The organism is Rhodanobacter fulvus Jip2 (genome assembly GCF_000264315.1).
Classification (GTDB): domain Bacteria; phylum Pseudomonadota; class Gammaproteobacteria; order Xanthomonadales; family Rhodanobacteraceae; genus Rhodanobacter; species Rhodanobacter fulvus.
Window position 1 is genome coordinate 1 of record NZ_AJXU01000031.1, and the last position, 115343, is coordinate 115343.

General features: G+C 66.9%; 96 protein-coding genes, 1 tRNA gene and 1 riboswitch (1 of these 98 running past the window's edge). Of the genes, 50 read left to right on the plus strand and 47 right to left on the minus strand.

The window, feature by feature from the left end; all coding sequences use genetic code 11:
• Positions 1 to 115: 115 nt before the first annotated feature.
• Both UU9_RS08095 and UU9_RS08100 read right to left on the minus strand, forming a co-directional pair.
• Positions 116 to 2245 (minus strand): hypothetical protein, encoded by a 2130-nt coding sequence (locus tag UU9_RS08095; RefSeq protein WP_040670601.1) that lies wholly within the window; start codon positions 2243 to 2245, stop codon positions 116 to 118.
• An 84-nt stretch (positions 2246 to 2329) separates the two neighbouring features.
• Positions 2330 to 3658 (minus strand): APC family permease, encoded by a 1329-nt coding sequence (locus tag UU9_RS08100; protein ID WP_007081255.1) that lies wholly within the window; start codon positions 3656 to 3658, stop codon positions 2330 to 2332.
• A 136-nt stretch (positions 3659 to 3794) separates the two neighbouring features.
• On the opposite strand from UU9_RS08100, the gene dinB reads away from it, so the two are divergent.
• On the plus strand, positions 3795 to 4901 hold the full coding sequence (gene dinB, locus UU9_RS08105) for a DNA polymerase IV (RefSeq protein WP_083838946.1): 1107 nt from the start codon (positions 3795 to 3797) through the stop codon (positions 4899 to 4901).
• 80 nt (positions 4902 to 4981) lie between these two features.
• Here dinB and UU9_RS08110 read toward each other — a convergent pair whose 3' ends face one another.
• The 11 genes from UU9_RS08110 to UU9_RS08160 all read right to left on the minus strand — a co-directional run bounded on the left by UU9_RS08110 (position 4982) and on the right by UU9_RS08160 (position 14250).
• The gene (locus UU9_RS08110) at positions 4982 to 5323 is read right to left on the minus strand and encodes a glycine zipper 2TM domain-containing protein (RefSeq protein WP_007081257.1); all 342 of its coding nucleotides are present in this window, start codon (positions 5321 to 5323) and stop codon (positions 4982 to 4984) included.
• A gap of 135 nt (positions 5324 to 5458) precedes the next feature.
• A complete protein-coding gene (gene lpdA / locus UU9_RS08115) occupies positions 5459 to 7300 on the minus strand; it encodes a dihydrolipoyl dehydrogenase (protein WP_007081258.1) in 1842 nt (613 codons plus the stop codon).
• A gap of 53 nt (positions 7301 to 7353) precedes the next feature.
• Complete coding sequence (locus UU9_RS08120; RefSeq protein ID WP_007081259.1) at positions 7354 to 8265, minus strand: mechanosensitive ion channel family protein; 912 nt, start codon at positions 8263 to 8265, stop codon at positions 7354 to 7356.
• Between the two features lie 10 nt (positions 8266 to 8275).
• Positions 8276 to 9916 carry a dihydrolipoyllysine-residue acetyltransferase gene (gene aceF / locus UU9_RS08125; RefSeq protein ID WP_007081260.1) on the minus strand — a complete coding sequence of 547 codons (1641 nt, stop codon included), beginning with the start codon at positions 9914 to 9916 and terminating at the stop codon, positions 8276 to 8278.
• A gap of 288 nt (positions 9917 to 10204) precedes the next feature.
• Positions 10205 to 10534 carry a DUF2845 domain-containing protein gene (locus UU9_RS08130; RefSeq protein ID WP_007081261.1) on the minus strand — a complete coding sequence of 110 codons (330 nt, stop codon included), beginning with the start codon at positions 10532 to 10534 and terminating at the stop codon, positions 10205 to 10207.
• 135 nt (positions 10535 to 10669) lie between these two features.
• A complete protein-coding gene (locus tag UU9_RS08135; protein ID WP_007081262.1) occupies positions 10670 to 11245 on the minus strand; it encodes a DUF924 family protein in 576 nt (191 codons plus the stop codon).
• An 11-nt stretch (positions 11246 to 11256) separates the two neighbouring features.
• Positions 11257 to 11703, minus strand: coding sequence for a ferritin family protein (locus tag UU9_RS08140; RefSeq protein ID WP_007081263.1), 447 nt, complete (start codon positions 11701 to 11703; stop codon positions 11257 to 11259).
• Between the two features lie 85 nt (positions 11704 to 11788).
• Positions 11789 to 12538: a DUF2884 family protein gene (locus tag UU9_RS08145; protein ID WP_007081264.1), complete on the minus strand. Its 750-nt coding sequence runs from the start codon at positions 12536 to 12538 to the stop codon at positions 11789 to 11791.
• Between the two features lie 83 nt (positions 12539 to 12621).
• The gene (locus UU9_RS08150; protein WP_007081265.1) at positions 12622 to 13149 is read right to left on the minus strand and encodes a hypothetical protein; all 528 of its coding nucleotides are present in this window, start codon (positions 13147 to 13149) and stop codon (positions 12622 to 12624) included.
• The gene (locus UU9_RS08155; protein ID WP_007081266.1) at positions 13149 to 13679 is read right to left on the minus strand and encodes a peroxiredoxin; all 531 of its coding nucleotides are present in this window, start codon (positions 13677 to 13679) and stop codon (positions 13149 to 13151) included. Before UU9_RS08155 ends, UU9_RS08150 begins: the two co-directional genes overlap by 1 nt.
• Before the next feature lie 112 nt (positions 13680 to 13791).
• Positions 13792 to 14250, minus strand: coding sequence for a hypothetical protein (locus UU9_RS08160; protein ID WP_007081267.1), 459 nt, complete (start codon positions 14248 to 14250; stop codon positions 13792 to 13794).
• A 209-nt stretch (positions 14251 to 14459) separates the two neighbouring features.
• Here UU9_RS08160 and UU9_RS08165 point away from each other — a divergent pair, with 209 nt between their 5' ends.
• Both UU9_RS08165 and UU9_RS08170 read left to right on the plus strand, forming a co-directional pair.
• On the plus strand, positions 14460 to 14876 hold the full coding sequence (locus UU9_RS08165; protein ID WP_007081268.1) for a universal stress protein: 417 nt from the start codon (positions 14460 to 14462) through the stop codon (positions 14874 to 14876).
• Positions 14877 to 15009: 133 nt separating this feature from the next.
• Positions 15010 to 15831, plus strand: a complete 822-nt coding sequence (locus UU9_RS08170) for a ferritin-like domain-containing protein (RefSeq protein ID WP_007081269.1) — start codon at positions 15010 to 15012, stop codon at positions 15829 to 15831.
• A 30-nt stretch (positions 15832 to 15861) separates the two neighbouring features.
• On the opposite strand, the gene UU9_RS08175 is transcribed toward UU9_RS08170, so the two are convergent.
• The 3 genes from UU9_RS08175 to UU9_RS08185 all read right to left on the minus strand — a co-directional run bounded on the left by UU9_RS08175 (position 15862) and on the right by UU9_RS08185 (position 19382).
• On the minus strand, positions 15862 to 16599 hold the full coding sequence (locus tag UU9_RS08175) for a hypothetical protein (RefSeq protein ID WP_007081270.1): 738 nt from the start codon (positions 16597 to 16599) through the stop codon (positions 15862 to 15864).
• An 81-nt stretch (positions 16600 to 16680) separates the two neighbouring features.
• Positions 16681 to 16983 carry a DUF3247 family protein gene (locus UU9_RS08180; RefSeq protein WP_007081271.1) on the minus strand — a complete coding sequence of 101 codons (303 nt, stop codon included), beginning with the start codon at positions 16981 to 16983 and terminating at the stop codon, positions 16681 to 16683.
• Between the two features lie 143 nt (positions 16984 to 17126).
• Positions 17127 to 19382 carry a glycoside hydrolase family 3 C-terminal domain-containing protein gene (locus UU9_RS08185; RefSeq protein WP_040670581.1) on the minus strand — a complete coding sequence of 752 codons (2256 nt, stop codon included), beginning with the start codon at positions 19380 to 19382 and terminating at the stop codon, positions 17127 to 17129.
• Positions 19383 to 19720: 338 nt separating this feature from the next.
• Here UU9_RS08185 and UU9_RS08190 point away from each other — a divergent pair, with 338 nt between their 5' ends.
• Together UU9_RS08190 and UU9_RS08195 are read left to right on the plus strand one after the other, a co-directional pair.
• Entirely contained in the window at positions 19721 to 20389 is a 669-nt protein-coding gene (locus tag UU9_RS08190) for a glutathione S-transferase family protein (protein WP_007081273.1), read from the plus strand.
• Positions 20390 to 20477: 88 nt separating this feature from the next.
• Positions 20478 to 20810 (plus strand): hypothetical protein, encoded by a 333-nt coding sequence (locus tag UU9_RS08195; RefSeq protein WP_007081274.1) that lies wholly within the window; start codon positions 20478 to 20480, stop codon positions 20808 to 20810.
• A gap of 81 nt (positions 20811 to 20891) precedes the next feature.
• Here UU9_RS08195 and aceE read toward each other — a convergent pair whose 3' ends face one another.
• The 4 genes from aceE to rsgA all read right to left on the minus strand — a co-directional run bounded on the left by aceE (position 20892) and on the right by rsgA (position 28720).
• Complete coding sequence (gene aceE / locus UU9_RS08200; RefSeq protein WP_007081275.1) at positions 20892 to 23621, minus strand: pyruvate dehydrogenase (acetyl-transferring), homodimeric type; 2730 nt, start codon at positions 23619 to 23621, stop codon at positions 20892 to 20894.
• A gap of 151 nt (positions 23622 to 23772) precedes the next feature.
• A complete protein-coding gene (locus UU9_RS08205) occupies positions 23773 to 26070 on the minus strand; it encodes an NADP-dependent malic enzyme (RefSeq protein ID WP_007081276.1) in 2298 nt (765 codons plus the stop codon).
• Positions 26071 to 26267: 197 nt separating this feature from the next.
• On the minus strand, positions 26268 to 27554 hold the full coding sequence (locus UU9_RS08210; protein ID WP_007081277.1) for a peptidase MATCAP family protein: 1287 nt from the start codon (positions 27552 to 27554) through the stop codon (positions 26268 to 26270).
• Positions 27555 to 27664: 110 nt separating this feature from the next.
• Positions 27665 to 28720 carry a ribosome small subunit-dependent GTPase A gene (rsgA, locus tag UU9_RS08215; protein ID WP_007081278.1) on the minus strand — a complete coding sequence of 352 codons (1056 nt, stop codon included), beginning with the start codon at positions 28718 to 28720 and terminating at the stop codon, positions 27665 to 27667.
• A gap of 213 nt (positions 28721 to 28933) precedes the next feature.
• Between rsgA and UU9_RS08220 the strand changes: the two genes are divergently transcribed.
• The 3 genes from UU9_RS08220 (at position 28934) to grxD (ending at position 31851) form a co-directional block, all read left to right on the plus strand.
• Entirely contained in the window at positions 28934 to 30193 is a 1260-nt protein-coding gene (locus UU9_RS08220) for an aminotransferase class I/II-fold pyridoxal phosphate-dependent enzyme (protein WP_007081279.1), read from the plus strand.
• Positions 30194 to 30216: 23 nt separating this feature from the next.
• Positions 30217 to 30816, plus strand: coding sequence for an SGNH/GDSL hydrolase family protein (locus UU9_RS08225; RefSeq protein WP_040670583.1), 600 nt, complete (start codon positions 30217 to 30219; stop codon positions 30814 to 30816).
• 111 nt (positions 30817 to 30927) lie between these two features.
• Positions 30928 to 31851 (plus strand): Grx4 family monothiol glutaredoxin, encoded by a 924-nt coding sequence (gene grxD / locus UU9_RS08230; RefSeq protein WP_007081281.1) that lies wholly within the window; start codon positions 30928 to 30930, stop codon positions 31849 to 31851.
• A 22-nt stretch (positions 31852 to 31873) separates the two neighbouring features.
• Here grxD and UU9_RS08235 read toward each other — a convergent pair whose 3' ends face one another.
• Complete coding sequence (locus tag UU9_RS08235) at positions 31874 to 32665, minus strand: AMP nucleosidase (protein ID WP_007081282.1); 792 nt, start codon at positions 32663 to 32665, stop codon at positions 31874 to 31876.
• Positions 32666 to 32795: 130 nt separating this feature from the next.
• Here UU9_RS08235 and UU9_RS08240 point away from each other — a divergent pair, with 130 nt between their 5' ends.
• Entirely contained in the window at positions 32796 to 33740 is a 945-nt protein-coding gene (locus tag UU9_RS08240; protein ID WP_007081283.1) for a DegV family protein, read from the plus strand.
• A gap of 162 nt (positions 33741 to 33902) precedes the next feature.
• On the opposite strand, the gene UU9_RS08245 is transcribed toward UU9_RS08240, so the two are convergent.
• Entirely contained in the window at positions 33903 to 34685 is a 783-nt protein-coding gene (locus tag UU9_RS08245) for an SDR family oxidoreductase (protein WP_007081284.1), read from the minus strand.
• A gap of 83 nt (positions 34686 to 34768) precedes the next feature.
• Between UU9_RS08245 and UU9_RS08250 the strand changes: the two genes are divergently transcribed.
• On the plus strand, positions 34769 to 34981 hold the full coding sequence (locus UU9_RS08250; protein ID WP_007081285.1) for a hypothetical protein: 213 nt from the start codon (positions 34769 to 34771) through the stop codon (positions 34979 to 34981).
• 260 nt (positions 34982 to 35241) lie between these two features.
• Positions 35242 to 36081: an ABC transporter ATP-binding protein gene (locus UU9_RS08255; RefSeq protein WP_007081286.1), complete on the plus strand. Its 840-nt coding sequence runs from the start codon at positions 35242 to 35244 to the stop codon at positions 36079 to 36081.
• 276 nt (positions 36082 to 36357) lie between these two features.
• Here the strand turns inward: UU9_RS08255 and sppA are convergent, their stop codons facing one another.
• Positions 36358 to 38235: a signal peptide peptidase SppA gene (sppA, locus tag UU9_RS08260; RefSeq protein WP_007081287.1), complete on the minus strand. Its 1878-nt coding sequence runs from the start codon at positions 38233 to 38235 to the stop codon at positions 36358 to 36360.
• Entirely contained in the window at positions 38232 to 39653 is a 1422-nt protein-coding gene (locus UU9_RS08265) for an MATE family efflux transporter (RefSeq protein ID WP_007081288.1), read from the minus strand. The genes sppA and UU9_RS08265 overlap by 4 nt, the downstream gene beginning before the upstream one ends.
• 105 nt (positions 39654 to 39758) lie before the next feature.
• Between UU9_RS08265 and UU9_RS08270 the strand changes: the two genes are divergently transcribed.
• The 7 genes from UU9_RS08270 (at position 39759) to UU9_RS08300 (ending at position 49216) form a co-directional block, all read left to right on the plus strand.
• Positions 39759 to 40967, plus strand: a complete 1209-nt coding sequence (locus tag UU9_RS08270) for a DUF3667 domain-containing protein (RefSeq protein WP_040670617.1) — start codon at positions 39759 to 39761, stop codon at positions 40965 to 40967.
• Positions 40968 to 41369: 402 nt separating this feature from the next.
• Positions 41370 to 43544, plus strand: a complete 2175-nt coding sequence (locus tag UU9_RS08275) for a primosomal protein N' (protein ID WP_007081290.1) — start codon at positions 41370 to 41372, stop codon at positions 43542 to 43544.
• Positions 43545 to 43623: 79 nt separating this feature from the next.
• Positions 43624 to 45480 (plus strand): M1 family metallopeptidase, encoded by a 1857-nt coding sequence (locus UU9_RS08280; protein WP_007081291.1) that lies wholly within the window; start codon positions 43624 to 43626, stop codon positions 45478 to 45480.
• A gap of 216 nt (positions 45481 to 45696) precedes the next feature.
• On the plus strand, positions 45697 to 46641 hold the full coding sequence (locus UU9_RS08285; protein ID WP_007081292.1) for an alpha/beta fold hydrolase: 945 nt from the start codon (positions 45697 to 45699) through the stop codon (positions 46639 to 46641).
• 130 nt (positions 46642 to 46771) lie between these two features.
• Complete coding sequence (locus UU9_RS08290; protein WP_007081293.1) at positions 46772 to 47356, plus strand: sterol desaturase family protein; 585 nt, start codon at positions 46772 to 46774, stop codon at positions 47354 to 47356.
• Between the two features lie 194 nt (positions 47357 to 47550).
• Positions 47551 to 48525 (plus strand): GlxA family transcriptional regulator, encoded by a 975-nt coding sequence (locus UU9_RS08295; RefSeq protein ID WP_040670619.1) that lies wholly within the window; start codon positions 47551 to 47553, stop codon positions 48523 to 48525.
• A 109-nt stretch (positions 48526 to 48634) separates the two neighbouring features.
• Positions 48635 to 49216 carry a cytochrome P460 family protein gene (locus UU9_RS08300; RefSeq protein ID WP_007081295.1) on the plus strand — a complete coding sequence of 194 codons (582 nt, stop codon included), beginning with the start codon at positions 48635 to 48637 and terminating at the stop codon, positions 49214 to 49216.
• Between the two features lie 59 nt (positions 49217 to 49275).
• Here the strand turns inward: UU9_RS08300 and UU9_RS08305 are convergent, their stop codons facing one another.
• Positions 49276 to 50166 (minus strand): LysR family transcriptional regulator, encoded by an 891-nt coding sequence (locus UU9_RS08305; RefSeq protein WP_007081296.1) that lies wholly within the window; start codon positions 50164 to 50166, stop codon positions 49276 to 49278.
• Between the two features lie 145 nt (positions 50167 to 50311).
• Between UU9_RS08305 and UU9_RS08310 the strand changes: the two genes are divergently transcribed.
• Both UU9_RS08310 and UU9_RS08315 read left to right on the plus strand, forming a co-directional pair.
• Complete coding sequence (locus UU9_RS08310; protein WP_007081297.1) at positions 50312 to 50911, plus strand: NADPH-dependent F420 reductase; 600 nt, start codon at positions 50312 to 50314, stop codon at positions 50909 to 50911.
• 87 nt (positions 50912 to 50998) lie between these two features.
• Positions 50999 to 51793, plus strand: a complete 795-nt coding sequence (locus UU9_RS08315; protein ID WP_007081298.1) for an SDR family NAD(P)-dependent oxidoreductase — start codon at positions 50999 to 51001, stop codon at positions 51791 to 51793.
• A gap of 70 nt (positions 51794 to 51863) precedes the next feature.
• On the opposite strand, the gene UU9_RS08320 is transcribed toward UU9_RS08315, so the two are convergent.
• The 3 genes from UU9_RS08320 to UU9_RS08330 form a co-directional block, all read right to left on the minus strand.
• Entirely contained in the window at positions 51864 to 52634 is a 771-nt protein-coding gene (locus UU9_RS08320; RefSeq protein WP_040670621.1) for a M48 family metallopeptidase, read from the minus strand.
• Positions 52635 to 52768: 134 nt separating this feature from the next.
• Entirely contained in the window at positions 52769 to 53686 is a 918-nt protein-coding gene (locus tag UU9_RS08325; RefSeq protein WP_007081300.1) for a recombination-associated protein RdgC, read from the minus strand.
• 119 nt (positions 53687 to 53805) lie between these two features.
• Complete coding sequence (locus tag UU9_RS08330; RefSeq protein ID WP_007081301.1) at positions 53806 to 55011, minus strand: amino acid aminotransferase; 1206 nt, start codon at positions 55009 to 55011, stop codon at positions 53806 to 53808.
• Positions 55012 to 55234: 223 nt separating this feature from the next.
• On the opposite strand from UU9_RS08330, the gene UU9_RS08335 reads away from it, so the two are divergent.
• Together UU9_RS08335 and UU9_RS08340 are read left to right on the plus strand one after the other, a co-directional pair.
• On the plus strand, positions 55235 to 55441 hold the full coding sequence (locus UU9_RS08335; protein WP_040670585.1) for a YdcH family protein: 207 nt from the start codon (positions 55235 to 55237) through the stop codon (positions 55439 to 55441).
• Between the two features lie 37 nt (positions 55442 to 55478).
• Positions 55479 to 56081, plus strand: coding sequence for a GNAT family N-acetyltransferase (locus tag UU9_RS08340; protein WP_007081303.1), 603 nt, complete (start codon positions 55479 to 55481; stop codon positions 56079 to 56081).
• A 143-nt stretch (positions 56082 to 56224) separates the two neighbouring features.
• On the opposite strand, the gene pssA is transcribed toward UU9_RS08340, so the two are convergent.
• The 3 genes from pssA to UU9_RS08355 form a co-directional block, all read right to left on the minus strand.
• Positions 56225 to 57628, minus strand: coding sequence for a CDP-diacylglycerol--serine O-phosphatidyltransferase (gene pssA, locus UU9_RS08345; protein WP_040670623.1), 1404 nt, complete (start codon positions 57626 to 57628; stop codon positions 56225 to 56227).
• 97 nt (positions 57629 to 57725) lie between these two features.
• Entirely contained in the window at positions 57726 to 58130 is a 405-nt protein-coding gene (locus tag UU9_RS08350) for a DUF4156 domain-containing protein (RefSeq protein ID WP_007081305.1), read from the minus strand.
• Positions 58131 to 58252: 122 nt separating this feature from the next.
• Positions 58253 to 61108, minus strand: a complete 2856-nt coding sequence (locus UU9_RS08355) for a M16 family metallopeptidase (RefSeq protein ID WP_007081306.1) — start codon at positions 61106 to 61108, stop codon at positions 58253 to 58255.
• A gap of 73 nt (positions 61109 to 61181) precedes the next feature.
• On the opposite strand from UU9_RS08355, the gene UU9_RS08360 reads away from it, so the two are divergent.
• From UU9_RS08360 to UU9_RS08395, 8 genes are all read left to right on the plus strand, one after another.
• Positions 61182 to 61385, plus strand: coding sequence for a hypothetical protein (locus tag UU9_RS08360; RefSeq protein WP_007081307.1), 204 nt, complete (start codon positions 61182 to 61184; stop codon positions 61383 to 61385).
• Positions 61382 to 61588 (plus strand): hypothetical protein, encoded by a 207-nt coding sequence (locus UU9_RS08365; protein ID WP_007081308.1) that lies wholly within the window; start codon positions 61382 to 61384, stop codon positions 61586 to 61588. Before UU9_RS08360 ends, UU9_RS08365 begins: the two co-directional genes overlap by 4 nt.
• 43 nt (positions 61589 to 61631) lie before the next feature.
• On the plus strand, positions 61632 to 62105 hold the full coding sequence (gene trmL / locus UU9_RS08370) for a tRNA (uridine(34)/cytosine(34)/5-carboxymethylaminomethyluridine(34)-2'-O)-methyltransferase TrmL (RefSeq protein ID WP_007081309.1): 474 nt from the start codon (positions 61632 to 61634) through the stop codon (positions 62103 to 62105).
• 166 nt (positions 62106 to 62271) lie between these two features.
• Positions 62272 to 62919, plus strand: coding sequence for a ubiquinone biosynthesis accessory factor UbiJ (locus tag UU9_RS08375; protein WP_007081310.1), 648 nt, complete (start codon positions 62272 to 62274; stop codon positions 62917 to 62919).
• Complete coding sequence (gene ubiB / locus UU9_RS08380; protein WP_007081311.1) at positions 62916 to 64565, plus strand: ubiquinone biosynthesis regulatory protein kinase UbiB; 1650 nt, start codon at positions 62916 to 62918, stop codon at positions 64563 to 64565. The genes UU9_RS08375 and ubiB overlap by 4 nt, the downstream gene beginning before the upstream one ends.
• A gap of 135 nt (positions 64566 to 64700) precedes the next feature.
• Complete coding sequence (locus UU9_RS08385; RefSeq protein ID WP_007081312.1) at positions 64701 to 65405, plus strand: pseudouridine synthase; 705 nt, start codon at positions 64701 to 64703, stop codon at positions 65403 to 65405.
• A 53-nt stretch (positions 65406 to 65458) separates the two neighbouring features.
• Positions 65459 to 65881 carry an alternative ribosome rescue aminoacyl-tRNA hydrolase ArfB gene (gene arfB / locus UU9_RS08390; RefSeq protein WP_007081313.1) on the plus strand — a complete coding sequence of 141 codons (423 nt, stop codon included), beginning with the start codon at positions 65459 to 65461 and terminating at the stop codon, positions 65879 to 65881.
• On the plus strand, positions 65878 to 66471 hold the full coding sequence (locus UU9_RS08395; RefSeq protein ID WP_007081314.1) for a 1-acyl-sn-glycerol-3-phosphate acyltransferase: 594 nt from the start codon (positions 65878 to 65880) through the stop codon (positions 66469 to 66471). The genes arfB and UU9_RS08395 overlap by 4 nt, the downstream gene beginning before the upstream one ends.
• A gap of 111 nt (positions 66472 to 66582) precedes the next feature.
• On the opposite strand, the gene UU9_RS08400 is transcribed toward UU9_RS08395, so the two are convergent.
• The 6 genes from UU9_RS08400 to ubiK form a co-directional block, all read right to left on the minus strand.
• Positions 66583 to 67167, minus strand: a complete 585-nt coding sequence (locus UU9_RS08400) for a hypothetical protein (RefSeq protein ID WP_007081315.1) — start codon at positions 67165 to 67167, stop codon at positions 66583 to 66585.
• Between the two features lie 18 nt (positions 67168 to 67185).
• A complete protein-coding gene (locus UU9_RS17305; RefSeq protein ID WP_007081316.1) occupies positions 67186 to 68601 on the minus strand; it encodes a phospholipase effector Tle1 domain-containing protein in 1416 nt (471 codons plus the stop codon).
• A 13-nt stretch (positions 68602 to 68614) separates the two neighbouring features.
• Positions 68615 to 69277: a hypothetical protein gene (locus UU9_RS08410; RefSeq protein ID WP_237710251.1), complete on the minus strand. Its 663-nt coding sequence runs from the start codon at positions 69275 to 69277 to the stop codon at positions 68615 to 68617.
• Between the two features lie 340 nt (positions 69278 to 69617).
• Complete coding sequence (locus UU9_RS08415) at positions 69618 to 71405, minus strand: cation:proton antiporter (RefSeq protein WP_007081318.1); 1788 nt, start codon at positions 71403 to 71405, stop codon at positions 69618 to 69620.
• Positions 71406 to 71481: 76 nt separating this feature from the next.
• Positions 71482 to 72996: a YifB family Mg chelatase-like AAA ATPase gene (locus UU9_RS08420; RefSeq protein WP_050982418.1), complete on the minus strand. Its 1515-nt coding sequence runs from the start codon at positions 72994 to 72996 to the stop codon at positions 71482 to 71484.
• Positions 72997 to 73126: 130 nt separating this feature from the next.
• Positions 73127 to 73387 (minus strand): ubiquinone biosynthesis accessory factor UbiK, encoded by a 261-nt coding sequence (gene ubiK / locus UU9_RS08425; RefSeq protein ID WP_007081320.1) that lies wholly within the window; start codon positions 73385 to 73387, stop codon positions 73127 to 73129.
• Positions 73388 to 73567: 180 nt separating this feature from the next.
• Between ubiK and glnK the strand changes: the two genes are divergently transcribed.
• The 3 genes from glnK to UU9_RS08440 all read left to right on the plus strand — a co-directional run bounded on the left by glnK (position 73568) and on the right by UU9_RS08440 (position 77085).
• On the plus strand, positions 73568 to 73906 hold the full coding sequence (gene glnK / locus UU9_RS08430) for a P-II family nitrogen regulator (RefSeq protein ID WP_007081321.1): 339 nt from the start codon (positions 73568 to 73570) through the stop codon (positions 73904 to 73906).
• A 125-nt stretch (positions 73907 to 74031) separates the two neighbouring features.
• A riboswitch (cobalamin riboswitch) is annotated at positions 74032 to 74245 on the plus strand.
• A 148-nt stretch (positions 74246 to 74393) separates the two neighbouring features.
• Positions 74394 to 76844 carry a ribonucleoside-diphosphate reductase subunit alpha gene (locus tag UU9_RS08435; RefSeq protein WP_007081322.1) on the plus strand — a complete coding sequence of 817 codons (2451 nt, stop codon included), beginning with the start codon at positions 74394 to 74396 and terminating at the stop codon, positions 76842 to 76844.
• A gap of 16 nt (positions 76845 to 76860) precedes the next feature.
• On the plus strand, positions 76861 to 77085 hold the full coding sequence (locus UU9_RS08440; protein WP_007081323.1) for a hypothetical protein: 225 nt from the start codon (positions 76861 to 76863) through the stop codon (positions 77083 to 77085).
• Between the two features lie 45 nt (positions 77086 to 77130).
• Here the strand turns inward: UU9_RS08440 and UU9_RS08445 are convergent, their stop codons facing one another.
• Positions 77131 to 77427, minus strand: a complete 297-nt coding sequence (locus UU9_RS08445; protein WP_007081324.1) for a GIY-YIG nuclease family protein — start codon at positions 77425 to 77427, stop codon at positions 77131 to 77133.
• 178 nt (positions 77428 to 77605) lie between these two features.
• Here UU9_RS08445 and UU9_RS08450 point away from each other — a divergent pair, with 178 nt between their 5' ends.
• Positions 77606 to 78631: a ribonucleotide-diphosphate reductase subunit beta gene (locus UU9_RS08450; RefSeq protein WP_007081325.1), complete on the plus strand. Its 1026-nt coding sequence runs from the start codon at positions 77606 to 77608 to the stop codon at positions 78629 to 78631.
• 93 nt (positions 78632 to 78724) lie between these two features.
• Here UU9_RS08450 and UU9_RS08455 read toward each other — a convergent pair whose 3' ends face one another.
• Complete coding sequence (locus UU9_RS08455) at positions 78725 to 81061, minus strand: S9 family peptidase (protein WP_007081326.1); 2337 nt, start codon at positions 81059 to 81061, stop codon at positions 78725 to 78727.
• A gap of 159 nt (positions 81062 to 81220) precedes the next feature.
• The gene (locus tag UU9_RS08460; RefSeq protein ID WP_007081327.1) at positions 81221 to 82120 is read right to left on the minus strand and encodes a LysR family transcriptional regulator; all 900 of its coding nucleotides are present in this window, start codon (positions 82118 to 82120) and stop codon (positions 81221 to 81223) included.
• Between the two features lie 104 nt (positions 82121 to 82224).
• On the opposite strand from UU9_RS08460, the gene UU9_RS08465 reads away from it, so the two are divergent.
• The 4 genes from UU9_RS08465 to UU9_RS08480 all read left to right on the plus strand — a co-directional run bounded on the left by UU9_RS08465 (position 82225) and on the right by UU9_RS08480 (position 86213).
• Positions 82225 to 83217, plus strand: coding sequence for an aldo/keto reductase (locus UU9_RS08465; RefSeq protein WP_007081328.1), 993 nt, complete (start codon positions 82225 to 82227; stop codon positions 83215 to 83217).
• A gap of 143 nt (positions 83218 to 83360) precedes the next feature.
• Positions 83361 to 84770, plus strand: a complete 1410-nt coding sequence (locus UU9_RS08470) for a coniferyl aldehyde dehydrogenase (RefSeq protein WP_040670627.1) — start codon at positions 83361 to 83363, stop codon at positions 84768 to 84770.
• A gap of 55 nt (positions 84771 to 84825) precedes the next feature.
• Positions 84826 to 85650 carry an NADPH-dependent 7-cyano-7-deazaguanine reductase QueF gene (queF, locus tag UU9_RS08475; protein ID WP_007081330.1) on the plus strand — a complete coding sequence of 275 codons (825 nt, stop codon included), beginning with the start codon at positions 84826 to 84828 and terminating at the stop codon, positions 85648 to 85650.
• Positions 85647 to 86213, plus strand: coding sequence for a hypothetical protein (locus UU9_RS08480; RefSeq protein WP_007081331.1), 567 nt, complete (start codon positions 85647 to 85649; stop codon positions 86211 to 86213). The genes queF and UU9_RS08480 overlap by 4 nt, the downstream gene beginning before the upstream one ends.
• 10 nt (positions 86214 to 86223) lie before the next feature.
• Here UU9_RS08480 and UU9_RS08485 read toward each other — a convergent pair whose 3' ends face one another.
• Together UU9_RS08485 and UU9_RS08490 are read right to left on the minus strand one after the other, a co-directional pair.
• Positions 86224 to 86787, minus strand: a complete 564-nt coding sequence (locus UU9_RS08485) for a hypothetical protein (RefSeq protein ID WP_156804242.1) — start codon at positions 86785 to 86787, stop codon at positions 86224 to 86226.
• 247 nt (positions 86788 to 87034) lie between these two features.
• Positions 87035 to 87418, minus strand: coding sequence for an HU family DNA-binding protein (locus tag UU9_RS08490; RefSeq protein WP_007081333.1), 384 nt, complete (start codon positions 87416 to 87418; stop codon positions 87035 to 87037).
• 328 nt (positions 87419 to 87746) lie between these two features.
• Between UU9_RS08490 and UU9_RS17310 the strand changes: the two genes are divergently transcribed.
• From UU9_RS17310 to UU9_RS08505, 3 genes are read left to right on the plus strand one after another with little or no spacing between them, the layout of a single operon-like run.
• Positions 87747 to 92453: a PAS domain S-box protein gene (locus tag UU9_RS17310; protein ID WP_007081334.1), complete on the plus strand. Its 4707-nt coding sequence runs from the start codon at positions 87747 to 87749 to the stop codon at positions 92451 to 92453.
• Positions 92450 to 92908 (plus strand): response regulator, encoded by a 459-nt coding sequence (locus UU9_RS08500; RefSeq protein WP_007081335.1) that lies wholly within the window; start codon positions 92450 to 92452, stop codon positions 92906 to 92908. Before UU9_RS17310 ends, UU9_RS08500 begins: the two co-directional genes overlap by 4 nt.
• Positions 92905 to 95346 (plus strand): EAL domain-containing protein, encoded by a 2442-nt coding sequence (locus UU9_RS08505; protein ID WP_007081336.1) that lies wholly within the window; start codon positions 92905 to 92907, stop codon positions 95344 to 95346. Before UU9_RS08500 ends, UU9_RS08505 begins: the two co-directional genes overlap by 4 nt.
• An 83-nt stretch (positions 95347 to 95429) precedes the next feature.
• Here the strand turns inward: UU9_RS08505 and UU9_RS08510 are convergent.
• Together UU9_RS08510 and UU9_RS08515 are read right to left on the minus strand one after the other, a co-directional pair.
• Positions 95430 to 95506 (minus strand) — tRNA-Arg (locus UU9_RS08510).
• A 221-nt stretch (positions 95507 to 95727) separates the two neighbouring features.
• Complete coding sequence (locus UU9_RS08515; protein ID WP_007081337.1) at positions 95728 to 97224, minus strand: OmpP1/FadL family transporter; 1497 nt, start codon at positions 97222 to 97224, stop codon at positions 95728 to 95730.
• Between the two features lie 253 nt (positions 97225 to 97477).
• On the opposite strand from UU9_RS08515, the gene UU9_RS08520 reads away from it, so the two are divergent.
• Together UU9_RS08520 and UU9_RS08525 are read left to right on the plus strand one after the other, a co-directional pair.
• Complete coding sequence (locus UU9_RS08520; RefSeq protein WP_040670630.1) at positions 97478 to 97771, plus strand: YcgL domain-containing protein; 294 nt, start codon at positions 97478 to 97480, stop codon at positions 97769 to 97771.
• A gap of 91 nt (positions 97772 to 97862) precedes the next feature.
• Positions 97863 to 101327 (plus strand): ankyrin repeat domain-containing protein, encoded by a 3465-nt coding sequence (locus UU9_RS08525; RefSeq protein WP_007081339.1) that lies wholly within the window; start codon positions 97863 to 97865, stop codon positions 101325 to 101327.
• A 250-nt stretch (positions 101328 to 101577) separates the two neighbouring features.
• On the opposite strand, the gene UU9_RS08530 is transcribed toward UU9_RS08525, so the two are convergent.
• Positions 101578 to 103401, minus strand: coding sequence for a monovalent cation:proton antiporter-2 (CPA2) family protein (locus UU9_RS08530; protein WP_040670589.1), 1824 nt, complete (start codon positions 103399 to 103401; stop codon positions 101578 to 101580).
• A gap of 118 nt (positions 103402 to 103519) precedes the next feature.
• On the opposite strand from UU9_RS08530, the gene UU9_RS08535 reads away from it, so the two are divergent.
• The gene (locus UU9_RS08535) at positions 103520 to 104296 is read left to right on the plus strand and encodes a glutaminyl-peptide cyclotransferase (protein WP_237710254.1); all 777 of its coding nucleotides are present in this window, start codon (positions 103520 to 103522) and stop codon (positions 104294 to 104296) included.
• A gap of 792 nt (positions 104297 to 105088) precedes the next feature.
• Here the strand turns inward: UU9_RS08535 and hemB are convergent.
• Positions 105089 to 106081: a porphobilinogen synthase gene (hemB, locus tag UU9_RS08540; RefSeq protein WP_007081342.1), complete on the minus strand. Its 993-nt coding sequence runs from the start codon at positions 106079 to 106081 to the stop codon at positions 105089 to 105091.
• Between the two features lie 178 nt (positions 106082 to 106259).
• Here hemB and glk point away from each other — a divergent pair, with 178 nt between their 5' ends.
• The 6 genes from glk (at position 106260) to UU9_RS08570 (ending at position 113802) form a co-directional block, all read left to right on the plus strand.
• A complete protein-coding gene (glk, locus tag UU9_RS08545) occupies positions 106260 to 107285 on the plus strand; it encodes a glucokinase (protein WP_007081343.1) in 1026 nt (341 codons plus the stop codon).
• Positions 107286 to 107464: 179 nt separating this feature from the next.
• Entirely contained in the window at positions 107465 to 108148 is a 684-nt protein-coding gene (locus tag UU9_RS08550) for an HAD family hydrolase (protein ID WP_007081344.1), read from the plus strand.
• A gap of 91 nt (positions 108149 to 108239) precedes the next feature.
• Entirely contained in the window at positions 108240 to 108578 is a 339-nt protein-coding gene (locus UU9_RS08555) for a hypothetical protein (RefSeq protein ID WP_040670631.1), read from the plus strand.
• 123 nt (positions 108579 to 108701) lie between these two features.
• Positions 108702 to 111413, plus strand: a complete 2712-nt coding sequence (locus UU9_RS08560; RefSeq protein WP_237710252.1) for a DUF2339 domain-containing protein — start codon at positions 108702 to 108704, stop codon at positions 111411 to 111413.
• Position 111414: 1 nt separating this feature from the next.
• Positions 111415 to 112806: a DUF3999 family protein gene (locus tag UU9_RS08565; protein WP_007081347.1), complete on the plus strand. Its 1392-nt coding sequence runs from the start codon at positions 111415 to 111417 to the stop codon at positions 112804 to 112806.
• A 240-nt stretch (positions 112807 to 113046) separates the two neighbouring features.
• Positions 113047 to 113802, plus strand: a complete 756-nt coding sequence (locus UU9_RS08570) for an SEL1-like repeat protein (protein ID WP_007081348.1) — start codon at positions 113047 to 113049, stop codon at positions 113800 to 113802.
• A 42-nt stretch (positions 113803 to 113844) separates the two neighbouring features.
• Here the strand turns inward: UU9_RS08570 and UU9_RS08575 are convergent, their stop codons facing one another.
• On the minus strand, positions 113845 to 115343 hold the final stretch of the coding sequence (locus tag UU9_RS08575) for a DEAD/DEAH box helicase (protein WP_040670633.1). 1522 nt of this gene lie beyond the right edge of the window; 1499 of the gene's 3021 nt are visible here — the last part of the coding sequence; its start codon lies beyond the right edge, outside the window — the gene reads right to left on this strand; it ends in the stop codon at positions 113845 to 113847.

The following is a 115343-nucleotide window of genomic DNA, read 5'->3' on the forward strand; positions in this document are numbered from 1 at the left end:
GGGTTGGGGAGGGGTCGCTCTTTGCCCCGGCAAACCCAAAAGCGCCCCTCCTGACCTCCCCTGCGACCAAAGGAAGTCACTTTAAGGGCAAGCAGGGGAGGAACCTGCTTGTGCCTCACTGATGCCGCCGATTCGCCTCACGCACCGCATCGACAAACCCGCCAAACGGAATGTCGGTAATGCCCACCAGCCCCACGTGACTGTTCTCCCCATCGAGCAAGCGGCCGGTAACGGGCTGATCCAGATACTGGAACCAGTGCGCGCCCACGATCTGCGGATCATCGGCGGCCGCCGCCAGAAAGCGTGTGTAGGCCTCGCCGCGTTGCGCTTCGCTCGCCACCGCCACCACGCCGTTGCCGAACGGTCCGCGGTCGTCGGAGCCGAAGTGGAATTCGCTGATCAGCACCGGCTTGTCCAGCGCGCGCATCGCGGCGGCATCGAAGCCGTGTTGCGGCAGGTCGGCGTAGACGTTGAAACTGACCACGTCGCAATAACGGGCGCAGGCCGCCACCGCCTCCGGCGTATTCACCGCAAAGCGGCCGCCCAGGAACAGGTGATGCGGATCGTGCCGGTGGATGGCTTCCGCCACGGTGCGGAAATAGGCGTCCGCGTACTGCCGCAGCCACGCGCGATAGTCGTCGGCGATGGCCGGATGCGCCGCATTCGGCAGCGGCGCGGCAAAGCCGGTGGCGTCGAGTGCGCTCCATGAGGTCAGCGCGATGCCCCAGGCGTTGGCCAGCGTTTCGGGTGCCACATATTTCTTGCGCAGTGCGGCGATGAACGCCTGCTTGGCCGGGCTGGCCGCGTTGCCCGCCAGCGTGCCTTGCGCCAACCCCCAGCGCCCCTGCGCGCCCGCGCCGGCCCAGGCCAGTTCGTTGTCGGCGAAATAGCCCAGCAGCCACGGGTCGTCGCGCACGCCGGCGCTGGCCTTGATCACGGCGACATCGGTCGCCTGCACAAATCGCGGGTCGAACGGGTCGGGCATGCGGCCCCAGTAATCCAGCCCGCTGGCGACATTGGCGTAAGCGCCGGCGATATTGATCGAGCGCGTGTACGGCAGGCGATGCGCCTGCCCCAGCGCCGGGTCGCTCCAGTCGCCCAGGGTGTTGAAACCCCAGGCCTGCAGCCGATCCAGCGCGCGCGTGCGCCACGCGGCCAGCCAGCCCGCACCATCGACGCGATACAGGTTGGCCGCGTAGAAATCGAACCAGCGCCCGTGGTTGTAGCCGATGCCCTGGCTGGCGCCCTGCTCCGCGCTGCGATTGTCGCCCGTGCCGTAGAACGCGGCCCATTCGCCATCCTGCGGCGGCAAACCGGTGAACATGAACTCGCGGCCTTCGACATAGCTGCGCCCACCATCGGCGGCCACCGCGTTGACGCCCAGCGAGAAGAACGCGTGGCCAGCAGGCGTCACCAGATGCCAACGCTCGCCCAGCTTCTGCGTGTGGAACCAACCGGTCGTGGCGAGATTATGGACGTCCAGACGTCCACCGTACTCGTCCTGATCGGCGCGCATTCTGGCCTTGTCGAGTGCAACGCGCTCGCTGGCATGCGCGGCGCGCAGGGCGGCGTCGGACGCGATCTTCTCCGGCCACTGGCCGCGCGTGGCCTGGCCGTAGCGATCGACAATGCCGGTATAGGCGGCGCGCTGGAGCGCCTGCCCGGAAACCGCCTCGACGCGCCCGAACAGCAGTGTCTGTGGCGCCTGTGGTGCCGGCACCCCGAAGCGCAGTGTGTGCGCCGTACGCGGTTCAAGCCGGCCTTCCACCGTGGTGGCGAGAAGAACCGGCCTGCCGTCGTCGTCGAACGGCATCGGCGGCGCAACCTGCATGCCCATCTGACGTGGGCTCGTCGCATGCAACGGAATCACCAGCGTCTGCGGCGGTCCGGCCGGCAAACCCACCTGCGCGTGCAGGTGCTGGTCGGGGTTCGCCCCGCCGATGTCGATGGTCAGCGTGACCGACCACGGCATCGCGTTCTGCACCTGAACCTGCACCTGCAGCTCATCGCCGGCAGCCAACGCGTTGGCCGACGTCACCGTCAATGCCGGCGAGGCGGCCGCCTCGAAGGTGAAACGCTGCAGGGTGATACCGTCGATCACCTGCGGTGCGCCGTCGCGGTGCACACGCTCCAGCGTGACGGGTGCCGTTGCGGCGGGCGCGGCCAGGTCAATCGGCGTCATCGATGCCTGCGCGTGGCAGCCGCACAACAGGCCCAGGCAACCGGCGAGGACAATCCGCTTCATGTTTCCGCCGTCTCGATCGAAACGTCGAGTATGGCGCGCGAAGGTGAAGCGCAGCCATCGCCGCGCGCACACCGAACGCAGCATTCAAACCGCCTTGCGCCCTTCCAGCCAGCGCCAGCCGTAATACACCGGCACGCCCAGCGCGATGATCAACAGGCTCATGCCTGCGTCACCGGGGCGGTTGATCGCCGAGGCCACGATCACGCCGAACACGGTGATCACGAACACCAGCGGCAGCAGCGGATAGAACGGCACCCGGTACGGCGCCGGGTCATCGATGAAATGCTTGCGGTACCAGAACAGCGTGGCGATGCCGAACACGTGGCCCAGCCATTCGCCCACCGTGGTGTAGTTGAGCAACTGGTTGAAGCTGCCCGACAGCGTCAGCACGATCGCCCACGCGCCCAGCGCCAGCAACGCGATCTGTGGCGCCCGCGTGCGCGCATCGATGCGCCCGGCCGCGCGAAAGAACATGCCGTCGGCGCCCATCGTCTGCAGCACGCGGGCGCCGCCGGCGATCGCGATGCTGCAGTAACCGAAGGTGGAGCAGGCAATCCCCGCCGCGATCACGGTGGCGCCGTGCGGGCCGAACAGCTTTGCCATCAGGTCCGCCGCCGGGGCCTCGCTGGCGGCCAGGCCCGCATGGCCCAACCCGCCCAGATAGGCCAGGTTGGCCAGCACGTAGCAGATCACCACGCCGCCCATGCCCAGGCCCAGCGCGCGCGGCAAGGTGCGCTGCGGATCGCGCACCTCGCCCGCCAGGTCGTTGAGATAATGGAAGCCGCCGTAGCTGAAAAGCACCGGCAGCAATGCGCCCGCGAAGGCCCACGACGACACCGGTCGCGTGCTGTCGGTCGACAGCGCCAGGCCGAAGTTGCCGTCGGCCAGGATCAATCCGGCCACCACCAGCAGTGCCAGCGCGGCCAGCTTCAGCACGGTGAACGTATTCTGGATCAACGCACCGGCGCGGATGCCGAACAGGTTGACCCCCACGATGAACACGATCGCGCCCACCGCCACCGGCGACGCATAGAGCAGCGGCAGGCCGATCGCCGCACACAGGTAGCGGGCGAACATGGTGGCCACCGCGGCCACGCTGCCGGGGTAGTTGATCAGCGCCATCGTCCAGCCGAACAGGAACGCCGGCAGCAGGCCGAACGCCTCGCGCAGATAGACGTAGATGCCGCCCGCCTGCGGCCGCCGCGCGCCCAGCTCGGCGTAACACAGCACGCCGGCCAGGGTCAGCAAGCCGCCGATCGCCCACAGGATCAGCACCTCCGTGCCCGAACCCGTGTTGCGCGCCACCGTGGCGGGCGTGAGGAAGATGCCGGCGCCGATGACGCCGCCGATCACGATCATCGCCGCGTCCCAGGTGTTCAGGCGGCGGGCGTAGGCGGCAGGTTGGTTGGTCATGGCCGCCACCTTGCCATTGTGCAGGTGGTTTCGGCCAGCCCCATTCGTACCGCGGGATCGGCCGTCGGCATCACTGCTGACACATGCCGGCAGTGGCCGGCTCTAGAATCCGGGCATCAGTATTCCGGTTGTGCGCGTGTCCGTTCCTCCACGAAAAATCCTGCATATCGACATGGATGCGTTCTACGCGTCGGTGGAGCAGCGCGACGATCCGTCGTTGCGCGGCAAGCCGGTGGCAGTGGCATGGCGAGGCGCGCGCTCGGTGGTGTGTGCGGCCAGCTACGAGGCGCGCGTGTTCGGCGTGCGCTCGGCGATGCCGGCGATGCGGGCCGAGCGCCTGTGCCCCCAACTGATTTTCGTGCCGCCGGATTTCGTGCGCTACAAGGCCGTGTCGCGGCAGATCCGCGAAATCTTCGCCCGCCACACCGACCTGATCGAACCGCTGTCGCTCGACGAAGCCTATCTGGACGTCACCCAACCGAAGACCGACCTGCCCTCGGCCACCGCCACCGCGCAGGCGATCCGCGCCGCGATCCGGGCCGAGACGGCGTTGACCGCATCGGCCGGCGTGGCGCCGAACAAATTCCTGGCCAAGATCGCCTCGGACTGGAACAAGCCGGACGGGTTGTGCGTCATCCGCCCGCACCAGGTCGAGGCGTTTCTCACGCCGCTGCCCGTGGGTCGCCTGCCCGGCGTGGGCAAGGTGATGGAGGCGAAACTGGCAGCCCTGGGCATCGCCACGGTGGGCGAGTTGCGCACCCACGCGCTGGCCGAGCTGGAGCAGCGCTTCGGCCGCTGGGGTCGCCGCCTGCACGAACTGGCGCAGGGCATCGACCACCACGCAGTCGAGCCCGAACGTCCCACCCTGCAGATTTCCGCCGAGGACACCTTCGAGCACGATCTGCCGCTGGACGAGATCGAACCGCACATCCGCCGCCTGGCCGAGAAGGCCTGGGCCGGGCACTTGCGCCAGCATGGCGCCGGGCGTCACGCCCGCGTGGCGCGCACGGTGGTGCTGAAGCTGAAGACCTCCGATTTCCGCACGCTCACCCGCAGCCTCACGCCGGCCACACGGCCGGCGTCAGCCCACGCGCTGGCCGACATCGCCTGCGCGCTGCGCGACCGCGTGGATGCATCGGCGGATCATCGCTATCGGCTGGTGGGCGTGGGCTTGTCAGGCTTCATCGAGGCCGAGGACGACGCCGCCCAGGGCGACCTGTTCGAAGACCACGGACAACCGTGACCGCGCGTCATGCCACGGACGGCATGGCCAGACGTAGCATCTTATGGACGTCCAGACGTCCATAAGATGCTACACGCACGTCAGTCCTCCACCTCGTGGCAACGGCGCTCGGTGGTGTAGTAGGTCTTCTTGTCCTGCGCATTCTTCTGCACGCGATTGCCCACGTAGCCACCGGCCACGGCACCGCCCACGGTGGCCAGGGTCTTGCCCTTGCCGCCGCCGACCTGGTGGCCCAGCAAGCCGCCGGCCACCGCGCCCACGCCGGTGCCGATCAGGCGTTTGTCGTCCTTCGAACCGTTGTGCTTGACCTGCACGTTCTCGCAGACGGTGTGGCGCTGGCCGGTCTGCGCGGCGGCCGGCGTGGCGGTCAGCGCCGGCACGGCCAGCGCGAGCGAGGCGATCAGGGCGAAGGAGGCTTTCATGGCGGGACTCCAGAGTGGCGATGCCTCTGGATATCCCGCCCTCCGTGACGGCCCGGTCAAGCCCGCGCCAGCCGTTCAGTGCCGGTTGGCGCTGGCCGCCGGGAACCCGGCGGCAGCGGGCCTTGGGGCCGCTGTTTACTTCTTCTTCGGGATGTACAGATCGGTGATGGTGCCTTCGTAGACCTCGGCCGCCATGCCCACCGATTCGCCCAGGGTGGGATGCGGGTGGATGGTGAGGGCGATGTCGGCCGCCTCGCTGCCCATCTCGATCGCCAGCGCCAGTTCCGAGATCAGCTCTCCCGCGTTCACGCCCACGATGCCGCCGCCGACGATGCGGTGGGTTTGCTCGTCGAAAATCAGCTTGGTGAAGCCCTCGGTGCGATCGACGCCGATGGCGCGGCCGCTGGCCGCCCACGGGAATTTGCCCACGCCCACCTTCAGGCCCTTTTCCTTCGCCTCGCGTTCGGTCACGCCGACCCAGGCAATTTCCGGGTTGGTGTAGGCCACCGACGGGATCACGCGCGCATCGAAATGGCTCTTCAGCCCGGCCACCGCCTCGGCCGCCACGTGCGCCTCGTGGGTGGCCTTGTGCGCCAGCATCGGCTGACCGACCAGGTCGCCGATGGCGTAGATGTGCGGCACGTTGGTGCGCATCTGGGTGTCGACGTTGATGAAGCCGCGCTCGGTCACCGCCACGCCGGCCTTGTCCGCACCAATCTTGTTGCCGTTGGGCGAGCGGCCGACCGACACCAGCACGCGGTCGAACAGGGTGGTTTCGGGGATGCTGTCGCCTTCGTAACCCACCTCGATGCCCTTTTTGGTGGCCTTGGCGCTGACCACCTTGGTCTTCAGGTGGATGCCCTTGAGGTGGCTGCCGAGACGCTTGGCCAGCGGCTTGATCAGGTCGGCGTCGGCGCCGGGGATGATCTGATCCATGAACTCGACCACGGTCACTTCGCTGCCCAGCGCCGAATACACCGTGGCCATCTCCAGGCCGATGATGCCGCCGCCGACCACCAGCAGTTTCTTCGGCACGTCCTTCATTTCCAGCGCGCGGGTCGAGTCCAGGATGCGCTCGTCATCCCACGGGAACATGCCCAGCTTCACCGACTGCGAGCCGGCGGCAATGATCGCGTTCTCGAAACGGATCAACTTCACGCCGTCGTTGGTCTGGACTTCCAGCTCGTTCGGCGAAACGAAGCTACCCGTGCCCTGCACGGTGCGCACCTTGCGCGCCTTGGCCATGCCGGCCAGGCCGCCGGTGAGCTGGCCGACCACCTTTTCCTTGAAACCGCGCAGCTTGTCGAGGTCGATTTTCGGCGCGCCGAAACTCACGCCATGGGCGGCCATCGCCTCGGCTTCATCGATCACGGCAGCGGCATGCAGCAGCGCCTTGGACGGGATGCAGCCGACGTTGAGGCAGACGCCGCCCAGGCTGGCATAGCGCTCCACCAGCACGGTGTCGACGCCCAGGTCGGCGGCGCGGAACGCCGCGCTGTAGCCGCCGGGGCCGGAGCCGAGGACGACGAGTTTGCATTCGATGTCGGGCGTGCGGCCGGACGCACTGGCAGCCTGCGGGCTCTTTCCCTCTCCCTGTGGGAGAGGGTGCCCCGAAGGGGTGGGTGAGGGTTCGGCCGGAGCGGGAGACTTCGCTTCGCCCGTACCCTCACCCCCAGCCCCTCTCTCCCGCAAGGGGACTTCCTGTCGGTCGCCGGAGGGAGAGGGGGGCGAAGCTTCGCCCGCCGCTTCCAGCACCACAATTACCGCGCCTTCGGAAACCTCGTCGCCCACCTTCAGCTTCACTTCCTTCACCACACCCGCGGCGCTGGACGGAACCTCCATCGTCGCCTTGTCCGACTCCAGCGTGACCAGGCTCTGTTCTTTTTCCACGGTGTCGCCGGCTTTCACCAGCACCTCGATCACCGGCACGTTGTCGTGGCCGATATCAGGAACTTTTACTTCGATGGTGTTGGCCATGGTTTTTCCTCGGGAGTTGCGGGCTGGCGGCGTGTGGCCGCCGGCCACGGGATTCAGGAGACAGGGATAGCGCGTTGGGGCCGCCGCAACTGCACGTCGCGCTGCGGCAGGGGAATCGTTATGCCGTGCGCCAGCAAGGCATCATGCAGCGCCCAGTTGTAGGCGGCCAGCGCGGCGCCGGGGCGGCGGGTGGCCTCGGCATTCAGCCACACCACCAGCTCGAACTGCAGCGCCCAGTCGCCAAAGGCCACCAGTCGCACCTGCGGTGCCTTGTCGCCCTCGGCGTCCAGCGTGAACTTCACTTCGTGCACGGCCTGAAGCGCGGCTTGCCGCACGGTTTCCTTGTCGCTGGCATAGGCCACGTGGAACGGGACCTTCAGGCGCCGGAAGCCCTCGCGCACGGTCCAGTTGACCACGCGACCGTTCACGAACTCGGAGTTCGGCACCAGGATGTCGATGTCGTCGTTGGTGGTGATGCGGGTGGCGCGGATGTGGATGTCGCGCACGCGGCCATGCACGCCGGAAGCCAGGTCGACGAAGTCGCCCACCTTGAGGCTGCGGTCGAACAGCAGCACCACGCCGCAGACGAAGTTGTTGAAGATGGCCTGCAGGCCGAAGCCCAGTCCCACGCCCAGCGCGCCGGCAAACACGGTGAAGCGGGCGATCGGGATGCCGCTGGCGTTCAGCGCCAGCAGCACGCCGACCAGCAACAGCAGGTAGTGCATCAAGCGTCCGAACACATAGATGGACGACAGGTTGACGTGCTCGTAGCGCCGCGCATAACGGCGCAGCAACTGCCGCACCAGCATCGACAGCAGCACGCACAGGCCGAACAGCAGCACCGCCGCCGTGAGCGACCCCACGGTCAGATCAAAGCCGCCGCCGCGAAACAGCGGGCGATTCAACCACTCGCTGACCGGCGTAGCTGCGGGCTCCGCGGGAATCAGTGCCGCCGCCAGCAGCATGCGGCCCCCGTCACAGCAGCAGGCGGCGGATGTCGGCCAGCTGGTTGGCCACGAACACGGCGAAACGGGCGGCCAGCGCGCCGTCGATCACGCGGTGGTCGTAGGACAGCGACAACGGCAGCAGCAACCGCGGCGCGAACTCCTTGCCGTTCCATACCGGCTTCATCGCCGACTTGGACACGCCCAGGATGGCCACTTCGGGCGCGTTGACGATCGGCGTGAAATAGGTGCCGCCGATGCCGCCCAGCGAGCTGATCGAGAAGCAGCCGCCGGACATGTCGGCCGGGCCCAGCTTCTTTTCGCGCGCCTTTTTCGAGATCTCGCCCAGCTCGCGGGCCAGATCCAGCAGGCCTTTCTTGTCGCAGTCGCGGATCACCGGCACCACCAGGCCATCGGGCGTGTCCACCGCGATGCCGATGTGGAAATACTTCTTCAGGATCAGCTTCTCGCCGCTCTCGTCCAGCGAGGCGTTGAACTGCGGGAACGCCTTCAGCGCCGCCACCACCGCCTTGATCTGGAACACCAGCGGGCTGATCTTGGTGTCCTTGTTTTCCGCGCCCAGCTGCTTGCGGAACGCCTCCAGCTCGGTGATGTCGGCGTCTTCGTGCTGGGTGACGTGCGGGATCATGGCCCAGTTGCGGGCCAGGTTGGCGCCGGAAATCTTCTGGATGCGCGACAGCGGCTTTTCCTCGATCTCGCCGAACTTGGCGAAATCGACCTTCGGCCACGGCAGCAGGCTGAGCCCGTTGCCCGCGCCCACCGCACCGCCGGCCACCGGACGCGCGCCGGAGGCCAGCGCGTGCTTCACATAGCCGCTCACGTCGTCGCGCTGGATGCGGCCGCCGCGACCAGTGCCCTTGACCTGCGCAATGTCCACGCCCAGCTCGCGGGCAAACGCGCGCACCGCCGGGCTGGCGTAGGGCGCATCGCCGGGCATCACCACGCTGGCATCCACCGGCGGACGCGCCACCGGCAGGTTGCTGCGATCGGCTTGCGGTGCGGGCGCAGCCGCCACGGGTGCCGGTGCCGGTGCCGCAGCGGCTGCCGGAGCAGCGGGCGCGGCATCGCCGCCCTCGATCATGGCGATCACATCGCCCTCGGAGAGCTCGTCGCCCACCTTCACCTTCAGTTCCTTCACCACGCCGGCGAATGGCGACGGCACTTCCATCGTGGCCTTGTCCGACTCCAGCGTGATCAGGCTCTGATCCTTGGTGACGGTGTCACCAACCTTGACCAGCACTTCGATCACCGGCACGCCGGAGTGGCCGATGTCCGGCACCAGCGCGGGGCGCACGCCGCCGGCGGATGGCGCGGGCGCGGCGGCGGCGGGCGCCTGGGGCGCCTCGGCCTGCCTGGCGGGCGCCGGGGCGGCGGCCTTGGGCGCTTCCTGGGCGGCGGGCGCGGCGCCAGCACCGTCGGCCTCGATGATGGCGATCACCGCGCCTTCGGAGACTTCATCGCCCACTTTCAGCTTCACTTCCTTTACCGTGCCGGCGAACGGCGCGGGGACTTCCATCGTGGCCTTGTCCGATTCCAGGGTGATCAGGCTCTGTTCTTTCTCGACGCGGTCGCCGGCCTTGACCAGTACTTCGATGACCGGTACGTCAGCGTGGCCGATGTCGGGAACACGAGCTTCTTTGAGATCGGCCATGAATGGCTCCTGGAAAATGGCGGGGACAATGGTGCGCCGCCGGAGGGGGATCGCGGCGGAAACAAGTGCCAATCATAACGAACAGGCGGGTCTTTCGCCCACTATGCGGCGGAGTATGCGGGTCGTGGGGACGCTCGGCGGCGACGCACCGGCCCATGACGGATGCGGTGGACGGATGCGATGGGCGGTGCGATGACGCGGGTCACGGATCGACGGCTGGGGTCGACTGCGGGGCGGCGGCGCCCGGGGCCGAAATCACCGGGGTTGCGCCTGGCGGGCAGCGCGTTCTCAGCGGCGCCGGTCGTCGATGTCACCTACCGTGCCATCGATGATGGTCACCGTGGTCAGGTGGTTGCCGCGGCGGTATTGCCACTGTTCGCCACGATCGGCGTCGGTGATGACGCGCACGCCACGGCCGCGGCGCGACGGGGCGGGACGGCGTCGGAATTTGCGCGACGGCTTTCCCAGCAGCTCGACCACGCGCATCACGCTGTCGCCGGTGGTGAGGACCTGGTTGCCGACGCGCAAGGTATTGGAGGCGAGGGCCGGCGTGCTGGCGAGGCCGAGCGCGCAGGCGAGTGCCAGTGCGAGCGGCAGGGAGGTGGTGGGTTTGGGCATGGTCGTTCCCGATGGCGAGGTAACCCGTGATGGGCGTCGATCAGGCTGGCGCGGTGCGCCGCCGGGCGGTATCGGAAACCGCTGCATGTCCGCGAAGGGGTTCGCCGGCATCGGCGCCAGTGCGGCGCCGGTCGATCAGAAGCCAGCGCCCGGCTGCGCCAGGTAGATCGCCTCCTCCGCCGTCGACGAACGGCCCAGCACCGCGTTGCGGTGGGGGAAACGACCGAAGCGCTCGATGACGTCGCGATGGCGCCGCGCGTAATCGAGAAAGCCCTCGAACGATGCCCGCTGTTCCGGTTGGGATTCGGCGCGGAGCGCCTCGAACAGCGCCACCGAGCGGTGCTGCACGGCGAGATCCTCGGCGTGTTCCAGCGGGAGGTAGGCGAACACGCGCTGCAGCGGCGGCAGGGCCTGGTCGTCGCCGCGTTCGATGCCCGCCAGCGCCAGCGACAAGGCTTTGGGGTCTTGCGCCCAGGCCCGGGCATCGTTGCGGTGGAGGTTGCGGCTGAACTGGTCCAGCAGGATCAGCAGCGCCAGCCAGCCCAGCGGCGTACGCGTCCAGCCATCGAGTTCACCGTCGGCCGCGGCGGTGGCGACGGCACCGAAACGGGTGCGGATCTGCGCGTCGAACGCGGCGTCGGCGGCAAACCAGTGCGCGGCGCTTTCCTCGGCAAACCAGAAGGCAAGCACGGCCTCGGCGGTCGGCGACATGGGCTCTTCCTTCAATAGCGCGCGGTGCCACCCAGGCCATGCATGTCCAGGTGGATGCCGTGCAGGCGCGGCAGTTGCCGGCGCAGCACCAGCGCCACGTCGGCAGGGGCGGTGGCAATGGTGGCGCGTTCGAATTGGTGCAGCAAGCGCACTTCGTGCCGGCTCAGTGCGTGGATCCAGTCGTTGTCCGTGCGCGAGGCGTTGTTGGGCATGCCCGCCGCCCACTGCGCCCGCAGCGTGCCGCGCCAGGTGCCACGCTGCCGGGACGGTTCACCGGTCGTGCGCTGTTGTGCCTGCAGGTCGGCCACCACCAGCATCAGCGTCTGGGCGTTTTCGTTCAGCACGCTGCGCAACCCCGGCTCGCGCGCGGCGGTGGCGGCGCGGCGGTACAGCCGGCACAGGTCGATGCTGTGCTGGATCAGGGGTTCGTAGATGGAACGGGGAGCGAACAGCGCCACAATCGGCTCCAGCGGATGATGAAGCGAGATGACGCGTCATCCTCGTCGCTCACCGCTTAGGGTGCCCTGAACGGCGATCAGGCGGTCACTGCCCGATGTGCAGCAGCTTCAGCGGCTGGCCATTGCTGCCACGCACGCCCTGCTGCAGTTCGGCCAGCCGGGTGATCGCGGGGCACAAGGCGGCGATCTGCGGCTGCAGCGCCTGCATCCGCTGTTCCAGTCGTGGCCGCAGGCCGCTGGCCAGCCCGGTGGCCTGGTCGCGCAGTGCCGCCGCCGTCTGCAGATCACCCCGCATCGCCGCGTCGAGCGCCTGTTGGCCCAGGTCGTTGGCCAGCAACGGCAGCACGTCGGCGGCGATCTGGTTGGCGTACTGGTCGATGACGTCGCTCTGCCAGTCGTGGGTGCTGTTGCTGGCGGCGATGCGCTGCTTGAAGGTGGCGGCATGGCTGGCCAGGCGACGATCGAGCTCGGCCCGGGTGTCGGCGCCGAGGCTCATGCCCCGGGTCTCCTCCTTCAGCGCCCGCACCGCCAGATCCAGCCCGTGCTGCGCCACCGTGCGCACGCGCGGCGCCAGCGCACGCAGCTCGCGCTCGAACAGGGTCAGGCGATCCTGCTGCTCCGCGTTCAGGGGTACCGCGGTGCCGTCGGTACGCAACGTGCCTTGTTGCATCTCAACGTGGAACGGGGCCGGTGACGGCCGGTCGAACAGGATGCTCGAAGGCTTCAGGGTGACGTCGTAGCTGCTGCTGGCGTGGCAGGTGGTCGCCCATTCCTGCGCCGACAGCGAGGTGGCCGTCAACGTTGTGCACAGCAAGACAAGCAGGCGAAGGCGCATCGGATGGATCCCTGGAAAACGTTCATCACCCATAGCGGCCGGCACACCAATCCCTGCTGAATGCGCCCGCGGGCAAACGTCCATCAGCGCCGGTGCATGAACCGGGCACGCACGTCCGGCCGACCCAGCCGCCACGCCAGCCACAGCAGCACCGGCACGGCGACGGCCTTCATCCCCAGCGCCAGCAGGTAACTGTGCGGAAGCTGCGCCACCATCAGCGATACGGCGGTGTCCGCCGGAAACAGCGCCCGCATCGCCGAAGCCAGCAGCACGCCGCTGGCCAGCGCCCACGCCGCCAGCAGCACGGCGGCGACGCGCAGCGCGGAACGCGCCCAGGCCTGGCGCAGGATCACGCCCGCGCACAGCACGATGATGACGAATGCGACCAGCAGGTAAGCCGCATCCCAGGCCAGCATGCGCTGCAGCGCCGGCACGTGGTCGGTGTCGCCCGCGGGCCAGCGTTGCAGCTCACCCCAGACGGCGCTGCCGTGATTGATGTATTGCACGCCACCGATCGCGGCGAACAGCAACAGCAGCCAGGTCACCACACGCCATGCCGCCAACCCGCGTCCGGGCGCCACCCGGCCTTCGGCGCGAACCAGCAGCGGCATCAGCCTGCCGCCTTCGACGCGGCGAGGTCGGCCAGCACCTGGGCGGAGTTCTTCTCCGGGTCGACGTCCTCATAGACCTTGGCCACCTTGCCCTGCGGGTCGATCAGGAAGGTGGTGCGTCGCGCGTAATGCGAGTCGCCGCGGGACGCCAGGACGCCATAGGCGGCGGCGACGGTGGTATCCGCGTCGGACAGCAACGGGAAGGGCACGTGGTATTTGCGCGCAAACTCGGCATGCGATTTCACGTCGTCGAGGCTGATACCCACCACCCTGGCGCCGGCCTTGCGCAGCTTGGCGATGTCGTCGCGGAAGGTGCAGACCTCGGTGGTGCAGCCGGGGGTGAAGTCCTTCGGGTAGAAATACAGCACCAGCCATTGGCCGTGGAAATCGGACGGCTGCAGCCAGTGACCGTTCTGATCCTGCAAATGGAAGGCCGGCGCGACCTGCCCCACCTGTGGTCCCGCTGCCCATGCCGGGGCCGCCAGACCGAACAACAAGGCCACGACAAGCAAACAGGAAATGCGACGCATGAGCGGACTCTCCATGGATGACTGGAAAAAGCGACAGTCCGCAGTTTACGCGTAGAAACGAGGAAGGGCGCCACCGGCGCCCCTCCTTTTTCATCCCGCCTGTCGGCCCCGCTCAGCGTCGCGTGATGGTGAACTTGCCCACCGACACGCCGAGGTTGACGCCCTCACCCGTGCCCGCCAGTGCCAGGGACGTGGTGCCCTTGGTCAGCACCTGCGCACTCGAGCTTTTCACCACGCCCGCCTCGGCGCCGGCCTGGGCGTAATCGCCGAACACATCGGAAATATCATGCACATCGCTGATCTCGCCCTTGCCGTTGTTGATGCGGTACTTGCCGGCGGTGAGGCCGCCGCCGACCACCTCGATTTTCACATTGGCTTTCTGGCCGTTTTCGCAGGTGATGGTGCCGGTACCCTCGGCGTGCTTGTAGATCAGCGACCAGCCGGACAGGTTGTAGACCAGATGGCAATCCACCTTGGCATCGGTTGCCCGGGCCTGGCCGGCCGGCATCATCGTCGCCGCACCCGCGCAGGCCAACACGAGTGCCGCCAGTCCAAAAGTACGCTTGATCATGGTCATCTCCTTGAAAGGTGGGGAGGGCGCAGCGTGTACATCGCCGCGTGATGCGAATGTGCAGACAAGACGGCCATATCCCGCGCGATGAACACGGCGTTCATCGCGCGCGGAACGCGGTTTGTCGCACGATCGCCGCGGTTTGTGTTTGTGCCGACAGGGCTTCTAGACTCGTTGCGTCCGATATCGAACGGCGCCGAGGAGCAACCATGGTCAAGTATTCGCTGGTGGGTTACGACGGCTCCGATGCATCACGCCGCGCTTTCCAGTTCGCCATCGACCTGGCCCGTTGCAACCACGGCCGCGTGCGCGTGGTGTCGGTGCTGCAGGTCACCGAGGGCGGCGCCGATGTGTCGGCCTTGTTGATGGCCGACTCGGGCACCCGGCGCGCGCGCGAGTTGCTGGACGAGCTGACCGCCATCGTGCCCGACGCCAACGAACTGGTGGACGTGGAACTGACCTACGGCAGCCCCGGCGACGTGCTGCTGAGCCAGATCGAACAGCACGGCGTGGATCACCTGGTGATCGGCCACACCGAGCGTGGCGCGCTGGCGCGCTGGCTGCTGGGTTCGGTCTCCAGCAACGTGCTGGCCAGGGCGCACGTGCCGGTCACCGTGGTGCGCTGAAGCGATCCGCCGCGCGGCCGGCAAGTCGGGTGGCGTTAATCCGCCGGCACCCACACGACCTATCCTGTCTCATCCCCTCGTCATGTGGCCGCGCGCAAGATGCCGCCACATCCGATGACTCACAGGAATCGCGTTGACCTATACCACCGCCCTGCCCTGGACCCTCGAAAGCCTGGACCTCGGCCGCATCGACATTGCCCGCATCCGCCACAACGAGGATCTGTTTTTCCTGCTGTGCAGCTCGTCCTTCGTCGAAAGCGGCTCGGACCTGTACGCGCAGAATCTCGTCGACCACTTCGCCGACGACGCCGAGTTGCAGGCCTGGCTGATCGAACACTGGAAACACGAGGAACTGCAGCACGGCCGCGCGCTGGCCGCCTATGTGCGCGCCGTGTGGCCGGAGTTCGACTGGGACGCGGCGTTCGCCAGGTTCTGGCACGACTACGGCGCGGTGTGCACCGCCGAGCAGTTGGAGTCGTGTCGCGGGCTGGAGCTGGCCGCGCGCTGCGTGGTGGAAACCGGTACCGCCAGCCTTTACCGCGCCCTGCACGACATCACCGACGAGCCGGTGCTGAAGGAACTGACCGGCTACATCAAGAGTGATGAAGTGCGCCACTACAAGCACTTCTACCGTCACTACCTGCTGTACCGGGAACGCGGGGACTTCGGCCGCTACAAGGTTTTCCGGGCGATCCTGCGGCGGGTGCGCGAGATCAAGAGCGAGGACAGCGACATTGCCCTTCGCCACGTGTTCAACCAGTGCTACCCGCACCAGCGCGAAAACGAGGCGGAGTACCGCCGCATCAGCGACCGGGCGCAGGGCCTGCTGCGCCGACACATTCCCGCGGAAATGACGGTGAAGATGTTGATCAAGCCACTCGACCTGTCACCGTGGATGCAGAAGGCCATGGCCCGCCCGCTGGCGCGCATCACCGAGAAACTGTTCCTGCACTGAGCCGGCGTGCGCTATCGCCGCCGCGTCGCGCTATTTCTTTTTCGGCTTGTCCAGCTTCTGCCACTTCGCGGGATCGAAACCGCCGACCTCGTACAGCAGCGTTTCCTTCTTTTCGCCATCGGCCAGGCTGACGTCCATGGTGATTTTCGTCGCGCCGTGCAGCAAGGTGAGGAATTGCTTGTCATCGCGGATCATCAGCGCCGGCTCGCCGCTGGGCGGTGCAAACGCCTTGATCCCCACCGGCTTGCCGTCGACGGTCGCCTTGATGGTGCAATTGCCGCGACAGACGAAGCCCGCGCCCGAACCGAACAGGAACACGCTCTGGCCCCAGTCGGTATGCCGCCGCAGGATCAGGCGCACGCTGTCGTTGCCACCGGGCTTGCTGCTCTGGATGGTGGCGGTCGACTGGGTGCCGCCCTGCATTGGCGAAACCTGATACAGCCACAACCCTGCCAGGCGGTTTTTCTCGCTGGTTTCGCGATAGCGCTTCTCGATATCCGGCAGGGTCTTCTGCACTTCCGCGGCCGCAGCGCTCTGCGGGAAACGGCGCACGATGTCCTGGCCCATCGACACGGCCATCTGGTCGTTGCCGATGCGCACCAGCTGGCGATACGTGTCGAGATTGGTGGCAGCCGCCTGCGCTTTCGCGGTGGCCTGCTGCTGCTCCGCGCTCGGTGCCGGCGCACCGCCGCCGGAACAGCCGGCAAGCATCACCAGCCCACAGGGAAGTGTGGCCAGGGCCAGGCGAAAAATCGTCAGTCGGATCATCGGCAAAGGCTCGCAGGGACAAAGCCTTTAGCTTGAATCGTCCACCGTTGTGGCGCAACCGCAGCTACGGCACGGGTGCGGTCACGCCCGCAACGGTGCATTCGTATCGAGCTGCTCCACGTCGGTGATCTGGTCGAACCATACCCGTCGGCGCCAGTCCGACAGATTCAGGTGCTCCAGCTCCACCACACCATTGACGCCCTCCTTGCCGGTGCCGTCATAGAACATCTGCACGGTGGGGCGGGCGCACACCACGCCCTCGCAATGCTGGCCATCGACCAGATGCAGGCGAACGCGTGCGCCACCGGACAATGCCTGCACCAGCATCTCGAAGCGCTGGATATCCCGTGGCTCGGTGTAGACGTGCGTGGCTTGCCTGGTCATGGATGCATCCGTCGAAACGCGTTGCCGCCACGCTAGACGCCGTGGCGGCAACGCGGTGTCAACGTGCGGATGCGGTCACCCCGGAAAGCAAAAAGCCCCTCCGGCAGGGCCGGAAGGGCTTTCGAATGCACTGCCAGAACGGGTTATTTGCCGTTGACGTCCACTGTCGTCGCCGGCAGTTTCACCGCCACGCTGGCCTGCGGATCGAGCGCGGACCTGGCCACGGTCACCTGATACTCGCCGCTGGCGATTTTCCAGGTCTTGTCCTTGCTCTGGTACATCGCCAGCAGGCGCGGATCGACCTTGACGCTGACCTTGCGGCTTTCACCCGGCTTCAGCGCCAGCTTCTGGAACGCGCCCAGGCGCTTGGGCGCTTCCCACGAGCCCTTCGGCGAGGCGACGTAAACCTGCGCCACGTCCTTGCCGGCCACCGCACCGGTGTTCTTGATCGTGAAGCTCACCGTCAGCTGGCCATCGGCCCAATGGGCGGCCAGACCGTCGTAGCTGAAGCTGGTGTACGACAAGCCATAGCCGAACGGGAACAGCGGCTTCAGGCCTTTCAGGTCGAACCACTTGTAGCCGACGGCCGCGCCTTCGCTGTAATTGACGTCGAAACGCAGCTCCGGCTTCTTCGGGTCGCCATCGAGCACCGGACGCGGCAGCTGCTGCTCCGAGGCCGGGAAGGTGATGGGCAGATGGCCCGACGGATTCACCTCGCCGAACAGCACCCGGCCGATGGCTTCGCCACCGCTGGTGCCCGGGTACCACGCCTCCAGCACCGCCCCGACATCCTTCAGCCACGGCATCAGCACCGCGCCACCGGTTTCCAGCACCACGGCCGTATGCGGATTGGCCTTGGCCACCGCGGCGATCAACGCATCCTGGTTGTCCGGCAGCGACAGGTTGGGCACGTCAAACGCTTCGGCCGTCCACTGGTGGGCGAAGACGATGACCAGGTCACTCGACGCAGCCAGCCGAGCTGCCACTGCAGGATCGGAACCGTCGTTGAACGTGACTTGGGCGCCGCCGGCGCGGGCCTGGATTGCCTTCAGCGGCGACGACGGGAAGTACACCGTGGGGCCGGGGAATGAATCGGGACCCAGCCCCTTCACCGCCATGCCACCCACCGGATAGACCTGCGACGAGCCACCGCCGGAAAGCACGCCCACGTCGGCATGGGAACCGATGATGGCGATTTTCTTCAGGCCCGTCTTGATCGGCAGCAGCGCGTTGTCGTTCTTCAGCAGCACCATGCCTTCTTCGGCATCGTTCTGCGTGACCTTCGCATGGGCGGCGAAATCGATGTTGTTCTTGGGGCCGGTGACCGGATCGTCGATCAGCTTGTGCTCGAACATGGCGTACAGGACGCGCCCGGCCATGTCGTCCAGCCGCTTCTGCGGCACCCAGCCATTGGCCACGGCCTCGCCCAGCGCGTCGCCGAAATAGCGCGACTTGTCGAACGGCACGCCGGACTGCTGGTCCAGGCCGTTGTTGGCCGCCTGAACCGTGCTGTGGGTCGCGCCCCAGTCGGACATCACGAAGCCCTTGAAGCCCCAATCACCCTTCAGCACCTCGTTCAGCAGGTACGGATTCTCGCAGGCATAGATGCCGTCGAGCCGGTTGTAGGAGCACATCACCGAACCGGGGTTGCCCTGTTCGTTGGCGATCTGGAACGCCAGCAGATCCGACATGCGCGCCGCCGCATCGTCGATCTCGACGTTGAGGAAGTTGCGGCCGGTCTCCTGATCGTTCAACGCGTAGTGCTTCAACGTCGAGATGATGTGGTTCGACTGGATGCCCTTGATCTGCGCACCGACAATGGTGCCGGCGAGCAGCGGATCTTCACCGCCATATTCAAAATTGCGCCCGTTGCGCGGTTCGCGCACCAGGTTGACGCCACCGGCCAGCATCTCGTTGAAGCCGGACGAACGCGCCTCGGCACCGATCATCGCGCCGCCGGCAAAACCGACCTCGGGATTCCAGGTGGCCGCGGTGTTCATGCCCGAGGGCAGCGAGGTGCGCTCGCGCACGTTCGGGCCGCGCTGCGACGCCACGCCCACGCCGGCATCGGTCTGCCACTGGTTGGGAATGCCCAGGCGCGGGATGCCGTAGACGAAACCCGCGGACTGGTGCAGCGATTCCTTCGGCCGCTTGTAATGCTTGCCGTCCAGGTCGGTGCCGAAATACCCCATCACCAGGCGCAGCTTTTCCTCCTGGGTCATTTCCTTGAGGACCAGCTGGGTGCGTTCGGCGGCGCTCAGGTGGGTGTTCATCCACGGCTTGCCGGCGAGTTCCTGGCGCGTCGGCGCGGGTGCCGGCTGCTGGGCAAACGCGGGCGACGCCATCAGGCCGCCGAGCGCGCACGCGGCGATCAAGCCGATTTTCCTGGGTACCGTCATGTTTCGTCCTCGGGTTGCGTTGGGCGACGCGCCGGCCGGATGCCACGAGGGTTGTGCCGGGCGGGAACGTCGATGGGGAAGGAGCGTTTTGCGCCCGGTCGGGTGTCCGGAAGTGGCTGATTCCGGACCGGGACACCGCCGATTCATCACCCCTTCAGAACCGCCCTACAGTAGTTGGAGCGCGGTTCGGATGTCCAGACGACGTTGATGGCTCGGCGACCACTCGGGGCGCCTGCCGAGGACGCGAATCGGGCATGCTGTGATGCAGTGCGGCATGCTTGCGCACACGACCGGCACGCCGGACAACACCCACCCCCTCGCCCCTTTGCGGAGCCTTCATGATCGTTGTCCACCATCTCAACAACTCGCGCTCGCAACGCATCCTGTGGCTGCTGGAGGAGTTGGGCGTGCCGTACGAGATCAAGCGCTACCAGCGCGACCCGAAAACCATGCTGGCGCCGCCCGAACTGCGCGCGGTGCATCCGCTGGGCAAGTCGCCGGTGATCACCGACGGCGAGCTGACCGTGGCCGAGTCGGGCGCCATCGTCGAATACCTGGCCGATCGTTACGGCGCCGGTGTGCTGATTCCCGCGCACGGCACGCCCGAGCGCCTGCGCTGCAACTACTGGCTGCACTACGCCGAAGGTTCGGCGATGCCGCCTTTGCTGCTGAAACTGGTGTTTCATCGGGTGGAAAATGCGCCGATGCCGTTTTTCGCCAAGCCGTTCGCCAGGGGCATCGCGCGCAGGGTGCAGCACGATTTCGTCGATCCGCAACTGGCCCTGCATCTGGACTACCTCGAATCCCGGTTGCGAAACAGCGACTGGTTCGGCGGCGCCACCTTCAGCGTGGCCGACATCCAGCTGAGCTTTCCGCTGGAAGCGTTCGCCGCCCGCGGCGGGCTGGACGAGACGCGGCCGAAACTGTGCGCATTCCTGCAACGCATCCACTCACGCCCGGGCTACCAGCGCGCGTTGCAGCGTGGGGGCGAGTACCAGCTGGGCTGAACGGTACCCGCGCCCAACCGCGCGGGTATACGCCTCACTCACGAACGCGCTGGCAGCCTGTGACGTCAACAGAGTCCAGGAGAACGCCATGCACAGACGTGATATCGAACGGCAGATTCGCGATGCCAGCGAGCAGGCCGGCCAGCGCGTTCGCCAGTCCGCGAGCGGCGCGGTAGACAACGCGCAGAACCTCATCGACCGCGGCCGTCGCCGCATCCAGGAGCGCTTTGGTGCGGGCGATGGCCGCTATCGCCGGCAGCTGACCCGCGCCGCGGAAGACCTGGCCGACGAAACCAACTACCACTACCGCCGCATGCGCCGCCAGGTGAATCGCCACCCGGTCGCCACGGTGGCGATCGTGGCCGGCACCATTGGCGCGTTCCTGCTGCTGCGCCGCGCCTTCAGCAGCGACGACGATTGAGAAACGAGGGCGCGCAACGCTGACATCGGAAGATAAAAAAACCGCCCGGAAAGGGCGGTTTTTTTATTGCTGCAAGGTCGATCAGACGCTCAGCGGATTCGGCTTTTCCGGATCCAGGTTGTACTGCTTGATCGCGCGGCTGACGTCCTTGGCGCTGACCTTGCCTTCCTTCGCCAGCGCGGCCAGTGCGGCATGGGCGATCCAGCGGCGATCGACCTCGAAGAACTCGCGCAGGTGCTCACGCGTGTCGGAGCGGCCGAAACCTTCGGTGCCCAGCACGGTGTAGTGCATGCCGTCGGGGATGAACGCACGGATCTGGTCGGCGAATTCGCGCACGTAGTCGGTGGCGGCAATCGCCGGGCCGGCACGCCCATCCAGCAAACCGGTGACATACGGCACGCGCTGCTCGGCTTCCGGATGCAGGCGGTTCCAGCGCTCGGCATCGAAACCGTCACGACGCAGCTCCACGAAGCTGGGGCAGGACCAGATGTCGGATTTCACCCCGAAGTCCTTCTCCAGCAACTCGGCCGCCGCAATCACCTCACGCAGGATCGTGCCCGAACCCAGCAGCTGCACGCACGGCGCCACCGCCTTGCCCTTGCCCTTGCTCTTATCCGAATCCCGACTCCCGACTCCCGAATCCCGGAGCAGGTACATCCCCTTGATGACGCCTTCCTCGCAGCCCTTGGGCATGTCCGGATGGGCGTAGTTCTCGTTCATCACGGTGATGTAGTAGTAGTGGTCTTCCTGCTCCTGCAACATGCTGCGCACGCCGTCCTGCATGATCACCGCCACCTCGTACGAGAACGTGGGGTCGTACGCCTTCACGTTGGGAATGGCGCCGGCCAGCAGGTGCGAATGGCCGTCCTCGTGCTGCAGGCCTTCGCCGTTCAACGTGGTGCGGCCGGCGGTGCCGCCGACCAGGAAACCGCGCGAACGCATGTCGCCCGCCGCCCAGCAAAGGTCGCCGATGCGCTGGAAGCCGAACATCGAGTAGTAGATGAAGAACGGCAGCATCGGCTGATTGCTGATGCTGTAGCTGGTGGCCGCGGCCATCCACGAGGCCATGCCGCCGGCTTCGCTGATGCCCTGCTGCAGCACCTGGCCCTTCTGGTCTTCGCGGTAGTACAGCAGTTGGTCGGAATCCTGCGGCCGGTATTTCTGGCCGAACGGCGCGTAGATGCCGATCTGCCGGAACATGCCTTCCATGCCGAAGGTGCGCGCCTCGTCGGCCACGATCGGTACCACGCGCGGGCCGATGGCCTTGTCGCGCAACAGCAGGTTCATGCCGCGCACCAGCGCCATGGTGGTGCTGATCTCGCGGTCGCCGGTGCCCTTGGTGATCTGCTCGAACGCGGACAGGTCCGGCGCCTTGAGCTTCACGTCGGTGGTGCGGCGACGCTGTGGCAGCGCGCCGCCGAGTGCCTTGCGGCGCTCCAGCATGTACTGCACTTCCGGGGAGTCCTTGCCCGGGTGGTAGTACGGCACTTCGTGCAGCTTGTCGTCGGGCACGGGGATGTTGAAGCGGTCGCGGAACGTGCGCACCGACTCGTCGTCCAGCTTTTTCTGCTGGTGGGTGGGGTTCTGCGATTCGCCCGAGCCCAGGCCCATGCCGTAACCCTTGACCGTCTTGGCCAGGATCACCGTCGGCATGCCCTTGGTGGCCGACGCGGCGTGGTACGCCGCATACACCTTGTGCGGGTCGTGGCCGCCACGATTCAGGCGCCAGATGTCGTCGTCGCTGAGGTTGGCCACCATCTCGCGCGTCTCCGGATACTTGCCGAAGAAATGCTCACGCGTGTACGCGCCACCGAAGGCCTTGCAGGCCTGGTACTCGCCGTCGACGGTTTCCATCATCAGCTTGCGCAGCACGCCCTTGCTGTCGCGCGCCAGGAGCGGATCCCAGTAGCTGCCCCAGACCAGCTTGAGGGCATTCCAGCCGGCGCCGCGGAACACGCCTTCCAGCTCCTGGATGATCTTGCCGTTGCCGCGCACCGGGCCGTCCAGCCGCTGCAGATTGCAGTTGATCACGAAGATCAGGTTGTCTAGGCCCTCGCGGCCGGCCAGCGAGATCGCGCCCAGGGACTCCGGCTCGTCGCACTCGCCGTCGCCCATGAAGCACCAGATCTTGCGATCGCTCTTGGGCACCAGGCCGCGATTCTCCAGATACTTGAAGAACTGCGCCTGGTAGATCGCCTGAATGGGGCCCAGGCCCATCGACACCGTGGGCACCTGCCAGTAGTCGGGCATCAGCCACGGGTGCGGGTAGGAGGTCAGCGAACGGCCACGGCCGATCACGTCGGCGCGGAACAGGTCGAGCTGGTCGGCGTCGAAGCGGCCCTCGAGGAACGAGCGGGCATAGATGCCCGGGCTGGAATGGCCCTGATGGAAAATCAGGTCGCCCGGATGCTCGGCGCTGGGGGCGCGCCAGAAATGGTTGAAGCCCACGTCGTACAGCGTGGCGCTGGAGGCGAAGCTGGCGATATGGCCGCCCAGTTCGCCCGGCTTGCGATTGGCCCGTACCACCATCGCCATCGCGTTCCAGCGGATCAGCGAGCGGATGCGCCATTCCATCGCCGCATCGCCGGGGCTCTTGGCCTCCTGGCTGGGCGGGATCGTGTTGACGTATTCGGTGGTGGGGTTGAACGGCAGGTAGCCACCCGAACGGCGGGTGGTATCGACCATCTTTTCCAGCAGGAAATGCGCACGCTCGGTGCCATCGTGATGGATCACCGCATCAAGCGAATCGATCCACTCGCTGGTTTCGGTAGGGTCGATGTCCTGGTTGAGGATATCGTCGAGCTGATCCATGAAGATTCTCCGCGGCGCCGTGCGGTGCCTGACTTGATGTGGGAACCCGCAGCCGGGGATGCAGCGAGCCCATCAAGTTTAGCGGCCGGCCCACCCGTGCGCCACCGCACGGTGGCGGTCCGGTATCGCGGCAAGGCGGTCGCGAGCCCCCTCAGGGCGTCGTTTGAACCTTGGCGCCGATGCGGATCTGCGCCTCGACCGAGGCCACGGCGGTCATGTTGACGATCCGCCGCACGGTGGATTGCGGCATCAGGATGTGCGCCGGCTTGGCCACGCCCATCAGAATCGGCCCGATCACCACGCCGTCGGTGAGCATGCGGCTCATGTTGTACGCGATATTGGCCGCATCCAGGTTGGGGAACACGAACACATTGGCCTTGCCTTCCAGCCGCGAGTGCGGAAACAGCTTCTCGCGCAACGCCGGGGTGAGCGCGGTATCGGCCTGCATCTCGCCCTCCACTTCCAGCCGCGGCGCCTTGGCGCGAATCAGCTCCAGCGCCTTGCGCATCTTGTGCGCACCGCAGCAGTCGCGGCTGCCGAAGTTGCCGGCCGACAGCAGCGCGATCTTGGGCGTGATGCCGAACAGCTTCAGCCGGATCGACGCCTGCAGCGTGGCTTCGGCGATCTGCTCGGGCGTGGGGTCGTCCAGCACGTGGGTGTCGAGATAGAAGAACGTGCCCTTCTCGGTGGCCACCGCCGCCATCGCCGAGGCCGAGCTGACGCCCTCGTCCATGCCGATGATGTCGCGGATGTATTTCAGCTTGCTGGGAAACTGGCCGACCATGCCGCACAGCAGCGCATCGGCCTCGCCACGTTCCACCATCAGCGCGGCGATCGCGGTGGGACGCGAGCGCACCACCGCCTTGGCCATCGACGGCGTCACCCCGCGGCGCTCCATCAACTGGTGGTAATGCTGCCAGTAGGCGTCGAAGCGCGGGTCGGAGTTGATGTTGCAGATTTCCACATCCACGCCCGGCTTCAGCCGCAGGCCGGCGCGCTTGATGCGCTTTTCGATCACCTCGGGGCGGCCGATCAGGATCGGCATCGCCAGGCCCTGGTCCACCACGGTCTGCACCGCGCGCAGCACCGTCTCCTCTTCGCCTTCGGCGTACACCACCCGCGCCGGCGCCGCCTTGGCGCGCTCGAACACCGGCTTCATCAGCAAGCCGGTGCGGAACACGAAACTGGTGAGCTTGTCGTTGTAGGCGACGAAATCCTCCATCGGCCGCGTGGCCACGCCCGATTCCATCGCCGCCTTCGCCACTGCGGGCGGCAACTGGATCAGCAGGCGCGGGTCGAACGGCTGCGGGATCAGGTAATTCGGCCCGAAACTGGGCGGCTTGCCGCCGTAGGCACGCGCGCTGACGTCGGACGACTCGCGCCGCGCCAGCGCCGCGATGGCCTTCACGCAGGCGATCTTCATCGCCTCGTTGATTACCGTGGCGCCCACATCCAGCGCGCCGCGGAACAGGTACGGGAAACACAGCGCGTTGTTGACCTGGTTCGGATAATCCGAACGGCCGGTGGCCATGATGCAATCGGGCCGCACTGCCTTGGCGTCTTCCGGAGTGATCTCCGGGTTCGGGTTGGCCAGCGCGAAGATGATCGGCCGCTCGGCCATGGTGGCGACCATCGCCGGCTTCAGGATGCCGCCGGCGGACAGGCCCAGGAAGATGTCCGCCCCGACGACGATCTCCCCCAGCGTGCGCATGGGAGTGTCGCGCGCATACCGCTGCTTGTCCGGGTCCAGGTCGGTGCGCTCGCTGTGCAGCACGCCGTGCACGTCGCAGGCCAGGATGTTCTCGCGCTGCACGCCCAGCGCCACCAGCATGTCCAGGCAGGAGATGCCCGCCGCGCCCACGCCGGTAGTGGCGATGCGCACGTCCTCGATCCGCTTGCCCACCACCACCAGCGCGTTCAGCACCGCGGCGCCCACGATGATCGAGGTGCCGTGCTGGTCGTCGTGGAATACCGGGATCTTCATCCGCTCGCGCAGTTTGCGCTCCACGATGAAACACTCCGGCGCCTTGATGTCCTCAAGGTTGATGCCGCCGAAGGTCGGCTCCAGGCTGGCGATGATGTCGACCAGTTTGTCCGGGTCGTTCTCGTCGATCTCGATATCGAACACGTCGATGCCGGCGAACTTCTGGAACAGCACGCCCTTGCCTTCCATCACCGGCTTGGCCGCCAGCGGCCCGATGTTGCCCAGCCCCAGCACCGCGGTACCGTTGGTGATCACCGCCACCAGGTTGGAACGGGCGGTGTAGTCGGCGGCCGAGGTGGGATCGTCCACGATGGCGTCGCAGGCGGCGGCCACGCCGGGCGAATACGCCAGCGACAGGTCGCGCTGGGTCAGCAGCGAGGTGGTCGGGGTGACCTTGATCTTGCCCGGTCGCGGCAGGCGATGATATTCGAGGGCGGCAAGACGCAGTTCTTCGGGAAGAGTCATCGATGCGCTTTTTATGGGAGGAAGACAGAGAAATCCGCGCGGCGGATATTCCTTTTCGATGTTAGCACCGGGTTAAACGAGGTGCCTGTTACGAAAGTACCGTTGCGCATTGTTCGCCTGTAGGAGTGGCTTCAGCCGCGATGCCTTTTCGAACACATCCAGCGCATCGCGGCTGAAGCCGCTCCCACAACGGCGCTTTAAACGCCGATCGACAATTCGTCGGCCTGCACGTTTTCCATCTGGATGCCGTTGATGAACAGCGAGAACGCCAGCTTGCCCGCCAGCCCGTGCATGTGTTGCATCCACGGTGGCAGCCAACGCGGGGGCAGGATGGCGCCGGAATCGAAATATGGTTGCAGCGAGATCACGTCGTGCAGCGCCAGCTTGCCGGCGAACAGATGACGCAGCAGATCCATCCGTCGTTGCTTCAGCGCCCAGCGGAAAAACGTGTGCACGGTGAGCAGGCCGGACAGATAGACGTTGTCCTTGGCGAACGCCGCGCCGCCCTCCAGCGGTACGCCGCGGAACACGCGTTGGGCCGAGTGGAAGCTGTCGGCCACGCTTTGGCCACAGGCGCTGAAGTACTGGTAGACCTCGACGAAGTTGGCGCCGTTGAGCGCCATGTCGATCGCCACGATGCGCAGGCTGATGCGCTTGAGGCGGGTGATGTCGATCGCGCCGGACATCAGCTCGGCGAAGACCGCCAGCCCTTCCTGTGTGGCCGTCACCCGCGGCGAGGTGCGCGCCAGCGAGGCCAGCAATGGCTGGCGGCGACCGTTCAACGCAGTCAGCGAATGGACGAAAGCCTCGTGCGCCAGCAACTGGTGGCGGTCGTATTCGCTGAAGCAGGTGCCGCCGCGCAGGCGGATGCGGGTGGCGCCGGCGGCGGCCTTGGCGGTGAGCTCCGGATCGACCTCGACGCGGATCACGCCCTCGCCGAAAAACGCATCCAGCGTGGCGGCCACGTCGCTGCGCAGGGCGTCCGCCGGTACCGGCATGCCGCTTTCGTCGGCGAGCAGGTCCGCACCCAGTTCGTCGGCCAGTTCCACGAAATAGCGGGCCGCATCGAGGTTGCTGCGCTGGCTGCCGGGGATCGGATCGTCGGGACGTCCGTACAGCGCGATCGACGGCGCAGTGACCGCCGCGGTACCCACTGATTCCAGCATGTCGGCGGCGATGCGCCAGGACTCGGCGGTGCGGCGCAGGTAATCGTCCAGCGGATCGATGTCCCGCGGATCGTTGCCGCCCGCCGCCGCCTCGATGGCGGCCAGTTCGGCCCGGGCCGCGGCCAGCTTCGGCCGCGTATAGGTGATCGGCGGCAGCGTGAAACGGCCGTTGCCGTAGGCGCGGATCATCTGGCTTTCCAGCGAGGCCGGCCACGCCACGGTGGGCAGGATGCGGATCTCCCGCACCGCGGCCAGCAGGCGCTGGTCGAGCGCGGCGCAGCGCTGCAGTTGTGCCGCGCTGGCGGGCGGCGTGCTCAATCCCTGGCCCTGCCGGTCCGACGGCACAACGCAGGGGCGACGCGGCTGATTCGGGCGGTGCACATGGGTCGACTCCGGCAGGCTCGCATGGCTGTGGATGGGGCGCTCGGCTAATCGCGTTCGCGTTGCCCGCGGGGGCTGTGCGGGCGGTCGATCGGGCGGCCCCCGCGCTGGCGGCGCAAGCGCGCTTCCAGGGTGGCGGCCTGCTCCTCGCGCTCGTCGTGCAGTTTCAGGTAATTGCGCCAGCGGCCGGGGCTGAGTTCGCCATTGTCCAGCGCGATCTGCACCGCGCAGCCCGGCTCGCTGCCGTGGCCGCAGTCGGCGAAGCGGCATTGCTCGGCAAGCAGTTCGATGTCGGCGAACAGGTCGAGGTTTTCCTCGCCGGTGAGTTTCAGCTCGCGCATGCCGGGCGTGTCGATCAGGCAGCCGCCGCTGGGCAGCGACAACAAGGCGCGATGGGTGGTGGTGTGGCGGCCGCGGCTGTCGTGGCTGCGCACTTCGGCGGTGGCCATGGTGGCCGTGCCCAGCAAGGTGTTGGTGAGGGTGGATTTGCCGGCACCGGAGGAACCCACCAGCACCGCGCTGTCGCCCGGCTGCAGGTACGGCGCCAGCAAGGCCGCACTGGCCGGGTCCTTGCCGTTCAGCGGATGGATCGGCGTGCCGGCCGGCAGCCGTTCGCGCAAGGCAGCGATCAGTTCGTCGGCATCGTCGCGGGTGTCGAGCTTGCTCAGCAGCACTACCGGCTGCGCGCCGGAATCCTCGGTCAATGACAGGTAGCGCTCGATCCGGGCCGGGTTGAAATCGCCGTCCAGGCCGGTCAGCACCAACACGTAGTCGATATTGGTGGCGATCAATTGGCGCTCGTAGCGCTCGCCGGCCGCCGCCCGCGACATCACGGTACGACGCGGCCGCACGGTGACGATATGCGGCGGCGCACCGTTGGCCACTTCGACGAAATCGCCGACCACCGGCCGCTCCGCCGGGTCAATGCCGCGCTTCAGGAAACGGCCGTCCGGCTGGGCGCCGAACAGCACCTCGCCATCATGCAATTCATAGCCGGCGCGATGCTGGGCCACCACCCGGGCCAGGCGCAGGCCGGCGGCGGGCAAGGTATCGCCACGCCAGCCGATACGGCGCAGGCGTTCGATGGTTTCGGCGTCACTCATGGCGGGGATCTGCTTGTGTTGTCCGGCGGAACCGGAAGGTTGGGACGGTCGTGTCGAGGCGGCCAGCCCGGGGATCAGAGGACACGGCGATTATGCCTTGCCCGCAGTTCGCCGCACGATAGCCCCTTATTGGCCCTTGGCCGACCTCGCGCTGCACTGCATCACGCTGGTAGCATTCGGTAACCGGCGGTGGCGTCGGCCTGACTCACGAGGATGCCGGTGGTGGCTTCGATCAAACCCAGTGCGCACCTGGCGGAAGTGCGCTACGAGATCCGTGGCGCGCTCAACCGGCGCGCGCGCGACATGGAGGCCAGCGGCCTCGACATCATCAAGCTGAACATCGGCAACCCCGGCCGCTACGGTTTCGAAGCGCCCGCGCACCTGCGCGAGGCCGTCGCCAGCCACCTGCACCAGAGCGACGCCTACGGCCACGAACAGGGCCTGGAACTGGCCCGCGAAGCCATCGCCGAACAGCAGCGCGCCCGCGGCGCCCGTGGCGTCGACATCGAACACATCTTCATCGGCAACGGCGTCAGCGAGCTGATCGACCTGTCGCTGCGCGCCCTGCTGCAGCCGGGCGACGAAGTGCTGCTGCCCAGCCCGGATTACCCGCTGTGGAGCGCCGCCACCATCCTGAATGACGGCACGCCGCGCTATTACCGTTGCCTGGCGGAGAACGACCACCTGCCCGATCCGGACGAAATCGAGGCGCTGGTGACCCCGCGCACGCGCGCGCTGGTGCTGATCAACCCCAACAACCCCACCGGCGCGGTGTACCCGCGCGCGCTGCTGGAGCGCCTGGTGGCCGTGGCCGCACGACACAAGCTGCTGCTGCTGTGCGACGAAATCTATGACGAGGTGCTGTACGACGGCGCCGTGTTCCAGCCGCTGGCCGAGGTCGCCGGCGATCTGCCCTGCGTCAGCTTCGGCGGCTTGAGCAAGGTCCATCGCGCCTGCGGCTACCGCGTGGGCTGGATGAGCCTGTCCGGCAGCCACGCGCTGACCGCCGACTATCGCGACGCCCTGCAACTGCTGGCCGCGCTGCGGCTGTGCGCCAACATGGCGGTGCAATGGGCCGTACCGCCCGCGCTGCACAGCGCACCCACCATCAACGCGCTGACCGCCGCCGGCGGCCGTCTGCACGAGGCGCGCCGGCTGGTGATGGAAGGCGTGGCCGCCAGCCGCCACCTCGACCTGGTGGCCCCAGCCGGCGCCCTGTACGCGTTCCCGCGCGTGCGCGCCGAGAGCTTTGGCGAGTTCGACGACAACGCGTTCGCGCTGCGTCTGCTGGAGGAGGAGTCGGTGCTGGTGGTGCCCGGCAGCAGCTTCAACGTGCCCAGGAGCCACCATTTCCGGCTCACTCTGTTGCCGCCGCCGGCGCAACTGATGGAAGTGTTCGTGCGCATCGACCGGGTGCTGGAGCGCATGGCGAGCGAGCAGCCCCGACGCAAAGTCGCCAGCGCCGCCGCCTGATGACCGGCGGGCCGGCTGCCGCCATGCCGCTCCGCCACCTCGCCCTGGGCGATTCCTACACGGTGGGCGAAGGTGTGCCCGCCGATGCCAGCTGGCCGGCGCAACTGCGACGGCGACTGCACGAGGACGGCATTGCCGTCGATCCGCCGCGCATCGTGGCGGTCACCGGCTGGACCACCGACGAGCTGGCGGCGGGCATGGATGCCGCCGCGCTGGTGCCCGCGTGGGATCTGGTCACCCTGCAGATCGGGGTGAACAACCAGTACCGCGGCCGTCCGGTTGCCGAGTACCACCAGGAATTCGCCAACTTGCTGCAGCGCGCCATCGCGCTGGCCGGCGATCGCCCTGCCCGCGTCGTGGTCGTTTCGATTCCGGACTGGGGCGTCACCCCGTTTGCCCGCGACCCGCAGCGCGATGACGCCGTCATCGCCGCCGAACTGGATGCCTGCAACGCGGTGGCCGGTGCCGAGACCATGCGTCGCGGTGCCGGTTGGGTCGATGTCACGACGATCTCCCGCCAGCGCCCCGGCGATGTCGTCGGTGACGGTCTGCATCCATCGGGCGCCCAATACGCGGCCTGGGTCGAGGCGATCGCGCCCGCCGTGCGTGCCGCGCTGCGCTGATACCGCTGCGCGCAAACCTTCAGGCACGGCGATCGCCCGCAGCGCCTTGATCGGCGACAAGGTCCCCACATATCAGCCGGCGTATCATTACCCCCTTTTCGGAGCCTCCCCATGTCCCTCGACAGCCCCACCCGCGAACGTATCGAAACCCTGCTCAAGGACCACCGCGTGGTGCTGTTCATGAAGGGCGACCGCCAGCAGCCGATGTGCGGTTTCTCCGCCGCGGCCACCAACACGCTCAACGAACTGCTGCCCGAGTACCACACCGTCAACGTGCTGGAAGACCCGGAAATCCGCGAGGGCATCAAGCTTTACGGCGAGTGGCCCACGATCCCGCAGCTGTATGTGGAAGGCGAGCTGGTGGGCGGTGCCGACATCATCCGCCAGATGTACGGCAGCGGTGAGTTGCACGCGCTGTTCGGCGCCGCCGCGCCGGACCGCACACCGCCGGAAATCACCATCACCGACGCCGCCGCCGAGGCGATCCGCCAGGGCACGGCCAATGCGGCCGGCGTGGCGCTGCATCTTGAAATCGGCCCCGATCACAGCGCCGGCTTCCAGCTGGCACCGGCCGGCGACCATGACATCGTGGCGGTTTCGAACGGGCTGGAAGTGCATTTCGACCCGGCCAGCGCCCAGCGCGCCCGCGGCATCGTGATCGACTGGGTCTCCACCGTGCAGGGCGAGGGCCTCAGCCTGAAGTTCCCCGGCGCGCAGGAGATCGGCATGCTCACCGTGCAGCAGCTGAAGGACCGGCTGGCCGCCAACGACATCACCCTGGTCGACGTGCGCCCCGCCGCGGACCGCGCCAAGGCCGCGCCGCTGGCGCAGGCACGGGTGCTGGAAGACGAAGGCTTCGAGCAGCTGGCTGCGCTGCCCAAGGACACGGCGCTGGCCTTCATCTGCCACTTCGGCATGTCCAGCCGGGCCATGGCCGAGCGCTTCGCCGCGCACGGCTTCAGCAACGTGCACAACGTGGAAGGCGGCATGGACACGTGGTCGCGCGAGATCGACGCCAGCGTGCCGCGTTACTGAGTGACCCGACGGCGACGGCGACTCATTCGCCGTCGCCGTCCTCCTCGAAGCGCAGGTGCTTCACGCTGCGACCGTTGCGGCGCACCAGCTTCAGCGCCTCGATACCGATGCGGATGTGCGCCTCCACGAATTGCGAAGTGACGCCGCGGTCGCTGGCCTCGGTTTTCACACCCTCCGGAATCATCGGCTGATCAGACACCAGCAGCAGCGCGCCGCAGGGAATCTTGTTGGCGAAACCCGCCGCGAAGATGGTGGCGGTCTCCATGTCCACCGCCATGCAGCGGGTGCGGCGCAGATAATCCTTGAATGCCTCGTCGTGCTCCCACACGCGGCGGTTGGTGGTGTACACGGTGCCGGTCCAGTAATCGTGGCCGAGGTCGCGGATCATCGTCGACACCGCGCGCTGCAACTGGAACGCCGGCAACGCCGGCACTTCCGGCAGCAGGTAATCGTTGCTGGTGCCCTCGCCGCGGATCGCCGCGATCGGCAACACCAGATCGCCCAGCTGGTTCTTTTTCTTCACCCCGCCGCACTTGCCCAGGAACAGCGCCGCCTTCGGGCAGATCGCGCTGAGCAGGTCCATCACGGTGGCCGCGTTGGGACTGCCCATGCCGAAATTGATCAGGGTGATGCCGTCGGCGGTGGCGTTGGGCATCGGCCGGTCGCGGCCCTGCACTTCCACCCCGTGCCACTGCGCGAACAGCTCCACGTAGTTGCCGAAGTTGGTCAGCAAAATGTGTTCGCCGAACTGATCCAGTGCGGTGCCGGTGTAGCGCGGCAGCCAGTTGGAAACGATCGCCTGCTTGTCTTTCATCGGTATTCACGCGTGCGCAGCAACGGATGACCGGCATCTTAATGCGCCAGCCGGCAGGGGTCCGCCGAGCGCCAGCATTCACGGCCACATGCTATGTTCGAAGGCGTTACACGTAGCCGGGGACAACGTGATGCGCATGGGTCTGGCTGTCGATGCGTCCTGCGATCTGCCGCAGGCTTTCCTGCAACAACACAACATCGTGGTGATGCCGATCGCGGTGAAGGTGGACGACGAGACGTTTCTGGATGAGCGCAACCCGGCCGAGATCCGGCGTTTCCTGGATCGCCAGTTGGGCAGCCGCAGCCATTCGGCGGAAACCGAGCCGTGCTCGGTGCGCCAGATCGAGAACCTGTTCCTGGAACGGCTGGTACTGGAGCAGGACTGCGTGTTCTGCCTCACCATCACCGCCACCCGCAGCCCGATCTTCGACCACGTCAACCGCGCCAGCTTCGCCATCCTCAAGAGCTATCGCGAGGTGCGCAAACAGGCCGGCGTGCCCGGGCCGTTCATGATGCGGGTGATCGACACACGCAACCTCTTCGCCGCCGAAGGGCCCGCCACCATCGAGGCGGTGCGGATGATCGACGCCGATGAGCCCCCGGCCGCGATCCGCGAGCGGCTGCTGCACGTGGCCAACAACACCTACGGCTACATGCTGCCGCGCGACCTGTACTACCTGCGCGCCCGCGCCAAGAAAAAGAATGATCGCAGCGTGGGCCTGGTCAGCGCGATGCTGGGTTCGGCGCTGGACATCAAGCCCATCCTGCAATGCCATCGCGGCGAAACCGGCCCGGTGGGCAAGGCCCGCGGTTTCGAGCAGGGCGCGCAGATGCTGTTCGACCACGCCACCCGGCGCGTGCGCGCCGGCCTGCTGGTGCCGGCGATGTGCGTGAGCTACGGCGGCGACCTGGCCGTGCTGGCGCAGCTGCCCGGCTATGCCGAGCTGCGCGCGGCGTGCGCGGAAACCGGCGTGCAACTGACCGAAGCGCCGATGAGCATCACCGGCATGGTCAACGTGGGCGAGGGCGCCGTCACCCTGGGCTTCGCCGCCGAGGAGCATGAGGTGCGGTTCTGAGAGACGCACCGATGCTTTTGGAGCCGGGATTCGGGATTCGGGATTCGGGATTCGTAAAGGCATCGCGACTGAAGTCGCTCCCACAAGGGCTGCTGAAGCGCGGGCGCTGGCGCGCGACGCTTTTGCGATTCCCTATTCCCCATTCACGGCTCCATTGGGGCCTCAAAACCCGAAATTGAGAAAGCCGCCATCCACCCCCAGCACCTGCCCCGTGACATAGCTGGCTGCCGGCAGGCACAGGAAGGCGATGGCCGCGGCCACTTCTTCCGGCTCGCCGATGCGCTTCAGCGGCGTGCGCTCCAGCACTTCGTCCAGGTAATCCTCATCCAGCAGGGCCGGCTCCGAACGCTGCGTGCGGATGTACCACGGTGCCACCGCGTTGACGCGGATGCCGTCCACCGCCCATTCGGCGGCCAGGTTGCGGGTGAGCTGGTGCAGTGCGGCCTTGCTCATGCCGTAGGGTGAGCCGGTGCGCACGTGGGTCGCGCCGGATACCGATCCCACGTTCACGATCGCCGCATGCGCGTGCTGCGCCAGTTGCGGATGTGCCAGCCGGCACATCTCGAACGCGGAAACCAGGTTCTGTTCGAAGATGCCGCGCCATTCGGCTTCGCCGTATTCCAGCGTGGGTTTCACCACGTTGCCGCCCACGTTGTTGACCAGCAGCGACAGCGGCGCGCCGAGGTCGGCGATCCAGTCGAACACGGCCAGCCTGTCTTCCGGCTCGACCAGGTCGGCGCCGAACGCCAGCACCTCGCTGGCAGGGAAATCATCGGCCAGCTCCACCCGCACCTGTTCCAGGTAATCCTCGTCGCGCGCCACCAGCAGCAGGTTGGCGCCCAGCCCGGCCAGCTCGCGGGCGGTGGCGTAGCCGATGCCCTTGCTGGCACCGGTGATCAGGGCGGTGTGGCCTTGCAGCTGCCAGGCGTCGATGCGGCTATTCATGCGCGAAAGCTTACACGACGGCTTGCCGCCAGCCAGCCACCGGCGCAACACTCGACGCTTACCGCCGTCGACGGATCACGCGCATGAAAACCATCGCCCTGCCGCTGTTGTGCCTGTTCGCCCTGGCCGGCTGCTCCGGCACGCCCGCGCCGCCGCCCGGTGACCCGCCCAAGCCGCAGGCCAGCACGCCGTTCGATGCGCTGAAGGCCAGCGAGCAGCGCGCCCGTGACGTACAGAAAACCGTGGACGACCATGCGGCCGAGCAGCGCAAGCAGATCGACGCGGCGACCGAATAAGCCCGGCGCCTGCGCGGGCAACCCTTCACCTAACCAGCGCGGGCAACCCTTCACCTGAAGGGTCGCTTTTGAACTTCCCGCCAGCCCGGGCTACCCCCTCACAACCTCCCCCTGCGCGCAGGGGGAGGAGCTAGAGCCCGCCGCTCTTGCTCCCTCCCCTGCAACGCAGGGGAGGGTTGGGGTGGGGTGCTTTTGATTTTCGGTTGGCCGCCCGCCGCAATCGCCGATAATGGCCGTCCGTCCCCGTCCATGGCCATCGCATGAGTTTGTCCGTCATCCCCCCGCCCCACGACATTGCCGCCGGCGCCTCGGTCCTGCGCATCGACAACGCCAGCGTGATGCGTGGCCAACGGCTGATCCTGGATCGGCTCAGCCTGCAGGTGGACGCGGGCCAGCACACCGCGATCCTGGGTGCCAACGGTTCGGGCAAATCGACCCTGGTGCAATTGATCGCACGCCAGCTCTATCCGCTGGTGCGTACCGACGGCGGCGGTCCCAACGTCAGCGTGTTCGGCCGTGACCGCTGGAACGTCAGCGAATTGCGCCAGCTGCTGGGCATCGTGTCGCCTGCGCTGCAACTCGACTACACCAGTGACGCGCCGCTGGAAGTGTTCGACGCGGTGGTGTCGGGCTTTTTCTCCGCACGCGGGCTGGGGCTGGATCACCAGGTCAGCGACCGCATGCGCGAGCAGGCGCAGCAGGCATTGCAGCAGATCGGCGCGGCGCACCTGATCGGTCGGCCGATGGCCACGCTGTCCACCGGCGAGGCGCGCCGCGTACTGATCGCGCGGGCGCTGGTGCACCAACCGCGCGCGCTGCTGCTGGACGAGCCCTGCGCGGGGCTGGACATGGCCAGCCGCCGCCGCTTCCTGGAGAACCTGCGCGAACTGGCCCGCGGCGGTACCACGCTGATGCTGGTGACCCATCACGTGGAGGAGATCGTGCCGGAGATCGCCCAGGTGCTGTTGCTGCGCGAGGGCCGCGTGCTGCGTCAGGGCAGCAAGGCCGAGGTGCTCACCGGACCGACGTTGAGCGAGGCATTCGGCATGCCGGTGCAGGTGCAGCGGCATGGCGATTACTACGCGGCCACGCCGGCCTGAGATCCTGTGAAGCGTGTTCTTCCTTCCCCCGCCTGCGGGGGAAGGTGCCCGACAGGGCGGATGGGGGTGCTTTTCGCAGTGCAAAAGCAGGATCAAGAGCGCCCCCATCCGCCTTACGTGCCGCTCCTGCGGCACGCCCATCGGGCCGGCTTCGCCGTTCGCTTCCGCATCCTGCCTTCACAGTCGGCACCTTCCCCCGCTTCGCAGGGGAAGGAATAATCCGACGCCGCGCCCGCCCGTCGAATTTTCACGATCTCTGAGGGCGCGGCGCGCTGCTTACCAGGGCGCGCAGAAACAGTCGGCGTAGACGTTGGGCTTGCCCGCCTCCGCGTTGCGCAACAGCCGCAGCGGCCCCGACATCGCCGGCAACTGCGCAAACCAGCGCGGCAGGTGCACGCCCCAGCTTTGCAGCGTGTGCACGGTGGCATTCTGGCCAAACCCCAGCATGAAGCGTTCGATGCCGCCCAGCGGCGTCTCCTGGTAGCGCACGCCGTAGTCCTTGCCCAGCTTGGCGCGCGTGGCGGCATCGGCGATGGCGTCCTGCAGGCCGCCCAGTTGATCGACCAGCCCGCGTTTCAGCGCCTGCTCGCCGGTCCACACGCGGCCCTGGGCGATCGCGTCGATGGCGGCGTAGCTCTGCCCCCGCGCCTTGGCCACGTTGCCCACGAAATCACGGTAGCCCTTGTTGATGATGGCCTGGATCACCGCACCCACGTTCGGGTCCAGCGGGCGGGTGATGTCGAACGCGCCGGCCATCGGGCCGGTGGCCACGCCGTCGCTCTGCACGCCCAGTTTCGCCAGCGTGCCGGGCACGGTGTAGAACAGGCCGAAGATGCCGATCGAGCCGGTGATGGTGTTGGGCTCGGCGAAAATGCGGTTGGCATTCATCGAGATCCAGTAGCCGCCGCTGGCCGCCACGTTGCCCATCGAGACGACCACGGGAATGCCGGCCGCGCGGGTCAGCGCCACTTCGCGGCGGATCTGCTCGGCCGCGTAGACCTCGCCGCCGGGCGAGTTCACCCGCAGCACCAGCGCCTTGGTCTTGTTGTCCTCGCGCGCGGCGCGGATCAGCGCCGCGGTGGATTCACCGCCGATCGATCCGGGCGACTGCTTGCCACCGGTGATCTCGCCCTCGGCCACCACGACGGTGACGCCCGGCGCGCGTGCATCCTCGCGATCGGGCTGGGCGGCGGCGTAATGCGACAGGCTCACCTCGCGGAAGCCATGGCCCTTCTTGTCGGCCGGCACGCCCTGCTTGCGCAGCATCGCGATCAGTTCCGCGCGGGTGGCGGTGCCGTCCACCAGATGCTGGTTCAGCGCCAGTTGCGCCAGGTCGCCCTGGGTGCCGGCGATGTGCTGCGGCAGCTGGTCGATGTCGTCGCGCAGGGTTGCCGGCGCGATCTTGCGCAGCGCCGCCACTTCATCCAGGTAGCGGTCCCACAGCCCGTTCATCCAGTAGCTGTCCGCCGCCTTCGACTCGGCCGAGGCGTGGTCGAGGATGTACGGCTCGGCCGCGCTCTTGAATTCGCCCACGCGGAACAGGTGTACGTCCACGCCCAGCTTGTCCAGCAGGTCCTTGTAGAACAGCCGGTAATTGGCCAGCCCGGTCAGCATCACACCGCCCTGCGGGTCCACCAGCAGGCGGTCGGCGTGGGCGGCGAGGTAGTACTGGCCCTGGTCGAGATTGACCGCCCACGCGATCACCGGCTTGCCCGCGGCGCGGAAGCGGTCCAGCGCCGCGCCCACGTCGCGCAGCGCGGCAAAACCGCCACCCTGCAGACCATCGGGCAGCAGCAGGATGCGGGTGATCCGCGGGTCGGTCGCCGCTGCGTCGATGGCGCCGACCAGGTCGCGCAACTGCACCTGCTTGGGGTCCTCGCCGGACAGTCGCGCCAGCGTGCGCTGCATCGGGTCGATGCTGTACTGCTCGACCAGTTGGCCATCCAGCTTCAGCACCAGCACGCTGTGATCCTCCACCGAGCGCTGCATGCGGCTGCCGGCGATGCCAGCCGTCACCAGCAACAGCAGCACGAACAGCACGCCGAAAAACACCAGGTTGATGATCACCAGCCGGACCACGTTGATGCCGCGCCCCAGCGTGGCCAGGAACGCGCCGAAACCACGGCGACGACGGAACGGGGGCGGTGGCGTCATGCGCGTTCTTCCACGGAGGTCAAAGTGGCAGCGTAGCCGGTCGGGCCGCCGTGGTCATGCACGCGCCAGCGTTGTTTCCAGGCGCTGCGCCAGAACCGCACGAACAGCATCACCGCCGCCACCGACAACCCGGCGATCAGTCCCATCCACATGCCGCGCGCGCCCAGGCCATGGTGGAACGCCAGCCACCAGCCCACCGGCATGCCGATGATCCAGTACGCAAACAGGGTGATCGCCATCGGGATGCGGGTGTCCTTGAGCCCGCGCAGCGCGCCATTGGACGCCACCTGGATGCCGTCGGAAAACTGGAACAGCCCCGCCAGCATGATCAGCTGCATCGCCAGCGCGATCACCTTCGGGTCATTGGTGTAGAGCGCGGCGATGTAATGCGGCAGGGTCAGCATCAGGCCGGCCGAAAACAGCTGCGTCACCAGGGTCAGCCCGATCCCGCAAAAACCGGCATAACGCACGCCGCGCGCATCGCCGCGACCCACCGCGTTGCCCACCCGCACGGTGATCGCCATGGCCAGCCCCAGCGGGATCATGAAGAACAGCGAGGCGATGTTCAGCGCCACCTGGTGGCTGGCGATCACGTCCTCGCCCAGCGTGGCGATGATCAGCGCGGTGGCCACGAACAGGCCGGCCTCGGCCAGCAGCGACACCGCCATCGGCAGGCCGATGTGGATCAGCGCGCCGATGCGGCGCAAGTGCGGCCGTTCGAAACGGTCGAACAGGCCCAGCCCGCGGTAGTTGCGATGGCGCAGCACATAGAAGCCGAATGCCAGCATCTCCAGCCACAGCACGGTCGCCGTGGCCACGCCGCAGCCGTGTGCGCCCTGCGGCGGGATGCCCAGCTTGCCGAACATCAACACGTAGCCCAGCGGTACCAGCAACACCAGCCCGCCCAGGCTGAAATACATCGACGGCCGCGTCAGCGACAGCCCTTCGGACAGCCCACGCAGCGCGAAATAGCAGGTCAAGGCGGGCGCGCCCCAGCTGATCGCCAGCAGGAATCGCTGCACCTCGTCCCGCAAGCTGGGCGTCACCCCGATCAGGTCGATCAGCGGCGCGGCATGGCGCACCGCAAACCACAGCAACACGCCCATGCCAAGCGCCAGCCACAGCGCCTGGTGGAATACCGCGCCGACTTCCGCCCGGCGGCCCGCGCCATCGAGCTGCGCCACCGACGGCGGCACCGCCATCATCATGCCGATGCCGCTGACGATCGCCAGCGACCAGATGCTGGCGCCCACCGCCACCGCGCCCAGCACATGCGCGCTGACGTGGCCGGCCAGCAGCGCGTCGATCACATTGCTGCCGATGGCGGCCAGCTGGGCGGCGATCAACGGCAGCGCAAGATGGACGGTGGCGCGCACCTCATGCAGCAGGCGGGCACGCTCGGGACGGAAGGATTTCATCGATGCACGGGCTCTGGGGGCGGCCATTCTAGCGGAGCCACAGGTCACGCCCGTGTGCCGGTCGGCCTGTGCGAAAATCGCCCGCTGCACCGGATGGGGACCGCGATGAAGCAACTGACCAGCTACGAGGGAGTGCACTGCGCCAATTGCGGTGCCGCGATGCAGGGCGAGTTCTGCCACGAATGCGGCCAGTCCATCCACAGCGTGCTGAAACCAATGCACCACATGGTCGAGGAAACCGTGGAGACGGTGCTGCACATCGACGGCCGCATCGTGCAGACGCTGCCGCCGCTGCTGCTGAAGCCGGGCTTCCTCACCCTGGAATACTTCGCCGGCCGCCGCGTGCCGTACATCGCGCCGTTCCGGCTGATGTTCGTGCTGTGCCTGTTGTCGTTCTTCGTGGTGCATCTGGCGATCAACCGGTTCACCAGCAAAATCGACGCCCACGACTTCCCGTTGGTGAAGGTGGAGAGCACGGCGATCGATACAGCCAACAGTCCGGCGGAGGTGCGCGAGGCATTGCATGGCCAGCTGGATGGACTGCGCGCCGCCCGAGACACCGGCGTGCTGCCTGCCAAGGCACTGGAACGGCTCGACGCCTCCGCGGTGGAGCTGCAGCAGAAGGCCAGCCGCCGCCTGGTCGCACTTGGCGCGGCGCCGATACCGGCCCGTTCCCTCGCCGCGCCTTTGAGCGGTGAGGTGGTGGCGAAACCCGTGCAGCAGGGGGAAAACGACCATGCGGCGAAAAAGGTGGATGGCGGGGAATCGAAGCCCGTGCGGATCAGTTGGCTGCCGAATGCGGTGAATGCGCATCTGACCGAGCTGGGGCACCGGATGCACGACAACTGGCGCACCATGAAGGACAGCGACGACCCGGTGGAGCGCGCGGAAGCCAAGCAACGCATGATCAATGGCGTGTTCGGCAAGCTGCCGGCGTCCATGTTCATACTGATCCCGGTATTCGCCGGCCTGCTGAAGCTGTTTTATGTCTTCCGCCGGCGGCTCTACATGGAGCACCTGATCGTGGCCCTGCACAGCCATGCCTTCATGTTCCTGGCCCTATTGCTGATCACCCTCACCGGCATGCTGTCGACCTGGCTTCGTCCGCACGCGGCCTGGACCGGCACCGCACTGGGTTGGGTGCAGGCCGCGCTGATCCTGTGGATCCCTGCTTACCTCCTGCTCATGCAGAAGCGCATGTACCACCAGGGCTGGCCGATGACGGTGCTGAAATTCTGGTTCATCGGCTGGTGCTACTTCTGGTTGCTGACGTTCGCGCTGATGGTTGCCGCGGCGCTGGGCATAGCCCATTGAGGTCGCTTTCAGACGGCTGTCATGGCGGGTTTTGCACAGCGTAACGGGACTGTCAAGGCGCCTTCGGGGGCGATGACAATTGTGTGAACCCTGCCCCAACCGAATTTGCAGGTTGTTGAAATAACAGATGTTTTTTTGCCTGACCAAAACATGGTCAAGGTGACCAAAAAGGCGCTACGGCGCGCTTCGGGGCACCCCCTCCCCGCTGCATCCACAGACTTATCCACAGCTCTTGTGGATAAGCATAAAAACCGCCAGCGGTTAGTCACTTACCCCCGCTTCCTCGATAGGCGGGCAGCAAAGTGGCGCAACTCGATCCATGCGATTTGCCTGCCATCGCGGCGGGCGAAACCTGGGGGTCGACCGGTGCCGCCGCTACACTGGTGCGCCACGAGGTAACCCATGCCCGCCGTCCTTCGCGTCGCCCTGCCGGTGCCCTTGCCCGCCCTGTTCGACTACCTGCCGCCCGCGGTCGGTGAGGCCGGCGTGGGCGCGCGGGTGCTGGTGCCGTTCGGGCGCCAGCGGCTGGTTGGCGTGGTGGTGGCGATCGACGCCGAAGCCGCCGTGGAAAGCCGCCGGCTGAAGCAGGCGCTGCGCCTGCTCGACGACGACGCGCTGCTCGACCCCGAACTGATGCAGACCCTGGCCTGGGCCGCCGACTATTGGCTCGGCGCGCCGGGCGAGGCCTACGCCAACGCGCTGCCGCTGGCCCTGCGCGAGCCGAAACCGCTGCCGCCGATCGGCGACGAATACTGGTCGCTGACCCTGGCCGGTCGCAGCGCCCATGACGCCGGCAGCCGCCGCGGCGGCAGCAAGGCGCTGCTGACCCTGCTGGTCGACGGTGCATTGAGCGCGCAGGAGCTGACCGAACGCCAGCCAGGGTGGCGCGAGGCTGCTCGCCGGCTGGCTTCAGCCGGCCTGCTGGAGCGCAGCGAGCGGGCGCCCGCGGACCGTGCGCTGCCCGCCTCCTCCGCACCGCAACTCAACGACGAACAGCAACAGGCGGTGGCCGTGGTGGGCGCCGCCCTGGGCGACTACCAACCCTTCCTGCTCGACGGCGTCACCGGCAGCGGCAAGACCGAGGTCTACCTGGCCCTGATCGAGCAGGTGCTGGCGCAAGGCAGGCAGGCGCTGCTGCTGGTACCGGAGATCGGGCTGGCGCCGCAGACCGTGCGGCGGCTGCGCCAGCGGCTGGGCGTGATCGTGGAAGTGCTGCACTCCAGCCTGTCCGAGGGCGACCGCGCGCGCGCCTGGCTGCGCGCCCGCGCCGGCAGCGCGCGGGTGATCCTGGGCACGCGCTCGGCCGTGTTCACGCCGCTGCCGCAAGCCGGTTTGATCATCGTCGACGAAGAGCACGACAGCGCCTACAAACAGCAGGAAGGCTTCCGCTACCACGCCCGCGACCTGGCCTTGGTGCGCGCGCGCGCGCTGGGCGTGCCGGTGCTGCTGGGCTCGGGCACGCCGTCGCTGGAATCGCTGGCCAACGCCGCCGCCGGCCGCTACCGCACGCTGCACCTGCGCGCCCGCCCCGGCGCCATCCGCCCGCCGCAGGTGCAGATCGTGGACATGCGCATGCAGCGGCTGCAGCACGGCATGTCGCCCGCGCTGCTGGCCGCCGTGGCCGACACCGTGGCGCGCGGCGAGCAGGCGCTGGTATTCCGCAACCGCCGCGGCTACGCGCCGGTGCTGCTGTGCCACAGCTGCGGCTGGCATGCCGGCTGCCCGCACTGCGATCGACCACTGACCCTGCACGCGGGCCGGCGCCAGCTGATCTGCCATCACTGCGATCACCGCCAGCGCATGCCGCAGGTGTGTCCGGTGTGCGGCGTGGGCGACCTGAAGCCGCAAGGCCAGGGCACCGAGCGGCTGGAGGAGGCGCTGGTGGCGCAGTTCCCGCAGGTGCCGGTGCTGCGCGTGGATCGCGAAACCACCCGCCGCCGCGATGCGTTCGAGCAGCTGCTGGCGCAACTGCAGGATGACGCCCCCGCCATCCTGGTCGGCACCCAGATGCTGGCCAAGGGCCACGACCTGCCCAACCTCACCCTGGTGGCGATCGTAGGCGTGGACGAAGGCCTGCACAGCATCGACTTCCGCGCCGAGGAACGCCTGGCCCAGCTGGTGGTGCAGGTGGCCGGCCGCGCCGGTCGCGCCCGCAAGCCCGGCCGTGTGTTGCTGCAAACCCATCAGCCGGAACACCCGTTGCTGCGCAATCTGCTGGCACGCGGCTACGCGGCCGCCGCTGCCGACCTGCTGGACGAGCGCCGCAAGATTCAATTGCCGCCCTACAGCCACCAGGTATTGCTGCGCGCCGACGCGCCCCAACGCGAACACGTCGACACCTTCCTGCGCGACGCGCGGGCGCTGCTGCCCGAGCTGGACGCGTTGCAGATCGCCGGCCCGATGCAGGCGCCAATGCCCCTGCGCGCGGGCCGCCAGCGCGGCCAGCTACTGCTGGAAAGCACCCAGCGCAGCGTACTGCGTGCGATGCTGCGGCCATGGCAACACGCGCTGTTCGCGCTGCCCTCGGCGCGGCGGGTGCGCTGGTCGCTGGATGTGGATCCGATCGATCTGTATTGACCCGGCGCCCAACTTTCGCCACGGGCCGTCATCGACATGGCGGTGGCATACTCGCTCTTTTGCCGGCCCGGAGCCTTCCATGCGATTCCTGTCCGCCCTCGCCTTCGGCACGCTGATGCTGCCGCTGGTTGCCCTGGCCAATGATCCCAACTCCTACGCCCAGCCCGACCAGGTGCGGGTGACCCATCTGGATCTGGATCTCCATATCGATTTCCCGCACAAGCAGTTGGATGGCCAGGCCACGTTGAAGCTGGACTGGACGAACCCGCAGGCGCAGTCGCTGGTGCTGGATACGCGTGACCTGAAGATCGCGAAGATCGAAGCGGTCGGCAGCGACGGCAAGACCACGCCGCTGAAATATGCGCTGGCGCCGCGCGACAAGGTGCTGGGCAGCAAGCTCACCATCGCCACGCCGAAGCATCCGGCGCAGGTGCGCATCGTCTACACCACCTCGCCCGGCGCGTCGGGCCTGCAGTGGCTGACGCCCGCGCAGACGGCGGACAAGAAGTTGCCCTTCATGTTCTCGCAGTCCGAGTCGATCCACGCCCGCTCGTGGGTACCGCTGCAGGATTCGCCGGCGGTCCGCTTCACCTACGACGCCCACGTCACGGCGCCGAAGGACATCCGCGTGGTGATGAGCGCGCCGAACGACGCCAGGCATCCGCTGGACGGCGACTATCGCTTCAACCAGACGCACCCGATCCCGTCGTATCTGCTGGCCATCGGCGCGGGCGATATCGCGGCAAAGGAAACCGGCCCGCGTTCGGCCGTCTATGCGGAGCCGTCGGTGGTGGCCAAGGCCGCGCACGAGTTCGAAGACACCGAGAAGATGATCGCCACCGCCGAGCAGTTGTACGGCCCGTACCGCTGGGGCCGCTACGACATCCTGGTGCTGCCACCGTCGTTCCCGTACGGCGGCATGGAAAACCCCAACATGACGTTCGCCACGCCCACCGTGCTGGTGGGCGACAAGAGCCTGGTGTCGCTGGTGGCGCACGAGCTGGCGCATTCCTGGTCGGGCAACCTGATCACCGCCGCGTCGTGGCGCGACATCTGGCTCAACGAGGGCTTCACCACCTACGTGCAGGGGCGCATCACCGAGGCGCTGTACGGCAAGCCGCTGGCTGATGAGGAAGCGCTGCTGTCGGCGCGCGCGCTGCAGAAGGATATTGCCGCGATGCCGGCCAACGCGCAGAAGCTGGCGCCCGATCCGCGCGGCGTGGGTGCCGACGATTCGCTGTCCGACGTGGCCTACGACAAGGGCTCGTGGTTCCTGCGCACGCTGGAGCAGCGCTTCGGTCGCGCCGATTTCGACGCCTACCTCAAGGGCTATTTCGACCACTTCGCGTTCCAGAGCATCACCACCGAGCAGATGCTCGACTACCTGAAACCGAACCTGATCGAGAAATACCCCGGCAAGATGAGCTGGGACGAAGTGAACGCCTGGGTTTACGGCGAAGGCATTCCGAAAGATGCGCCGCTGCCCGATTCGCCGCGCTTCGACGCGATCGACAAGCAGCGCGGCGACTTCCTGGCCGGCACGCTGGCCGCCGCCAAACTCGATGCCAGGGGCTGGAACACGCAGGAGTGGATGTACTTCCTCGACCGCCTGCCCGACGCGCCGCCGCTGGCGAAAATGCAGCAACTCGACGCCGCCTGGCACCTCACCGGCACGCCCAACGCGGAGATCGGCATGCGCTGGTACAGCCACGCCATCGCCGCCGGCGACAAGGCCGTGTGGCCCGCCGCCGCCGAGCACATGATCCGCATCGGCCGGCTCTACCTCACCACGCCGCTGTACAAGGCCTTCGCGAAAACGCCTGAAGGCCTGGCCTATGCCGAGCAGGTCTACGCCAAGGCCAAGGCCGGCTACCACCCGCTGACGCAGCAGGCGGTGGAGTCGATCATCGCCAAGGCGAAGAAAGCGAACCACTGATTGCTCCTCCCCCTGCGCAGCAGGGGGAGGCTGGTGACCGAAGGGAATCCTTCAGGTGAGGGGGCAAAGCTCTTGATCTCCCATCAAGATCAAAAGCTGACCCCTCCCCAACCCTCCCCTGCGATGCAGGGGAGGGAGCCGCACCTCTCCGACTCCTCCTCCAAGAAACCGCCCATGCCGTCATCACCAGACACCACCACTCCCCTCTGGAAACGCATGCTTTTTCGGCGGCTGAAATTCCTGGCCTGGCTGGCCGGCCTGCTGGTGATCGTGCTGGGGGGCAGCTACCTGTTCGCGCCGCAGTGGCTGCTGCAGGCCAACCTCAAACGCGAGGCGATGGCGGCGCATCTGCAGGTGCATGCGGTGCAGGCCGGCGATACCCGCTGGGCGTATTACGAAGGCGGCGAAGGCCCCACCATCGTGCTGCTGCACGGCTTCGCCGCGGACAAGACCGAGTGGCTGAAGGTGGCGAAGGAGCTCACGCCGCACTTTCACCTGATCATCCCCGACCTGCCCGGCTGGGGCGATTCCTCACAGGTGGCCGGGGCCAGCTACACCATCGAGGCGCAGGCGGCGCGGCTGGATGCGTTCGTGCAGACGCTGCACCTGGGCCAGTTCATGCTGGCCGGCCACTCGATGGGCGGCGCGATCGCAGGTATCTACGCCAGCGAGCACCCCGACCACGTCGCCGGCCTGGCGCTGCTGGACAGCTTCGGCCTGAAGAATGCGGGCAACGCTTTCACCCGCGACGCTGCGGCCGGCAGGAACCCGTTCGTGTTCGACAACCGCGCGGGGCTGGAGCGCGCCATGGCATTGGCATTCACGCAGCCGCCCGAACTGGCCGGGCGCTTTGCCGACGTGCTGGTGGCGCGCAACCAGCGTGACCGCGCTTTCATCGAAAGCAGCTTCAACACGCTGCGCCAGCCCTCGCAATACCTGTCGCTGCAGCAGCGCCTGAGCCAACTGACCATGCCCGTGCTCGGCCTGTGGTGCCACGACGACAAGGTCGTGGACATCTCCGCGCTGGACAGCCTGCGCAACGGCCTGGTGTCCGCCAGCGCCATCAGCACCAGCGTCATCAGCGGCTGCAATCACATGCCGATGCTGGAAAAGCCCGAGCAGACCGCCACGATCCTGACCAGCTTCGCGCTGTCGCATTGATGGGACATGAAGGGCGGGCGCGAATCCCCCCGCTCCGTGATGCGTCACCACGGGTGACATGGGAGAATGCGCGGGTCCCGGGCCGACAACGGCCTCGACGTCCCTTGCACGATCACGGAACCATGCAGCGATGATGCGAAACCCTGTGCGCAACGGCGTGGATGCGATCGTGCGGATGTCCTCCACCCGCACCAACTACTGGGGCGAACTGGCGGTGGACGTGGTGCTGGGCGTCGTCCTGATGGTTGAAGGCGCACGCCGCCACCCCGGTGCACTACTGGGAACGCTGGCCATCGCGCTGGGCCTGTTCGCCTTCAGCTTCGTGGAATACTTCTTCCACCGCTGGATGTTCCACACCCGCATCCCGCTGTTCGCACAAGGCCACGAGCTGCATCACCAGCACCCGCTGGGCTACGACTCCCTGCCGTTCTTCCTGCCCCCGCTCATCCTGCTGGCCCTGACCGGCGTGTTCGTGGCCCTGATGCCCACCGGCTTCGCCCTGCTGCTCGCCGGCGCCATCACCTTCGGCTACATCCTCTACGGCCTGGCCCACTTCACCATCCACCACGTCCGCTTCAAGCAACCGCTACTGCGCCGCTGGGCCGGCGCCCACCACGTGCACCACTACCATCCCGACAGCAATTTCGGTGTGACCACACCGCTGTGGGATGTGCTGCTGGGTACGCGTTATGTGCGGCAGGCGCGGGTGAGCTGATCGTTTTTCGCCTCCTTCGGTAACGGTGTGGAAGGGAGAGAACGGAAGCATCCGACTGAGCGTGCGCGATGCGATTTCGACTGGCGGTGTGGAAATTCCCATGGACGAACGAAGAAAATGATGAGGGCACCTTGACCGCGCGCGGACGCTGCATCGCTCAAGGCAAAAGCCCGCGCAGTTACGATGCGCCCACGATGCATGCCCAGCCCTCCACCAGAACCATCGGCCTGCTCGCCTACGACGATATGCAGGCACTCGATCTCGTCGGTCCACTGGACGTGTTTGGCGCGGCTAATGCGTTTGCGCCGGGGCCGCAGGCCTATCGGCTCTGCGTCATCGGCCTGAGCACGCAGTCGGTGCGTGCGGAGAACGGCTTGCTGGTGGTGCCCGAGCACACGCTGGAAGATGCGCCGCCGCTGGATACGCTGCTGATTCCCGGCGGCATGGCCGCCCGCCACGGCATGAGTGGCGACGCGCGACTGCTTGGCTGGCTAAGCGAGCGGGCGGCGCTCACACGGCGCGTCGTATCGGTTTGCACCGGGCTGTACATTCTTGCGGCGACGGGTCTGCTCGACGGACGCGCGGTTACCACGCATTGGCGATACGCGGACGATGCAGCGCGTCGCTATCCTGACCTGCGCATTCAACCGGACCGGTTGTTCCTGCGCGATGGACGTTTCGCCACGGCCGGCGGATTGACCGCCGGCATCGATCTTGCGCTTGCCCTGGTGGAGGAAGATCTTGGTGCGCCCGCTGCCCTCAGCGTGGCGCGCCAACTGGTGATGTACGTGAGGCGGCCAGGCAATCAGGCGCAATTCTCCGCACCGCTGGCGGCGCAGGCGCAGGGCAACGGGCGCATGGGGCCGCTGGTGGACTGGCTGCTGGCCCACCTCGATGGCGAGCTGACCATCGAGCGCATGGCCGAACAGGTCGCGATGAGCGCGCGCCATTTCCGCCGCGTGTTCGCCGAGACCTTCGGCATGACGCCAGCGCGGTTCGTGGAGAAGCTGCGGCTGGAGCAGGCGTGCATGCGCCTGACCATCAGTCGCGCGTCGGTGGAACGCATCGCCGCCGGCGTGGGCTTCAACAGCGCCGATGCGTTCCGCCGCGCGTTCCATACGCGTTACGGCGCAACGCCCCACGAGTACCGCGAGCGCTTCTCCAGCTGATATTTGGCCGGAATCGTCGGCAGCGCGTCCTTCGCGGCACACATTCCCGCAGCACACTGCTCCCACACTTCTTTGGGGGCTTCGCGTGCAGATTCGGTCCATTTACTTGATGCTTTCGATCGCCGTCGCGCTGCCGACTTTGGCCGTCGCCCGCGATGCCATCACCGCAAACACCCACGCTCCCGCTTACACCGCGGACGACAAACTGATGCTGCCCGCCGACTATCGCGAATGGGTCTACCTGAGCTCGGGCCTGGGGATGAGTTACAGCGAGAAGGCGCCAAACAGCGACCCCGTGTTCGACAATACCTTCGTCAATCCGGAGAGCTACCGCGAGTTCCTCCGTACCGGCACCTGGCCCGACAAGACGCAGATCGTGCTGGAACTGCGCGGTTCGACCAGCAACGGATCGATCAACCAGCACGGCCATTACCAGAAGGGCGACGTGCAAGGTGTCGAGGTGCATGTGAAAGATACCGCGCGCTTCAAGGGAGGCTGGGCCTTCTTCGGCTTCGATGGCGGCGCCGTCGCGGAAAAGATCCCCACGACCGCATCGTGTTATTCGTGCCACGCGGCCCACGGCGCGGTGGATACGACCTTCGTGCAGTTCTATCCGACCCTGCTGCCGATCGCGCGGCAGCACGCCACGCTCAGTGCGGCGTTTCTGAAGGAAGAAGGGATCATCAAATAGGCACCGTGCAGAGCGGCGTTACGACAACGTCCGCCATCAACCGGTTCAGCGCCGCACCGCTAAAGCCGCGGCGACAGCGCCTGCACAAAGTAGTCGGTTACGCGGTGCACGCGTGCCGATATGAAGCGACGTTGCGGCCAGACGACGCTGACGTCCCGGGTGCCCATCACAAAGTCGTTGAGTATCGTGACGACGTCGGGATGCGCCAGTTCGTCGGCAAGCGACGCTCTCGTGAACATGCCGATACCCACGCCGGCCAGCACGCCCGTGCGTATCGCGTCGACGCTGTTGGATGAAAAATTGCCACGCACGGGTACGTTGAACGGCCCTTCCGGACCGGTGAAGGGCCAGTGCGTCGACTCCACCATGCCTTCGTATACAAGGCAGTTGTGATCGATCAGGTCGGCGGGCGTCCTTGGCGTGCCCTTCAGCTCGAAATAGCGGCGTGACCCGACGCATACGAGGCTGGTGCTGCCTATGCGTCGCACCACGGCGTCGGGTTCGTTGACGGTGCCCACCCGTATCGTCAGGTCGATACGGTCTTCCACCATGTCGCGCGCGGCATCCGACAGGAGCAGCTCCACCTTCAGCCCGGGATGGCGCGACAACAGCCCGGGTATGAGCGGAAGAACGTGGAGCCTGCCGAACGTCGAGGGCGCGGCGATCCGCATGCGCCCGGAGATATCGAGGATGCTGCTGGTCAGCTCGTTGTCGGCCGCACCGATCTCGTCGAGCAGCGGCTTGGTGCGATCGAAATAACGCTGGCCCTGATCCGTCAGGGTCACGCTGCGCGTACTTCGATTGAACAGCACCACGCCCAGGCGTTTCTCCAGCGCACCGATGGCCTTGCTGATGGCGGACTGGGAACTGCTGGTTCGCCGCGCGGCGGCGGAAAAGCCGCCCGCCTCCGCCACGGCAATAAAGGCGCTCAGTTCTTGAAACCTGTCCATCGCGCTCCCTCAGGCCGTACGGCCAATTGATTCCAATACGGAATTGAGCTTATGAGAAATCGCCTGATTATCATTTCTTCCAGCGCTAATTACGATCTCTCCGCACTGCAGCAACAGCATTCCACCTTCCAACCGGAGAGACACCATGCGTTACGCCATCATCGGCGCGGGTCAGATCGGCCAGGCCCTCGCCCACGCTTTTGCCCGCAAGAACATCGACGTTGCCGTGGCGAGCACACGCCCACCCGAAGCGATCGCCCCGCTCGCGAAGTCGATCGGCCCGACGGTCGCGCCCCGCTCGCTGAAGGACGCGCTGGAAGCGGACATCGTTTTCCTGGCGGTTCCCTTCTGGTCGCATCGGGATGTCGCGAAAGCGGTCGAAAGCTGGAGCGGCAAGATCGTCGTCGACGTGACCAATGCATACGGCGTGCCCCTGGAACAGCTCGACGGCCTGCCCTCTTCCGCCGTCATCGCCCGGGCCCTGCCGGGGGCGCGGCTGGTCAAGGGCTTCAACCACCTGCCGGCCGGCGTGCTGGCCGAAGACCCCTCGGTCAAGGGTGGAAGGCGGGTGGTTTTCCTGTCCAGCGACGACGACGCGGCGATAGCCCCGGTGGCCGCCCTGGCGGAGCAACTGGGCTATGCGCCGGTTGATCTGGGACGGCTCGACGAAGGCGGCGCGCTGGTCCAGGCCCGGGGCAACCGCTGGACCCAGCTTATTTTCCAGGACCTCATCAAATTCGATTGAACGCTCGATCGAGCGGCGTTGCATCCCGTCGCGCCGTACTTCCGGCGCGCTCAAAAACGGCGCGCTCGCAAACCCAAGGAATCCATCATGAAAATCGATCTTACGGGCCGCAAGGCCGTGGTTACCGGCTCCACCGCGGGCATCGGCCGCGCCATTGCCGAGGGGCTGGCGCTTGCCGGGGCCGCGGTCGTCATCAATGGCCGCACTGAGGAACGGGTCGCCTCGGCGCTGCGCGAGCTGCGCGCGAAATTTCCCGATGCAGAGTTTGTGGGCGTCACCGCCGACCTGGCCACGCCGGAAGGCTCGGCGGTGCTGGTGGCGCAGGTGCCCGACGCCGACATCCTGGTCAACAACGTGGGCACGGCGCACCTCAACAACTTCTTCGACCAGAGCGACGACGAATGGCTCGACCTGTTCCAGCTCAACGTCATGAGCGGCGTGCGCGCCGCCCGCCATTACGTGCCGAAAATGGTGGCACGAGGACGTGGGCGCGTGGTGTTCATCAGCAGCGAGTCCGGGCTCAACATCCCCAAGGAGATGATCGATTACGGCGTCACCAAGACCGCGATGCTGGGCGTTTCGAGAGGTCTGGCCGAACTGGTGGCCGGAACCGGCGTCACCGTCAACGCGGTACTGCCCGGCCCCACGAACTCGGAGATCCTGTCGAACTGGATGCAGGGGACGGCGCGGGAGCAAGGCATTACGCAGGACCAGGCCGAGCAGCAATTCCTGGAGACCCAGCGCCCGACGACTCTGATCAAGCGCTTCGCGACCACGGAAGAAGTCGCCAACATGGTCGTCTATGTCTGCTCCGACCAGGCATCGGCCACCACCGGCGCGGCCTTGCGCGTCGACGGCGGTGTCGTGCGGTCCATCGCCTGAGGACGCACTCGCACGGCGTGGGTGCAGTCGGCCGCCAACACGCTGGTCGGTCGACTTGCCCTGCGTCGAATCAGTCGGCCACGTCCCCGATCAGCCGGTCCAGCTCGGCTTTCAAGACCGCCCCGTGCTGCCGCAGCCAGGCGCGCTGTTCGCGCCAATCCGGGAACAGGTTTTCCACCTGCGTCCAGAACCGTGGCGAATGGTTGCGTACCTTCAGGTGACACAGCTCGTGCGCCAGTACGTAGCGCAGCGCGGCCGGTGGCGCCAGGGCCAGCGCCAGGTCCAGGTTGATGCGGTCGCGGGTGTCCAGGCTACCCCACAGGCTTTTCATGGGACGGATGCGCAGCGACGTGGGCGCCAGCCCCAGTTGCGGCACGTAGCCCGCCATCCAGCGCGACACGTCGCGGCGGATCTGCGCTTCCAGGTGCGAGGCCAGCAGGCCGCGCGCGATCGGCAGCGCGCGGGTGTGCGGGCGCGGGATCACCAGGGTCAGCCCTTCGGCATGCGACTCGATCTTGGGGTAGCTGCCTTCGGCCCAGTCCAGCTCGACCAGCTCGCCGCGCAGCGGGAACGTACATGGATAGCCCAGCCGCAGCGGCGGCAGCGGCTTCACCATCAGGTTCAGCTCATCGAGCTTCAGCTCCAGCCATTCGGCGTGGCTGCGCAGAAAGGCGCTGACCTGGGCCGGATGGGTACCGTGCGGATAGGTGACGCGGGCGCCCTTCGGCGTGACCGTGAGGCGCAGCCGGCGGGCGCGCGGATGCGCAGTCTTCAGCACGCGGATGATGCGCCCGCCTACCGTCGACAATTCCAGCCAATCGCCTTCCAGATGCTGCGCCATGACCTCGCCCATTGCCTGATCGCCTTGCCCGCCGGTGGCGGATCGTGGGCGCTGCCCGTCCGCCAAGCTTCCACTTACCGCCGGCCGGCCGCAAGCACGGAACGCGCGTCAGTGCGTCGCAGCGTGACGCCGGTTCAGCTGTCGGCCGGGCGCGGCAGGCCGAACCATTCCTCCAGCTTGCCCAGCAACCGCTCCAGCTCCAGCGTCAGCAGGGCGAAACTGGCGTCCATCTCGGCGTGGGCGTCCTGCTGGCTGTCGCCCAGCTCGTCCATCACCACGTCCAGGAATTTCAGCTTGCGGATCACCAGATCCTCGCCCAGCACGAAGCTGATGCGGTCATCGAAGGTCAGCCCCAGCATGAACACCTGCTTGCCGTTGCGCAGGTGCTCCTTCACTTCCTCGGCGTCCAGCTCCTGCCGGCGGCAGCGCGCGATGGCGCCGGTGGCGGTGGCCGGGTCGCGCAGTTCGCATTCGTCGCCCAGCGCCAGGCCGGCCGGCAGGTTGCCGGTGGAGAGCCAGTCGGTCATCAGCACGCGCGGGCCTTCCTCCGGCGCCAGCGGCACGGCGGGGAAACTGCCCAGCGCCTCGCGCACCTGGGTCAACGCGTTCTCGGCCGACTTGCGGCTGGAGGTATCCAACACCAGCCAGCCGTTTTTCTTGTCCACGTAGGCGGCCATGCGCGAGTTGCGCACGAAGGCGCGCGGCAGCAGTTCGGTCAGCAGATCCTCCTTGATTCGCTTGCGCTCGCGGCCACCGACCTTGCGGCCTTCTTCTTCGGCGATCTTCTGCACCTTGCGATGCAGCTCGTCGTTGATCACGGCGGCCGGCAGCAACTTGTCCTCGCCGCCCACGGTAACCAGGGTGCATTGCTTGACGCTGTGCGTCAGCGGCTCGCCCTCGCCGCGGCCCACCGGCGGCACGAAGCCGCGGGTGAACATTTCCAGCGGGCCGCAGGGGCGCAGGCGATGCTCGGCCAGGGCGTCGTCGAGGCGGTCGAGATCAGTGGCTACGGCGGGGGAAAAGCGGAACAGCGTGAGATTGCGGAAAAACATTCAATGTCCGGATCGGTGCGGTGATGTGGGAGCGACTTCAGTCGCGATGCTCTTGCTCTGAGGCTGAAAAGCAAAAAGCATCGCGGCTGAAGCCGCTCCCACAGGGTTTTGGCAAGGTATCAGCTGACCGCGGCGATGGCGGCCACCACGGCATCCAGGTTGGCCCGGTTCAGCGCGGCCACGCAGATGCGGCCGCTGGTCAGCGCGTAGATGGCGAAATCCTCGCGCAGGCGCTCGACCTGGGCCTTGCTCAGCCCGGAGTACGAGAACATGCCTGCCTGACGGTTGATGAAGTCGAACTGCGGCAAACCCGCCTCCGCCAAACCATCGACCAGGCCCGCGCGCATCTCGTGGATGCGCGTGCGCATGCCGCCCAGCTCTTCTTCCCACGACGCGCGCAACTCGGGATTGCCCAGCACGCCGGCCACCAGGTACGCACCGTGAGCGGCGGGGCTGGAGTAGATCGAGCGGATGGTGGTCTTGATGCGCGACAGCACCCGCGCGGCCTCGTCGCGGTCACGGCCGACCATGCTGATCGCACCCACGCGCTCGCCGTACAGCGAGAACGACTTGGAGTACGAGTTGGCCACCACGAACGCTTCGATACCGGACGCGGCCAGCAGCCGGATTGCGGTGGCGTCGGCGTCCAGGCCCTTGTCGAAACCCTGGTAGGCGGCGTCGACGAAGGGCAGCAGCTTGCGCTCCTTCATCAGTTCAATCGCCTGCTGCCACTGCGCCGCGTCCAGGTCCACGCCGGTGGGGTTGTGGCAGCAGGCGTGCAGCAGCACCACGGTACCTGGCTCAAGCTTGCCCAGATCCTCCAGCATGCCGGCGAAATCCAGGCCGTGGGTGCCCTTGTCGTAATAGCGGTATTCCAGCAGCTCGAACCCGGCGGTGCGGAACACCACGTGGTGGTTGCCCCAGCTGGGGTTGCTGATGGCGATCTTGGCGCCGGCGCCGGCGCCGGCGGTCTGCTTCAGCAGATCGGCGGCCACGCGCAAGGCGGCGCTGCCGCCGATGGTCTGCGCGGTGGCCACGCGGCCTTCGGCCAGCAGCGGCGAATCGGCGCCGAACAGCAATTGCTGGGTCAGCTCGTTGTAGGCCTTCAACCCGTTGATGGGCAGATATCCGCGGGGATTTTCCGCTTTCGCCAAGGTCTGCTCGACATCGCGCACCGCTTTCATCAGCGGAATCTTGCCCTGCTCGTCGCAATAGATGCCCACGCCAAGATTGATCTTGCCCGGGCGCGGATCGGCCACGAAGGCCTCGGTCAGGCCCAGGATCGGATCGCCTGGAGCCATTTCAACGGATGCAAAGAAAGACACGAGCAGCCCTCTGGTAAATGGTGGAATGATCAAAACCCGCGGTTGGACTCCAGCACCGCTTGCCGCGGCGCCCGGGATGCATGCCGGCAGGCCATCGCGCACTTTACTGCTTTGCACCATGACTTGTCCCGTGACCGGCCCGCGCCGCGGCTGGTCAGATACTGACCAGCCGCGCACAGCGGCGCTACACTTGCCAACTTCTCCACTTGTCACCGGCCCCGCCATGCAGGTTCAGGATCACGCTGAAATCGCCCACTTGCTCGCCGAGTTGCGGATGGAGCATCGCGATCTCGACGCGGCGATCGAACAGCTGGCCACCACGCTGGGCCGTGACGAACTGCAGCTGACCCGGCTGAAGAAACGCAAGCTGCTGCTGAAGGATCACATCTCCCGCCTGGAGAGCAAGCTGATCCCCGATCTGGACGCCTGACCGCAGCGACTTTCCCTGCGCCCGCTGGAACCCACCAATGACGACTCCCGCCCCGACCCGCCTGCAGGACGACCACGTCGTGCTGGAGCCCCTGAGCCTGGATCACGTACCCGCCCTGGAGGCCGCCGCCGCCGACGGCGCGCTGTGGAACCTGTGGTTCACCGGCGTGCCTGCACCCGGCGAGACGCAGGCCTATGTGGAAAAAGGCCTGCTCGGCCAGGCGGAAGGCCGGATGCTGCCGTTCGCCATCCGCGAGAAAAGCAGCGGCGAGATCGTCGGCACCACGCGTTACTACGATATCGTGCCCGAGCTGCCGCGACTGGCCATCGGCTACACCTGGTACGCAAGGCGCTGGCAGAAAAGCCACCTCAACACCGCCTGCAAGCGCTTGCTGTTGCAGCACGCGTTCGAGGTCATCGGCGCCGTGGCGGTGGAGTTCCACACCGACCTCCGCAACCTCGATTCACAACGCGCCATCGAACGCTTGGGCGCCCGCCGCGAAGGCGTGCTGCGCGCGCACAAGCGCCGCCGCGACGGCAGCCTGCGCGACACCGTCTGCTACAGCGTGCTGGCTACGGAATGGGCCGACGTGAATCGCTGGCTGGATTTGCGGTTGGGGCGGTTGAGTAGCGGGCGGTAAGAGCGGCCCCCTTCCGCCCTTCGGGCACCTTCCCCCGCAAGCGGGGGAAGGAAGCTGGCTAGTACGAGGAGTCCGATCGCTCCCTTCCCCCGTCCCACGGGGGAAGGTGCCCGAAGGGCGGATGGGGGTGCTCCAGAAAACCCTCAAAGCAACCGATTCACCAACCGATCCAGTCGCGTGCGATTGAGCCGCCGCAGATGCTTGCGCACGACCGCTGGATACCGGCGCGGGCTTTCCAGTGCGTGGTAATCGGACAGCCGCGTGGCGTGCTTTTGCAGCGCGGCCCATTCGGCCTGATGCCGGGCATGCAGCAGCCGCTGCGGGTCGCGCAGCAGCAGGCCGTTTTCCAGGTCCAGCGCCCAGGCGCGCGGATTGAGGTTGTTACCGGTGAGCACGGCCATGTCGTCATCCACGAACAGGCCTTTCAGGTGGTAGCTGTTGCTGCCGTGGCGCCACAGGTGGATGTTGAGCTGGCCGCTGTCGATCTGCCGCCGATGCGCGCGGGCAAACCGGCGCAGGTTGTTTTCGTAGAGGTAGGGCAGCAGGCCGATGGTCTTGAACGGCTGCTCGGGCGGGATGTAGAAATCGTTGGCGGTCTTGTCGCCCACCATCAGGTGGATTTCACAGCCGCGACGCAGCAGTTGCCCCAGCACCGCCCGCACCGGGCGCGGCAGGTTGAAGTACGGCGTCAGCAGGATCACTCGCTCGCGGGCGCCGCGCAGCACGGCCAGCAAGGTGTCGTTGAGCGCGTTGTCGGTGCGGCCGAAACCCAGCAGCGGCGTCACCGCCACCTCACCGTCGCCCAGGCTGTCGTCGGGAACGGCGTAGGCCGCCTGATGCAGCGACTGGCGCAGGTCGCGGATGGCCGGCTGCAGCGCCTTCGTGGTCGGCGCCTCACCGCTGTTCAACCGGCATACGGCGGGGCTGGCGACAAACTGCCGCTCGACGAAGCCGACCATCGCGTCGGCCAGTTTCGCGTCGCGGAACAGGTGGTAGCGGTCCAGTCGGTAGCGGCCGTGACAGGCGAGGTAGACATCGTTGAGACTGGCGCCGCTGTACAGCACGCTGTCATCGATGACGAAGCCTTTCAGGTGCAGCACGCCAAACAACTCGCGGTTCTGCACCGGCACGCCGTAGATGGCCACGCCCGGCCCCAGGCGCCTGGCGTATTCCCGATACATGCCCGCGTTGCCTTCGCTTTTCTGCTTGCCGATCAGGCCGCGGCGGGCGCGATGCCAGTCGACGAACACGGAGATTTCCAGGGCCGGATGGCGCGCTTTCGCCGCGTACAACGCCTCGAGGATCTCGCGGCCACCATCGTCGTCCTGCAGGTACAGCGTCACCAACACGATGCGGCGGGTGGCCTGGGCGATGTGCTGCAGCAACGTGCGGCGAAACGCGGCGGCATCGTCCAGCACCGCGATGGCGCTGGCCGGCACGGCGAAAAAAGGCAGCGCATCGAGCGGGTCGGCGCGCTTGCGGCGGAACGGCAGCATGCGTCGCGCCATCCGGCCGGGGGCTTTCAGCAAGGTGGTTTTCGAAGGCATGCGCTTGATCATGCCGGCCATCATCGCAAACCCGCGTGTACGCGCCGGCGTGAAAAAAGGCGCCCGCGGGCGCCTTCGGCGTGCTGGAACGGCCAGCTCAGTTGCCCTTGACCGGGAACGTCTGCGCGTTGCCGGGCGCGGGCGTGGCCGCGGGCGTGGCGGACGAGCGCACCGGGCTGATCGTGCGCGTGCCACACTGGTACACGCCCCACGCCTGCGAGCCGTCGGCGGGTTCGGCCAGCGGCTTGACGGTGTCGGCGTGCATCTTGGCGGCCTCGTTGCGAGCCATCACTTCCAGCTCCTCGCGGATCGTCATGCCATTGCGGTTGACCGGGCCGATGTGGTCCATCACCGAGACGGTGACCTTGCCCAGTTCGTGGCAGGCCGACACGTCGCCATTCCAGGCCGTGCGCACGTTCTTGGCCGCTTCGTCCATGGTGATGCCCCACGTGCACGCGCTCAGCGCCAGCACGGGGACGAGCAACAGCAGGTTCTTGCGCATGGAAATCTCCGTGTGTGAACTGGGTGGAAAGATCGCGCCGCGACCGCGCGGCAAGGCGCCATCGTAGCGCGAGGGCGGTGCCGCGTGCCGGCGGATGGCACGCGATACCCCGCCCGCGGGGCTTATTTCGGCGCCACCGGTTTGCCGTCGGTATCCAGCACCTGGATGTCACCCAGTTTCAACGCACGGATCGGCGCCTCGACCTTTTTCAGGTCACCCACGATCACCCACGTCAGCTGGTCGGGATGGATGATTTCCTGCGCGGCGGCCTGCACCGAGGCATCGGTCTGCGCCTCGATGCGCGACTTCAGCGTGCGCACGTAATCGTCGGGGCGGTCGTACTGCACGATGTCCTGCAACGCGCCCATCACCGCCGAGGTGGTCTGGTAGCCGCCCGGCATGCTGCGCACGTCGCCGACCTTGATCTTGTCGATCTCCTGGTCGGTGAGCGGTTGCGGGCCGATCACCGCGCGGGCCTCTTTCAACAGCTCGGCGATGGATGGCGCGGTCTTGTCGGTCTGCACCGGCGCGTACAGCAGGAACGGGCGTTGGCCCAGGGCATTCTGCAGGATGCTGAAGGCGCCGTAGGCCCAGTGCTTGTCCTCGCGCAGGTTCATGTTGAGGCGCGAGGTGAAGGTGCCGCCGAACGCGCCGTTCATGGTCTGGATCTGCAGGTTGTTGGGCGCCTCGGTGGACGGCGCGAGGCTGCCGGCCAGGATCAGGCTTTGCTGCGCGCCGGGGCGGTCGATCAGGTAGACGCGTGCACGCGGCGGCGGTGCCACCTTGCCGATGTTCTTCGCCGGCACTTTGCCCGCGGGCGCCTGCCACTGGCCGAATGCCGCATCCAGGGCCGGGATGATCTTCGCCAGCGTGGTGTCGCCGGCGACCAGGATGCGCACGTTGTCGGGCCGGATGTAGTCGGCCATGAAGCGGCGCATGTCGGCGGCCTGCAGCGCCTTGATCGACGCATCCGTGCCCGAGCCGGTGAACGGGATGGCATAGGCGTGGCCCTTGCCGTACAGCAGCGGCGGCAAGGTGCGCAGCGCGATGCCGACGGGCTGGCTCTTTTCCTGCGCGATACCGGCCAGCCACTGGCCGCGCACGCGGTCGATATCGGCCTGGCGGAAGGCGGGCTGGCGCACGATGTCGGCGAACAGCGCCAGCGATGGCTGCAAGGCGTCATCCAGCGCGTTCAACGAGGCGTTGCAGAAATCCAGCCCGCAATCGGTGTCGATCAGCGCGCCCAGCCGCTGCTTGCGCTTGGCGATTTCGACCGAATCCAGCTGCGTGGTGCCCTCGTCCAGCATCGACATGGTGAAGCTGGAGGTACCCAGCTTGCGGCCCTGGTCGGCGGCGTAGCCGGCATCAAACAGCAACCGCACCTGTACCGCCGGCACGGTATGACGCTCGGCCAGCACCACCTCGATGCCGTTGGCCAGACGGCCGCGCTGCACGGCCGGGAAGCTCAGGTCGGGATAGCTGTCGACCTTGGGCACGCCCTTGCCGCGGTCGACGCGGCTGTCGACGGTGCGGAAATCGGCGGCGCGCGAAAGCACCGGCGCAGGCTTGCCGGGGGCGGCGGCGCGACCGGCGGCGGCAGCGCTGTCGACGCTATCGACCTTGCCCGGTACCACGGTCAAGGTGTAATCGCCGCGGGCGATCCAGCGGTTCGCCGCGGCGGTGACGCTGGCCGGCGTGGCGGCCATGAACTCGTTGAACTGCTTCAGGTAGGCTCCCGGATCACCGTGATAGAGCTGCCCCTGGGCCAGGATCGACGCCTGCGTGTTGACGCGCTCCAGCCCGCGCACGAACGAGGCGCGGGTTTCCGTCTTCACCCGCGCCAGCTCGTCGGCGCCGGGACCGTGCGCCAGGAAGTTGCGCCATTCATCGGCAATGGCCGCTTCGACGCGTGCGGGGTCGACGCCTTGTTTCACGTCGACCTGCAGCTCGAACAGGCTGGCCAGCGAGTGTTGCTCCACATCCACCGAGACGTCGTCGGCCAGCTTGTCGCGATAGACCAGCCGCTGGTACAGCCGCGAGGTCTTGCCGCCGCCCAGCACCGCGGCGGCCAGTTCCAGCAGGTTCTCGTCGGTGCTGCCGCGCGGCGGCACGTTCCATTCGCGGTAGATGCGCGTCTGCGCCACGTTGTCGGTCATCGTGCCGCGGGTGGACTGCTCGCGCGGCGCCACCCACGGTTGCGGCCGCGGCACGCGCGGGCCGGCCGCGATATCGCCGAAGTACTTCAGCATTTTCTCTTTTGCCACCGCCGGCGTGATGTCGCCGGCCAGCACCACCACCGTATTGGCGGCGCCGTAGTAGTCGCGGAACCACTGCTTCACGTCGCCCAGCGAGGCGGCGTTCAAATCGGCCATCGAGCCGATGGTGTCGTGGTGATAAGGATGGTTGGCGGGGAACGCCTCGGCCTGGATCAGCTCGCTGGCGCGCCCGTAGGGCTGGTTTTCGCCCTGGCGTTTCTCGTTCTGCACCACGCCGCGCTGCTCGTCGAGCTGCGGCTGGCCGATGGCGCCCAGCAGATGGCCCATACGGTCGGACTCCATCCACAGCGCCATGTCCAGCGCGGTGGTGGGCACGGTTTCGAAATAGTTGGTGCGATCGAGCCAGGTGGTGCCGTTCTGGTCGGTGGCGCCGGCCCGTTCGAACGGCTTGAAGAACTCGTCCTTGTGGTTTTCCGAGCCCTGGAACATCAGGTGCTCGAACAGGTGCGCGAAACCGGTCTTGCCCTTGGGCTCGTACGAGGAGCCCACGTGATACCACACGCTGACCGCCACCACCGGCGCCTTGTGATCCTCGTGCACCACCACGGTCAGGCCGTTGGGCAAGGTGAACCGCGTATAGGCGAGCGCGGGAATCGTGCTGGCGGCATCGGTGACCGCGGGTGGGTCGGCCAAAACCGGCACGATGCCCACGGAAAAAGTCAGCAAACCGGCGAGCCACAACGCGTGCGTTTTCAGGGCCACGGTAATTCCTTGGCATGGGTGAAGGATATTGAGCCTAGGCGGCACGGCGGCCGCAGCGCAACTGGCGCCAGGCATGCCGGGCGACGGCATGCGGACATTGTTGTCCGGCGATGTCCGCGCCCGTTCGGACGATGTCCGCGGACAGCACGCGCATTTTCCAGACCGGATTTTTATTCCGGAAAATCACCAGCTTGCGCTATTCCGAAAGGCTGGCACGGCGATTGCTCTCTTGGTCATGCAGGGGTTTTCAATCACGGAAAAGGAAGAGCGATCATGAAATTCGAAACGATAATGTTGCACAGCTTGTTTGCGGCCTGCTTCGCACTGTGCGTGCTGGTGATGGGCGCGATGCTGCACGCGCAGCCGGTGGCACACACGGCGCCGGGCTCCTCAGTCGCGACGATGCTGCTGGACGCGCCCGACAGCTGCGTGCTGCCGCACGACGGCGTGCTTTGCCCGCCATCCACGCAGGTGTTGTAAGACCGACGCAGACGCGGGGGCGATGAATGCCGATAATGGCCGGATGCTCCATGTGATCCTGTTTCGCCCCGAGATCCCGCCGAACACCGGCAACGTGATTCGCCTGTGCGCGAATACCGGTGCCGCGCTGCACCTGATCCGCCCGCTGGGTTTTGAACTCGACGATGCGCGGCTGCGCCGCGCCGGGCTGGATTATCACGAGTACGCCAGCGTGGCCGTGCACGACGACTTCGCCGCTTGCCTCGACGCCATCGGCTCGCCGCGCGTGTTCGCCTTTTCCACCCGCGGCCAGGTAGCCCACGTCGACGCGCGCTTCGCCGATGGCGATGCGCTGCTGTTCGGCTGCGAAACCGCCGGCCTGCCTGCCGACGTGTTCGAGTCGATCCCCGCCAACCAGCGCCTGCGCCTGCCCATGTGCCCGAACAGCCGCAGCCTCAATCTGTCGAATTCGGTGGCCGTGGCGGTCTACGAGGCCTGGCGGCAGCTTGGGTTCGTTGGGGCGGGGAATCGGGAATAGAGAATCGGGAATAGGAAAAGCAAAAACCTCGGCACCCGCGGCATCCTTTCCGCCGGCGAAACACCGCTCTTCCAATTCCCCATTCCCCATTCCCCATTCCCCATTCCCCATTCCCCATTCCCGGCAACGCGGGCGACGCAAACGCCGCACAGCTACAATCGCCGGGATGAACTCCACGCCCAATACCTGGATGCCGCAACCGCTGCGCAAGCTGGCCGGCCGCGCGCTGCAAACCGCGTTGAACCACACGCTGTCGCTGGACCCGGACACGCAGCAGAAACTGGCCGCATTGAACGGCCGCAGCGTGCAACTGCACCTGCGCGGACCGGAGCTCGCATTGGCGATCACGGTCGACGACGCCAAGCTGGTGGTGGGTCCGCCACAGGAAAGCAGCCAGCTGCGCGTCGCGGCCACGCCCGGCAGCCTGCTGGCGATGCTGTTTCGCCGCGACGACGACGGCATCGCGCCGGGCAAGGTGGAGATCGCCGGTGATGCGGAACTGGCGCGCCGGCTGGAAAAACTGGCCAGCAAGTTCGCGCCCGATTTCGAGGAAGCATTCGCGCGCAGCTTCGGTGATGTGCTGGGCGTGCCGCTGGCCAAGGCCGTCCGCCGCGGCCTGAGCCACGCCCGCGAAAGTGCCGCGCACCTCACCGAGGACGGCGCCGACTGGCTGCGCGAGGAAGCGCGCGTGGCGCTGGCACCGGGCGAGGTGGAGGACTTCCTCGACGGCGTGGACCATCTGCGCGAGCGCAGCGAGCGGATGGAATCGCGCGTGCAGCGGCTCATCGCGCGGCTGCAAGGCAGCGCCGCATGACGCCGCTGGGAGTCGTGCCGCGGCTGCTGCGGGTGGCCTCGGTGTTGCTGGCGTATCGGTTGGACGAACTGGTCGACGCCACCCACCTGTACCGTCCGCTGAAACTGTTGCGCCCGTTGCTGGCGCGGCCGCGCGCCAACGTGGCGCAGCTGTCGCGCGGCGAGCGGCTGCGGCTGGCATTGACCGAGCTGGGCCCGATTTTCGTCAAGGCGGGCCAGGTGCTGTCGACTCGCCGCGACCTCGTCCCTGCCGATATCGCCGACGAGCTGTCGCTGTTGCAGGACCAGGTCGCGCCGTTCCCCGGCGCCGAGGCCCGCGCCATCGTCGAGCAGCAGTTGAACGCATCGACCGACCAGCTCTACGCGCACTTCGACGAAAGGCCGCTGGCCTCCGCCTCGATCGCCCAGGTGCACGCGGCTACCTTGCGCGATGGCCGCGAGGTCGTGGTGAAGGTGCTGCGTCCGGGCATCGATGCGCGGATCGCCCGCGACGTGAAGCTGTTGCGCTCGCTGGGCGAACTGGCCCAGCGCTGGCACCCGAACGCCGACAAGATCCGGCCGCTGGACGTGGTGGCCGAAGTCGAGAAGATGCTGGAAAACGAGCTGGACCTGCAGCGCGAAGGCGCCAGCGCCAGCCTGCTGAAGCGCAACTTCGACAGCGGCGTGGATCTCTACGTGCCCGCCGTGCACTGGGAGCTCACCGCCGCGCGCGTGCTGACACTGGAGCGCGTGCACGGCGTCAGCAGCGACGACATCGCTGCCATCGACGCGGCCGGCATCGACCGCAAGGCGCTGGCGGCCAAGGGCGTGCGGGTGTTCTACGAGCAGGTGTTCCGCGACAACTTTTTCCATGCCGATGCGCACCCCGGCAACATCTGGGTGGACACCGCGCGCACCGGCGAGCCGCGTTTCATCGCGCTGGATTTCGGCATCATGGGTTCGCTACCCGAGGCCGATCAGTACTGGCTGGCGCAGAATTTCATCGCCCTGTTCGAGCGCGATTACGCCCGCATCGCGCAACTGCACGTGGCCGCCGGCTGGATGCCCGCCACCCTGCGGCTGGACGAACTGGAAGCGGCGGTGCGCACCGTATGCGAGCCGTACTTCACCCGCCCGCTGTCGCAGATCTCGCTGGCCGAGTTGGTGGTGAAACTGTTCCAGACCGCGCGCCGCTTCGAGCTGACCCTGCAGCCGCAGCTGATCCTGCTGCAGAAGACCCTGCTGAACATCGAAGGCGTGGGCCGCATGCTCGATCCGCAGATCGACATCTGGGCGGTGGCGCATCCGGTGCTGAAACGCATCCTGCGCGAGCGCTACAGCCCGCTGCGCACCCTGCGCGACGTGCGCAAACGGCTACCCGAGTGGCTGCACCACGCACCGGAATTTCCCGAACTGGTCCGTGACGCGCTGCGCCAGGCCGGCCGCGGCGAACAACGCACGCTGGCCGATCCGCTGGCCCTCGCCCTGCTGCACGACAACGCGCGGCGCCAGCACAAACTGCTGGCGTGCAGCTTGTTGGGCGCCTCGTTGCTGATCGGCGCCGCCCTGCTGTGGACGCTGGCTCCGCAGCACGGTCCGTGGCCGCCGCTTGGCGCCGCCGTGGCCGGATTGCTGGCGTTTGCATGCGGCTGGCCCCGCTCGCGCTGACACTCGACACCATCGGCAAGAACGGGATGGTGGGAGCGGCTTCAGCCGCGATGCTCCTGCTTTGGGGTCCAGGAGCAGAAGCATCGCGACTGAAGTCGCTCCCACAAGCCCCGCGAACCTTCCGCACGGATTCCCATGCTTGAAATCCTCTACCAGGACGACGCGCTGATCGCGGTGAACAAACCGGCGAATCTCGCCGTGCACCGATCGAAGATGGTCGGCAATGCGGAGGAATTCCTGATCGACCAGCTGCGCGAGCAGATCGGCGACAGCGTGTACCTGGCACATCGCCTCGATCGCGCTACCAGCGGCGTGCTGCTGGTGGCGCGATCACGCGATGTGGCCGCGGCGTTGGGTGAGCAGTTCATGGGTCGCCACGTGCACAAGCATTACCTGGTGGTGGTGCGCGGCTGGCCGGAGCCGGCGGAAGGCGTGATCGACTACGCGCTACCCGGTTCGCGCGAAACCGGCCCGCGGCGCGAGGCACGCACGCATTACCAGCGGCTGGCCACGATCGAGGTGCCGATCGCGCTGGGTCGTTATCCGCAGCAGCGTTACGCCCTTGTGCTGGCGGAGCCGGAAAGCGGCCGCTTCCGCCAGATCCGCAAACACCTGGCGCACATCCATCACCCGGTGGTGGGCGATTGCCAGCACGGCCGCGGCGATCACAACCGGCTGTACAAGCAGCACTTCGGCTGTCACCGGATGCTGCTGCACGCGTGGCGGATACGCTTTGCGCACCCCGTCAGCGGCGCGCCGATGCAAGTGGAGGCGCCGCTGGATCGCGCGTTCGCGGACCTGCTGCAGCGCTTCGGCTGGCGCGTGCCCGCCGCTGAGTAGCGGCGCGCGCACCACGCGTGCCTCACTCCGCTTCCCTTACACTTCCCCTCATCATGTTGACCATCAGCCCCAGCCTCGCCCTGCCCGAACCCGAACTGGTCGAGCGCTTCCTGCGTGCCGATGGTCCCGGCGGGCAGCATGTGAATCGCACCGAGAGCGCGGTGGAGTTGCGGTTCGACGTCATCAACTCGCCCTCGCTGCCGGACGAGGTGCGCGAACGGCTGCTGGCTCGGCGCGATCGCCGGCTCACCGCCGAGGGCGTGCTGGTGATCCAGGGGCGCCGCTTTCGTGACCAGGCGCGCAACCGCGACGACGTGCGCGAACGGTTGGCCGAACTGATCCGCAGCGTGTTGCGGCCACCCAAGAAACGCGTGGCCACCCGCCCCACCCGCGCCTCCAAGGAACGTCGCCTGGCTGGCAAACAGCAGCGCGGCAAGATCAAGCAGACGCGTTCGCGCGAATGGAGCTCCGAATGAACGCACCGATGTTGCCGCCCACCCCGCCGCTGGCGCCCCACCTCAACAGCCGGTTCTGGCCATGGCTGGCGCGCGTCATCCTGCGCCTCAGCGGCTGGCGGTTGCTGGGTGAACTGCCGAACCTGCCGAAGCTGATCCTCATCGGCGCGCCGCACTCGTCGTACTGGGATGGCGTGTGGGGATTGGTGATGAAAGTCGCGCTGGGCGTGGACATCAGCATCATGATCAAGCGCGAAGTGCTGAACGGCCCGTTCGGCATCATCCTGCGACCGCTGGGCATGATCGGCATCGACCGCCGCGCCGCCGCCAACGTGCCCGCGCAGATGGTGCAGCGTTTCGCCGAGCGCGAACGGATGTGGCTCGGCATCACGCCCGAGGGCACGCGCAAGCCGGTGCGGCGCTGGAAGCAGGGGTTCCTGCGCATCGCCCACGGCGCCAACGTGCCGATCCAGACCCTGTTCCTGGATTACCCCACGAAAACCTTCACCCTGGGCCCGCTGGTGCACGCCAGCGGCGATGTGGACGCGGACATGCCCACGATCCGCGCGTTGTTCAAGCCGTACCGGGGCAAGCATCGCAATACGGAGTGAGCGGCAGGCGCTTCGACCTCTGCGCATGTGGCGCCCGATGATGCCCGCGTTCGCGGCATGCCTTGGGCGCGGCGCAAACTTTCAACCGCCGCCTTCGTCAGCCTCGAAGGGCTACTTCTGCAGCAGCACGTACTGGCCATTCTTGCCATAGCGCTGCGGGTTGCTGCCGACTTTCGCGCACAGCGAATCGCCGCAACGGGTAAGGGCGCCACGGTGGGTTGCCTGCAGGATGTCCTGGCCGAAATGCGCTTGCGCCACCTCCTGCATGCTGCGGTGGACGATCCACGCGGCCGCCCCCACGCTCAGCAGCGAGCCGATCAGCAAGGCACCCAGACCGTTCCAGACCAGCGTGCGCCGCGCAGCGGTCAAGCCCTTGCGCTGCACATCCATCGCTTCCGCCGCTGCCCGGACGCTGCTCGCGCTGTGCTGCAACTGCTGCCGAAAATCGCCCAGGGCCTGGCCGGCGCCCTGGTGGACCGTCTGCTGCACGTTGCTGCCGATCTGCTGCAACGCCGTGTTGGCAAATCGTTCGCCATCCGCATTCAGGCGCAGAACCCCCTGATCCAGCGCAGCAACCGCCGCCTCGATCCGCTGCGTGCTCTGCGTATTTCGCGCCTCCAGGCGATCGGCAATCGCCATCAGCCGGATCAATGCCTGCCGAACCGACTCCACATCCCCGTCGCGGGAGATATCCATGGCCTCATCCTTGATGGTCTAACGGCTGAATCCCGGTTGCGCCTGTTGCATCAACTGTTGCGCGGCCTGGTGCTGAGCCTGCCATGGCAAGTCCCACGACATGTTCAGGTCGTTGGCCTGTTGCTGGAACTGCTGACCGTCGGGGGAGCGCAGATAGTCCTGCGCCACATCATGCTGTGCCCGGTCCCAGAACGCGTTGTCCGGATGCTGCGAGGCCGCGTACATGCGGTCGATCCATTGGTCGAGTTCGCTGCCAGGCACGTCGTGCCGTGGTTCCGCTGCGGACGGCAGCGGGCCGTTCGGCATCGCCCGACGTTGAAACTGCGCGCTCAGCGCTTCATCACGCGGCTCCGCGTTGAACGCATCGGCTACATGTTTCGAATCGCGTCGTGATACCTCCAGTTCGTTATAGCCATCTGGCTCGAACCGGCTCACCTTGGGCGAGATGCGGAACAGGAACATGCCCTCTTCCGAATGGTGGATCACGTTGAGGCGCGGATCGTCGGGCTCGGCGTACTTTTGCAGACTTGGCTGGTCGCTGAATCCGTTGATGTAGTCGATCGCGAAGTTGCATGAACGGATCGACAAACCATCCCGGTGATAACCACCGCCCACATCCGAGTGCGCACCGGGCACATAGATGCCGGCGAACCTCCCATCCGGCGTAATACCGGGATCAATGATGCGGTCGGATTTGAACAGGCTGCGATGCTCATCCATCGCGATGAACTGGATGCCGGAAATCACGGACGGCGGCAGCCGCCGGTCCTCATGCATCGCATGACCGGTACCTACCGGATCGAACAACACCACCGCCTGCGCCACCTGATGCGGCGGCACCAGCGGCGGCTTGGTGTACTCGACGTGCTTGATATGGTGGTGTCGATCATAGGTGTAGTGGGCGCCGGATGGATCCTGAACACCGCGCTCATCCACCATGCGGGAGAGCAACGCGACCGACTCCCCGCCTCGACTGAAGCCGATGCTGGCGACACGAATCTGCACATCAGGATCGTCGCGCCTCCACAGCTTGGCCTGCTCGATGAATCGCCTGTACATCTCTTCTGCGCGCTCGTCCACTGAATAGCCGAACGCGTTATCAAATACCCACGCAATTGGACGGTGTTGCTGCGTCCCGGCGCCCGAAACATACTCGGAGTCGAAGTTTGAACCGCCGCGATCCTGAATTTGGTTGGCAATGAGAGCCACATTGGTTGCGTGCTCGGGATCATGGATGAAGTCATTGCCGGTGCCATCTAGAGCTGCGAAAAACAGGCGTTCATGCGGATTACTCGCATGGATGAGGATCGGCACCTTAAAAGATTCGAGCTGCACACGGTCATCGGCATAGATTGGCAAACGCAAGGTTGCAGGGTCGTTGCGAACTCCATCGCTGAGGATGCCATCCGGATCCATCCTGTCGTGCTCGCTCATGTGACGTTCCTTGTCAGTATGTGTGGGTCCAAGCCAGGATCACGTCGTCGCGGAAATTGCTGTCTTTGTTGCCCGGGATCTGCTCAGCTTTGGTCGCAATGAACGCCTTCATGTAGACGCTGATCGTGCGATCGTTGATTTCGAGAAATATCCCCGGCTCGCCGCCCCAGGAACCATCCGGAATTTGGTTATCTGGCACTTGGTACAGCACGCGTTCGTTCTTGAAAATGGCGCCTATATCGACTTGGGCCGTGTGCGCCACACCATCGAGAGATGTCCAGTTCACCTCGGCGGGCAGTGGGAAGTTGGGAATGCCGGCATAGGACGCGAAGGGCCAATGATCCCGGTAATCTTCAGATGGTGGAGCTGGCGACGGTCGCTCATCTGCCTTGTAGGGCGTGAAGTTGAAATCGTTGTAAATGGCGTGGCAGCGAACGGTGTTGTAGCAAAACACCTGGAAAGCATGATTCACGAATCGCAGCGGAAACATGGATGAGGTCGTTTGATGCTCGGTGGAATCGGGCTTGTTCGACATCGCGGGCGCGCATCCTGTGATCAATAGAAATGCGGCGGCCAAAAGAGCACCGCGCAGGGTGGGAAAACAGTCACGCATAAGGAACATGCCTCGATTAATGGCGGCGTCACACACTGCGGCCTTGAGGGTTTGACGGCCCACGACCATTCTGAAGTCCCATCGAATAGCCGTCCGCGATGGGAGACCCTTCCCGCAGGGTAATCGAAACACGCAACCCACCACATCAGGGAATTCCCACGCGGGCGTGCGGCATCGCCATGGCTTCAACGCCACGAATGGTCTGGATCGTCGTGCTCGCGACGGGTCAGCGGGCCGGGGCGGCTTGCGGAACTGAACACCTTACTTCCGCCACCAGACGCACGGCCTCCGCCTTGCATTCATTGGCACGACTCGGAGTGGACCAGGCTACTCGCGCAGACATGGGTCGACGAGATGAATTCCGATTGCCCGATGACCAGCCGGTAGCGCCCGGCTCCGGTACCTACACCACCGTCGGCGGCACCAGCGCGATCACGGTCCAGCCCGGCCGCGGCTCCAGCTCGCGCTTGGACGACGCCACCCGCAGCACACCCTTTTCCTCGATGCCGAACATCAGCACCGTATCGGAGCCGTACTGCTCGATGAAATGCGGCCAGTCGAAGGTGGCGGTGAGCCGGGTCGACTTCACGCGCCAGCCGTTGGCCAGCATCTCGCCGAAGCGGCCGTGGGTCATGTTTTCGTCGAACAGCGGCGGTGACAGCAGGCCACCGGAGAACGCCGCGCGCTCGGTGCTTTCCTGCGGTGTCAGGTTGCGCAGGCGATAGACCTTGTCGCGCCCGAACTCCTGCCGGTAATACACGCAGGCCAGCGAGTTGCGTTCGCGGTTGGTGCTCATGCCCAGCATGCGGCCGATGCCGGCAAGATCCAGGTGGCGCTCCGCATGCGGTGAGGCGGGGTTGCCGAAGAATGTGCTGAGCCCGTCCATCCGCGCCTGGCGGATGCCATCCCAGTCGTCATCGGCCAGCACCACGCGGAAACCGGCGTCCTTCAGTGATGTGCCGATCGCGCGCGCCACGTGGTCGGAGCCGAAGATAAGCACGCCACGCGGCTCCGGCTCGGCCACCTTCAGCCACAGTGCCAATGGCCGCGCGGTGGCGCTTTGCAGCACCACGGTGCCGATGATCAGGGTGAACACCAGCGGCACCAGGGCGTCGGCGCCGGGCACGCCCAGCGCGTCCAGCCGCAGGGCGAACAGCGCCGATACCGAGGCCGCCACGATCCCGCGCGGCGCCACCCAGCTGATCAGCGCCCGCTCGCGCCAGGTCAGGCTGCTGCCCATGCTGGACAAGGCTACCGTCACCGGCCGCACCAGCAATTGCGCGATGACGAACAGGGCGATGCCCGCGCCCAGCATGCCGTCGGGCAGCGGCCAATGCAGACGCGCCGCCAGCAGAATGAACAGCAGCGACACCAGCACCGTGGTGAGGCTTTCCTTGAAGTCGAGGATGTCGTCCATGTGCACGTTGCGCATGTTGCCCAGCGCGATGCCCATGATGGTGACCGCCAGCAGGCCGGATTCGTGGGTCAGCGCATTGGAGACGCTGAAGGCCAGCGGCACCGTCGCCAGTACGGCGTAATTCTGCAGGTACTCGGGAATCATCTGCCGCCGCAGCAGGAAGCCGATCGCCATGGCCGCCAGCCCGCCGATCACCGCGCCGCAGAGAATCGTGGCCACGAAGATGCCCAGCGTGTGGCCCTCCTGCTGCGACACGATGGCCTCGTAGATCAGCACCGCGAACAACGCGCCCAGCGGGTCGATCACGATGCCTTCCCAGCGCAGCGTGTTGGCGATGCGCGCGTTCGGACGCAGCGTGCGCAGCATCGGCGCGATCACGGTGGGGCCGGTAACGCAGGCCAGCGCGCCGAACAGCAGCGCAATCGGCCAGCTCAGCCCCGCCACCAGATGCGCGGCCAGCGCCAGCAGCAGCAACGCGGCGACCGCGCCATAGCTGACCAGCCCGCGCACCGCGTTGCCGATGCCCGGCAACTCGTTGAAACGCAGGGTGAGGCTGCCTTCGAACAGGATCAGCGCCACCGACAGCGACACGATCGGAAACAGCAGGTCGCCCAGCAGCTTGTCCGGGTTCAGCACGCCGGTGGCCGGCCCCAGAATGATGCCCGCCAACAGCAGAAACAGGATCGCCGGCAGCCGCACCCGCCAGGCCAGCCATTGCGCCAGGAAGCCGATCATCAGCATGCCGGCGAGCATCAAGCCGAGCTCGATAGTCATCGCATTCCTTGGGAATATCAGGGCGCCATCGAACCATGCGCCGGCCGGCGCGTCCAGACAGCGACGGATTGTCGCGCTACCGGCCCGGGCTCTGGACCCGCCGATATTGCAGCGCTTCGGCCAGGTGCTCGCGCTCAAGCAGAGCGGTGCCGCCGTCCAGATCGGCAATGGTTCGCGCCACCCGCAACACGCGGTGATAGGCGCGGGCCGACAAGCCCAGGCGCTCCAGTGCGGTCTCGAACCAGCGCCGTTCCGCGGGCCCCAGCGCGCAATCACGCTCCAGCTCGCGCACGCTGATCTCCGCGTTGGGCCGGCCCGCCCGCATCAGCGATTGCCGCCGTGCGGCCAGCACCCGCGCGCGCACCGTGGCGGAGTCTTCGTCATTTCCGGAACGCGGCCCGCCCAGGTCCGCCAGCGGTACCTGCGGCACTTCGACGCACAGGTCGATGCGATCAAGCAACGGCCCGGAAATGCGCGAGCGATAGCGCTGGATCTGGTCCGGCGTGCAATGGCAGCGTTGCGTGGGGTCGCCCGCGTAGCCGCAGGGGCACGGGTTCATCGCACCCACCAGCTGAAACTGGGCGGGAAACATCGACTGGCGCGCGGCCCGCGAAATCAGGATCTGGCCCGACTCCATCGGCTCGCGCAGCACCTCCAGCACCTGCCGGCTGAACTCGGGCAACTCATCCAGAAACAGCACGCCGTTGTGCGCCAGCGAAATCTCGCCCGGCCGCGGATACGACCCGCCGCCCACCAACGCCACCGCCGAGGCGGTGTGATGCGGCGCCCGGAACGGCCGCCGGCGCCAGCGCGCCAGATCGATGACCTGCCCCGACACCGACGCCACCGCGCAGGTCTCCAGCGCCTCGGATTCGGACAGCGGCGGCATGATGCCGGGCAGGCGCTCGGCCAGCATCGTCTTGCCGGTGCCCGGCGGTCCCATCAACAACAGGTGATGGCCGCCCACGGCGGTGATTTCCAACGCCCGGCGCGCCTGCAATTGACCGCGCACGTCGCGGAGATCGGGGCCGTCATCGGCGCCACCGGTGCTGGGCGTGGCGACCGGCGCGGGAAGCTCCTCCGCCCCGCGCAGCCAGCCGCACACCTCGGCCAATGTGCGCGCCACCCGCACATCCACATCCGGCACCAGCGCGGCTTCGGCGGAGTTTTCGTAAGGCACCAGCACCCGGCGTCCGCGCGCACGCGCACGCAGCAAGGCCGGCAGCACGCCCGAGACGCTGCGCAGTGCGCCGGTCAGGGCCAGCTCGCCCAGGAATTCGCAATCATCCAGCTTGTCGCGCGGCACCTGCCCGCTGGCGGCCAGGATGCCCAGCGCGATGGCCAGGTCGAAGCGGCCGCCATCCTTGGGCAGCTCGGCCGGCGCCAGGTTCACCGTGACACGGCGGCCGGGGTATTCGAAGGCAGTGTTCTGGATCGCCACGCGTACGCGGTCGCGGGCTTCACGCACCGCGGCCTCGGGCAAACCCACGATATTGGTAGACGGCAAGCCGCCGGACAGGTGCACCTCGACCATGACCTGCGGCGCGGAGATCCCTTCCTGGGCACGGCTGAGGGTGACGGCGAGGCTCATGCGGACACGGGTCGGCGCGGGGAACGATCGCTGACAGGCACGCCGGGCGACTCCATCCGTTGATAAATAACCGCCCCCGATCGTTCTCGGGGTGAGGTGACGGATCGGGGGCGGCTCCCGGGAGCTGGTGTTACGGTGTCCCGCGGTGGGCGACGGCAGCCTCCAGTTCGGCCACGCGTTGCTCGAGTTCGTCGATTTTCGCGCGTGTGCGCGCCAGCACCTGGGTCTGGACGTCGAATTCCTCGCGGGTGACCAGGTCGAGGCGGCGCAGTCCCTGCGCCAGAACATCCTGGAAGTTGGCTCGCAAATCCTGATGCGCCTGTGCCAGTCCTGGCGGTACCAACGACACAAGCCGCAGGGCAATCTGATCGATATCCTGCCTATCCATCATGGACAGCGCCTCGCACTCGTCGAGGTAAATACTAGGTGAACGGAATTCGGGTACGCCATCGGGATGCTCCGCCAGAATGTGTAGGGATTGTCCTACACGGCACCCGCAAGGCGACAGCGCCCGCGTGCGAAGGCAGAATGGGCGCCATGCACCGCGCGTGCCCCATCCCGAGGAAACTCCATGAAGCTGGTCGTGGCCATCATCAAGCCGTTCAAGCTGGACGACGTGCGCGAAGCGCTGGCGGAAGTCGGCGTGCAGGGCGTCACCGTCACCGAGGTGAAGGGCTTCGGCCGCCAGAAAGGCCATACCGAGTTGTACCGCGGCGCCGAATACGTGGTCGATTTCCTGCCCAAGATCAAGCTGGAGGTGGCGGTGACCGACGACCAGCTCGACCGCGTGCTGGAAGCCATCCAGCAGGCCGCCCGCACCGGCAAGATCGGCGACGGCAAGATCTTCGTCAGCCAGCTGGATCAGGTCACCCGCATCCGCACCGGCGAGATGGATCACGACGCGCTGTAAGCGGCTTGCGCAGGGCGAAACCCATACGCGGGCACCCGCTCACGTCGCCTCATGACGACGCCTCCACGCGAAAACCTGGTTTTAGCGCGCACACAAGTTATTGGGTTGACCGCACCCAACGTACCCGATATGTTGTGTGCGTCGGTGCCCGGCCGACACAACATCGGTCGGGCTTAAAAGGGAATCCGGTGTAAATCCGGAACTGCCCCGCAGCGGTAAAGCGGAAACGAACACCTCCACATGCACTGGTCCTCTGCGGCCGGGAAGCGGGGGCAAGTAGGTGGATCGCCGTGATCCTCGTCCGCAAGTCCGAAGACCTGCCGGCACATCGGGACGAACATGTCCCGGTGCGTAGTGACGGTTTCCGCGGGGAAGCACGTCGTGGCGCGGGCCTTTGTCGGGGCCGCGTGCGGCTCCCCCGGCATCCATCGCTTCAGGCCCTGCGCGCGGGAGCAGGTGTTTGATGTCCATGCCGGAGCCACCTGCCATGCAAGCCCTCGATACCGCCGAACGCGAGCGCGCCATCGCGCCCGCCGAATCCCCTGTCGCCATCGACGAAACATCCGCGGCCGAAACCGCGTTCACCCTGACCCCGCCGCACAGCGCGGCGTCGATGCACGTCACCAAGCGCAATGGCGGCCAGGAAGCCGTCGACGTCAACAAGATCGTGCGCGCCGTGACGCGCAGTGCCGAAGGCCTGCACGGCGTCGACCCGCTGCGCGTGGCGCTGAAGACCATCGGCGGCCTGTACGACGGCGCCACCACGCAGGAGCTGGACCAGCTCTCGATCCGTACCGCCGCCTCACTGACCGCCGAGGAACCGGAATACGGCCAACTTGCCGCGCGTCTGCTCGGCGCGTACATCGACAAGGAGGTCAGCGGCCAGGAAATCCAGAGTTTCTCGCAGTCGATCGCGCGCGGCGCCGAGTTGGGCATCCTCAACGACCGCCTGCGCGATTTCGTGGCCACCAACGCGCGCAAGTTGAACGACGCGATCGACCCGCTGGCCACGCGCCGCTTCGAGTACTTCGGCCTGCGCACCGTGTACGACCGTTACCTGCTGCGCCATCCGCAACGGCGGCTGGTGATCGAGACGCCGCAGCATTTCTTCATGCGCATCGCCTGCGCGCTGGGCGGCAACGAGATCGGCGAGACGCTCGAGCTTTATCGCCTGCTGTCCTCGCTGGAATACATTGCCAGTTCACCCACCCTGTTCAACGCCGGCACCTGCCACGAGCAGCTCAGCTCCTGCTACCTGCTGGATTCGCCGGTCGATTCGCTGGAGTCGATCTACGACAAGTACGCCGACGTCGCCAAGCTGTCGAAGTTTGCCGGCGGCATCGGCCTGGCCTATTCGCGGGTGCGTTCGCGCGGCTCGCTGATCCGCGGCACCAACGGTCATTCCAACGGCTTGCTGCCCTGGTTGAAGACGCTGGACGCCTCGGTGGCCGCCGTGAACCAGGGCGGCAAACGCAAGGGTGCGGCCTGCGTGTATCTGGAAACGTGGCACGCCGACATCGAGGATTTCCTGGAGCTGCGCGACAACACCGGCGACGACGCGCGACGCGCGCACAACCTCAACATCGCCAACTGGATTCCCGACGAATTCATGCGCCGGGTCGAGAGCGACGGCGACTGGTCGCTGTTCGATCCGAAGGTGGTGCCGCACTTCGTCGACAGCTGGGGCGAGACGTTCGATGCCGCGTACCGCAAGGCCGAAGCCGATGGCCTGGGCGTAAAAACGGTGAAGGCACGCGAGCTCTACGCCCGCATGATGCGCACGCTGGCGCAGACCGGCAACGGCTGGATGACGTTCAAGGACCGCTGCAACGCCACCAGCAATCAGACGGCCAAACTGGAAAACGTGATCCATCTGTCCAACCTGTGCACCGAGATTCTCGAAGTCAGCTCGGTCAACGAGACGGCGGTGTGCAACCTGGGCTCGGTGAACCTGTCGCGGCACGTCGTCGATGGCGTGTTCAATTACGACCAGCTCGCCGCCACCGTGCGCACCGCCGTGCGCCAGCTCAATCGCGTGATCGATCTCAACTACTACCCGATCCCCACGGCACGCACGGCCAACATGAAGTGGCGACCCGTCGGCCTCGGCGTGATGGGTTTGCAGGACGTGTTCTTCAAACTGCGCCTGCCGTTCGACTCGACCGAGGCACTGGCGCTGTCCACCCGGATTGCGGAGGAGATCTACTTCAACGCGTTGTCGCAGTCGTGCGAGCTCGCCGAGGGCGAAGGCATGCATCCCGGCTTCGCTGAAAGCCGCGCCGCAAATGCCGAATTGCAGTTCGACTATTGGCCGAACACCACGCCGCATAACACGGCGCGCTGGGACGCCCTGCGCGAAAAGATCAAGCAACACGGCCTGCGCAATTCGCTGCTGATCGCGATCGCGCCCACGGCCACGATTGCGTCCATCGCCGGCTGCTACGAGTGCATCGAGCCGCAGGTCAGCAACCTGTTCAAGCGCGAAACGCTGTCCGGCGACTTCCTGCAGGTAAACCGCTACCTCGCCGACGAACTGAAGGCGCTGGGTTTGTGGACGTCCGAAATCCGCGACGCGATCAAGCTGGCCGAGGGCTCGATCCAGAACATCAACGCGATCCCCGAGCGCCTGCGCGCGATCTACCGCACCGTGTGGGAACTGCCGCAGAAAGCGCTGATCGAACTAGCCGCCGCACGCGGCGCGTACATCGACCAGAGCCAGTCGCTGAACCTGTTCATGGAAAACCCGAACATCGGCCAGTTGAGCTCGATGTACATGTACGCGTGGAAGGCCGGCATCAAGACCACGTATTACCTGCGCTCGCGCCCGGCCACGAAGATCGCCAAGACCACGGTGTCGGCGGCGCCCGACCAGGCGCAGGCCACCGCCGCGGTGTTTTGTTCACTGGAGAACCCGGAGTATTGCGAAGCCTGCCAGTAGCGCATGAGGTGTCGCGATGAAACGTTACCGGAATCTCGACGGCCACTCCGGTGTCACGGCGTACGAATCCGGTGACGGCTTCATCCGCATCCGTTTCGTCAATGGCGATGTTTACGAATACACCGACAAGGCCACCGGCCGCGAACACATCGCGAACATGCAAAAACTGGCACAAGCCGGCCTGGGGCTTTCCACCTATGTCAGCCGCTTCGTGCACGACGACTATGCGCGCAAGTTGTAGTGCGTGCCACGTCATTCCAGCGTTCGCTGGGATTACGTGCTGGGTTCAGTCGCAAATCTCCGCGTACAAATCACGCCAGTACGGATTGGACTTCTCGATGAGCTCGATCTTCCAGATGCGCTTCCATGCCTTGATCGCCTTTTCGCGGGCAATCGCGGATTCCATCGTTTCGTGCAGTTCGAACCAGACGAGGTCGTGTACGTGATGCCGCCTGGTGAAACCCTCGCCCACGTTGCTTCGATGCTGCCAGATGCGCGCTGGAAGGTTGGAAGTAACCCCGGCGTACAGCGTGCCGTTGCGCCGGCTGGCGAGCAGGTAGACGCACGGCTGGCGTTCCCTCATCCCGATCTTCTCCGCGCCCCTTCAACCCCGTCATTCCAGCGAACGCTGGAATCCAGCGCCCTCGGTTTCTGCCGTGGCAACGCGTAGGCAGAAGCCACTGGATCCCAGCTTTCGCTGGGATGACGGTCAAGAAAGCGTCCGCGCCTCACCGGTTGCGACCCACCCAAGGAAAACACCCATGTCCGCCCAACCCACCCGCAACGCCCACATTCTCGACCCGGGTTTCGAACTCACCCTGCGCCCGATGCGCTACCCCGGTTTCTACGAGATGTACCGCAACGCGATCAAGAACACCTGGACCGTCGAGGAAGTGGATTTCTCGATGGACACGAGGGATCTGGACACGAAGATGTCCGCCGCCGACCGCCATCTGATCCGCCGCCTGGTGGCCTTCTTCGCCACCGGCGACACCATCGTGTCGAACAACCTGGTGTTGAACCTGTACCAGCACATCAACGCGCCGGAAGCGCGCATGTACCTTTCGCGCCAGCTGTACGAGGAGGCGCTGCACGTACAGTTCTACCTGACCCTGCTGGATACCTATATCCCCGATCCGGCCGAGCGCAACGCCGCGTTTGCGGCGATCGAGACGATTCCGTCGATCCAGCAGAAGGGCGCGTTCTGCTTCAAGTGGATCGACTCGATCCAGGGCCTGCGCCGACTGGAGACGCGCGCACATCGGCGCCAGTTCCTGCTCAACCTGATCTGCTTTGCCGCCTGCATCGAAGGCCTGTTCTTCTACGCCGCGTTCGCCTACGTGTATTACCTGCGTTCGCGTGGTTTGCTGCACGGACTGGCGGCCGGCACCAACTGGGTGTTCCGCGACGAGAGCTGCCACATGGCATTCGCCTTCGACGTGGTACGCACCGTGCGCGAACAGGAGCCGGACCTGTTCGACGCGGACATGCGCGCCCAGGTCGAGCAGATGATGGAGGAGGCGATCGCCTGCGAAACCCAGTTCGCCGAGGACGTGCTGTCCGGCGGCGTGGCCGGCATGTCGGTGAAGGACATGCGCCAGTATCTCGAGTACTGCGCCGACCAGCGCTTTGCGCAACTCGACATGCCGAAAAAGTACGGCGCGAAGAACCCGTTCGACTTCATGGACCTGCAGGACGTGCAGGAGCTGGCCAACTTCTTCGAACGCCGCGTCTCGGCCTACCAGGTCGGTGTACAGGGCGAGGTGGCGTTCGATATGGCGTTTTGAACGGGGATCGGAGATCGGGGATCGGGAATTCGGAAAAGCGCCAGAGGCCGGAGCTTTCGCCCCGGCCTCTGTGAACCAGTCAGCCCTTGGCGCTCACTTCCACGGCCACGCCTTCAGTTCGTATTCCTTCGGCGGCGTGTTGCCCGCGAGGTACTGCACGAAATAATCCCAGCGCCGACGGGTGGCGTACGGGGTGGATTCGGCGTAGCCGTGGCGGGCGTTGGGGATCATCAGCAGGTCGAAATCCTTGTTCGCCTTGATCAGCGCATCGACCACCAGCAAGGTGTTGGATGGCGGGACGTTGTCGTCCATGGTGCCGTGCACCAGCATCAGGCGACCCTTGAGGTTTTTCGCGAAGCTCTGGTTGGCCTGGGCGTCGTAGTTGGTCTTGCCGTCCTTGCCGGTCTCCAACAGGCCCTGCCATTTCTCGGCCCAGTCGTCCTCGTAGTTGCGGTTGTCGTGGTTGCCACTCTCGGCCCAGCCGACCTTGAAGAAATCGGGGTAATGGAACATCGCGCCTGCGGTGGCATTGCCGCCGCCGGAATGGCCCCACACGCCGACGCGATCGAGGTCGATCCACGAATGCGCCTTGCCCAGCTGCTTCAGTGCGGTGACCTGGTCAGGCAGCGTGTTGTCTTCGATGTGCTGGAAATAGGCATCGTGGAATGCCTTGGAGCGCCACGGCGTACCCATGCCGTCGATGGCCACCACGATGAAGCCCAGCTCGGCCATCGCCTGGTGATCGCTGCGTGCGGCCAGGAAGCTGCGCCCGCGCACCGAACCGGTCTGCGGGCCGGGATAGATGTAGTCGACGATCGGGTATTTCTTCGAGGCGTCGAAGCTGGTGGGCTTGAACATCATGCCGTACAGATCGGTCTTGCCGTCGCGCGCCTTCACCGTGAACGGGATCGGCGGCACCCACCCGGCCGCCTTCAACCGCGAGATGTCGGCAGTGGCGATGGGCGCCACGGTGCGGCCATCATCCGCGCTGCGCAGCGCAGTGACCGGTGGCGCGGTGGGGGTGGACCGGGCATCGACAAACAGACGTCCATCCGGCGACAGCGTGACCGTGTGGTCGGCCGCTTCCGGGGTCAGCAACACCGGCTTGCCGCCATCCAGGCTGACCTTGAAGAACTGCTGGTAATACGGGTTCACGCCCGCCGTGCGGCCCACGCCGCGAAACCACACGGTGCGGGTTTTCGGATCGAGCTTGAGCACCTCGGTGACATTGCCTTCGCCCGTGGTGATCGCGTGCTTGAGCTTGCCGTCGGTGAGGTCGTAGAGATACAGGTTGCCCCAGTTGTTGCGCTCGCTGAACCAGATCGCCTCGTTCGTCTCCGGCAGGTAGCGCCAATTCACCGCGCCATTGCCGCTCTCGTAATACGTCGGCACCTTTTCCTCGAACACGGTGCGCACCTTGCCGGTGCGCGCGTCGGCGATGCGAAACCATTCGTGTTTGTGGTCGCGCGAGGTGGAGACGAAGGCCAGCGTCCTGCCGTCGGGCGCCCACTTCACGTCATCCCAGCCGCCATCGGGGCCGCAGCTGACGTCGTCGCACAGGGTGGAGCGGTGCTGGTCCGGCGGCATCTGCAGGCGCGTGACCTTCTTCGCGGCGACGTCGATGATCACGCGCTCGATCATCGTCACGTCCTTGTCGCCCACCAGCGGATATTTCCACTTTTCCAGTTCCGGGTGGCCCACCCTGGTCTTGATCAGGTACATGTCGCCGGTCTTGCGCTGATCCTGCTGGAAGGTGGCGATCTGCTTGGAATCGGGCGACCACTCGAGGATGGCCTTGTCGGTGTGTTTCCAACCGGCGTTGTCGGTGGCGTAGCCGAAGTTCTCCACGCCGTCGGTGGTGAGCTGGGTCTCCTCGCCGCTGGCGACATCGCGCAGCCACAGGTTCCAGTCGCGGATGAACGCCTCGCTCTTCTTGTCCGGCGACAGGGCGCCGGGTTCGTCACCGGTTTTCACCAGCGTGGCGCGATCGACGCAGCTGGCCGTGGCGGCGGCCAGGTCGCACACGTAGTGCTTGCTGCGCACGGCGATGTCGATGCGGCCATCCGCCCTCGCCTCGTAGCCAGTCACCGGCAGCTTCTTCGTATCGACCGGCTTGCCGCCGGCGTCACTCAGCGCGGCGGCCAGTTTCGCCTGGTCGAACAAGGGCACGGTCTTGCCGCTGGTCGCATCCATTCGCACGAAATGATCGCCATTGGCGTCGTGGTCGACATACCAGAAGTGAGCGTCGTCCAGCCAATGAACCTCGGTCACCGCGTGATCGACCAGCGGCACGGTGTTGTAGCTCATGAACCGCTCCGCCTGTGCGTAGTCGCTCGCGCCCAGCGTGCGCCCCTGCGCGGCAACACCGCCGGACAACAAACCCATCACCACCGCGCCAAGCAGGCGTGGCTTGCCGATCATCGAATGCATGCGTTCCTCCACGGACGGATGGTGTGCCGCGCCACGCACCGCGCGCACACCTGTCCGCGGGATGCTAACGCATCGCCCATCGGCGGCCCCGTGCCAAAGGTCCATGCATCAAACAGGGTGGATTTCACGTGCCGCAGGCCCGGGCGGACGACAAGGCCCTCAGCACTGCGCTGCGGTCAGCTCCACCAGCCAGTCGATGAAAACCCGCAGGCGTGCCGGCATCTGCCGCTGCTGCGGATACAACACGGTGATGGGCAGCGACGGCGGTGGATACGCGGGCAGGATCTCGCGCAGACGGCCCGTCTTGAACCCCTCCGCGATGCGCTGGCGCGTCATCTGGGCGATGCCCAGGCCCGCTTCGCAGCAGCCGAGGTAGGCATCCATGCCGCTGACGCTGACACATCCGGGCAGCGTGACCTCGCGACGGCGGCGGCCCACCATGAACTCCAGCGGCTCGGCGCGACGGGTGTTGGGCGATACCCAGTTCACCGCGACATGGCCATCCTGCAGCGCGGCCAGTGACTCGGGCAGGCCGTGCCGGCGCACGTAATCGGCGCTGGCCACGGTGGCCTGTTGCAACATCCCCACCCGTCGGCCGACCATGCCCGAATCACCCAGATGGCCGATCCGCAGCACGCAATCCACGCCTTCGCGTACCAGATCCACGAAGCGGTCGCCGGTGCCGATGTCCAGCTCGATCTGCGGAAAGCGTGCGAAGAAAGTGGGCAAGGCGGGGATCACCAATAGCCACCCCAGCGAGGCAGGAAGATCGATCCGCAGCCGGCCTTTGGGCTGTATCGCGGCCTCGCGAAAGTCCGCCTCGACCTCGTCCATGTCGGCCAGCAGACGGCGGCAATGGCCGTAATAGGTATCGCCGTCGCCGGTGGGGCGCACGCGGCGGGTGGTTCGCTGCAGCAACTGTGCGCCCAGCCGCGTCTCCAGCCGCTTGATCGCGTGGGTGACAGTGGCGCGCGGCAGGTTGAGGTCATCCGCCGCGGCGGTGAAACTGCCCAGCTCCACGATGCGCGTGTACAGCCGCATGGCTTCGAGACGGTCCATGGCGATTGTTGGTCATTTTGGAATGGTGATGACCATTATTGACCATTTATCCGGCCACCGTGGCGGCGCATCATGCCTCCACCCTTCCACTACGGAGCCCCGCCATGCAGACCCGCCTCCTCGGCCGCAACGGCCCGCAAGTCTCCGCCCTCGGCCTCGGCTGCATGGGCATGAGCGCGTTCTATGGCGCGCATGACGACGCCGAATCGATCGCCACCATCCACCACGCGCTGGAGCGCGGCCTCAACCTGCTCGACACCGCCGACATGTACGGCCCGCACACCAACGAGGTGCTGGTGGGCAAGGCGATCAAGGGGCGCCGCGAGCAGGCGTTCGTTGCCACCAAGTTCGGCATCGTGCTCGACCCGGGCAACCCGCAGGCACGCGGCATAGACGGCCGGCCCGACTACGTGCGCGCCGCCTGCGATGCCAGCCTGAAGCGGCTGGGCATCGACACCATCGATCTGTACTACCAGCACCGCGTCGATCCGAGCGTGCCGATCGAGGACACGGTGGGCGCGATGGCGGAGCTGGTGACTGCGGGCAAGGTGCGTTACCTGGGTTTGAGCGAAGCATCTGGCGCCACGCTGGAGCGCGCCTGCAAGGTGCATCCGATCGCCGCGCTGCAAAGCGAGTTCTCGCTGTGGACGCGCGATCCGCAGGAAAACGGCATGCTCGCCGCCTGCCGCAGGCTCGGCGTCAGCCTGGTCGCCTATTCGCCGCTGGGCCGCGGCTTTCTCACCGGTGCGATCCGCACCCCCGACGATTTCGAGGCCGACGACTACCGCCGCCACAGCCCCCGTTTCATGGGCGACAACTTCGACCGCAACCTGCAGCTGGTGGAGAAGGTGAAGACGCTGGCCGCGGACAAGGGCTGCTCGCCGGCACAACTGGCGCTGGCCTGGGTACTGGCGCAGGGCGACGACGTGCTGGCGATTCCCGGCACCCGCAAGCGCAGTCGGCTGGACGAGAACCTGGGCGCGCTGCAGGTAAGGCTCCGCGACGATGAGCTGACCGCGATTGACGCCGTTTTTTCGCCCGGGGCCGTGGCCGGCCAGCGCTACACCGGAGCAGGAATGCACATGGTGAACGTCTAGGCGGCTTTCGCGCTCCTGCATCCGTGGGAGCGACTTCAGTCGCGATGCTTCTGCCTTCGTCCTAAAAGGATCGCGGCTGAAGCCGCTTTCACAGAGGCTCAGCGGATAAGGTGGGCAACACCCACGTTGCCGCCGAGAACGCCTTGACTGATCCGCTCGCATTGAACGAAACGCTGCAGCGCATGCGCCACGCGCAAAGCGGCAATCCCCTGCCCGCATGGCCGGTGCGGGCGGGCCGGTTGCGCGCGCTGCGCACGCTGCTGCATGACCATCGCGCGGCGCTGGCGGCCGCCATCGACGCCGATTTCGGCTGCAGGCCAGCGCAGGAAACCGACCTGCTGGAGCTGTTTCCCAGCCTCTCGGCGATCAGCCATGCACTGCGCCACGGGCGGCGCTGGATGACGCCACGACGACGCCTGGCCGGCGTATTGTTCCTGCCCGCGCGCATCGAGCTGCGGCCGCAGCCGCGGGGCGTGGTGGGCATCATCGTGCCGTGGAATTACCCGCTGTACCTCGCCGTGGGGCCGCTGGTCGATGCGCTGGCCGCGGGCAACCGCGTGATGCTGAAGATGAGCGAATTCACCCCGCGTTTCTCGGCCCTGTTCGCCGCGCTGGTGGCGCGCTATTTCCATGCCGACGACGTGGTCGTGGTCACCGGCGCGGCGGACGTGGCGCAGGCATTTTCCGCGCTGCCGTTCGACCACTTGCTGTTCACCGGCTCGACCGCGGTGGGGCATCAGGTGATGCACACGGCAGCGGCCAACCTCACACCGGTGACGCTGGAGCTGGGCGGGAAATCACCGGCGATCATCGGCCCGGGCGCACGCTTCGAGCACGCGGTGGAACGCATCGTGTTCGGCAAGCTGGTCAATGCCGGGCAAACCTGCATCGCGCCGGATTACGTGCTGTTGCCGCGCGAACGCATGGACGACTTCGTGGCCGAGGCACGGCGTGTGATGGCGCGGATGTATCCACAACTGGCGCAGAACGGGCAGTACGCCAGCATCGCGTCCGACCGCCAGTACCAGCGGCTGATCGCCCTGCTCGATGACGCGCGCGGCCGCGGTGCCCACGTGCATCCGCTGGGTGACGCCGCGGCGGATGCCACGCGCCGACTGCTCACGCCGCAGCTGCTCAGCCATGTTGACGACAGCATGACGGTGATGCGCGAGGAGATCTTCGGTCCGCTGCTGCCGCTGCTGCCCTACGACACCATCGACGAGGCCATCGCCCGTGTGGCGGCGCGTCCGCATCCGCTGGCGCTGTACCTGTTCGAGAGCGACAAGGCACTGATCGAACGCGTGCTGTCACGCACGACCGCCGGCGGCGTTTCGGTCAACGACACGCTGTACCACATCGCCCAGCACGGCCTGCCGTTCGGCGGCGTGGGCGCATCGGGCATGGGCGGTTATCACGGCGAAGCGGGGTTCCGCACGTTCTCGCACCTGAAGCCGGTTTTTCACCAGGCGCGGTTCAACGGCACCAGCCTGTTCAATCCGCCCTATGGCGAGCGGTTTCGCCGCCTGCTCGACCTGCTGCTGCGCCGCGGCTGAACCGCAGCCACGGGGCGACGAGACACCTGCGCCGCGTATCAATAGACTTCCCGGCATGAATTCTCCCGAACATTCCCCGCTGGGCAAGGAAACGCCGTACGCCAACCGCTACGACCCTGCACTGCTGTTTCCCATCCCGCGCGACAGCAACCGGGCAGCACTGGGCCTGGCCGAGCCCCTGCCGTTCCACGGGGTGGACATCTGGAACGCGTATGAATTGTCGTGGCTGGACATGCGCGGCAAACCGGTGGCGGCGCTGGCCGAATTCCGTGTGCCGGCGACGTCGCCGCAGTTGATCGAATCGAAATCGTTCAAGCTGTATTTGAACGGCTTCGCCGGCGAGCGCATCGCGGACGCGGCCACCCTCACCAGCACGCTGGTGCGCGATCTCTCGACGGCGGCCGGCGCGGTGGTCGGCGTGCAGCTGAGCGACGCCCGCGCGGCGGTTTACCCGGTCAGCGATATGGACGGCCATCTGCTGGATCACCAGGCCATCGATATCGACGATTACGGCCCGCCGAACGCCGATTTCCTGCGGGCCGACCGCAACGCCACGCCGGTGGCCGAGACGCTGGTGTCGCACCTGCTGCGCTCGAACTGCCCGGTGACCGGCCAGCCGGACTGGGGCAGCGTGCAGATCGCCTATCGCGGCGCGCCGATCGACCACGCGGGACTGCTGCGTTACCTGGTGTCGTTCCGCAATCACAACGAGTTCCACGAGCATTGCGTGGAGCGCATCTTCGTCGACCTCGGCCGCTGCTGCGAACCGCAGCAACTGAGCGTGTACGCGCGCTACACGCGACGCGGCGGGCTGGATATCAACCCGTTCCGCAGCAGCACGCCGGTCACTCCACCCAACCTGCGGACGGTGCGGCAATGAAGAACGATCGGGCCAGTTTCCGGGCGGCAACCATCGCATGCCAGGCGCTGTGGCTGCTGGCACTGGGCGGCTGCGGCAAACCCGACACGCCGGCAACCACACCAGCACCGGCCCCCACCCGCACGGTGCAAGCACCCGCCAGCGTGGCGCGGGTGGTTCCCGCGCCGGTGTCCTCCACTGCGGCGACGCCCGCGCCGGCGACAAGTGTCGCAGCCACCGCCGCGATCAAGGTGATGCAGCTCACGTTGGGGACGAACGTCGATGACGCCCACAAGATCACCGCACCCGGCACGCACTTCGCGCCGGACGCCAAAACGCTGTACGCCAGTGTGGATACGCGTGGCCAGACCGCCAAGTCCACGCTCAACGCGCGTTGGCGCTATCTGGAGGGCGATGGCCAGTTGATCAGCAGCATCAGCCAGTCGATCGCCGCCGACGGCCCTGCCACCACCACGTTCACGCTGCACAATCCCGATCTGTGGCCCGAGGGGAAATACCGGATCGAGATTTTCCTCGACGGCGCGCCGGTGATCCAACGCGACTTCGAGATCGCGAAACCCTGACGGTGCCGGGTCAGCCGGCCCGTCCGCCGTTCTCCCGCGCCACCGGGCCAGCAAGGTAGCGGTACTGATCGGGCGGCAGGTACAGCGGAAACAGGGTCGACTCCTCCTGTCGCAACAGCCGGCCCAGCAGGCTTGCCGCGCGCGCCACATCGGGCACGAAGCGGCGGCGGCAGGTGGCGTCCCAGGGAGCTCCGAGATATTCCACCAGAATCGCCTCGATGCGCAGCACGTGTCGTTGGGCCTCGGTCTGCACTTCGTTGAAGTGCATCATCGCCATCGTGTCGTGCTCGAGCGCGCAACGCAGGTAGGGATAGAACTGCACGCTCTTGATCAGCGCCGTGCGCCGAAAGCCATCGGCAAAATCCTGCAGACAGGCAATTTGCGTGCTTTCGTCGGAACCGCGGCAGGCGTCGAGCAGGGCGCGCATCAAGCCCCTTGCGGTCGCTGCATCGAGCTTGAGTTCGGCGACCAGGCGCTGCCGGTAACGGACCGGAAACAGCGAGCCGCCTTCGCCGGAACTGGCCGTGGATTGGCCCTCCGAAGCAGACGCCCGTTCAAGAATGCCGCGCAACAAACGCATCGAACCCCCCGTCCCTGTACACCGGCCTCGCCATAGCGTCAGCGCCGGGTCGAACCGGAGTCTAGATTATTTCGGGGTCATTCGACGAAATCGTGCGCTGGCGCACGGAAATTTCCGTCCGGAGATGTTTGAAACGGCTGACCCTGCCGGCGGCGGTTCGACGCCCTGCCACACCGTTTCCGCGACGGAAAAAACGAATCGGATGCGGCGGCATCACGCACGCCGCACCCAGGGTCCGACGTCAGGCAGCGGCGTCTTTCAGCTTCTTCAGCGGACGCACCTTGATCTTGACCGAGGCAGGCTTGGCGGCAAACACCTGCTCCTGCTTGGTGAACGGGTTGATGCCCTTGCGCTTCGGCTTGGCCGGCACCTTGACGGCGGTGACCTTCAGCAGGCCCGGCAAGGTGAACTCGCCAGCACCTTTCTTGTTGACGGAGGCGGTGACGGCGCCTTCCAGCGCGGCCAGCACGGCGCGCACATCTTTCGCAGCCACGCCGCTGCTCTCGACCAGGTGCGCAAGCAGCCCGGACTTGTTCAACGGTTCCTTGATCGGTTTCGGAGCAGCGGCAGGTTTGGCCACTGCTTTGGGTGCTGCGCCCTTCGTCTTGTTCGTCGTCTTGGCCATGGATTAATTCCGTGTATTCGATGATGGATGGTGGGTTTGCCGCGAAAACCCCTCTCGGCAATGTGGAATGTAGGGCAAGCGTGTTGGCTCGCCAAGTCATGGTGCACGCAAAAAAGCGCTACATGTCGCACCGCGACGGCAAGGACGACTCAAGCCAGGGTCTTTCGCGCCGATGTTTCAGTGTCTGCGCGGGCGTGTTTTACTGCATGCGGCAGGCGAGGACGGTTGGATTCCCGGGCGGCTTTCCGGGGTCCATCGCTGCCGTTGCACTTGCAAGGCATGCCTTGGAGCGTTGCGGGCGGCATGATGGAGTCATCAGGGGGATGACATGACTGACGCCAGGCGGCATTTGCGGTTTCCGGTGACCGGCGCGCTGCTGGTGCCCGCGCTCGCGCTGCTGGATGCCTGCGGCGCGATGCTCGCCGGACCCTTTTCGATGGAACGCGTGGCGCTGGATGCGTTGCTGGCGGTGCTGGCTTTGTCGGCCTGGTCGACGGCGCGCGGGCGGGGGCGTGCCGGGCTGGTGCTCGCCCTGTGTGTCACGGCGTGGGCGGCGCTGCTGATCAGCGCCGGGTATGTGCCCGAAGCCAGGCTGCCGCTCTGGTACGTCACGCTGCTGATGGTGCCGGCCGCCATCTGCGCCACCGTCACCCCTTCCGCCGCCGTGCGTGCAGCGGCACGTGGCATCGCCATGGCCGCCGTGTTTGCGGGACTGGCCTACCTGCTGCGGGCGTGGAGCGAACCGCACACGGCCACGAGCCTGTTGCTCAACGCACTGCAGATGCTGGCGCTCAGTTGCACCGGGTGGCTGTTCGCTTCGTTGCTGGAGGAACCCGCGCGGCCTGCGGCCATCGCGCCGGCCGCGTTGTCCGGCATGGGCTGGATGGGTTTGCTGGGCTGGATGGTGCAGGCCACCGCGCTGGTGCAGGGCGGAACGTTCCTGGTGCCGATCGCGTTCAACACGGCGCTGGCCTTCGTGTTGCTGGGCCATGCCCTGTGGCTGCTGGGCAGCGGGCGCACGCTGGCGGCGTGGTGCCTGGGCGTGCTGTGCATACCGCTGGCGGTGTCGCCATTGCTGGCGGAGTACCTCGACCGGGTCGACGTCGTCGGCGAACTGTTGTGGCGGCAGCAGGCGATCCAGGCCGAGAGCGCGATCCCCGGCCGGCTGGCGCCCAACACGGCGTTGTCGTTGCTGCTAGCCACCGGCGGATTGACGTGTGCGCTGTTCGCGCGGCGAAACCCGGCCTGGTGGAGCGCCACCTGGGCCTGCGGCCTGCTGGTTTCGCTGGCCGGCGTGCTGGCGTTGGTCGGCTACGTCTTCGCGCTGCCGGGGATGCGCACGCTGGGCCCGCATACGCCGATGTCGCTGCCTGTGGCGCTGGGCATGCTGATGCTGGGGATCGGGCTGGCCACCAGCAATCCGCGCCCGCCATCGCAACACCACTACCGCACCGTGCTCTTCCCGGCGGTCATATGCCTGCTGACGGTAGCGTCGTCGCTGCTGTTGTGGCGGTCGCTGGAACAGCAGCAAAGTCGGCTGGAATGGGATGCGCTGCAAGGCCGGCGCGACAACGTCGCCAACCTGCTGCACGGGGGCATGAGTTCGCGGATGGAGGCCTTCGAACGGCTGGCGTCGCGCCTGGCCGGCATGCCCGCCGTTTTGCGCGAGCCGCTTTTTTCGCGTGACGCGGCGAACTACCTTCACGACATGGATGGTCTGCGCGCGGTGGGATATGCCGACGCCAGCCACGTCATGCGGCAGACCCTGGTACGGCCATCCGCGTCCAACCCTGGAGCCGCCGGTCAGTTGTTTGCGCCGGCGCGCATCTTCGATCAGGTCGACGCCGGCGAAAGCGCCGTGCTCAGCGCGCCGCTGACGCTGCTCAACGGCAAGCAGGGCCAACTGCTCGTGGTGCCGGTGCGGGCCGACAACGCGACACAGGGCTACGTCGTGGGGGCGTTCCAGTTCGACCGGCTTTTTCCGAGCCTGCTGGAAGCCATGCCCCGGTTGCACGGCCTGCTGATCACCCAGCAAGGCCAGACGCTGTACGCGCAGGGTGACAACGGCACGGCGCACGTCCCCGCCAGCATGGATCTGCAGCTGTACGGCCAATGGTTGAGCGTGAGCGTCTACCCCGGCACGGGCGGCGAGCATGGCCGCATACCGCAACTGGTGTTGCTGCTGGGCTTTGCCCTTGGCGGCCTGCTGGCGGTTGCCTTGCGGTTGTCGGCACTGGCGCGTGAGCGCACGCAACGGGCGGAGGCCGACAGTGCACGGCTGGGCGAACAGGGCCGCGAACTGGAGCGCGCGCTGGAGGCCTCGCGACTGGTGATGGACAGCGCGCCGGACGTGATCTGCGTGCTGGATCGCGAGGGCCGTTTCCTGCAACTCAGCGCCGCGGCGCAGCGACGTTGGGGTTTTGCGCCGGAGTCGCTGCTGGGCAGGCCGCTCACGGAGGTGGTGCACCCGGAGGATCACGAAAGCACCATCGAGGCGGCGGTGCGGGTGCAACAGGGTGCGCCCAACCCCAACTTCCGCAACCGCATCGTGAGCCAACAGGGACACGTGCTGTACATGCAATGGTCCGCCGTGTGGTCGGGGGCATCGCACTGCATGTACCTGGTCGGCCGCGACCACACCGAGCTCCATCGCGCGGAGGATCTGGAGCGGCGCCAGCGGCAGATCCTCACCGCCATCGCTCGCGGCCATGCCTTGCCGCAGGTGCTGGAATCGATCGTGGCCGCGTACGAAACGGCGCACCACGACGCGACCTGCTCGATCCTGCTGTTGCGCGAAGGCCGGTTGCACCACGGTGCCGCGCCCGGGCTGCCGGCCGGGTTCCGCCACGGCATCGACGGCTCGCCGATCGGTCCGGCGGCCGGCTCCTGTGGTACCGCGGCGTGGCGCGGCGAGCGCGTGGTGGTGACCGACATCGCCAGCGATCCGCTGTGGCGCGATTACGCCGCGCTGGCCCTGGCGCACGACCTGCGCGCGTGCTGGTCGACGCCGGTACTGGCCCGCGACGGCGCGGTGCTGGGCACGTTCGCGGTGTACTACAACGCGCCGCACGATCCGTCCGCCGCGGAGATGAGCGGCATCGACACGCTGGCGGCGCTGACCGGTGTGGCCATCGAGCACGCCGAGGCATTCACCCGGCTGAGCGAGAGCGAGCAGCGTTTCCGCTCGCTGTTCGAGCACCACCCCGACGGCGTGCTGGCGCTGGACCTGGACGGCAGGGTGGTACGCCGCAACCCGGCGGCCAATGCCCTGCTCGGGCTGGACCGGCCGCAACGGCTGGCCTTCGTGCACAGCTTTGCGCCGGTCGACGGCGCGCGCGTGCAAGCCGCGCTGGACAGCGCCACGCGCGGCGAGTCCGCGCGACTGGACGTGGCCGCGCTGGACGCGAACGACCAGCGCTTCGCGGCGCATCTGGTCAACATCCCGATCATCGTGCAGGGCGAACCGCGCGGCGTCTTCGCCGTGTTGCAGGATCACCGCGAACTGCGCCACGCGCAGCAGGCGCAAGCCAGCCAGCTGGCGCTGATCTACGCCATCGCCGAAAGCGTGGGCGAAGGCCTGGTGGCGGTCGATGCCGACGGCCAGCCGACCTTCCTCAACCGCACGGCCTCGCGCACGCTGAAGCTGCCGGCCGAACGCCTGCCGAGCGGCGACGAACTCCCCGACGGCATGCGCGACACGCTGCAAAAAATACTCGGCGGCGTGGCCCATGCCTCCGACGACGACGCCGCGTTCAGGCTGACCGACGGCAGCGTGCTGGACGTGGCCTACCTCGCCACCCCGTTGATCATCCGCAACCAGCTGGCCGGCGCGGTGATGGCGTTCCGCGACATCGGTGGGGTCAAGGCGGCCCGGCGCGTGCTGCAGCAGCGCAACCAGTTCTTCGAGATGTCGCAGGAGGTGTTCTGCATCGCCGACCCACGCAGCGGCACCTTCCTGCAGGCCAACCCGGCCTATGCGCGGCTGCTGGGCCTGGACGAGTCCGAGATGCTGGCCACGCCCTTCCTCGACCTGCTGCATCCGCTGGACAAGACACCCACGCGGCTGGCGATCCAGCGCCAGATCGATGGCGTGGAATCGATCAGCGGCCTGCTGACCCGGATGCGCTGCGCCGACGGCAGTTATCGCTGGCTGGAGTGGGTGTCGATCAGCGCCGCCGATGGCCTGCTCTACGGAGCCGCGCGCGACGTGACCGCGCGGCAGCAGGCCGACGTGGCGCTGGCGCGCGCGATGGACGACCTGCGCATCCGCAACCGCGAGCTGCAGGATTTCGCCTATGTCGCCTCGCATGACCTGCAGGAGCCATTGCGCAAGATCCAGTCGTTCTCCGACCGCCTGCTGTCACGGCTGTCCGCCACGCTGGACGAGTCATCCAGCGACTACCTGCAGCGCATGGCCCACGCGGCCCATCGGATGCAGGCGCTGATCGACGACCTGCTGACCTATTCGCGGGTGGCCACGCGCACCGTGGCGGTCAGCGCCGTCGACCTTTCGACCATCCTCAGCGCCGTCATGGACGACCTGGAGACGCGCATCACCGAGGCGCAGGCCGCGATCGAGGTGGATGCGCTGCCGGTGATCCAGGCCGACCCGACCCAGATGCGCCAGCTGCTGCAGAACCTGCTGGCCAACGCGCTGAAATTCCGCGCCGCCGACCGCCCCTGCCGCATCAGCGTCACCGCTGCCCGGATCGAAAATGCCGATGCCCGCGGTACCACGCGCTGGGAATTGCGCGTGACCGACAACGGCATCGGCTTCGAGAGCAGCTACGCCGAGCGCATCTTCGCCCCGTTCCAGCGCCTGCACCCGCGCAATGTCTATGAAGGCACCGGCATCGGCCTGGCCATCGTGCGGCGTATCGTGGAGCGCCACGGCGGCTCGGTACGCGCCGAGGCGCAGGCTGGACAGGGGGCCAGCTTCATCGTCATGCTGCCCGGGTCGGCCAGCGCGCCAGAACCGGCCGATCCGCAGGATGCCCCATTCATCGATGGAAAGTTTCTGGGAGTGGATTCATGAGTCAAGTCCGTGCCGCGCTGTCCATCCTCATGGCCGAGGACGATGCCGACGATCGCGTCCTGATGCGCGACGCGTTTCGCGACAGCGGCGTCGAGGTGGAACTGGAATTCGTGCCGGACGGCGTGGAACTGATGGCGCGCCTGAATGCGCTGATCGACGCGCCCGACGGCGAACTTCCCGACCTGCTGCTGCTTGATCTCAACATGCCGCGCATGGACGGCCGCGAGGCCTTGCATGCGATACGCGAGCACGACGGGCTGAAACACCTGCCGGTGATCATCCTCACCACCTCGCGCGCGCGGCTCGACATCCTGGCCAGCTACCAGCTTGGCGCCAACTCGTTCGTGACCAAGCCGAGCCGCTTCGAGGAACTGATCGCGGTGCTGCGCTCGCTGGAACGCTACTGGACCGACATCGTGCAGCTCCCGACCGAGAAACAGGGGAGCGACGAATGAATGCGGCGCCGCTGCGGGTTCTCGTGGTCGATGACGACGAGGACGATTTCGTCCTCATCCGCGACCTGCTCAACGATGCCCCCGGCAGCCACTACGCTTTCGACTGGTGCGCCACGCCGCAACAGGGCCTGGAGGAATTGCGCAAGGGCGCGCACGACGTCTACCTGGTGGACTACCTGCTGGGGCCGTCCAGCGGGCTGGACCTGATCGAAGCGGTAAGCCGCGAAGGCCTGTCGCGCGCCTTCATCGTGCTGACCGGGCGCGGCAACCACGCGGTGGACGTGGCCGCGATGGAGGCCGGCGCCAGCGATTACCTGGTGAAGGGAACGATCGATGCCGAGCGGCTGGACCGCAGCATCCGCTACGCCGTCGACCGCATGCATTTCATGGAGGCGCTGCGCGACAGCGAGGCGCAGCACCGGCTGCTGTTCGAGCAGAGTCCGGTGCCGCTGCTGGTGTTCGACCGCAGCACCCACGCCATCCTCAACGCGAACGCCGCCGCGCACGTGCAATACGGCTGGTCGCCCCTGCACCTGTTCGGGCAGAACATCGACTCCGTGCTGGCCCCGGAGGAGCGCCCCCGCTTCCTGGCGGACCTGGAGAGCGGCGAGCTGTTTTCCGCCACCGCGCAACCCTGGGACATCCGGCACAGCGATGGCCGGCAGTTGCAGGTCGAGGGCCTGTTTCATCCGCTGACCTACCACCGCGTCAACGCGGTGCTGGCGCACCTGCAGGACATCACCGAGCGCCGCCGGGTCGAGGCGCAGCTGCGGCTGCTTGAGCGCGCCATCCAGTCCACCGGCAACGGCGTGGTGATTGCCGACGCACGCGAACCGGGCGCGCCGGTGACCTTCATCAACCACGCGTTCGAACACATCACCGGCTACAACGCCGCGGAAGTGATCGGCCAAAGCTGCCGCCAGCTGGGTTTCGAGGACAGCGGCGAAAGCGAGCGCGCGATGGTGCGCCGGGCGCTGGCCGAACAGCGCGACTGCAACACGGTGCTGCGCGACCAGCGCAAGGACGGCACGCCGTTCTGGAACCAGCTTTATTTCGCACCGGTGCGCGAACCCGGCGGCGAAACCTCGCATTACATCGGCATCCTCAGCGACATCACCGAACATCGCGACACCGAGGCGCGGCTGGCCTACGCGGCCACCCACGACGTGGCCACCGGCCTGGCCCGCTTTCCGGTCATCGAGACAATGCTGCAGGAACACGCCGAGCAGCGGGCGGACGAACCCTTCAGCCTGGTGTTCGCCGACATCGATCGCTTCCACGCCGTCAACGAGGCGATGGGCTACGAAGTGGGCGACCGGGTCATCACCGAGCTGGCGCAGCGCCTGAGTGCCCATGTCGGAACGCGCGGCCGCGTGGCCCGCTTCACCGGCAACGAGTTCGTGGTCGCCCTGCCCTACATCGATCGCGAAGAGGCGACGGTGCTGGCCGAGCAACTGCGCCGCGCCGTGGCCGAGCCGGTGACGCTGGGTGATGGCGAGGTGCGCGTCACCATCAGCGTGGGCGTGGCCACCTACCCCGGCCGCGTGCACGACATCAACGACCTGCTGCGCCGCGCCGAGGCCTCCATGTCGCGCGCGAAACAGCTGGGCCGCGACCTGGTCTGCGAATATTCCACCGACGACATGCGCCGCATGGAAGACCGCCGCATGCTGGGCATCCGCCTGCGCCACGCCATGCAGCACGACGAGCTGCACCTGGTGTACCAGCCGGAAATCCGCAGCAGCGATCGCGCCGTGATCGGTTTCGAGGCGCTGCTGCGCTGGAACAGCCCCGAGATGGGTCTGGTGATGCCCGAACGTTTCATTCCGGTGGCCGAAGGCCTGGGCCTGATGCCCGAGCTTGGCGGCTGGGTGCTCGATCACGCCTGCGCCCAGTCGCGCGCGTGGATGGATGCCGGCCTGGGCGATTTCTTCGTGGCGGTGAACGTGTCGGCGCAACAGATCCAGCGCGGCAACTTCGCCGAACAGGTGGCCGAGACGCTGCGCCGCCACGGCCTGCCCGCCGACCGGCTGGAACTGGAATTGACCGAAAGCGCCCTGCTGGAAAACGTCGACCGCGCACTGCATTCGATGCAGCAACTGTCCGCCCTGGGCGTGCATCTTTCCTTCGACGACTTCGGCACCGGCTATTCCAGCCTGTCCTACCTGCGCCAGTTCCATGTCGACAAGCTGAAGATCGACAAGTCCTTCGTCTGCGACATCCCGCGGGACGCCAGCAGCGTCGCCATCGCCCATACCGTGGTGGCAATCGGCCATCAACTGCACATGACGGTGATCGCCGAAGGCGTCGAAACCGCCGAGCAGGCGCAGCTCCTGATCGAGATGGGCTGCGACGCATTGCAGGGTTACCTGTTCAGCCGCCCCATGAAGGGACCGGCCGTTGCCGAGTGGCTGGCGGATTATCAGGTCGAGGCGTGAGCGGCACCGGCTGGCGCGGGTAACAGCGCAAGGCCATCGAACCGCAACGGCATGGCCGATCGCGCAAACGGAAGGAGTCGAGGTGGTGCGCCCGGCGGGATTCGAACCCACGACCACCGCCTTCGGAGGGCGGTACTCTATCCAGCTGAGCTACGGACGCATGCATTGATGGCCGGCCGTTCCATGCAAGGCGCATGGCGGCGGACGCGCAGTATAGCCGAGTTGTCTACGTGCGCACATTGGATGCGCGCCATGTACGGATAGCTCGCGAGGACGCCGGGCGGCTGCCCCGTGGCGCCACATCGCGACGCGCCCCATGAAACGAAAAGCCTCCCCGTTCACACGGGGAGGCCTGGGTCGTGACTCGGGTTTGTCGGGGAATCAGAACTTGTACGTGGCCGACACGCCGAGCAGGTTGCCGTAGTCCTCGAAATTGCCCGCCAGCCGGTTGCCGGTGGAGTCGATGGTATCGACGTGCGCGTTGTTGACGAAGATATGCGCGTACGAGGCGTTGATCTCGAAGTTGTCGCTGGCCTGATAGCTCAGGCCTACCGTGGCCAGCTTGCGGGTGGAATCGGGCACACGCGCGCTGCGGGTGGCCAGATAGGTCGGCGTGCTGTCGACGGCAATGCCGGCGCGCACGGTCAGCTTGTCGTTGACGTTGTAATCGCCGCCCACCGACGCATACCAGGTGTTGCGCCAGTTGTAGTGCTCCGACGTCGACGGCTGGCTGTTGCCGTAGTTCACGGTCAAATCCTGGAACGCGCTCCACTTGGTCCAGGCCAGATCGATGCCGAGGCCGAAGCGTTCGGCCTGATGCCAGTAGCTGGCGCTGGCCACGGCCGGGGTGGTGAAGTCCGCGGTGCCGGTGGTGTGCTGGAACGGCGGGATGGAGGCGGCCAGCTGCGGGTTGGCGAGCAACGCGTCGTAGCCGGCGGTGGTGGTGAAGTTGCCGGTGCCTTCCAGGGTGTGGCTGATCTTGGAGCGGTAGTTCAGCGCCAGCTTGTCGTTGGGGCTCAGCTTCCAGTAGCCGCCCAACTGCCAGCCGTAGGCCCAGTCATCACCCTTGATGCGGGCGAAGCCGTCACCACCGACCGGCGTGGCGGCAGCCACACCGGCTGCGGCTGCCTGGGCTTCCTGCATGGCAGCCTGAATCATCGCCTGGGCGGTCTGCGCCGAAAGCTGGCCGGCGGCAGCGGCCGCCTGGATCTTCGCCACACCGGCGGCGGCATTCGCGCCGATGCCTTGCTGGATGCTCAGGCCGACCGCGTTGTAGTTGATGGCGCTGGTCAACTCGGCCGATGTCTTCTGCGCGATCACGCTAGCGCCAAGGCTGAAGTTGTCGGTGACGTCGAACGAGGCGGACAAGGTGGCGTCCATCGACTGGAACTTGGATTTGACCGCACCGTAGCGGCCCTTCCAGTTGCGGTCGTATTCGGTCTGGAAGCCGAACGGCACGGAGAAGCCGAAGCCCAGATGCATGCGGTCGCTGACCTGGGTGGCGAAGAACAGCGCCGGCACCGGCAGCGTGGTGCCGCCATCGCCGCCGTTGCCGCCCTCGATCGGACGTCCCAAGGCGTCGGTCGCCGTGCCGCTGAACTTGGTGCTGAAGTTGATCGCGGTGACGTCGGCCTGCAGATAGGTGCCCTTGAGGTCGCTCATCGCGGCGGGGTTGTTGACCACCACCGAGACGTCGCCGCCGGCGGTAGCCGAGCCGGCATAGGCGCGGCCCATGGCCTTGGCGCTGTTTTCCTTCAACTGGAAGGCGCTGGCATCGGCATTGGAGGGCGCAACCAAGGCACCCACGATGGCCAGGCTCAACGCGGCGAGCGTGAGCGGCCGGGCAGTGCCGGAAAGGATACGGAATGAAGTTTGCATCGCTTGCTCCTGCTTTTGTTCGTACGGGGCTCGGTTCGGGGTGGTAGTTCTGTATGAATTAATACAATCGTTTGAACGACCTTTGGGCACTTTGCACACTCTGCCAAGCAGTTGCAAGTGTGGCAGCAGCAATGTCCACGGCCCGCCAACGCGGTTTCTCGGACAAACGGGGCCGCGCCTGTCGCAGAGGGCCAGGCTGGCAGGTTCAGGTGGTACCGTGGAGAATCGTCGCACCCCCTTCCGGATGCCCGCCATGCCCTGTTTTGTCTACGCCAGCCTGCGCAAACATGACAGCTACGTGTGGCTGGCCGAGCGCGACGCGTTCGACGTATTGCCCGAATCGCTGATGCTGTTGCTGGGCGAATTGCGTTTCGTGATGGAGGTGCAACTGGACGAGCAGCGCAAGCTGCCGAACGAGGACACCTTGCAGGTACTCGATCACCTGCGCACCCAAGGCTGGCATCTGCAAGTACCGCCGCAGGAAACCCTGGCCGCCGCCAACCACCCGGCCTACCGGCGCGAACTCCACGGCGATCGCGACGATTGAAGATCGCCGGCGCATGCGTGGCCGGGAGGGCCCGCGTGGGCGTTAACGCTGGGTTATCGTCTGGATTCGTCACGGTTTCTATACTGTCGACATGACCCTGCCCAAATCGCGACGCCGCCCGCCCCTCCCGCATGCCCTTGCCTGGTTCATTCCGGGGCTGCTCGCCGTCGCCGCCGCCGGCCTGGCCACCCACCCGCTGACGCTGATACCGCTGTTGCTGGCCAACGCGCTGACGATGGCCGCCATCTGCCACGCGATCGGCTTCGACCCGGAACCCCGCTTCGTGCGTACGGTGTTGCGCCGGGGCGCGGCGCACCTGGTGATGTTCACCGGCTACACCGCGCTGGTGTTCGTGCTGGTGGCGTGGCCGATGCTGCAACTGAACCTGTCACACGGGCTCAGCGCCGCGCTGGCGCTGGCGGCCACCTGCGTGATTGCGCTGGCGGTGCTGTGGCGGCTGTGGCCGGCGTTCGGGCTGGTTTTCGTATGGGATGACGCCTACCCGCAGCAAAGCGATGGCTCGTGGATTTTCACCGCCACCTTGCGCAGCCTGGCGTTCGGTCGCCACCTGTCCAGCGAGGAACGTTTTTTCAGCCACTTCCTGCCGGCGGCCTTTTCGCTGCTGGTGATGGCGTTCGTGGCCATCGCGCTCACCGGTTTGTACGGCGTGCTGCCTTCGGAACTGCGCATCGCCGCACTCGCCATCTACGGCGTGGTGGTGTTGCCGCTGGGCTGCCTGGTGGTGGCCAACCGCACCTTGCGCGCCCTGCTCTGCACACGCAGCGGCAAACGTCGCAAGCAGCCTCTGCTGGCGGACGATGTGGAAAATCCATCGCGCCCGGCACCGCTGCCGTTGAACGAACAGGAGCGCATCGCCGGCACGCCCGAGCAGGCCCAGGCCTTGCTGGCGGCGACCCGCGACGGCGACATCGAGCGGGCACTGGCGCTGATCGAGGCCGGTGCCGATCCGGATACCGCGCCCGATCCCGCCGATCGCGACCAACGTCCCGTGCTGATGCTGGCGGCGCTGCTGCCGGACACGCGCCTGCTGCGCGCGCTGATCACCCGCGGTGCCGACGTCAATCGCGCCTCCGGCGGGCTGACGCCGCTGCTGGCCGCCACCCGCGACAGCCGCCACGGCCGGCCCGAGGCGGTACTCACGCTGCTGGCCAACGGCGCCAGCCCGACCGTCACGGACGCCGAAGGCAACACACCGCTGCATGGCGCCGCGTTGAGTGCCGAGCCCGGTGTCGCGGCGATGCTGCTGGATGCCGCCGCGCCGATCAACGCGCTGAACAAGGCCGGCATCAGCCCGCTGGCCGGCGCCTGCCGCGCCGCCAACTGGCCGCTGGCCAAATTCCTGCTGGAACACGGCGCCAAACCCGCTCCCGCCGATGGCGAACCGGCGCTGGTCGCGGCGGCGGGCATCGCCGACGACGACGTGGCCGGGGTGAAACTGCTGCTCAAGCATCGCGCGGCGATCAACGCGGTCGATGCCCGCCACCGCAGCGCGCTGCAAGCCGCCGCCGCGGAAGGCCACGAACAGATCGCCCGCGCACTGCGCGCCGCCGGCGCCGACGTCAACCTGGTCGACCAGCATGGCAGCACGGCGCTGATGGAAGCAGCCCGCGCCGGCGCCGGCGGCGTGGTGCAACTGCTGGCCGAGGCGCAACCGGACGCACGCCAGCGCGACGAACACGGGCGCGACGCGCTGACCCTGGCCTGCCAGTCGCCACACGCCCACGCCGAAACCGTCCGCGCGCTGCTGGCGCTCGGCGCCGAACCCAAGCGCCCCGGCGGTGATGGTCGCAGCGCGCTCGACCATGCCACCGCCGCCGGCCGCTGGGATCTGGTGGCACTGCTGGACCCGGAAACACCGCTGCCGGCCAACCTCAGCCACGACACGCTGGCCGAGGGTTCCGACACACCGGCGCATCTGCTCGATGCGCTGCGCTTCGGCCATTGGGCCGTGGTTTCCGGCTTTGCCGAGCGCGTGCGGCAATGGCCGCCAGCCGAGCTGGCGCAGCTGTATCTGCAACTGGCCACTCCCGGCCTGCGCCATGCGCGGTGCTGGCTGCTGGACCACGGCCTCGACGCCGAAGCGCGCCTGCCCACGCAGCAACTGGACGACGCCGAAACCGATGCCGGTGATCCGGCCGAAACCGCTTTTTCACCGCTGGGGCGGCGGCTGTTCGACGCCCTGCTGCAGCGACTCCCGGGTTCGGCCGAGGCGGTCGGGGAATTACTGCAGGCCGGCGCAAGCCCGGCCGGTGCCGGACTGCTGGCGCAGACCCTGGTGCGGCTGCACGGCACCACCGACTTCAACGCGCTGCCGCTGGAGATGCTGGAGCGCGGCGCGGACCCGTTCGGCCCCGATGTGCGCGAACGTTCGCCGCTGCACCTCGCCGTGGTCAACGCGCAAACCGACGTACTGCAGGCGCTGCTGGCGCGCGGCTGCGACCCGAACACGCGCGACCGCGAAGGCCGCACGCCGCTGTTTGCCGCACTCGAGCACGGCCCGCAAGCCCTGCCGCTGGTGCGCCTGCTGATCGCCCACGGCGGCAACCCCGAGGCCGCCGACGCCAACGGCGAAACCCCGCTGGGCCTGGCACTGGAAGACCCCGCCATCGAGCGCTGGCTGAACTGGGCCGACTGGCGCCTGCCGCGACGCCCGCTGCGCGCCGGCGACCTGCCGCTGGCCGCGGCCGCCGGTGCCACCGCAGCAGTGCAGCGGCTGCTGGAACTCGGCTTTGCCGTGGACACGCCCGACCCGCACGGCGCCACCGCGCTGCTGCACGCCTGCGGCGCCGGCCATCGCGACATCGCCAGCCACCTGCTCGATGCCGGCGCGAATGCCACGCTGGCCGCCAGCAACGGCGTGACGCCGCTGGGCGCCGCCGTGGCGGCGCGCCGCGAAGCCCTCGTCAACCTGCTGCTGCAACGCGACGTCACGGTCGACCAGCGCCTGCCCAATGAAGCGACCGCGCTGATGGTGGCCGCCGCGATGGGCTACCCGGAGATCGTCGAAACGCTGCTGGAGGCGGGCGCCGAACTCGGCGCCGTCGACGCCCGCGGTCGTGGCGCGCTGCATGCGGCGGCGCAGTTCGGTTTCGAGCACAACGACAGCTTGCGCGCACGGCGCCTGTTCGACGTGCTGCTCAAGCATGGCGCCGATATCAACCAGGCCGACGGCGAAGGCATGACGCCGCTGCTGTTGCTGCTGGGTGCGCAGTTGCGGCCGGGCAGCGCCTGCGACGCCACCCACATCGGCGCGCTGGTGCCGGTGCTGCTGGAAGCCGGCGCGCGCGCCGGGCATGCCGACCAGCGCGGCGTCACCGCCCTGCACGCCTGCGCGATGCATGCCCTGCTGCCGCCCGCCCGCGTGCTGCTGTCACGCGGTGCCGACCGCAATGCGGCCGACGCGTTCGGCCGCACCGCCGCCGACGTGGCGCGGCAACTGGGCTACGTCGACATCGCCCACGAACTGGCCGCCCGCGCCAGCGCCATCCCCAGCGTGCGGCAGACCTTGCGCCAGCCGGCGCAACCGGCCGACTGATGCTTCATCTTGAGCCTCACGAAGAGCGCCCCCATCAGCCCTCCGGGCAGCTTCCCCCGCAAGCGGGGGAAGCAACATGGGTGGCACTGAGGTTGGACCGCTTTATTCCCCGCTTGCGGGAAGCAACATCGGGGCGCTGAGGCTGGATCGCTTCCTTCCCCCGCTTGCGGGGGAAGGTGCTGAAGGCGGATGGAGGCGCTCTTGATCCAGGCGCCATTCAGGCGTCCAAACGCCGCCACCGCATCCAGCCTCAGGATTCCTCAGGCTTCACTGCGCCCTTTTCGCGCTCCCGCTCCGCACCAGGCTCCGCATCCGCCTCGAACAGCTTCTGCAAGTCGACCAGCGCATCGCGCGTGCTCTGTATCAGCTTGGTTTCGTCGTCGTAGACCAGCGCCTGTTTCTTCAGCAGATCCTCGTCGTAGCGACGAAACCGCTCGACCCGGTCGGCCGCGTAATCGTGCGGCAGGCCCAGCGCCTCCAGCGTCATGCGGGTCATCTTGAGGCTGGAGTGGAAGGTCTCGCGGATCGGCTCGTCCACGCCCATGTCCATCAGCCGGAACACGTGCTGGCGATTGCGGGCGCGGGCGATGATCTTCAGGTGTGGATACTGCCGCTTCACCAGCCGCGCCGTGCGCAGGTTCGCCTCCGGGTCGTCAGTGGCCAGCACGAACACCTCGGCCTTTTCCGCCTGCGCCGCGCGCAACAGCTCCGGCCGCGCGGGGTCGCCGAAAAACAGGTTGATGGTGCCGAAGCGGCGCGAGACATCGACCTGCTCGGCCGAATGCTCCAGCGCCACGAACGGAATGCCCTGCGCGCGCAGCACGCGGGCAATGATCTGACCCATGCGGCCGAAGCCGGCGATGATCACCCGCGGCGTGTCGGTATCAATCGCATCGAACTCGCGCGAGGGCTTTTTCGGCCCGCGCTGCAGGCCCCGCGACGCCAGCACCACCAGCAGCGGCGTCAGTGCCATGGTCAGCGTGATCGTCAGCACCAAGGCGTCGCGTTGGGCCACGGCGATCAGGTGCTCCTCCGCCGCCAGGCGCAGCACCACGAACGCAAATTCACCGCCGCAGGCCAGCAGCACCACCAGACGCAGCGTGTCGGAGCGGTTGAGCCCGCCCAGCAAACGACCCAGCGGCCACAGCAGCAGGCCCTTCAGCACCAGCAGCGCCGCGACCAGGCCGAAGATCAGGCCGGGCCGTTTCAGCAGCAGCGACAAATCCATCGACATGCCCACGCTGATGAAGAACAGCCCCAGCAGCAGGCCTTTGAACGGCTCGATGTTGGATTCCATCTCGTGCCGGTATTCCGAGTCCGCCAGCAGCATGCCGGCCAGGAACGCACCCAGCGTGGCCGACAGCCCCGCCAGCTCCATCAGAAAGGCCACGCCCATCACCACCAGCAAGGCGGTGGCGGTGAATACCTCCACTGAATCGGCGCGCGCCACGAAACGGAACACCAGCCGCAACAGGTAGCGACCACCCACCCCCACCGCCACGATCACCGCCACCGTGCGACCGATCGCCAGCAGATCGAAGCTCTGCGCCGTCGACGACGCCAGCAACGGCACCGCGGCGATCAGCGGGATCGCGGCCAGATCCTGAAACAGCAGGATCGAGAAAACCTGGCGCCCGTACGCTGAGCCGGCCTCCTTGCGCTCGGCCAGTATCTGCAGGCCGAACGCGGTGGAGGACAGCGCCAGACTGCCGCCCACGATCACCGCCGCCTTGCCGGTAAGGCCAAACAGGTAATACGCCACCGCGCCGATCGCCATGCTGGTGGCGACCACCTGCAGCAAGCCAGTGCCGAACACCGCGCGCCGCATCACCCACAGCCGCTGCGGCGACAACTCCAGGCCGATCACGAACAGCATCAGCACCACGCCGAACTCGGAGATCGTGGCCACGCCTTCGGTATCGCTGACCAGTCCCAGCAACGGCGGCCCGATCACCACGCCGGCCAGCAGATAGCCCAGCACCGAACCCAGCCGGAAGCGCTTGGTCAGGGGCACGGCAATGACCGTGGCCAGCAGAAAGACCACCGCCGTCTGCAAGAATTGGTGACTTTCCACGCGTATCCCGGCTTCGTCGCAAGCCTCGATTATTCCATGCGCCGCGCCGGCCCGGGTGACTCGCCGTCGACACACCGGCACGCGGCTCCGGCATCATGACGCCATGAAACGATTCGCCATGGTTCTCGCCTTCCTGGCCGCCTCCCTCGCCTGCGCAACGGCCGCCGCCAGCGATGTACCGGTTTACGGTTACACCGTGACGCACACCTGGCCGCACGACACCCACGCCTACACCGAGGGCCTGTTCTATCTGGACGGCTATCTGTACGAGGGCACCGGCAACGTGGGGCACTCGTTCGTGCGCAAGGTGGACCTGCAAAGCGGCAAGGTGCTGCAGCAGGTAGCCACGCCGGGGCCGGGGTTCTTCGGCGAAGGCATCGTCGCGTGGAAGGACCGCCTGATCGAACTCACCTGGCGCGGTCAGCAAGGCTTCGTCTTCGACCTGGCCACGCTGAAACCGCTGGCGCGCTTCAGCTACCCCGGCGAAGGCTGGGGCCTCACCACCGACGGCAAGCATCTGCTGATGAGCGACGGCACCCCGACCCTGCGCCTGCTCGATCCGGAAACCCTGCAGCAGGTCGGCCACATCGACGTCACCGCCGATGGCGAGCCGCTGGCCAACCTCAACGAACTCGAATGGGTGCATGGCCAGATCTACGCCAACGTCTGGCTGACCCAGCGCATCGCCCGCATCGACCCGGCCAGCGGCAAGGTGGTCGGCTGGATCGACCTGACCGGACTGGCGCCACGCGCCGAAGACACACCCGACCCGGCCAACGACGTGCTCAACGGCATCGCCTACGACGCCGCGAAGGATCGCCTGTTCGTCACCGGCAAGCGTTGGCCCCATGTGTATGAGATTCGCCTCACCGGGCCGCGCAGTGGCCAGCGATAACTCCGCGACCTGCCCATGGAAAGGGCGGTCTGTTTCCCGCATGGAGGGACGCTCAAGCTCGTCATCCCTGCGAAAGCGGGGATCCAGCGCCTTTGGCAGGCTGAAGTCACTGGATTCCTGCTTTCGCAGGAATGACGGAAATGAAGTTTCGCGCTTGAGGCAGTGCCATTCGATCCTGGTCGCTATTCCCCCCGCAACCACCGGGCCGCATCGATTGCGTAATAGGTGAGAATCGCATCCGCCCCGGCCCGCTTCATCGCCGTCTATGAGATTCGCCTGACCGAACCGCGCAGTGGCCAGCGATAACTCCGCGACCTGCCATGGAAAGAGCGGTCTGTTTCCCGCATGGAGGGACGCTCAAGCTCGTCATCCCCGCGAAAGCGGGGATCCAGCGCCTTTGGCAGGCTGAAGTCACTGGATTCCTGCTTTCGCAGGAATGACGGAAATGAAGTTTCGCGCTTGAGGCAGTGCCATTCGATCCTGGTCGCTATTCCCCCCGCAACCACCGGGCCGCATCGATTGCGTAATAGGTGAGAATCGCATCCGCCCCGGCCCGCTTCATCGCCGTCTATGAGATTCGCCTGACCGAACCGCGCAGTGGCCAGCGATAACTCCGCGACCTGCCATGGAAAGAGCGGTCTGTTTCCCGCATGGAGGGACGCTCAAGCTCGTCATCCCCGCGAAAGCGGGGATCCAGCGCCTTTGGCAGGCTGAAGTCACTGGATTCCTGCTTTCGCAGGAATGACGGAAATGAAGTTTCGCGCTTGAGGCAGTGCCATTCGATCCTGGTCGCTATTCCCCCCGCAACCACCGGGCCGCATCGATTGCGTAATAGGTGAGAATCGCATCCGCACCGGCCCGCTTCATCGCCGTCAGCGATTCCAGCACCACTGCCTTTTCATCCAGCCAGCCATTCTGCGAAGCCGCTTTCAGCATCGCGTACTCGCCACTGACCTGGTAGACAAACGTGGGTACGCCGAACGCATCCTTCACCCGACGCAAGACGTCCAGATAAGGCATGCCCGGCTTCACCATCACCGCGTCGGCGCCCTCGCTGATGTCCAGCTCCACCTCGCGCAGCGCCTCGTCGCTGTTGCCCACGTCCATCTGGTAGGTGTGTTTGTTGCCCTTGCCGAGATTGGCCGACGAACCCACCGCATCGCGGAACGGGCCGTAGAACGCGGAGGCGTACTTGGCCGAATAGGCCAGGATGCGCGTGTGGATGTGGCCAGCTTCCTCCAGCGCGTCGCGGATGGTGCCGATGCGGCCATCCATCATGTCCGAGGGCGCCACGAAATCCATGCCTGCGTCGGCCTGCGCCAGCGCCATTTTCACCAGCGCCTCGACGGTGGGCTCGTTCATCACGTAGCCGTCCGCGTCGATCAGGCCGTCCTGGCCGTGCGTGGTGTAGGGGTCCAGCGCCACGTCGCCGATCAGGCCCAGGTCGGGGTAGGCGGCTTTCAGTGCACGGGTGGCGCGCTGCATCAGGCCATCGGGATTCCACGCCTCGGCGGCGTCCTCGCTTTTCACCCGGGCGCCCGGCGACGGGAACAATGCCAGCGCGGGAATGCCCAGTCGCACGCATTCGCCGGCCAGTTTCAGCAGCTCGTCGATCGACAACCGCTCCACGCCCGGCATCGAGGGCACGGCTTCGCGCTGGCCTTCGCCGTTGATCACGAACGCCACCATGATCAGGTCGCTGGGCAGCAGGGTGTGCTCGCGCATCAAGGCGCGGGAGAAGGGGTCACGGCGCATGCGGCGCATGCGGACGGCGGGGAAATTCATGGGCGTAGGCTCGCGGAATCGATAGCCGCCATTTTAGCGCCTGGGCGCAAAACGGCACCCCGGAAACGGCGACGGGAAGGCCTTGAAGGCCCATTCCACCACGTATGGTTGGGCAAAACACTGGACGAACAGCCGCCGCAACGTGCACGCTAGGGGTTTTCCCGTCGTCAGGAAGATCATGAGTCAGCCCAGCCGTACCCCGACCTTGCTCGCCGATCTCGGTGGTACCAACGTGCGTTTCGCACTGGCGGACACCGATCTGACCGCGCCGCTGCTGACCGACAGCATCCGCCGCTACCGGGTAAAGGATTTTGACACCCTGGCCGAGGCGATCCGGCAGTATTTCGCGGACACCGGCTTCAGCGCGAAGCACGCGATCATCGCCGCCGCCGGGCGCATCGCCGACGGCGAGACGGTGCAGATCACCAACAACCCCTGGGCGGTTTCGGCGCAGCTGCTGCGCGACAAGCTGGACATGAATTCCGTGCGGCTGGTGAACGACTTCGCCGCCCAGAGCATGGCCGTGACCCTGCTGACCCCGAAAGACCTGGTGACCGTGGGCGCGCCGCCGCTGCCCCGGCTGGGCAGTCATGCATCGCAGACGTTCGTGGTGATGGGGCCGGGTACCGGTCTGGGCGTGGGCGGATTGCTGCTGCGCGACGGCAATTGCAGCGTGCTGGAAAGCGAGGGCGGCCATGCCGGTTTTGCCGCGCACACCGCCGAAGACGTGGAGATCCTGCACCGGCTCAACCAGCGCTTCGGTCGCGTCTCCAACGAACGCATGATTTGCGGCAACGGCCTGGTCAACCTTTACCTCGCACTGGCCGACATCGCCGGCCAGCCGGTCGAGGAACTGACGCCGGAAAACATCACCGCCCGCGCCGTCTCCGGCGAGGATCCGCTGTGCGTGCGCACGGTGGAGACGCTGGCCGGCATTTTCGGCAGCGTGGCCGGCGACCTGGTGCTGACCATGGGTGGCTGGGACGGCGTCTATCTCACCGGCGGCGTGCTGCCGAGCTTGCTGCCGTGGCTGCAGCACGGCGGTTTCCGCGAACGCTTCGAGGCCAAGGGCCGCTTCCGCGACACCATGGAACAGGTGCCCACGGTGGCGATCACCCATCCGGAACCGGGCCTGCTGGGCGCCGCCGCGCTGGCGATGCAGGAGACGGGGCACGCCCTGTGGGCTTCTCCAGGGCAAAATTGACAGCGCTATCAGGACCTCGCCGGACGCACTGAAACCACGTTGATGGCGAGCTCAGGGCCGGCATCGACTCGCGACCATCGGTCCGTCTGGACGGCCAATCGCGTTCGCACGCGCCTTGTTGTCACCGCGCTCATCGCCTGACCGTCATACTGGCGTCGACTACTCACTGGAGAACCCCGATGCCACGCAGCGACACTGCTTTCCTGTTCGATCTCGACGGTACGCTGGTCGACAGCGTCTACCAGCATGTGCTGGCCTGGAAGGAAGCGCTGGAGCGCGAAGGCGTGGAGCTGGCGGTGTGGCGCATCCACCGCAAGATCGGCATGAGCGGCGGCCTGTTCGCCAACATCCTGTTGCGCGAAACCGGGCTGGAGATCACCGAGGAACGCCTCGCACGACTGCGGAAGTGGCACGCCGAGGCCTACAACCGCCAGCACGCGGCAAGCGCCATCCGCCCGCTGCCGGGCGCGCGCGAATTGCTGGATTACCTCACCGCCCAGGACATCCCCTGGGCCATCGCCACCAGCGGCCGCATGGCGACCGCCGCGGCCAATCTGGAGGCGCTGGGCGTCGACCCGGCCAAGGTGCATGTGGTGACCCGCGACCAGGTACGCCACGCCAAGCCGGACCCGGACCTGTTCCTGACCGCCGCACGCCGCCTGGGCGTGGACATCCACCAGTCGCTGGTCATCGGCGACAGCGTGTGGGACATGCTGGCGGCCCAGCGCGCGCGTTCGCTGGGCGTGGGCGTGTTGTCCGGCGGTTACGGCCGCGGCGAGTTGCAGGAATCGGGCGCGTTCCGCGTCTACGACGATCCGGCCGACTTGTTGCGGCACATCGACGAGGTGGCGGCGCGCAACTGAACCGCAGCAGTAACCGCGCCTTGATGAAAAATTAATTCACTGCGCGGGCCGCGCGGTTACGCTGCGGAATCATCCGCAATCAGGAATGGCCATGCGTCGATACACCGTCGTCATCCCTTTCGCGCTGCTACTGGCGGCGTGTTCGCCCTCACCTACGGCCGATGCGCCCGGCGCGACGGCCGCGCAGCCACGCCCGGGCAGTTCGGCGCCGGCTGACGCCACCCTGGGTTCGCCGGCCTGGTATGCCTGGATCGATCGCACGCTGGGCATCACCGACAATGGCCACGGCCCCGACCAGGGCTCCGCCGAATGGAACCAGGCGGTGCAGCGCAAACTGGGCCAGGAGGCGCCGCAATCCGTACCCGGTTCGCCGGAATGGCAACAGTCGGTGGACGCGTTGGTGCGCACCCGTACATCCGTCACGCATTGATCCAGACCGCTCCTGCGTTTGCGTTTCCCAGGAGGTAGAGCGACGTTGCGCGTCTTCGCCTGACGTTCATGCCAGACTATTCCGGCCCACCGTTGGGGGTGGCGAGACGCACAGGACGAGCAGATGCCTTTCGTTTGGGGAATGGTGGGGCTGGTGGTGTTTGCCATCGCCGGCATGATCGGCGGCGCCGGGTCGGGCGGCGTGTTTTTCGGCATGGTGACGGGTGCCGTGCTTGGCGTGCTTTGGGGTCGGCAAGCGAAATTGCGCAGCGAACTGGTGCAGGTACGCGCGCTGCTTGAGCGTTCACTGACGCGGCAGGCCGCGGCGCAGGCGCCGGCGTCCGCGCCGGCAACGAAGAAACCCATCGCCCCGTTGGCGACGGAATCGCGCCTGGATGCGGCGTATGCCGATGCACCGACACCCGCCGCGCCGCCACCGTTACCCGCATCGCTGCCGCGCCCGAGCATCATTGCGCCGGTGGCGCCCCACGCGCCCGTGCAGCCCGATGCCGCCACCGTCCTGACCTCGCGCATCACGCGCTGGTTCACCGAAGGCAATGTGCCGGTGAAGATCGGCATGCTGGTGTTGTTTGCCGGCGTGGCCGCCTTGCTCAAGTACGCCGCCGACGCCGGCATGCTGCACGTGCCCATCGCGTTGCGGCTGAGCGCGGTGGCGGTGGCGGCGGTTGCGGCGTTGATCTTCGGCTGGCGTCAGCGCGATACGCGCCGGGGCTTCGCGCTGTCGCTGCAAGGTGGCGCCATCGGCGTGCTGCTGATCACCGTGTTCGCCGCGTTCCGACTGTATGCGCTGTTGCCGCCACAGGCGGCCTTCGTCGTGCTGCTGGTGCTGGTGGCCGGAGTCGGTGTGCTGGCGGTGCTGCAGGACGCCCTGGCGCTGGCGGTGCTGGCGCTGCTGGCAGGTTTCCTCGCACCGATCCTCACCTCGACCGGCCAGGGCAGCCATGTCGCGCTTTTCAGTTACTACGCCGTGCTCAACCTGGCCATTTTCGGAGTCGCCTGGAGGCGCTCGTGGCGGGTGCTGAACCTGCTGGGCTTCGTGGCGACGTTCGGCATCGGTACCGCCTGGGGCGTGCTGCAATACCGGCCGGAACTGTTCGCCAGTACCGAGCCGTTCCTGCTGCTGAATTTCCTGTTTTACCTGGCGATTCCACTGCTCTATCTGCGCCACGCCGAAGCGGAGCGCAGCAAGGTGATCGACGGCTGCCTGGTCTTCGGCACTCCGCTGGTCAGCCTGTTGCTGCAAGGAGCGTTGCTGCAGTGGCAGGCGCAACCGCTGGCATTTTCCGCGCTGGCAGCAGCAGTCATCTACGTGGCCGTGGCGTGGAGCGTGCGCGGTCGTGAACACCTCGGCATCCTGCGCGATGCATGGGCGGCGCTGGCGATCGCTTTGGCCACCCTGGCGGTGCCGCTCGCACTGAGCGCCAGCCTGACCGGCAGCGTCTTCGCGCTGGAAGGAGCGGGGCTGGTCTGGCTCGGATTTCGCCAGCAACGCTGGCTGTCACGCTGGGCCGGTGTGGCGCTGCAGGGGGCCGCTGCGTTCGCCGTGGTGATCGGCTATGGCTTTCATTATTTTGACCACGCGCCGGCGACGGTCGTGAGCTGGCTCGATCGCGACTTCCTCAGCGCGCTGATACTGGTGATCGCCGCTTTCGCCAGCGCGTCGTTCTACGCGCGGATGGGCAACGATGGCATCGCCCAACGCCGCACGGCGGTGCTGCTGTATGGCTGGGGTCTGTGCTGGTGGCTGGGTGACTGCGTTGTCGCAATCGGTCGGCACATCAGCTACGCCAGCGAGCCGGCAGCCTTGATGCTGCTGCTGATCGTCACCGCATGGGCCTGCGCCGAGGTCGCCCGACATCACCCGCGCTTTGAGTTGGGCACGATGGTGGCGTGGACCGCGCCGGCGCTGTTCGTCGTCATCGGCCAGATGGCGCTGGGCCAGCTGGCTGATGGCACGCAACCGCTGCTGGGCTGGAATTTGCTGGCTACCGTGGTGGGTGCATTGTTGGGCTGGCGCACACTGACGTGCTTGCGCGAGTGGGCGCCGCAGGCCGTGCTAGGCCAATGGAGTTGGCTGTGGCGCTGGACGGTAATTGCCAGTGCCGCGATCAAGGTCGCGTTGCCGGTGGGTGGCGACTGGCGGCTATTGCTGGTGATGTTGCCGCCGTGTGCGCTGGCTTGGCTCGCGCTGGCGCGACCGCGCTGGATCGCACTGCCGCTGCCGGCGCTGATGCCGCGCCTGCGCGGGCCACTGCTGTATTCGGCTTTTCTGGTGCTGGGCATTTACGGGTTCACCGGCCTGTTCATGGCTGGCGACACGGCGCCGATGCCGTACCTGCCGCTGCTCAACCCGCTGGAACTGCTGCTGATCGTCATCCTGCTGCTGGGCGCGCGCTGGCTGGGTGATGCATCCGCGCCTGCCACTTGGCGCTCGCGTCGGGCCGTCATTCTGGGAGCCGTCGGCATGGCCTTCGTTACCAGTGCCACCTTGCGCGCGGCGCACCAGCTGGGCGGCGTGCCGTGGAGCGAGGACGCGCTGTTCCATTCAAGCCTGGCGCAGATGGCGCTCACTCTAGTGTGGAGCGTGTTTGGTCTTTTCGCCTGGGTGTGGGGTTCGCGTCGCGGCCAGCGCTGGGTGTGGCTGGCCGGCGCGGTGGCGATGGGCGTGGTGCTGGCCAAGCTGCTGCTGATCGACCGCGGCCATCTGGGCAACCTGTTCGGCATCGCGTCGTTTATCGCCTACGGCCTGTTGTGCACGGTGATCGGCTACCTGGCGCCGGCGCCGCCGCGTCAGCTCGCGGCGGCGGAGAGCTGACATGTCGCGCAGCTCACGCCCATCGAAACGCCGTGGATGCTGGCTGCTCGCCTTGTGCTTTCCGTTGGCCATCCAGGCGGCCATACCCGACGACTTCGCTTACCGTTTTGCGCTGACGACCGATGGCAGCAGTGCCGCCTGGCGCGTCGAACTGAGCCCGGCCATCTATGCGGTGTCGCCGCCGGCCCACCGCTTGCGCGACATCATCGTGGTGAACGCGCAAGGTCGGCAGGTGCCGTTCGGGCCGCTGCCGCCGACAGCTCCGCGCGCGCAGGCGTTCATGCTGAAAACCGTCCTGTTGCCGCTGCCGTCGAATGATCCGGGCCACAACGACAGCGTGCGCATTCAGCGCAACAGCGATGGCGCCATCGTGATCGAGCAGCCATCCACATCAGCGATAGCCGCTCGACCAGGGCAATGGCTGCTGGACGCCGGCCGCCCGGTGAACCTGGCGCGCATCGAAATCACTGCGGCGGCGCTGGCGGGCGACGCGCGTTTTCATCTGTCGGTGCAGGCCAGCAACGACCTGCAGCACTGGGACACGCGCAGCGACGAGAATGAAATCGTCAGCGTGCGGCGCGGCACGGAGGCATTTGCACAACGCTCGATCACCCTCGATATCGACACGCCGGCGCGCTACTACCGGCTGAGCCTGCGCGATGGTGACCACGCACCGTGGGACAGCACGCAGACGCCAGACGTCGAGCTGCACGGCAACACCGTCGACACCAACGCCAGCGAGGCGGCACGCCAATGGCTGGACGCACCCACGCCGGTGGCATCCACGGCGACCGACGGAACCGACTACGACTACACCCTGCCCGCGTCACTGCCGCTGGAAGCGGCACGGATCACCCTGGTCGGCAGCAACACGCTGGCAAGCTACCGTCTGCTCGACCATGACGGCCCCGGCGATCGACTGCTGGCCGCCGGTACCGCCGTGCAGATCGGCACCGATGCTGACGCGAGTGCACCGATCACCTTCGCACCGGTGCGCATCCAGCATCTTCGTCTGCACACCGATACGCCGCTGGCGCAACCGCCCACATTGCACGTGGCATGGCGACCCGACGTGTTCGTGTTTCTCGCCGAAGGCGGCGGCCCGTACAGCCTGCTCGCCGGCAGCCACGCGGCGCGGCGCGGCGACTACCCGCTGCAGGCGGCGCTGGATCGTATCCGCCCCACCGACGCCGGACCCGCATGGCAACTTCCGCAAGCCCGGCTCGGCCCTCCCACCACCGCGGCGGGACCGGCCGCGCTGCTGGCGCCCAAGCCACCGTTCGACTGGACCCGCCTGCTGTTGTGGCTGGTGCTGACCGGCGGCGCGCTGGCCGTGGTCGCGATGGCCTGGAGCCTGTTGCGGCAATCGCGGCGCGACGGCGAAAAGCATTGATCGCGCAAGAAACAGTGCCGGCACGAGCCTTCCGAAACAACGGCCTGGCTGACTGCGCACGCGGGCGTCGCCGCGTCCCCAAGCCGGGCGGAGCCCTTCATTCACGCCACGCCGCGCCGCTCAGGAACAGACTCCTGGATATCCCAATGGCGTAGGTGCGATGAAATCGCCGGCCGGTCACTTGCCGCGGCAGCCCCGCTCCAGGCAGCTGTCATTACCGCGAGATCACAAGGAGGTTCCATGGAAAAGTACCGCTCCAGCATGCTGGCTCTGGTTCTGGTGATGGCGGTGTTCATACCCGCCATGGCGCGGAGCGCCAGCGGGGGCAACGCCCCCGCCGCGGAAAATCCTGCTGCTACGGCCACGAATCAGCGCATCTATTGCATGAGCGGCTGGGAACGCTTCCTGCCCGGGGATTACTACGCCTGCCGCGCGCGATATCACCTGCAGCGGCAGCACCCCCACCAGGCCATCCACATGCTCAAGACCGCTGCCTACTGGGCGAACAAGGACGCGCAGCATGCGCTGGGCCTGGCGTACATCAATGGCGACATCCCCGGTATTGCGGCCAATCGCGCGTTGGGCATCGCATGGCTGGCGCTGGCGGCGGAGCGCAAGAATGCGGACTATGTGCGCGACTACTCGACCGCCGTCCTGCGAAGCTCACCGGGCGAGCTTTCGGACGCGTCGAAACTTTACGTAAAGCTGGGCAAGACCTATGGCGACCGTGTCGCCGGGAAACGGGCGACCGACCGTTTCGTGCGGGAGGTGAAGCCGTTGGACGATGCCGCCGCCATGGGCGGCAACACTGCCTACATCAGCGGGCTGACGCCGTTTCCGCAGGCGGCTTTTTCCCTGTCCAGGAAAGTCCACCAGCACGCCGAAAAGACCTTCGAGGGGTTGCAGGGCACGGTAACCGTCGGCGTGCTCGAACGCATCCATGCCCCTACGCCAGCGTTGCGGGAGCGATACGAGGCCGGATCGCCCAGCAAATAGATCTTGCGTTTGGCCGCCCGCGCTATCGGACCGGGACGCGGCTCAGCCCGCCGGCGCCAGCAAGGTATCCAGATCGAGCTGGTCGAAGCTGAGCTTTTCGCGGGTGCCGCCGCCTTCCAGCACGGCGTCGGCCAGTTCGGCCTTGCGTGCCTTCAGTTCCTCGATGCGCTCCTCCACCGTGCCGCTGGTGATCAGGCGGAACACGAACACCGGCTTGTCCTGGCCGATGCGGTGCGCGCGGTCGCTGGCCTGCGCTTCGGCGGCGGGGTTCCACCACGGGTCGTAGTGGATCACGGTGTCGGCGGCGGTGAGGTTGAGGCCCACGCCGCCGGCTTTCAGGGACAGCAGGAACAGCGGCACTTCACCATTCTGGAACCGCTGCACCGGCTCGGCGCGGTCGCGGGTGTCGCCGGTGAGGGTGACGTAGGGAATGTGGCGACGGTCGAGCTCGGCGGCGATCAGCTTGAGCATGCCGGTGAACTGCGAAAACAGCAGCACCTTGCGGCCTTCGTCGATCAATGCCGGCAGCATGTCCATCAGCAGTTCGAACTTGGCCGACTCGTGCACGCCTTGCGCCGCCTCCAGCTTCACCAGCCGCGGGTCGCAGCAGACCTGGCGCAGTTTCAGTAGCGCATCCAGCACCACGATGCCGGAATGGGCGATGCCGCGCTGGGCGATCACCTCGCGCAGTTCCTCGGTCAGCGCCAGACGCAGGCCTTCGTACAGGTCGCGCTGGCGGCCTTCCATCACCACGCGGCGGGTGATCTCGGTCTTGGGCGGCAGCTCGGTGGCCACCTGCGCCTTGGTACGGCGCAGGATGAACGGCGCCAGCCGCAGGTTCAGCCGCTGCTGGCATTCCTCGTCGCGCTGTTTCTCGATCGGCACGCGGTAGTGACGGCGGAACGCGCCCTCGTCACCCAGCAGGCCGGGCACGGCCAGGTCGATCTGCGACCATAGTTCGCCCAGGTGATTTTCCAGCGGCGTGCCGGTAAGGCACACGAAGCGCGGCGCGCGCAGGCTCAGCAACGCGCGGCGCGCCTGGGTGCGGGGGTTTTTCACCTGCTGCGCCTCGTCCAGCACGATCAGCGCAAAGGCCTGCTTTCGCAGCGCGACCACATCGCGCGGCAGCAAGGCGTAACTGGTCAGCACAATGTCCTGGTCGCCGAGTTGGGTGAACTCCTCGGCGCGCTGCGGCCCGTGCAGGGTCAGCACGCGCAGCATCGGCGCGAAGCGGGCGATTTCCGATTGCCAGTTCGGGATCAGGCTGGTCGGCACCACCACCAGCGCCGGTTGGGTCAGCGCGCCGTGCTGCTTCAGCGACAACAGGTGGGTGATCAGCTGCAGCGTCTTGCCCAGGCCCATGTCGTCGGCCAGCACGCCGCCCACGCCGGCTTCGGCCAGTGCATTCAACCAGCGCAAGCCTTCGCGCTGGTAGGGGCGCAGCTCCACCGTGAGCCCCTCGGGGACGACATCGCTGGCGCGCTCGGCGGCATCGCGCAGGCGCGCGGCGAAACCGAACAGCGGCTCGGCCGCATCCAGCG

Excerpts from the sequence above, each read along its gene's own strand:
- UU9_RS08095 (WP_040670601.1), bottom strand. The coding sequence starts at position 2,245 with ATGAAGCGGATTGTCCTCGCCGGTTGCCTGGGCCTGTTGTGCGGCTGC.
- UU9_RS08100 (WP_007081255.1), bottom strand. The coding sequence starts at position 3,658 with ATGACCAACCAACCTGCCGCCTACGCCCGCCGCCTGAACACCTGGGAC.
- UU9_RS08110 (WP_007081257.1), bottom strand. The coding sequence starts at position 5,323 with ATGAAAGCCTCCTTCGCCCTGATCGCCTCGCTCGCGCTGGCCGTGCCG.
- lpdA (WP_007081258.1), bottom strand. The coding sequence starts at position 7,300 with ATGGCCAACACCATCGAAGTAAAAGTTCCTGATATCGGCCACGACAAC.
- UU9_RS08120 (WP_007081259.1), bottom strand. The coding sequence starts at position 8,265 with ATGCTGCTGGCGGCGGCACTGATTCCCGCGGAGCCCGCAGCTACGCCG.
- aceF (WP_007081260.1), bottom strand. The coding sequence starts at position 9,916 with ATGGCCGATCTCAAAGAAGCTCGTGTTCCCGACATCGGCCACGCTGAC.
- UU9_RS08130 (WP_007081261.1), bottom strand. The coding sequence starts at position 10,534 with ATGCCCAAACCCACCACCTCCCTGCCGCTCGCACTGGCACTCGCCTGC.
- UU9_RS08135 (WP_007081262.1), bottom strand. The coding sequence starts at position 11,245 with ATGTCGCCGACCGCCGAGGCCGTGCTTGCCTTCTGGTTTGCCGAGGAA.
- UU9_RS08145 (WP_007081264.1), bottom strand. The coding sequence starts at position 12,538 with ATGCGCCTTCGCCTGCTTGTCTTGCTGTGCACAACGTTGACGGCCACC.
- UU9_RS08150 (WP_007081265.1), bottom strand. The coding sequence starts at position 13,149 with ATGCCGCTGCTGGTTCGCGCCGAAGGCCGGGTGGCGCCCGGACGCGGG.
- UU9_RS08155 (WP_007081266.1), bottom strand. The coding sequence starts at position 13,679 with ATGCGTCGCATTTCCTGTTTGCTTGTCGTGGCCTTGTTGTTCGGTCTG.
- UU9_RS08160 (WP_007081267.1), bottom strand. The coding sequence starts at position 14,250 with ATGATCAAGCGTACTTTTGGACTGGCGGCACTCGTGTTGGCCTGCGCG.
- UU9_RS08165 (WP_007081268.1), top strand. The coding sequence starts at position 14,460 with ATGGTCAAGTATTCGCTGGTGGGTTACGACGGCTCCGATGCATCACGC.
- UU9_RS08175 (WP_007081270.1), bottom strand. The coding sequence starts at position 16,599 with ATGATCCGACTGACGATTTTTCGCCTGGCCCTGGCCACACTTCCCTGT.
- UU9_RS08180 (WP_007081271.1), bottom strand. The coding sequence starts at position 16,983 with ATGACCAGGCAAGCCACGCACGTCTACACCGAGCCACGGGATATCCAG.
- UU9_RS08185 (WP_040670581.1), bottom strand. The coding sequence starts at position 19,382 with ATGACGGTACCCAGGAAAATCGGCTTGATCGCCGCGTGCGCGCTCGGC.
- UU9_RS08190 (WP_007081273.1), top strand. The coding sequence starts at position 19,721 with ATGATCGTTGTCCACCATCTCAACAACTCGCGCTCGCAACGCATCCTG.
- UU9_RS08195 (WP_007081274.1), top strand. The coding sequence starts at position 20,478 with ATGCACAGACGTGATATCGAACGGCAGATTCGCGATGCCAGCGAGCAG.
- aceE (WP_007081275.1), bottom strand. The coding sequence starts at position 23,621 with ATGGATCAGCTCGACGATATCCTCAACCAGGACATCGACCCTACCGAA.
- UU9_RS08205 (WP_007081276.1), bottom strand. The coding sequence starts at position 26,070 with ATGACTCTTCCCGAAGAACTGCGTCTTGCCGCCCTCGAATATCATCGC.
- rsgA (WP_007081278.1), bottom strand. The coding sequence starts at position 28,720 with ATGAGTGACGCCGAAACCATCGAACGCCTGCGCCGTATCGGCTGGCGT.
- UU9_RS08220 (WP_007081279.1), top strand. The coding sequence starts at position 28,934 with ATGCCGGTGGTGGCTTCGATCAAACCCAGTGCGCACCTGGCGGAAGTG.
- UU9_RS08225 (WP_040670583.1), top strand. The coding sequence starts at position 30,217 with ATGCCGCTCCGCCACCTCGCCCTGGGCGATTCCTACACGGTGGGCGAA.
- grxD (WP_007081281.1), top strand. The coding sequence starts at position 30,928 with ATGTCCCTCGACAGCCCCACCCGCGAACGTATCGAAACCCTGCTCAAG.
- UU9_RS08235 (WP_007081282.1), bottom strand. The coding sequence starts at position 32,665 with ATGAAAGACAAGCAGGCGATCGTTTCCAACTGGCTGCCGCGCTACACC.
- UU9_RS08240 (WP_007081283.1), top strand. The coding sequence starts at position 32,796 with ATGCGCATGGGTCTGGCTGTCGATGCGTCCTGCGATCTGCCGCAGGCT.
- UU9_RS08245 (WP_007081284.1), bottom strand. The coding sequence starts at position 34,685 with ATGAATAGCCGCATCGACGCCTGGCAGCTGCAAGGCCACACCGCCCTG.
- UU9_RS08250 (WP_007081285.1), top strand. The coding sequence starts at position 34,769 with ATGAAAACCATCGCCCTGCCGCTGTTGTGCCTGTTCGCCCTGGCCGGC.
- UU9_RS08255 (WP_007081286.1), top strand. The coding sequence starts at position 35,242 with ATGAGTTTGTCCGTCATCCCCCCGCCCCACGACATTGCCGCCGGCGCC.
- sppA (WP_007081287.1), bottom strand. The coding sequence starts at position 38,235 with ATGACGCCACCGCCCCCGTTCCGTCGTCGCCGTGGTTTCGGCGCGTTC.
- UU9_RS08265 (WP_007081288.1), bottom strand. The coding sequence starts at position 39,653 with ATGAAATCCTTCCGTCCCGAGCGTGCCCGCCTGCTGCATGAGGTGCGC.
- UU9_RS08270 (WP_040670617.1), top strand. The coding sequence starts at position 39,759 with ATGAAGCAACTGACCAGCTACGAGGGAGTGCACTGCGCCAATTGCGGT.
- UU9_RS08275 (WP_007081290.1), top strand. The coding sequence starts at position 41,370 with ATGCCCGCCGTCCTTCGCGTCGCCCTGCCGGTGCCCTTGCCCGCCCTG.
- UU9_RS08280 (WP_007081291.1), top strand. The coding sequence starts at position 43,624 with ATGCGATTCCTGTCCGCCCTCGCCTTCGGCACGCTGATGCTGCCGCTG.
- UU9_RS08285 (WP_007081292.1), top strand. The coding sequence starts at position 45,697 with ATGCTTTTTCGGCGGCTGAAATTCCTGGCCTGGCTGGCCGGCCTGCTG.
- UU9_RS08290 (WP_007081293.1), top strand. The coding sequence starts at position 46,772 with ATGATGCGAAACCCTGTGCGCAACGGCGTGGATGCGATCGTGCGGATG.
- UU9_RS08295 (WP_040670619.1), top strand. The coding sequence starts at position 47,551 with ATGCATGCCCAGCCCTCCACCAGAACCATCGGCCTGCTCGCCTACGAC.
- UU9_RS08300 (WP_007081295.1), top strand. The coding sequence starts at position 48,635 with ATGCTTTCGATCGCCGTCGCGCTGCCGACTTTGGCCGTCGCCCGCGAT.
- UU9_RS08305 (WP_007081296.1), bottom strand. The coding sequence starts at position 50,166 with ATGGACAGGTTTCAAGAACTGAGCGCCTTTATTGCCGTGGCGGAGGCG.
- UU9_RS08310 (WP_007081297.1), top strand. The coding sequence starts at position 50,312 with ATGCGTTACGCCATCATCGGCGCGGGTCAGATCGGCCAGGCCCTCGCC.
- UU9_RS08315 (WP_007081298.1), top strand. The coding sequence starts at position 50,999 with ATGAAAATCGATCTTACGGGCCGCAAGGCCGTGGTTACCGGCTCCACC.
- UU9_RS08320 (WP_040670621.1), bottom strand. The coding sequence starts at position 52,634 with ATGGCGCAGCATCTGGAAGGCGATTGGCTGGAATTGTCGACGGTAGGC.
- UU9_RS08325 (WP_007081300.1), bottom strand. The coding sequence starts at position 53,686 with ATGTTTTTCCGCAATCTCACGCTGTTCCGCTTTTCCCCCGCCGTAGCC.
- UU9_RS08335 (WP_040670585.1), top strand. The coding sequence starts at position 55,235 with ATGCAGGTTCAGGATCACGCTGAAATCGCCCACTTGCTCGCCGAGTTG.
- UU9_RS08340 (WP_007081303.1), top strand. The coding sequence starts at position 55,479 with ATGACGACTCCCGCCCCGACCCGCCTGCAGGACGACCACGTCGTGCTG.
- pssA (WP_040670623.1), bottom strand. The coding sequence starts at position 57,628 with ATGCCTTCGAAAACCACCTTGCTGAAAGCCCCCGGCCGGATGGCGCGA.
- UU9_RS08350 (WP_007081305.1), bottom strand. The coding sequence starts at position 58,130 with ATGCGCAAGAACCTGCTGTTGCTCGTCCCCGTGCTGGCGCTGAGCGCG.
- UU9_RS08360 (WP_007081307.1), top strand. The coding sequence starts at position 61,182 with ATGCCGGGCGACGGCATGCGGACATTGTTGTCCGGCGATGTCCGCGCC.
- UU9_RS08365 (WP_007081308.1), top strand. The coding sequence starts at position 61,382 with ATGAAATTCGAAACGATAATGTTGCACAGCTTGTTTGCGGCCTGCTTC.
- trmL (WP_007081309.1), top strand. The coding sequence starts at position 61,632 with ATGCTCCATGTGATCCTGTTTCGCCCCGAGATCCCGCCGAACACCGGC.
- UU9_RS08375 (WP_007081310.1), top strand. The coding sequence starts at position 62,272 with ATGAACTCCACGCCCAATACCTGGATGCCGCAACCGCTGCGCAAGCTG.
- ubiB (WP_007081311.1), top strand. The coding sequence starts at position 62,916 with ATGACGCCGCTGGGAGTCGTGCCGCGGCTGCTGCGGGTGGCCTCGGTG.
- UU9_RS08385 (WP_007081312.1), top strand. The coding sequence starts at position 64,701 with ATGCTTGAAATCCTCTACCAGGACGACGCGCTGATCGCGGTGAACAAA.
- arfB (WP_007081313.1), top strand. The coding sequence starts at position 65,459 with ATGTTGACCATCAGCCCCAGCCTCGCCCTGCCCGAACCCGAACTGGTC.
- UU9_RS08395 (WP_007081314.1), top strand. The coding sequence starts at position 65,878 with ATGAACGCACCGATGTTGCCGCCCACCCCGCCGCTGGCGCCCCACCTC.
- UU9_RS08400 (WP_007081315.1), bottom strand. The coding sequence starts at position 67,167 with ATGGATATCTCCCGCGACGGGGATGTGGAGTCGGTTCGGCAGGCATTG.
- UU9_RS17305 (WP_007081316.1), bottom strand. The coding sequence starts at position 68,601 with ATGAGCGAGCACGACAGGATGGATCCGGATGGCATCCTCAGCGATGGA.
- UU9_RS08415 (WP_007081318.1), bottom strand. The coding sequence starts at position 71,405 with ATGACTATCGAGCTCGGCTTGATGCTCGCCGGCATGCTGATGATCGGC.
- UU9_RS08420 (WP_050982418.1), bottom strand. The coding sequence starts at position 72,996 with ATGAGCCTCGCCGTCACCCTCAGCCGTGCCCAGGAAGGGATCTCCGCG.
- ubiK (WP_007081320.1), bottom strand. The coding sequence starts at position 73,387 with ATGATGGATAGGCAGGATATCGATCAGATTGCCCTGCGGCTTGTGTCG.
- glnK (WP_007081321.1), top strand. The coding sequence starts at position 73,568 with ATGAAGCTGGTCGTGGCCATCATCAAGCCGTTCAAGCTGGACGACGTG.
- UU9_RS08435 (WP_007081322.1), top strand. The coding sequence starts at position 74,394 with ATGCAAGCCCTCGATACCGCCGAACGCGAGCGCGCCATCGCGCCCGCC.
- UU9_RS08440 (WP_007081323.1), top strand. The coding sequence starts at position 76,861 with ATGAAACGTTACCGGAATCTCGACGGCCACTCCGGTGTCACGGCGTAC.
- UU9_RS08445 (WP_007081324.1), bottom strand. The coding sequence starts at position 77,427 with ATGAGGGAACGCCAGCCGTGCGTCTACCTGCTCGCCAGCCGGCGCAAC.
- UU9_RS08450 (WP_007081325.1), top strand. The coding sequence starts at position 77,606 with ATGTCCGCCCAACCCACCCGCAACGCCCACATTCTCGACCCGGGTTTC.
- UU9_RS08455 (WP_007081326.1), bottom strand. The coding sequence starts at position 81,061 with ATGCATTCGATGATCGGCAAGCCACGCCTGCTTGGCGCGGTGGTGATG.
- UU9_RS08460 (WP_007081327.1), bottom strand. The coding sequence starts at position 82,120 with ATGGACCGTCTCGAAGCCATGCGGCTGTACACGCGCATCGTGGAGCTG.
- UU9_RS08465 (WP_007081328.1), top strand. The coding sequence starts at position 82,225 with ATGCAGACCCGCCTCCTCGGCCGCAACGGCCCGCAAGTCTCCGCCCTC.
- queF (WP_007081330.1), top strand. The coding sequence starts at position 84,826 with ATGAATTCTCCCGAACATTCCCCGCTGGGCAAGGAAACGCCGTACGCC.
- UU9_RS08480 (WP_007081331.1), top strand. The coding sequence starts at position 85,647 with ATGAAGAACGATCGGGCCAGTTTCCGGGCGGCAACCATCGCATGCCAG.
- UU9_RS08490 (WP_007081333.1), bottom strand. The coding sequence starts at position 87,418 with ATGGCCAAGACGACGAACAAGACGAAGGGCGCAGCACCCAAAGCAGTG.
- UU9_RS17310 (WP_007081334.1), top strand. The coding sequence starts at position 87,747 with ATGACTGACGCCAGGCGGCATTTGCGGTTTCCGGTGACCGGCGCGCTG.
- UU9_RS08500 (WP_007081335.1), top strand. The coding sequence starts at position 92,450 with ATGAGTCAAGTCCGTGCCGCGCTGTCCATCCTCATGGCCGAGGACGAT.
- UU9_RS08505 (WP_007081336.1), top strand. The coding sequence starts at position 92,905 with ATGAATGCGGCGCCGCTGCGGGTTCTCGTGGTCGATGACGACGAGGAC.
- UU9_RS08515 (WP_007081337.1), bottom strand. The coding sequence starts at position 97,224 with ATGCAAACTTCATTCCGTATCCTTTCCGGCACTGCCCGGCCGCTCACG.
- UU9_RS08520 (WP_040670630.1), top strand. The coding sequence starts at position 97,478 with ATGCCCTGTTTTGTCTACGCCAGCCTGCGCAAACATGACAGCTACGTG.
- UU9_RS08525 (WP_007081339.1), top strand. The coding sequence starts at position 97,863 with ATGACCCTGCCCAAATCGCGACGCCGCCCGCCCCTCCCGCATGCCCTT.
- UU9_RS08535 (WP_237710254.1), top strand. The coding sequence starts at position 103,520 with ATGGTTCTCGCCTTCCTGGCCGCCTCCCTCGCCTGCGCAACGGCCGCC.
- hemB (WP_007081342.1), bottom strand. The coding sequence starts at position 106,081 with ATGAATTTCCCCGCCGTCCGCATGCGCCGCATGCGCCGTGACCCCTTC.
- glk (WP_007081343.1), top strand. The coding sequence starts at position 106,260 with ATGAGTCAGCCCAGCCGTACCCCGACCTTGCTCGCCGATCTCGGTGGT.
- UU9_RS08550 (WP_007081344.1), top strand. The coding sequence starts at position 107,465 with ATGCCACGCAGCGACACTGCTTTCCTGTTCGATCTCGACGGTACGCTG.
- UU9_RS08555 (WP_040670631.1), top strand. The coding sequence starts at position 108,240 with ATGCGTCGATACACCGTCGTCATCCCTTTCGCGCTGCTACTGGCGGCG.
- UU9_RS08560 (WP_237710252.1), top strand. The coding sequence starts at position 108,702 with ATGCCTTTCGTTTGGGGAATGGTGGGGCTGGTGGTGTTTGCCATCGCC.
- UU9_RS08565 (WP_007081347.1), top strand. The coding sequence starts at position 111,415 with ATGTCGCGCAGCTCACGCCCATCGAAACGCCGTGGATGCTGGCTGCTC.
- UU9_RS08570 (WP_007081348.1), top strand. The coding sequence starts at position 113,047 with ATGGAAAAGTACCGCTCCAGCATGCTGGCTCTGGTTCTGGTGATGGCG.